This is a genomic window from Methylophilus sp. OH31 (assembly GCF_000576615.1).
GTDB lineage: Bacteria > Pseudomonadota > Gammaproteobacteria > Burkholderiales > Methylophilaceae > Methylophilus.
This window is the reverse complement of sequence record NZ_BAUS01000011.1, coordinates 1-115,154: the sequence shown is the minus strand read 5'-3', so window position 1 is coordinate 115,154 and position 115,154 is coordinate 1. Positions and strand designations below refer to the sequence as shown.

Here is a 115,154-nt window from a genome sequence, read left to right as displayed (position 1 = left end):
TGGCTGTGGTGTCTGCACCCAACTCGGCTTTGTTGATGTAGCCGTCGTTGTTACTATCGGTGTCGATCGTCACAATCGGCGCACCAGGCGCAACTGTATCGATAATTGCAGAATCAGAAGTCGATGGCGAAACTTGGCCAGATTGATTAGTAATGCTGGCTGTTACTGTTAACGTTGCCCCTTGTGCAGGAACAGGTACAGGCACAACGACAAATCCTTGAGCAATATCAGCCCCCGACAACTCGACGCTAATCGTACCACCATTGTGTACAACATTTAATACATCACCTGGCTCCAGCCCAGTTGGCAGCGTTACCGTTGCCCTTGTTGTAGGGTTATTGTCCAACTCACCTGCATTTAAATAGCCATTATTATCAACATCATCTGACAATGTAATCACAGGCGCACCACTTGCAGGGCTCAGATAAACATAATTAGGGGCAATACCACCAGCTGTAGCCACACCACCTGCACCAGTACCGCCATCATAGTTGGCGCCACCGGCATTTTGTGTCTGGATTCTGTCCAGGTTCACAAAGCTGGCATTACCATCACTACCGGCCTCACCTGCAGCTGGGCTGTCTAATACTTCGGTGATATCACGGCCTTCATTTAACGCGGTCAACACCGCATCAAAAACCGTTTGATTCACAGCATTCTCAGAGACATCAGAAACATCAACCTGGGCTAAATTGTCTGTAATCTTAACTGTTTGTGCTTCAGCAAAATTCACGGTTTCACCATTAGCCAATTTCACGGCAACTGCCGCACCAGAGGCAGTGATGACTTTGTCACCGGCATGAAGCACTTCGCCGACTTTCAACATATGGCGATTGCCACTGGCATCAACTACGATAGCCATACCCTGAATATTTGTAACAGTTCCGATTACTGTAGCCATTTTGATCCTCACTTAAGATTGAGACAATTCTAATAGTGTCGTATTAGACGCCAATCCAAAACAGAAATCTATTGTACTAAAGTACAATGCCTGGACCAGCCTTAGAGGCCATTATGCTTGCCAACCAACGCTAGCAGATATAAAAAAAGCGGTGCCTATTTGGCACCGCTTTTTTACACTCCCGACACGCAGGAGCTAAGCTCAATATTACTGAGCGACAGACTGGAATCGAATGACCTCAACGCGACGGTTGGCATCATTACCACTCACAGGGTCATTTTCAGCGATCGGTTGCGAGAAACCGTAGCCTTTGACTGCAATGCGCTGCGCATCCAGGCCTTTTTTCACTAAGTAATCAGCAACCGCCTTAGCACGCTTCTCTGACAACAGCAGGTTGTACTTCTCTTTCGAAGTATTACGCTTGTCGGTATGACCTGCAATTTCGACCTTGTCATTACCCCACTCTTTAACCACGTCATACACGATATCCAGATCCGCATAAGACTCTGGCAAGATGATGGCGCTATTTGCCTGGAACAAGATGCGAGGCGTGAACTTCATGGTCGCTTTTTCTTGTGCTTTAGGCTTAAAGGCTTCACCTTCCCAAGGTTTGGCATTGGCTAACAATGCTGCCTTATCTGGTACAACCTGCGTAGGCGCAACAGCCTTACACACATTCTCGCGATCCATGTACTCTTCACGTGGATACTCACCCACGTCAGCACGCGTCACACCCAGCTTGCTCAACAACAAACCTTGACCAGCATAGGTTCTGGCGTAAGCAGTACTGAGGTCCATTTCCGCATTGGTAAAGTTACGGCGTGACTGGAAGTATTCATTCTCCGTATCCAACAAGTCAAGCAAGGTACGTTGACCGATATCATATTGCTTACGATAGGCCAGGCGTGCATTCTCGATGGAGTCCTGATGTTGCTTGCGATAAGCTACTTGCTCACTCAACTGCTTGATATTGTTGTAAGCGATAGCAACTAACTGACGTGTATCAATACACGCTTTATCGCGCAAATCATGTGAGCGATTTAAAGTTTGTACGGCAGAATCCAGATTAGATTTATCTGTGAATCCATTAAAAATATTCCAGCTGGCAGTGACTTCCAACGTATCTGCAGCTAAAGTACTGTTTCTACTTGCGTCATTCACATCCAAAACTTTGCGGCCCTGCAAGTCCAGACGCGGCATGAATGGTGCTTTTTTGCCTGAAACGGATTTTTCTACTGCAATGATATTCTCAATGGCTGCAAGGATATTTGGGTTTTGCTTGTAAGCTGCATCCAACACCTGATCTGCGCTACCAGCCAAGCCATCACCTGTCAGCATGACTTCGTTTACGGTCTCTGGCGGCAACTCACCCACCAGACGCTGGAAGCGGGCAGACACATCATATAGGTTTGTGGTTTCAGTCAGCAGGTTTGCTTCAGCCAAGGCCAAACGACCAGTCGCCTGCTCCAAATCCACCTTCTTACCTACACCGGCATCCACGCGTGATTTGATTTTGTCAAAAACCTGCTTATGCACCACAAAGTTATCTTGTGCATAAGACACCAGACGGCGATAGCGCAACAAATCAAAATAAGCAGTTGCCGTATCCAGCGCCACGCCTTGCATTTGACCCTGCAGCTCATAGAAGCGAGATTTGGCCACATGATCCAGGCGACCAACTTCAGACGGCGTTGCCAGACCATCAAAAATCATTTGACGCAAGGTCAAGGTGGATTGCTGGTTAGGCGTAAAAGTGTTATTAACGTTTGGCGTCAGGCGCTCTTGGTTTCTGAACGTTTGATCCACCGTCAAATTTGGCAGGTATCGACCTTTGGCGGCAGATTCATCGAACTCTGCTGCTTTGAATGCATGAAAGGTGGCTTGAACTTCCGGGTTCTCGGAGACAGCCTTTTCAATTATTTTCTCTAAAGTCTCTGGGCTAGCAGCTAATACCAAAGACGAGTAAGAAAATACCCCCATCAATAGTGCCGAGGCGATTTTTTTTAGTTTCATGTGCAGACTCTTAACAAGTTATAAAGATTCATCCAGAACCAGTATAACCACGGAATTGTGTCGGCACAAGGGCATATGGCCTATCCAAGTAGGCACTTAGATAGGCTTTTAGTGAAAAATGTCACATATTTCACAGGTGAGACAGCAAAAATTTTGAAAAAATCTGATTAAATTCATTAATTTACAAAAATAAACATAAATTAAAAATATTAATCAATCATGAGTTTAAATGTAATTTATTCAAAGAATCTTTTTGCACATTATCATCATGGGAGAAGTGTCCCTGCGCTGATTTACCTTGCAACACCAATGCCAAGTGCAAACGATCACGCACTTTTAAGGTGTCGAATACCGACGTCAGGTGTGCTTTGACTGTACGCTCGGAAATAGACAGCGTGCGTGCAATTTCTTTATTGCTATTACCTCTGGCCGCCTCAAGTGCAACTTCACGCTCGCGCTTGGTCAAGCCCTCTAAAATTTCTTCCGTGGCATCGGGCTGCGGATTACCCCGTGTCGTTAGCGTGATCAGATGCTTAAGTACATCCCTGCCTAACCAAACCCCGCCATGTGAAACAACACTATAAACTTCTTGCAGCACGTGCTGATGCGCATAAGCGTGCAAATAGCCTACAGCACCCAACTCAAGGGCCTGCATGGCTTCAGCCTGTTCCGGGTTATTTGATAACACGATCACTTTGGCCGAGGGCAAGAAGGTTAATATCTGCTGTACGTGCTTACGCCACTGCTGACCTTGTTCAATTTGCGCATGTACCCAGATGATAGAAGCCCCCGCAACATCAGCGGACACAACATCAGCAATGGTCGTTAACTGCGGGAAAGCCTTGAGCCAGGATTCTACAGATTGTTTTAATGTAGTGATAAATATATGCTTCATAGTAATTAGCGCTCGGTTAGTGCGTAAGATTTAGCTTTTAACACTGGTTTTAATAAATAGGACAGCACTGTTTTCTTCCCGGTTAAAATATCAACCTGTGCCACCATGCCCGGAATAATCGGCAAGTGGTCGCCCAGAGTATTCTGGTCTGTTCTTACCTTAACGACATAATATGCATTACCTTTATCGTCTATGGTGGAATCTGCTGCAATATCTTGCACCGAGCCATCCAAACTGCCATAAATGGTGTAATCATAGGCCGTCAGCTTGATCACCGCAGGCTGTTGCGGGCGAATAAACGCAATATCTTTGGTTTGTACTTTAGCCTCAATCACCAGCGCATCATCTGAAGGTACCACCTCCATGACTTCTTTTCCTGGCTGAATCACGCCACCGACGGTGTTGTAATAAAGCTTGCTGACTTTGCCGTTGACCGGTGAGGTCAATGTCGATTGTTTCACTTTATCGGAAAGCGCAAGGCTTGATTGCGTCAGGCTATTGATTTTTGCTGTGGTTTCGTTCAAGTCTGTACGCACCTTGCTCATGAAAGACTGCTGCGCTTCTGATACTTTACGACGCGCTTCTGAAATAGCCGCCGTCAAGCGCCCCATCTGCGCCGATGCCTGGTCGATATCGCCTTTGGCACGGTTAGCATCACGTTCCAGCCTTAATATCTCGATTTCTGAAACCGCACCACTATTTAATAATGGTCGATTGGCAGCCAGCTCTTTACTGGTCGAATCATAGGTCTTAATAGCAACCTCTTTTTTAAACTGCACTTCTGACAGTTCGCGTTCACGTTGCGACAACTGGTCCCTGGCGATATTAATCTGTGAGTTCAGTTCGTCTCTGCCTGCATTAAACAGTTGCAACTCTTGCAAGTAGGTATCAGGCGTTTTTTGCTGTACTTCGCTAGGCGGGTTAAAACTGCCACCATTCGCCAGTGCCTTCAGGCGCGCCTCTTTGGCCTTGAGTGACAAATACTGGCTTTCGTTCTCTTTTAACGATGAAATGGCCCGTGTTTCGTCAATTTTAATCAAGGGCTGACCACGCTTAACAGTATCGCCTAGCTGCACCATGATATCGACCACAATACCGCCATCCAAAGACTGCACCACCTGAATCTGGCGGGAGGGAATCACACGACCTTCACCACGCGTCACCTCGTCGACCTTGGCCACACTGGCCCAGATAAGTAACACCAGCAGAATCGCTAAAATGCCGTACATAATTAATTTGGCATGCAACATGGTGTCTTCTATCATCACATCATGTGCTTGCTCGGACCATGTGCGTGCTTCAGCCGTCTCGGTTTTAATGACCTTGTCTACCAGCGCATGCACAGGCTTGCCGAGGCGCACCCATATACTGTCCGGCTTGGTGACTTCACCTAGTTGATCGAATATTTTTTTTGCCATATTGTTATCTCGCCTTACCTACTTTGCCGGCGCGCAGCGCAGCAGTGACGTCCTCTTTATTACCATCTGCGACCACTTGACCAGAATCAATCACAATCAAACGCTCTGCCAGCTCTAACATGGCGTTACGGTGACTGATCACAATCATGGTTTTATCCGCAGTGGCTTCGGCGATATTACGTTTTACAGTTTCCTCACCGGAGTGATCCATGGCACTGGTCGGCTCATCCAGCAATACAATTTGCGGCTGCGTCACAAACGCACGCGCAATGCCCACGCCCTGGCGTTGCCCCCCAGACAAGGTATCCCCGCGCTCGCCGACTTCCAGGTCAAAGCCCTTGGGATGCGCGTTCACAAACTCGGCAATACCGCCCACTTGTGCCGCCTGTAACACAGAGCGATCGTCAGCATGCGGATGGCGCAAAGTAATATTTTCACGTAACGAGCCATAAAACAAATGGTTATCTTGTTGCACGTAGCCAATGCTGCGGCGCAATTCCGCCGGGTCAATTTGACGTGCATCAATGCCATCAATCAAAATCGCACCTTCAGTCGGCTGATACAGCCCAAGAATCAGTTTGTTAATCGTCGTTTTGCCTGAACCCATGCGACCAATCAGGCCAACGTGCTCACCAGGACGAATCCTGAAAGAAACCCGGTTAAGAGCCAGTTCGTCAGAGCCAGGATATTTAAAGGAGACATTCTTAAACTCGATTTCGCCCTTGAATGCCGGGCGAGACAAGAAGTTAACCCCTTTATTACGCTCCACCGGTTTACCCATCACTTCATCCAGTGACTTCAGGGAGGTCGCCGCCGTGTGATACTGCGTAAACAGGCCAGCGATTTGCGAAATAGGTGCCAAGCCACGGCTGGTCAATTGCGAGCAGGCAATCAAGCCACCCATGGTTAAATCGCCATTCGAGATCAAATACACGCCTAAAATCACAATGGCAACGCTAATGATCTGTTGCAAGGCATAGGTGCCATTGGTAATAGAAGATGACAGCAGCTTGAGTTTGCTTCCCACCTCAGACAGGAACAGCGCGCTTTTCTCCCACTTGCCCTGCATCTGCCCTTCCACCCCCATAGACTTCACGGTTTCCAGCCCAACCAGGCTTTCAATCAAGGTCGCATTGCGCTGGGCGCTGGCACGGTACATGGTTTCTGAAAGGTCATGCATCTTGGTTTGCACGCTGAGCGAATAAATCAGCACCACCGCACCACCGATGAGCGCCGGCAACACCATATATGGACTAATCCATGCAATCACAATCAGGAAAATAATGCCAAATGGCAGGTCAATCAATGTCACTACCGTGGCCGAGGTAATAAAGTCACGCACACTTTCAAACGAGCGTAGATTAGAAGCAAATGAACCGACCGAGGTTGGCTTGGCTTCATAGCGTGTGCCCAATACCTTTTCCATAATCTGTGCACTGAGCTTGACGTCAATACGGGCGCTGGCCCAGTCCAGAAAATAGGCGCGCATGGAACGCAATAACAAATCGCCCAGGACAATCAACGCAACGCCGATACCCAAGACCCACAAGGTTTCTACCGCTTTGTTAGGCACTACCCTGTCATACACGTTCATGGTAAACAGCGGCATGGCCAGGGCAAAAATATTGATCAGCAATGCAGCGACCATTACATCGCGATAAATCCCTTTGTTTTCGGCCAATGTACCCCAGAACCAGTGGCGGACTTGCACCCGGCCCACTTCTGGCGTACGTGCATCAAACATAAAGGTTTGCTTGGTAATTAAAGCATAGCCAGTATATTCGGCAGCCAGATCAGCCAGACTCATGGTCACGGCATCGGGCGACAAGTCTGGAAACACTACTTGCGCGAAATGCTGGCTTTCATCGATTTTGATCAGTTGGCAAGCGCGGTGATTATTCAGCAGCAAGGTGACATCGGCCTGCGGTTGCAGCAGTGTCGCAATCGCTCCCTGCTTCACCACCACCTCCAGCCGCAAACGTTCAGCCGAGCGTTTGAACAACTCCGGATTAAGCTTGCCCCCTTCCAGCGGCAAACCGGAAGTTAAAGCATCACGCGTTGTGGCTAGTCGATTATGGCGACAAATATAAAGGAGACACTCCAGCAGAGCGTCTTTTGCGGTTTGATTAAAATATGGCGTCGTTTCCATGGCAGATGACTTATTATTATCCTTATCCGAGTTAAACCAGTGACTGATTTACCGACTGTTGATTGTATGGGGTGTTAAGCCATGTCAAAACGATGAGTATATGGCATAACACCCCGAAATTACAAAAATTGACACTTTCACAGCGCACCAAACTGTAAGTTTTCCTGTACGAAGGGGCCAGTCACCGCCTCAATACCAATGGAATTCAAACTATCCAGCTCTTCCTGGCCCTGCACACCCTCCGCAATTGGCACAATCCCCATCGTGCGCACCATCATGCATAAACCGCGCATGAGTGATTGCTGCTGTGGCCGCAAATGAATGTCGCGAATCAGTGACGCATCAAACTTGATGTAATCCAAGCCAAGTTCATGCAAATCACCCAATTGTGCCAGGCGGGTTGATACATGCTCCATGCCAACCATGCAACCCAGGGATTTCGCCAGGTGCACAAATTCCTTAAATTTCACAAAGTCGCTAAATGCAGCCTCCTCCGAAACCTCAAAGCTTAATCGTGCTGGCGTCGTGATGCTAAGCATCAGGGATTGCAATTTATCCTTATATTCGTCACTGCGCATGGCGGCCGCTGAGACATTCACACTGAGGCTGGCATTATTTTTCGTCAGCATATCGACGGCGTATTCCAGTGCCAACCCATCCAGTGTTTTAATCATATCAAGCTGGCTAGCCCAATCAATAAACGCGCCTGCGGCCAGCCATTGATCCCCTTCATCAATATGCAAACGCAGCGGGCACTCGTAGTGATACAGCTGCTGATCGCGCTGCATGACCGGGTAGCAGGCCAGTTTGATCTGTTTTTGCTCAATGGCTTGCAAGAATTGCTCTTTCCATTGATTGAGGTAATTTTTTCTCGAGGTGACAATACTGTTGGCATTCATCACCCGCATCGGCGTGGATGCCTGATCTTCAGCCAAGTCTAGAATAAACTGCATCACCCGATAAATATCGACAAAGTCATCGCCTTTTTTAGTTTTGGTATGCGTCACCACAAACTGGAACTGCAATAGCTGTTGTGCCGCATTCAGTTTTTCCAGCACCAGTTTCAGCTCAGTCGTGACGGCAAAATCATCCAGTGGCTGGCGACTGAAAATACCGAACACGCCACCTGCAAGGCGGCCACACACCACATCCTGGTAATGGTCCATCTGTTGCTGTATGGTATCCCCTACCTTTTTAATCAACTGGTTGGTCATGCTATAACCCAATTGCTTATCAATGTCAGGCAAGTTGCGTAGTTGTACCAAAATCAGCACGCCTTCGACAAACCCTTCGTGCTTGAGGGCTACCGAAGCCGTATTGGTAAAATGTGACTGATTCATCAAACCAGTCACTTCATCGTAGTTAATTTGCTGGTTAAAGGTATTCAGGCGCTCAGATTCTGCCGTGACCATGGATTTAACACGGTCAGACAGCGTATTCATGGTGCGTACCAGTTTCTGGAACTCTTCTGTCGCCGGCTCTTCGATGGTGATGTACTTGCGCTCGCCCAAGGCCTCGGCTTGTGCAATCACTTCGTCCAGCGGTCTCAGGATTTTCTTCAATGAGAAACCAGAAACCACATAACTCAGCAGCGCAACGATCAATGTCCACAACACAGCATGGCGTGAGGTTTCCCATAGTTGGTCATAGGCCAGTGACGGTTCGCTCTCCAGCTCCAGGGTGCCATATTGCTGCCAGCCGGACTGGATATTGGCCACGCCAGGCTGGATATTGACAGAAAACACCGACTGAAACCAGGCAGGTGCGATGGAGTGCGGATGGCGGTTCACCCGCTCGATCATCAGCTTGTTATCTGGCGAAATAATGGCAATGCGGCGATAGTGCCCCATATCAAACTGGGCACTGATAATCAGCTCTACCGTGACATTGTCTTTCTGGATATTGGAAAGCGTAATTGCCAGCCCGTTGGCGTTATCGTTATTCTTCTTTTGCAGTTGCTCAGCCATGTAACGGTGATCGTCATAGACACCCAAAAACAGGCATCCTGCCGCCACCATTAAAATAATGACAGATATCGCAATGCGTATTTGTTTTACCAAAGACATTTGAAAGCCCTCTTACTTTCCTGGGGGAGACCAGATAATGGCCCGCCGCTAATGCAGGCTTTGACCACTAGCCTAGCATTAAGCCCCCATAATAACCACACCCCTAACAGGTTTTTAATCATTCCAACCCATCCTGTCGCATACGCGTCAATACATCGCGCCATTTGGAGATATTGGAAGGCGAACCTGCCCGCATATTCGGGTTATTTGCTACGAATAACCCTTTATCATTAAAGCTGAATACTGGAGACAAATCACCGCGCCTGGAGGCGGGCAATAATTCAAAATTGAGGTTATCGAGTACCAATGGATCGCTATTCGGCGTCGCATAATAGGTCAATACCATATGCGGGCGAATGGAGCCGCTAGGCATGCGCGCCCGCACATAAGTCAGCCGCAACTTGTCTTGCGACACGCCCAGCTTTTTCAACAAGGTATATTTGGCAATACTGAAATCTTCACAGTCACCGGCGCCTTTGCCAAAGGTTTCCAGCGGACTGGCCCAGTAATCTTCCACGCCCCACAAGGTAATATCATCCACAAACAACACATGCTGATTGGTAAAATCATTCACCATATGTACCTTGGTCATCTCGCTGGCACCGGCCACCTGGGCGAACATCTCATTCATGCGCATGACATTCTGGTAAGCCTCTTCGCCATAGCGCTGCCGAATTTTTTCCAGCATGGCCAGCACATAGTCATCCGCCTGTATCTGCGACCATAGCAGGCACAGCCCCAGGCACAAGCCTGTCAGCAAGCGGACAAAAGATGAGTTTACGTGGCGTCTCATGTGAAATTCATTCCCAGTGAGCGATTATGTCACGGCTAAATCAAGCACAATTTACCAAACAAAGCGGTTTTAATCGACAATTTCAGTACGCCGCACCTACCGGCTCATTACAAGCAAACCACATTCAACCAAAGACAAGTGTGGCTGGATTGGGTAAAATATCGGCTTTTGAATCGATAAGTTTTTTACTCATGACGTCTCTCACCACGCTCAATGCACTGTCACCACTGGATGGTCGCTATCAATCCAAACTCGATCCTTTACGTCCTTTTTTCAGTGAATATGCGCTGATTAAATACAGGGCGCTGGTTGAAGTGGCGTGGTTGAAAGCACTCAGCGCAGCGCCTGAACTGGCAGAAATCGCACCGTTCAGCCCTGAAACCATCACCGAGCTGGATGCTGCCATTACCGCCTTCAGCGAAGCGGATGCGACGCAAGTCAAGGCGATTGAAGCACGCACCAATCATGATGTAAAAGCACTCGAATACTGGCTGAAAGAAAAGTTTGACGGTAACCCGGAGATCAAAAAGGCCAGCGAATTCATTCACTTTGCCTGTACCTCGGAAGACATTAATAACCTGTCGCATGCCCTGATGCTGAAATCTGCGCGCGATGCCGTCATGCAACCTAACCTGCAAACGGTGATTGCACGCCTGACAGAACTCGCGCATGCATTGGCTGATCAGCCAATGCTGTCTCGTACACACGGCCAAACTGCCAGCCCTTCCACCATGGGTAAAGAACTGGCCAACGTGGTCTACCGCCTGCAACGCCAATTCAAGCAACTGCAAGCCAATGAAGTGCTAGGCAAAATCAACGGTGCCGTGGGTAACTTTAACGCACACCTGTCTGCCTACCCCGAGTTTGACTGGGAAGGCTTTGCCAAACGCTTTGTTGAGTCACTGGGTTTGACCTACAACCCGATGACCATCCAGATTGAGCCACACGACTATATGGCTGAAATGTATGACACCCTGTCACGCATCAATACTATTCTGATCGACCTTAACCGCGATATCTGGGGCTATATTTCTGTTGGCTATTTCAAGCAGAAAGTCAAAGCTGGTGAAATCGGCTCTTCTACCATGCCGCATAAGGTCAACCCGATTGACTTCGAAAACTCTGAAGGCAATCTTGGGCTGGCGAATGCTGTGTTGCGCCACCTGGCGGAGAAACTGCCTATCTCTCGCTGGCAGCGTGACCTGACCGACTCTACTGTATTGCGCAATATGGGGGTGGCATTTGGCTACACTTTGCTGGGCTATGACTCTTGCCTGCGCGGTTTAAACAAGCTGGAAGTGAATCCGCAACGTCTGGCAGAAGACCTGGACAATAGCTGGGAAGTGCTGGCTGAGCCGATCCAGACCGTGATGCGTCGTTATGGCATTGAAAATCCATACGAGCAATTAAAAGAACTGACGCGCGGCAAAGGTGGCATCAACAAACAATCATTGCATGCGTTTATTGAAACCCTGCAAATTCCAGCTGAAGCCAAACAGGCATTACTGACCCTCACCCCTGCAACTTATACCGGCAAGGCCAGTCAACTAGTGAAGCATATTTAAACCATAGTCTTTACCAAGTCGATTTGATCCGGGATTTTCTTGCTCATCATGTAAAACATCCCGCTTATGAACAGGCAGCACACATGTTGTACCGCTGCCTGCTCTGGGCAAACGTCACGTGCAAGCAGTTAATGCACTTGGCGCTGACTTTGACAGCACTAGCCTTGACAGCACTAACCCTGATGGTGCTGACTACCACCTGTCAGGCTCAAGATAGCCCTTGGTTTGACGTCAAACCAGGCAACAGCTACCAGACACGCTTCTCACTTGCTAACGATGCAAGCGCCGAAGACACTTCGGCCTTGCGCGAGCTGCTGCAAAAACACCTGACCATACACGAAGCCATGCAAAACCCGCGCATGAACGACAGTGAATGGCGCCGATTAGTACAAAAAACCCCACAGGAAATCGCTGATCTGCTGGCAACCGAAGGCTATTTCAAAACAAAAACCATCAGTGTGCAACCAACCGCCAATCTGGCTGAGTTCCATATCAAGCTGCCACCACAAGCCAAAGTGAGTCAGGTCAACGTAGCCATCACTGGCGAAATCCAGCAAGCCAGCCATCAATCAACATTGGAAGCCGCCCAGAAAAGCTGGCCACTGCCCGTCAACAGCCCCTTTACCCAGCAAGCCTGGAGTACGGCCAAACGCGAATTACTGGCGACATTGCTGCGCGCAGAATTCCCCAATGCCAGAATCACCACGTCACAAGCCATGGTCAATCCGCAAACACAAGCGGTGTTAATTACGCTGGCAATGGACTCTGGTCCCGCAGTACGCATCGGTGAAGTCCGTATTCACGGATTGCAGCACTACCAAGAGTCACTGGTGCGCCCGCTTAATACGCTAAAAACCGGCGCGCCATATCGCCAGGCTGATTTACTCACGTTGCAAAACAGTTTTATGGCCACCGGCAAATTTCGCTCGGTGGATGTCGTTGCCAAAACCGAAGCACTCAATGCCGATCATAGTGCCGACATAGACGTGACCGTGCACGAAATGGAACAAAATACCTTCCGCATTGGTACAGGCGCCAGCACCAATACTGGCGCCCGTATTGTGTTTAACTACACTGACCGCAACCTGTTTGACCGTGGCCTATTGTGGGATAGCAGTTTGCGGCTGGAACAACGCCTGCAAGCTGTCACTTCCAATATCACCTTCCTCACTGATGATAAAGGCTACCGGGACAGCATCCAGAATAGCGTCACACGCACAGACCTCGAAGGCCAAATCACTACCGCCGTGCAAAACGGTGTACGTCGTTACTGGGGTCAACCTAGTATTTTTGAACAATATATAGGGGCCAATTTATTATATGAATTCTTGACCGTGGATGGGGAATCTTCGCAATTCAACAAAGCCGCGACGCTGGCCTATGGCCTGAATATGCGCAAGCTGGATCATCCGCTGGCCCCCACTAAAGGCTGGATTTTAAATACCCAGTTCCAACTGGCCCCGTTGGACAAGTTGTCAGATGGTCGGTTTCTGCAATCGCAAGCCCGGTTGCAAGCGTTTTATCCACTGACGCAATCCACGCAATGGCTGGGCCGTATCGAAGTGGGCTCGGTCACGGGTGCGCGCAGTGTGCCAGCCACTTACTTGTTCAGGGCGGGTGGTGACCAATCCGTGCGTGGCTACGCCTTCCAGTCACTGGGTGTCAAAGAAGCAGATGCCATTGTTGGTGGCCGTGTGCTACTCACCGGCAGCAGCGAAGTCGTGCAATGGCTGACCTCATCCTGGGGCGCTGCCGTATTTGTCGATTTTGGTCATGCCGCCAATAGCTGGAAAGACTATGACCCGGCCTTTGGTTATGGTCTGGGGATACGCTGGCGCAGCCCGATTGGCCCGGTAGGCGTGGACGTTGCCTATGGCGAAGAAACCAAAGAATACCGTTTGCACTTTAACCTGGGCGTGAATTTCTGATGTCACTCACTCACACTTTCAACCGACTGTTCAACATGCTGCTTATCAGCATGCTGTGCCTGTCACTGATCATCACACCGCAAATGGTGTGGGCGGCCAATGTACTGCTGATGACTAGCTTGAAGGAGTTTGAATCTGACCTGGGTAACGCCACCCTGAAGGTAGAAGGCATAGATTCCAATATGCGCCTGGGCGTCACGCCCAAAGGCGAACTGACTGTATCGCACTTCCGTGCCAGGCAGATCACCCTGCGCTTCAAATCGGCCACAGAAGTCACGCCAACGCCTAAAGCCGGGCAAGCACCGTTACCTGCACATATCCATATTCCACTGCCGTTTCACTTGCTGTCTGGCCAGATTGACCGGCTCACCATTATCCAGGGTGCAAGCACGTCGGATATCACTCAGATTCAATTCGACCTGGACGCCGACAACCAGGCCATGCAGTTCCGTATAGCCGAAGCGCACAGCCCCTGGGGCAAAGTCAGTACGCATTTTCAAATGCAAAATGCCGCACCATTTGCTTTAAATGGCTGGATGGACGTTCAGCAAGCACAAGGCGGCACTCCCTACCATCTGCGCACTGAGCTGCACGGCGACCTCACCCGGCTGGAGATTGCCGCCAATCATCATTACCAGCCACAAGCCAGGCCATTTGCCATCGTGCCTGCCGCCGAGACTACCAATGCTCAGGCCGAAGATATGCTGCAAATCAGCGCCTCGATTGGCCTTGATGAAACACGCCAGAGCCACCTGCTAGTGCATCTGCAGCAATTGCAAGCCAAGCATATCCATCCGCAATTGGCTGGCCATATGGACTTAAAAATCATCGCCGATGGCAGCCTGACCGAACAAGGCCAGATCCTGGCCACCATAGATGCTGGCGATAGTCGCTTGCAAGGCCAGCCATTGATCGTCCGTGGCACAGCCAGCCTGCAAGGATCACAACTGACAACAATGGATCTGCTCGCGCAACTGGATAAAAACACACTCACTGTGAAAGTAGACCCCGAACCTTCAGGTAACAATCGCAGTACATTGGTTTGGCAGGCAGACCTGGCCAATCTTGCACAATTGATGCCAGGCTTTGCAGGCCGGGTCAAAGGTGCAGGTAGGGTGCAACAATCACCAGACGGCTTTGCCACGACGTATCAACTCGCTGGCCAGCAACTGCAGTTACCACAAGGCCTATCACTGAGTACCTTTGAGGCGCAAGGCCAGGCGGCCAGCCAGTCACAGTCGTCACTGGAAAACCATATCAAACTGCGCGGGTTGTCACAACAGAATGCACGTGGCATAGACAGCCCGCCGATTGATGCTGAACTCGACCTGAGCGGATCGCTGGCAAAACATCACTTCGCGTTGAAAATCAATGATGCCGACCCGCTACTGCAACGCAACCTGCTGTTGGCGCTAGATGGTAGCTGGCAAGAAAATACCTGGCAGGCACAACTCACGCAGTTGCAAGACGCCAATGGCAAAGTATTTCAACTGGCGCATCCCGCCAGTCTGAAATGGCAAAACGAACAAGGCTTACAGCTGCAAAGCCTGGTTGTTAATGCCCTGGCAGGACAATTGCAACTGGACCAACTGCACTATCGCCCAGCCAGAGCAGCCAACCCTCTGACACAACAATTATCCGAAAAAGTGCAGTTCAGCAGCCAGGGCGCACTCAAGGCATTTCCATTGCAAGCTGTGATGGCATGGCTGGCGCCCGCGCAGCCTGAAGCCTTGCCTGCAGACCACTTGCGCGTTTCAGCACAATGGCAACTGGCGCTGGACGAACAGCTCAACGGAACATTACATCTTGAGCGCGCATCAGGTGACTGGCAAGTCTACGACAGCAGCCAGGCGCAGTGGCAAGCGCTGGGCATACAGTCATTATTGGCTGATATCCAGGCGCAGAACAATCGCGTCAGCGTGCAAAGCAGCATACGTGCAGACACCGCGATAGATCTGCAATTGACTGGCAACACCGTGGTGACACCAACACAAAGCGGAATAGTGATTCAACGCTCAGCGCCAATCTCGGCCCAACTCAAAGCCAATCTCTCAAAACTTGACTGGCTGGCCAAGCTCATGCCGGAGTTGCAGCCAGCAGGCCAATTGCTGATAGATGCCCAGGCCAGCGGTGTGATTGCCCAGCCACAACTGCAAGGCAGTATTCAAGGCCAGGCCCTTGCCATACAAATACCGTCACAAGGCTTGTGGCTGGAGCAAGGCAGCTTGAATGCTAAACTGGCAGGAGACCAGGTCAACATTGAACACATCCACTTTGCTGGCAAAAGTGGCGAACTCAATGGCAACGGCCTGTTGACCTTTAAAGAAGACCGCTGGCAACTGGATGCCGCGATGCAACTTAACAAATTACAGGCGCTGTCCAGGGTAGATCGCTGGGTGCAACTCAGCGGCAATACCAAGCTCAGCATGAACAGCGAGCAAACCACACTCAGCGGCAAGCTCAAGATACATAAAGGCCTGTTTGAGCTGCCTAAAGCCGACAAACCCAAGCTGGACGAAGATGTCGTCATTGAATCGCCGCAAGCCAGCCAGGCTGAGCCAACGTCAAAACTGGTCTTTAACGACTTTGCGCTCGATTTTGGCGACAAACCACTGGTATTACCTTTCAAGGAATCCGAGCAATTCATGTTGCGTGGCCAAGGGCTCAATGGCGCCCTCAGTGGCAATATGCAGCTTAACGGTATGCTGGACGAGCTCACTGCGGCCGGTACACTGGAAATCACCGGCACCTATATCGCTTACGGACAGTCATTGAATATCGAAACAGGCCGCCTGATATTTAGCGGCAAACTACCCAATATCGGCCTGGATGTGCTGGCAACACGACAAGTAGAAAGTACCAAAGTTGGTCTTCAAATCAATGGCAGCCTGCAAACCCCGCAACTAAAACTGGTCTCAACGCCTGATACCAGCAACGAAAATAAGATTTCACTATTGGTACTGGGCCAACCCATGTCGCAAGTCGGCAGCAGTGATATGGCCTTGTTATCTGTTGCAGCAGGCGCGCTGTTATCACAAGGCGACTCCGTCTCGCTGCAAACCAAGATTGCGCAAGCGGTTGGCCTGGATAGCATAGATGTACGTGGCACTGGCCCCACCAATTACGCTGTCAGCGTCGGCAAGCGGATCAATCGTAACCTGGTAGTTGGCTACGAAAAAAGCATTGTCGGCCTGTTAAATGTTGGTAAACTCACCTACCAACTGACCAAACGCATCTCCATCGAAACCAGAACCGGCTCTGATAATGCACTGGATATATTTTATGGTTTTAGCTTTGACTAAATATAGAGCATGATGACTCAGGACACTAAAAAACCAACGCTAGCCTTGCAGATGATGTAGGAATTACAATGAATATTAGTCACTCCATTAAAGCGTGCCTACAAATTTGCAGCATCCTGCCTCAAGACGATCTTGCGAGAAATAAACATGAAAACAAATATTGTTTTGATCGATTATGAAAACGTACAACCTAAAAATCTTTCATTATTAAATCAAGAGCACTTTTTCGTATTGGTTTTCTTGGGAGAGCATCAAACCAAAATCTCACTAGAGATTGCCAAGACGCTGCAACCTTTGGGAAACAAAGCAGATTACATCCGAATTGATGGAAATGGCGCCAATGCGCTGGACTTTCATATTGCATTCTATATAGGCAAACTCGCCAAAGACCTTCCCAACAGCTTCTTTCACATTATTTCCAAAGACAAGGGATTTGACCCGCTTATCCGTCATCTGAAATCTCAAAAAATATTGTGTGCCAGATCTACCAAGCTGGAGGATATGCCGCTATTCAGAATTTCTGAAGCGAATACAGCCGATGATAAAGTAGCAGCCATTATTGACAACCTGAAACAACGCGGTAGCTCAAAACCAAGAAAAGAGAAGACATTACTGACCACTATACAATCTCTTTTCAGACATAAAAACATAGATCAAGATGAAGTTAAAAAGCTGCTGGACACGCTGAAAGCCGGTAATCTGATTACAGTTGATGCAAATAGCAACGTCAGTTACAAATTGGACCCTAGCGTATGATTAGGCCCTTGAGCCGATTTATAATTATTTTAAGTTTCATATATACCTCTCTGGCATCCGCTGATGAGAAGCTTTCACCCAATCAAACGAAAGCCATCCACACATTGGTGCAAGCGATAGAGGCAACCCATCTCTATCAAAACCGTCACCGTATTGAATGTCTGTACTTTTTTCCTGAAACTGATGGCAAGAAATACATCATTATCGCTGTGCATGAAAAGCACTCAGAAACATGTGGCGGCGACAAAGAAACATGGCCCATCGTAGACCGTTTTAACATATCCAGCCCTTATTCGAATATGAAGAAAATTGAATGGCTGAATCCAGCGAGTGAAGAACGCTTACATTTCCAGAACTACGCTAAAAAGGAAAATAAAAAAAGTCATGCATCGCATTCAAATTAACAAGCTGCTTTGTAGATTGTGTTTTTGCTTATTTTTTTTACAAATAGATAGTGTTTTTGCATGTCCTATGGAGGGCAATTGGCATGGTAAATTAGGAAATAAATCTATCACCATGCAATTAGGTTTAACGACCTTCGAAAACCAAAGCCATGGAAGTTATTTTTACGATCAGTCAGGTGAAGAGCTTTTCTTAAACTATGATATTGAGAAAGATGCTTGGACAGAACAAACAATGTCTGGAATTGTGACCGGGCACATCACTGCAATCAGTTGTGATGAGGAAACACTCACAGCTATTTGGCACTCTACAAATAATCAAAGCTCATACGCTATAACGGCTGTTCGAACTGAAACGTATCACTCATCATGGCATATTCCGCTAGAGTTAGATAAAAAGACTTATCACTTCAGGCAACACGCCTATCGAATTCTAAAAGGCAAAGGGACTAACTCTTACACTATCCAAATCACTGATGCTGATGCGGGGAAAGAAAAGCTTAATGTTGAACTGACGAAACGTTTACAGGAAACGCTTGATGAGCATTTGTCTTGTTTTCATGAAGTTCGGAACATGCAATCCCAAGGTAACGGCTATGCAGAAAGTACCTACAAAATTATTGATTGGAATACAGCATACTTGGTTCTTTACAGTAGCTGGGAACAATACTGTGGGCAGGCACATCCTTTATACAGTGCCGGAGGAAACGTTTTCAGTCTTCAAACAGGTCATGAAGTAGATACAAGCAAGTGGTTAAAACAAAACACTTTACTTGACACAAAATTTAAACAAATAGACAAAAATAAACCTCTTGGTAAGTTACTGGAGAAGAGGTATCTTGCTTCACTAGAGAAGGAAATGGTTGAGTCATGTACAGCTAGTGTCGATTTTTATAATTTCCCATGGGTAACTCGAGCAGGGTTTTTCTTTCGTACATCATCATCTTACGCTGCGAATGCCTGCAATAGCGACGTTTTGATTCCATTTTCACTTATAAATCCTTACTTAACACAAACAGGTAAAAGGGCCATTAGGTCATTTCAGCAAAAAGATGATTGAAATTCTTGTACTTTATTATTCACAAGGCGGGGCCGTCAAAGAGATGGCACAATTGATTGCGCGTGGCGTGGAAAGTGTCACCGGGGTAACCGCGCGCGTACGCACGGTGCCTAAAGTCTCTGCCAACTGTGAGGCAATCGAAGCCGACATTCCTGCCTCCGGGGCGCCTTATGCTACGTTGCAGGATCTGGAAGACTGTGCCGGGCTGGCCTTGGGCAGCCCGACGCGTTTTGGTAATATGGCCGCACCCATGAAGTATTTTCTTGATGGCACCGCTGGGCTGTGGCTCAAGGGTGCTCTGATCGGCAAGCCAGCGGCAGTATTCACCTCCAGTGGCTCACTGCATGGCGGTAACGAAATGACACTGATGACCATGATGATTCCGCTGATGCACCACGGCATGCTGATGTTAGGACTGCCCTATTCCGAACCGCAATTGGGTACCACCAAAACAGGCGGCACGCCTTATGGCGCGAGTCACATCGGTGGTGCCATGGATGACCAGCCAATATCTGATGATGAGAAGAAGTTGTGCATGGCGCTGGGGAAACGCCTGGCCGAAACTGCACTCAAATTGCAATAACCGTTTTTCAGGAAAAGTACGCTATGTCTGCTGCCCTCGCCCATGAAGCCCGCCAGTTTCTGTTTTCAACCCGCCATGCCATTTTGTCGACACATTCGATGAAATATCCTGGCTTTCCATTTGGCTCGGTAGCGCCGTTTGTCTGCAACCAGCAGGCTGAGCCGATCATATTAATCAGCACGATTGCCGAGCACACTAAAAACATCCTCGAAAATCCGAAAGTCTCCTTGCTGGTATTTTCAGGCGCAGATGATTTGCAGGCCAATGCGCGGTTGACCCTGATGGGCGAAGCCGTTCATTGCGACAAACAGGACGAAGATTTGCGTGCACGTTATCTGCGCTACTTGCCACAGGCCGCCAGCTACTTTGATATGCATGATTTTCATTTTTACCGCATCCAGGTTGAACAGGTGCGCTATATCGCCGGTTTTGGGCGCATGGGCTGGTTTGAAGGCCATGCGCTGAATGATGGCCTGGCAGAGAGTATGTTATCAGCGCAAGAAGGCGGCATCGTTGCGCATATGAACGAAGACCACAAAGACAGCTTGCTGCAATATTGCCAGCATGTGCATGGGGTGGCAGCTGATCACGCAGAAATGGTTGGCCTGGATGCCGACGGCTTTGATGTGCAATATCATCAAGGCGAAGAAATACATGGCCAGTTACGTTTTCAATTTGAACAACCCGTATTAAACGCGATGGATGCACGCAAAGCACTGGTCGCCTTATCACAAGCCTGCCGATCATGATTCCACGTATTTTATCCATCAGCCGCATCGCGGCAAGTATCAGCCTGCTTGGCCTCATTGTGTTGTGCCTGGGTTGGGAAATTTTCTGGGCGCCACTGCGGGCCGGTGGCAGCCTGTTATTCCTCAAAACCTTGCCATTACTGCTACCGCTATTTGGCATTTTGCGCGGGAAACGCTATACCTACCAATGGTCTGGCATGCTGATCCTGTTCTACTTTACCGAAGGTGCGGTCAGAACCTGGTCAGAATCAGGTTTATCGCGCTGGCTGGCAGCCAGCGAAGTCATACTGAGCCTGATTTTCTTTGCCAGCGTCATTGCCTATGCAAAATATACAGGCCGCCGTTACCAGCTTGCCTGAGCTGGCTGTTGTAACGTTCATCAACGGTCTATTTTTGCAGTAAATTCTTTCATGCGCAGGCGCTGACAAGCCTGGTAAACCTTATATAATATCGGGCATGAGAATTCTGTTATCCAATGATGATGGCTACCTGGCACCCGGTCTAAACGCGCTAGCCACCCACTTAAGCAAAATTGCCGATATCACGGTGGTGGCGCCGGAACGTAATCGCAGCGGCGCCAGCAACTCCTTAACACTGGATCGCCCCTTAAGCGTCAAGCAAGCGGCCAATGGCTTTTATTACGTCAATGGCACACCCACCGATTGCGTCCATATTGCCCTCACTGGCCTCATGCAGGAAATGCCGGACATGGTCATCAGCGGTATTAATGATGGCGCCAACATGGGCGACGATACCATTTACTCAGGCACTGTCGCCGCTGCGACTGAGGGCTACCTGCTGGGCATTCCTTCATTTGCCGTCTCTATGGCGCAACACCAGCCCGCGCACTTTGAAACTGCCGCAAAAATTGTGGTTGAGCTGGTCAAACAATATAACCACAGTGAATTTACTGAGCCCACGCTACTGAATATCAACGTGCCGGATGTACCATTGCAAGATATCAAAGGGCGCCAAATTACCCGCCTGGGTAAACGCCACAAAGCCGAACCGGTGATTCAATTGCAAACCCCGCGTGGCGAAACGGTCTATTGGGTAGGCGCAGCCGGGCAACCGAACGACGGCGGCGAAGGTACAGACTTTCATGCGGTGGCACAAGGCTATGTTTCCATCTCCCCTATCCAGGTAGACCTGACCCGGCACTCCCAAATTGCAACCATGCAACAATGGCTGCAAGCCAAGAATTAAGTATTATGGCGATTCCTAGAACATCAAGTAAAACCGGCATAGGCATGACCTCGTCACGCACGCGTGAACGCATGCTGACCCGCCTGCGCGAGCAAGGCATTCAGGATGAAGTGGTGATTGCGGCTATGGCCGATATTCCGCGCCACATCTTTGTCGATGAAGCACTGTCTATCCGCGCCTATGAAGATGTTTCATTGCCGATTGGTTATGGCCAAACCATTTCACAACCCTATATTGTGGCAAAAATGACGCAAATTTTGCGTAATGGCAAACCGTTGAACAAGGTACTTGAAATCGGTACTGGCTGCGGCTATCAAACAGCCGTCTTATCACGTGTCAGTGCAGAGGTTTACTCATTAGAGCGCATTCGGCCACTGGTGATGAAGGCCAGAAACCATTTGCGTACCCTCAAATGCACCAACGTCAAACTCGACCACGCCGATGGCAGCCTGGGTTTGAAGAGTTATGGTCCGTTTGATGCCATTATGGTAACGGCCGCGGCCAGTCATGTGCCACAAGAACTGGTTGAACAACTGGCCGTTGGCGGCCGCATGGTGATCCCGGTCGGCACCAACGAGCAAGTATTACATCTGATCGAACGCACCGCACAAGGTGTACAACAAATCGCGCTGGAACCAGTGAAGTTTGTTCCATTGTTGGGAGGCACTGCTTTATCATGAATTTACGCACTTTGCTAACGGTATGGGGTGCAGCCTGCACACTGGCAGCTTGCGCGCTGAACTCACCCATGCCGCGTGCGCCAGTCAGCAGCAGCCCGGCCACAAGCGGCGAAAGTAAAGCAGCCACACCAACAGTGCCGACGATAGGTGCCAGCCAGTATCTGGTGCAAAAAGGCGATACGCTGTACAGCATAGGCCGTAAATTTGGTATTCCATTTATGAAGCTGGCCGACATTAACCAGTTGCAGGCGCCCTATGAGATCCATGTCGGCCAAGTGTTGAACCTCAATGCCAAGGCCTCCACGGTCAGCAACAAAGTCAATGAAGCAGCCAGTACCGCTGATGATGCAGAAGTTGTGACCTCCGCCATTAGCCGCCCGGATATGAACGCCGCAGGTGACACCGCAGCAACGTCAGCCGCAAACAATCCAGCGCCCGCTTCAGCAGATGCTGGCAAAAATGCCACAAGCAGCGATATAGAAGCGATTGCTGATGGTGATATTCAATGGCAATGGCCTTTGGCAGGCAAAGTCAGCACCAGCTTTGACGCACAAACCAACAAGGGCCTCAATATTACCGGTAACGCAGGCCAGGCAATTAATGCAGCCGGTGCAGGCAAAGTGATCTACAGTGGTATGGATGTGCGTGGGTATGGCAAGCTGATTATTATCAAACATAACAGCAACCTGCTATCCGTCTATGCACATCAAGGTAACTCTTTGGTCAAAGAAGGTGCTTTTGTGGCATCAGGTGAAAAACTTGCTAACTTACCAGCCGCAGCCAATAACAAGTCACCCATGCTACATTTTGAAATCAGGCAAAAAGGCAAACCAGTTGACCCTATCAGCTATTTGCCAGCGAATCCGGCTACAATAAGTAGCAATAGTTAAGCCCGCACTGCCTGACGGGCTCGCAAAACCAGCCTTGCGCCTCTGACCTCTTGCGCATGGTTGCTGTTTGAAAGGAGTGCCGTATGGATCCAAACCGTTACAGCAAAAACCGTACGATTCGCCCCGATAGTGCCTGGCAAGTTGTACAGGCACTCGTCACCCTGGGGCTGATGCTCTGCGGCTTTATCGGCATCGCCGTACACGTGTTTGGCAGTGACCAAGGCCCGGCAGACTGGTTACAATGGGTCACGGCGACACCCATCAACGGTGTGATCGCGTTTATCCTGCTGATAGTCGTCGTCGCTTTTCACCGTTACATCACCCATATTAGCAACCAGCAACGCCGCTCTGCCAGCGAGCTGCCTGTCTATGCCATGATGCTGATTGGCGTTTATTTCATTTATACACTGATCACCACAGGTCATTGGTAAGCACACCCCACCAACAGCGTTGATGGCAGGGCGTTACGCATCAATCAAGCGGTTTTAACCAGCGCTGCAGGTTGCACAGCACATCTGTTCATGCCGCTGAAGATTGCCTTGATCGAAGCCGTCACAATATTGGTATCCATGCCCACGCCATAGCAGACCTTGCCCTGGCAGACGACCTCGACAAATGCACAAGCCATCGCCTCCCCGGCTGAACTGCTTGCCCCCAGCGAGCGCTCTTCAAAACTGCGTACCTGCACCTGAATACCGATATTCTGCAGCGCATGAATCGCAGCATCGACCGGCCCATTACCATGCCCACTGGCAATGGTTGGCACACCATCTACAGCAATATGCATGCGGATCGCCTGTCCTTGTGCGTGTGTCTCCAGCTGGTAATCCTGAAAGTGCATCGGCACTACCGCAGCCACATAATGCGCATTAAACAGTTGCCACAGCTCGGCAGGCCCAACTTCGCTGCCATGCTGATCCGTATATTGCTGCACCACGCCAGAAAACTCCACCTGCATACGTCGAGGCATCACCACCCCATAGTGGCTTTCCATCAGGTAAGCCACCCCGCCCTTGCCTGACTGGCTGTTGACACGAATAATCGAATCATAATTACGGCCCAGGTCTTTGGGGTCTATCGGCAGGTAAGGCACATTCCAGCGTGCATCTGCTTGCTGACTGGCAAAGCCCTTTTTGATCGCATCCTGGTGTGAGCCCGAAAACGCCGTGAATACCAGATCACCCGCATAAGGATGGCGCGGATGAATCTCGATCTGCGTGCACTCTTCTACCGTACGCCCAATCGCATCAATATCAGAAAAATCCAGGCCCGGATGCACGCCTTGCGTATACATATTCAGTGCCACAGTTACCAGGTCAACATTACCCGTACGCTCACCATGCCCAAATAGGCAACCTTCGACACGATCAGCACCCGCCATGATGCCAAGCTCAGTCGCTGCCACGGCTGTGCCGCGGTCATTATGCGGATGCAGGCTCAGAATGATGCTATCGCGGCGCGCCAGATTACGATGCATCCACTCAATCTGGTCTGCATACACATTTGGGCTGGCAACCTCTACCGTTGCCGGGCAATTGATAATCACTTTGCGCGCTGGTGTTGCTTCCCAAGCCTCGGTGACCGCATCGCAGACCTCTTTGGAAAACGCAAGTTCAGTCGCAGTAAAGGTCTCTGGACTATATTGCATGATGATTTCCGTTTCCGGCATATCAGCTGCCAGCACCTTAACCAGTTTCACAGAATCCACCGCCATCGCCTTCACTTCCGCCTTGCTCATATTGAATACGACCTCCCTAAACGTAGGTGAAATCGCATTGTAAATATGCACAATCACACGACGCGCACCACGCACTGACTCCATGGTGCGACGTATCAGGTGCTCACGCGCCTGTGTCAATACTTCTATCGTAACATCGTCGGGAATGCGTTTTTCCTCAATCAGGCTGCGCACAAAATTAAAATCAGTTTGCGAAGCCGAAGGAAACGCCACTTCAATCTCTTTAAACCCCATTTGGCACAGCATATTAAACATGCGCAGTTTTTTATCTGCATCCATCGGCTCAAACAATGACTGATTGCCGTCACGCAGATCGGTGCTCATCCAGATCGGCGGCTGGGTAATCACGGCATTCGGCCATTGGCGGTCTTTGAGGCTCACGGGGGGGAAGGTCTGATATTTTTGTGCGGATTGTGTCTGCATGCTGTGCTCCATATGTTTTGTTTTTGACAGAAGACATGATAGAGCTTTGGCAAAAAATTAAATTGCTAATTTAGCCAAAATAAGACAATTTAAAAAATATTATTTCAATATTTTAATTATTTTGGTAATATTATTTCAATATTAAATTAAAGTTGAAATTTAAATGAAATTAGACCGATTCGACAAAGCCATTCTCAGCATCCTGCAAACGGACGGACATATCAGCAACCAGGAACTCGCTGACCGCATTGGCCTCTCTCCTGCGCCATGCCTGAGAAGAGTTAAAGCACTAGAACAAGCAGGCCTGATTCTAGGTTATCAGGCATTGGTCGATGCCAAAAAGCTTGGATTGAGCCTGATGGCACTCATCGGTATTTCGATGGATCAACATACCCCCGAACGTTTTGCCAACTTTGAAAGCAGCATCGTTAATATTCCTGAGGTGCTGGAATGCCTGTTGATTACCGGCCAGCAATCGGACTATTTGCTTAAGGTTGTTGTGAGGGACATGGATGATTACCAGCATCTGTTACTGCATAAAATTACCAAAATTGCAGGGGTTACCGGCGTACATACCAGTTTTGTATTGAGGAATGTGGTGGCACGGGCGAAAGTACCAGTGGATTAGGAGTGAACAAGAAACATGAATTTAGCCAATGTTTACATAGGAATGTAGCGTTTTCTTTCGCCTCTCGGCGAGTCACTTTCTGGTGCTTGTCCCCCAGAAAGTAACCAAAGAGGAGGACACCCAGCCATCACGGCCTACGGCGCCCTTGCGTTGCTCAACAAAATAAGCGGTCACGAAACTCGCCCTAGCAGCTTGCACACGACGCAAGCTGCCGCGGTGCTCAAACAGTCGCTCCCTCTACTCTTATTTTGTCTCCGCTACTCAGCGTGATGGGATGGGATTTATCTCGCCAAACTCACATTGAATAAATGCGGACGGTTCAAAAATCAGATTCTTTTGTTAAACCTGCTAAACGATGGCGCTCGCGGGTGGTCGGGGTCCCCATCTGCCGCGCCGAGCAACGCAGGGTTGGCGGGAGTTTTCGGCCATCGGCTGTCCGAGCTCCGCAACAAGCCACGTTCTGTGTGGCTTGTCAGGGCGAGTTTCGATGGGCGCCCGGCAAACCGAGTAGCGCAAGGAAAAAGCGGAAGCTGGGGTGTCTTGTTCTTTGCCTTCTTTCTTATGGACAAGCATAAGAAAGAAGGTCGCCTAGAGGCGAAATAGAATTACTCATGAAACAACCTTCGCTTTGTGCAAGCAAAGAAAAGTAACTCGCTGCAAAAGCGAAAAGCCATGCAATGCATGGCTTTTTAAATACAACAATCAGCAATTATTGCTTGGCATCTTCCGCCTTGTAATACTCCCGCACAGCTGTCATATCAAACTCACGTGCCCATTTGATAATCTCATCCAATGCCGGCGCACCAATCTCACCCACTTGCGCATGAATACCTGCGCGCTCGCGAATCACCAGCAATCCTGGAATTTGCTTCACTTCGAAATACTCAGAAATCTCCGGGTCAGTTTCAGTATTCACCATCCCAAACACGATGTCTGGATTTTTGGCCGCAGCCGCCTCAAACGTCGGCGTGAATGCCACGCAAGGATCACACCAAGGTGCCCAGAAATCGACAACCACGAACGCATTGCTTTCGATGGTTTCTTTAAAGTTATCTTTGGTCAGTGTTACAACCGCCATACTATCTCCAGTCCAAAAAATTGTTTTTTTATAGGTCTTATTTTAACAGACGAAACTGCTGCCAGAGAAATTTTCATTGGATGTTGATACACAAATGCCCACAAACAAAAAAAGCCGGCAATCGCCGACTTTTTTGTTTTACACGCTTGAATTAAGCGTTGTATTTTCTTCTACGTACCAACACAATGGCACCCAGACCTGCCATCAACAAGCCATAAGTTTCTGGCTCTGGTACAGCAGTAATTCTGAATGCATAGTTGAGACTGGTGACACTGTTGTCTCTAATAAAGGCAGAGGCTGCTGAATTAATGTTAGATGCCTCAAATGAATCTACCGGGCCATAGTACAAACCATTGTATTTGTTGCTGTAGTCTTGTGCGAACTGTGCGCCACCATAACCAATCACGTCATACCAACCCTGAAAGTTAATATTTAATGGATTGTTATCAATGGTGCTGATGACATAATCGGAAGCTGAGCCGCCGAATAACAGTGCAGCCGCTTCTTGTGCAGTGTAGGCTAATGGGCCATTAGTGGCATCATAAGCACTATCGCTCCACTCAGGTGCTGCATCGTTATAAACAGACCAGCTGCCAACGAAACTATAACTAGCTGCGTTTGCCAGTGACACGCCAGCGAACAAGGCGGCAGCTACCAGTGTTTTAAACAAACGTGATATCGACATCTTCTCTCTCCTCAAAGAATAGGCCTGTATTAGCAGGCATTTTTTTAATTAAACTTATAGTGATGAGCAATCCTAAATCATCAAATAAAATAACTCAACAACAATCTTATTGATTAGCGGCTTATCTACCCAAACGGGCCAATGCCGCATGGGCAGATGTGACGAATTACTGACCTTGCCGAATTACTGACCTTGCCATAGGCCATTAAAAAATAACTCATCTAGTGGTTTGCGGCTACGGGCAGCTACCTCACGGGCTTTATCCTCTTCCGATAATCCCTCTATGGCAGCCTGATAGCCAACCGTCACCATGGCTAAAATCTGGTAACGTTCAGGCACTTTAAAGGTGGTGCGTGCCTTGTCGGCATCAAAGCCCCCCATCTGGTGAGCCATCAAACCCAGAGCAGTGGCTTGCAAGCAGAGGTTCTCAGTAGCAGCACCGGTATCATATGCTGCCCATTTATTGGGTTTGTCATTATGGCCAAACAAGGTATCCGCACAAATCAACAACAGCACAGGCGCGTTGACGGCCCAGCCTTGATTGCCCGGAACCAGACAATCAAATGCCGCCTGCCAGGCTTGCATGTTATCTGCCTTGTTACAGAATACATAACGCCACGGTTGATCGCCAAAGCACGAAGGCGCCCAGCGGGCAGCTTCAAGCAGGCTGACCACTTGCTCCTGACTGACAGCTTTGCCCGCATCATAGGCGCGACCGCTCCAGCGGTTGGCAAGCAACTCATGGATGGCTTGTTGGGTAATAGCAGGTTTTTGCATGGTCAAATCCTCACAGTTGTTTTTTCAAAAGATACAGTAACTCTAACGCCTGCTTAGGGGTTAAGTCATCTGGCTGAATACGTTCCAATTCTGCAACCAGCGGGTGCAAAGGTGGCTCCTCTGGTATATGGCTTGCTGCAAACAGGTCATTTTGCGGCGTGGCGGCAATGGTCTGATTTTCGAGTTGCTGCAATTTGCGCTTGGCCAATTGCACGACGGACTTGGGGATTCCAGCCAGTTGCGCGACCTGGATACCATAGCTCATGGTGGCCGCGCCCTCTTCTACCTTGTGCAAAAAGACAATGCCTTGGCCATGCTCAACCGCATCCAGATGTACATTGGCGGCGTGTTTGGCCTCATCGACAATGCGTGTCAGCTCAAAGTAGTGCGTGGCAAACAAAGTCAGAGATTTGTTTTTTTCCAGTAACTGTTTAGCCACCGCCCATGCCAGGCTCAAACCATCAAAAGTGCTGGTGCCGCGGCCGATCTCATCGAGCAATACCAGGCTGTTCGCGCTGGCATTATTCAGGATATTGGCGGTTTCCGTCATCTCCACCATAAAGGTTGAGCGGCCACCTGCCAGGTCATCAGAAGCACCAATACGGGTGAAAATACGGTCAATATCCCCAATCACCGCAACTTGTGCTGGCACAAAACTGCCGCAATAGGCCAACAACACAATCAGCGCTGTCTGCCGCATAAATGTCGATTTACCACCCATGTTGGGGCCAGTGATCAATAGCAACTGGCGATACGGATTGAGCGCCACATCGTTGGCCACATAAGGCTGGGCGATACTTTCCACCACCGGATGGCGGCCATGCTGGATATCCAGGCCGATATCTGGCCGGAATTCCGGCTGTATATAATGAAGCGCACGGGCACGCTCGGCAAAACAGGCCAATACATCTAACGTCGCCACAGCCGTGGCAATCCGTTGCAAGTTTGCGATATGCGGCAACAACGCCTCCAGCACTTGCTCATATAGCATTTTTTCACGTGCCAGCGCCCGCTCGTTGGCACTCAACACTTTGTCTTCAAATGCTTTTAATTCAGGCGTAATAAAGCGTTCTACATTTTTCAAGGTCTGGCGACGACGATACTCGGGCGGTGCACTTTCAGCTTGCAAGCGGCTGATTTCGATATAAAAGCCATGTACGCTGTTGTATTCCACCTTGAGGTTAGCGATGCCGGTACGCGCCTTTTCAGCGGCTTCAAATTGCAGCAAAAAGTCACCATGATCAGTCTGAATCGCACGCAGTTCATCTAACTCAGCATCATAGCCAGTCGCAATCACCCCGCCTTCGCGCAGCACTGCCGAAGGCTCGGCCTGGATTGCCTGAACCAATACCTGCAACGCATCAGCAGGTACTTGCAACTCTGCCAGCAAGCCTTTTAACAAGCTGGATTCAGGTGGTGGCAACGTGGTGACAATCGTGGGTAGTTGTAACAAGCTATCGCGCAGGCCCGACAAATCGCGTGGCCTGGCAGATTTAAGTGCCACGCGCGCAGTCATGCGCTCAATATCACCAATCGGATGCAGCACCTGCTGCAACGTACTATCCAGGAATTGCTCCAGCAACTCAGCCACAGCCAAATGACGCTGCTGTATGGTGTGTTGATTGCGCAGAGGATGATGCAACCAATGGCGCAACAAACGTGCACCCATGGCTGTTTGGGTCGAATTGAGCAGCGAGTATAAGGTCGGCGTCGTTTCACCGCGTATCGTTGTATCTATTTCCAGATTGCGGCGGGTCGCAGCATCTAGTTGCAGATAATGATCGCCCTGTTCCACGCGCAAACCCACAATATGCGGCAACGCGGTGCGTTGGGTATGTTTGACATACTCAAGCAAAGCGCCCGCAGCAGTCACGGCCGCAGGCATTTCACCACAGCCAAAACCACCCAGATCATGGGTATTAAACTGCTGCGTCAGGCTGCGATTAGCAGTATCCAGATCAAACTGCCATGGTGCCAGGCGCTTTTTGGCACAGCGGCATTGCTGCAGCACGTCTGAACTATGGTCTTCCGCAATCACCAACTCCGCCGGATGAATACGCTCCAGCTCCTGCGACAAATGCCCGGGCGCAATTTCACTCAACACAAACTCACCCGAGGCCAGGTTAAGCCGTGCCAAGCCCAGCACACCCTCACCTTTAGCCACACACAGCAAAGTATTATCGCGTGTTTCGTCCAGCAGCGCGGCATCCGTCAAGGTACCAGGCGTGAGGATACGCGTCACCTCACGCGCCACCGGTCCTTTAGAGGTCGCCGGATCGCCCACCTGCTCGCAAATCGCCACCGCCTCACCCATCTTTGCCAGTTTGGCCAGATACCCCTCGGCCGCGTGATAAGGCAAGCCAGCCATTTTAATCGGCTCACCATTACTGGCACCACGACGGGTCAGCGTAATCCCAAGCAAACGCGACGCTTTTTCAGCATCCTCAAAAAACAGTTCGTAAAAATCGCCCATGCGGTAAAACAGCAGCATATCGGGATACTGTGCTTTCAACGTCAGGTATTGACGCATCATGGGGGTATGGTTTTCGAAGGACATGCAGAGATACTTTTGATTTAGAGATGTTGGAATAAATAGCCACTGCATCTTACAACAAAAGCATGTTTTTTGCTGAGCGTGCTTTTGGAAAGACAATGATGGAAGAAAGTTATTCTTAACATTTAGAGATGTGAGTTTTAAGCTGCACTCTCTTTCGCCTCTAGGCGAGTCACTTTCTGGTGCTTGTCCCCCAGAAAGTAACCAAAGAGGAAGACACCCAGCCATCACGGCCTTCGGCTCCCTTGCGTTGCTCAAATTAGGACTTTCGTCCGTTGCTTTGCCGGACTTAAGCATAAGCCGGTCACGAAACTCATCCTAGCGGGCTGCACACTACGCAGCCCACCGCGGGATTCGGACAGTCGCTCCCTCTACTCTTATTTTGTCTCCGCTACTCAGCGTGATGGAATGGGGATTTATCTCGCCAAACTCACATAGTAGAAGTTTGAACGGTTAAAAAACAGATTGGTTTGTTAAGAGCATTAATGGTGGCACTCACTAGGTGTTCGGGGTCCCCATCTGCCGCGCCGAGCAACGCAGGATTGGCGGGAGTAGTCGGCAAGCAACTGTTTGAGCTCCGCAGGAGCGAGTTTTTGATTGCCGCCCGGCAAACCGAGTAGCGCAGGAAACAAGCGGAAGCTAGGGTGCACTTTCTTTTGGTTACTTGTTCTTTGTGCAAGCAAAGAAAAGTAACTCGCCGAAAAGGCGAAAAACAACCTTACGGATAAGCATAGTAAAGAATGACCTTCCCAACCAATCAGCCACAAAAAATAAACCCGGACATCTCTATCCGGGTTCATCATTCAACATCAGAAAAAACTACATGCCCAATGTCGGCGTCTTGATACGCTCAGTCAGATGTGGCGCAATCACCTGTAGCATTTGTCCAAACACTTTCGGGTTGGCTGCCACAATATTACCCGTACGCAACCAGCTTTCATTGCCTTCAAAGTCACCGACAATCCCGCCAGCCTCCTGTACTAACAAGGCGCCCGCTGCAATATCCCACGGTGACAGGTTGATCTCGAAGAAACCGTCAGTGAACCCAGCGGCAACATAGGCCAGATCCAGCGCGGCAGAGCCAGGTCGGCGTAAACCGGCGGTTTTCTTGGCCATGTCGCGGAAAATGTTGATATAGGTATCCAGATAGCTGAAATCCTTGAATGGGAACCCAGTGGAAAGCAATGCTTCTTGCAATTTGGTACGCTGGGTGACGCGAATACGGCGGTTGTTCAAAAACGCACCGCTGCCTCTGGTGGCGGTAAACAGGTCATTGCGCACCGGGTCGTAAATCACGGCCTGGGTCAGCACGCCTTTTTCTTGCAGGGCAATTGAAATACAGTAAGCCGGGAAGTTATGCAAAAAGTTAGTGGTGCCATCTAGCGGGTCGATAATCCAGATATTGTCGGATTCGCTATTGGTTTTACCCGTTTCTTCGCCATAAAAACCGTGGTTTGGATAAGCTTCTTTTAAGATATTGATAATGGCTTGCTCGGCATTGCGGTCGATTTCGCTCACAAAATCGTTAGTGTCTTTTTGCTCGACTTTTAAGGCGCCGATGTCCATGGCGCCACGGTTGATGATTTTGCCTGCTTCACGCGCGGCGCGAATGGCGACATTCAGGATTGGATGCATGCTGTGGGATCTTGATTCACTGATAAAATGCTATTTTAGCTTTTTACACGCTTAGCCACAAACACAACGGCAAAATTTACCCATGTCACTCAATACTGAATCCGCCATTTTTTCAAATATCCGCGTCGTTTTATGCCAAACCAGCCATCCTGGCAACATTGGCTCCACGGCGCGCGCCATGAAAACCATGGGCTTAAGCCGTCTTTACCTGGTGCGCCCAAAACACTTTCCAGATAGCGAAGCCACCTCATTGGCAGTCAATGCCGCCGACCTGCTGGAAACAGCCGTCGTGACAGAAACCCTGGAGGAAGCGCTCGCCGACTGCCAGTTTGTGATTGGGGTCAGCGGCAAGGAACGCTCACTGTCACAACAGGTGATGACGGTGCGTGAGGCGGCGCAAGAGGTAAAGTCCGTTGCCAGCCATAGTCAGGTCGCACTGGTGTTTGGTACCGAGATGAGCGGTCTGAGTAATGCCGAGGCTGACCTTTGTCATGTGCTGGCAACAATTCCTGCCAATCCTGAGTACACCTCGCTCAACCTGGCGCAGGCGGTACAAATCATGAGCTACGAAACGCGCATGGCGATCACGACCGGCGAATTACATTACGCCGAGAAGCCGATCGAGCTCGCCACACAGGATGATCTGGAGCGTTTTTACGAGCATATGCGCGAGGTACTGGAACATATCGGCTATATCAATCCACGTGCGCCGAAAAAGCTGTTTGAACGCCTGCGCCGCCTCTATGGCCGTAGCCGATTGGAAAAAGAAGAGGTCAATTTGTTACGTGGCATTTTGACGCTGACCGTCAATCCGAAAAAACATGACAAATATTAAAATTGACCATAGGCGCGCATGCTGGCTTTAGACGTGCGCTTAACTTAATGGCATAATGCGCGCATGTTTAAGCACCTCAAAGAAGATATTTCGATTGTGTTTGACCGCGATCCGGCGGCTCGCACACATTTTGAAATTCTGACCACCTACCCTGGTGTGCATGCCTTGATTCTGCATCGTTTCAGCCATTGGTTGTGGAGTCACCGCCTGTATTGGCTAGGGCGCGCGCTCTCCCACTTCGGGCGCTGGATCACCGGCATCGAAATCCACCCTGGCGCCACCATTGGCCGCCGCGTGTTTATTGATCATGGCATGGGGGTCGTGGTGGGTGAAACTGCCATCATTGGCGATGATTGCACGCTCTATCATGGCGTCACCCTCGGCGGTACTAGCTGGAACAAAGGCAAACGCCACCCTACACTGGAATCTGGCGTGGTGATTGGCGCAGGTGCCAAGGTGCTAGGGCCAATTACGATTGGTAAAAACGCCAAAATTGGCTCTAACGCCGTGGTGGTCAAGGATGTGCCGGACGGCGCCACAGCAGTTGGCATTCCGGCCCGCATCCTCGAAGAAGAAAAAGCCAAACAGCGCCAGGATGCCGCGCAAAAAATGGGCTTCAGCGCCTACGCGGTTGGCAACGATGAAAATGACCCCATGATCAAAGCGATTAACAGCCTGCTGGATCATGCCCACAAGCAAGAGGCAGAAATCGCCGAGCTGAAAGTGCAATTAGCCAAACTCAATGATGTTGAAACAGACAGCAACGTCGGTGAAGCCTTTGCCAAAAAGCCAGAGTAACTGCCCGCAAAGGCAAGTAGCGCCTACCTCAAACCATCGCCCAGCATGACTTGAACTTTTCAAGCATAATAATTGACTAAAACAGTAGGTTATTATACAATTCAACTCTGTTTTAAAAGGTCATCTCAAGATGCGATTAACCACCAAAGGACGTTTTGCTGTTACCGCGATGCTGGACATCGCGCTCTACGAAGCGGACAAGCCAGTCACCTTGGCTGGCATCAGTGAGCGTCAAAGCATTTCACTATCTTATCTTGAACAATTATTTAGCCGCTTACGCAAGCAAGGTCTGGTTTCCAGCGTGCGCGGGCCAGGCGGTGGTTATCGTATTGCCAAATCGCACCACGAGATTTCAGTCTCTGACATTATCACAGCCGTGGACGAACAAATTGATGCGACGCAATGTGGCGGCAATGAAAACTGCCATGACGAAGGCCGCTGCATGACGCACGAGCTCTGGGCGTCATTAAATAGCAAGATTCTGGATTATTTGTCCGGCGTTAGCCTGGCAGATATGGTCGAGATGCAACGCAAAAAAGGCGCGGGCACAGTGGTCTTCGCACCGAGAAAATGTGGCTCTGAAGCAACCATTGCCGCCTAAGATTTGGCTATGACAACGAAAACCGTTTTCCTGGATCACAACAGCACCACGGCATTAAAACCGCAGGTACTGGAAGCGATGCTACCCTGGTTAACCCAGGCGACTGGCAATCCGACCAGCCGCCACGTCTATGGCCGCAATGCACGTGAGGCGATGGAGCTAGCCAGAAAGCAGATTGCCGAGTGCGTCGGTGTTCAGGCGTCACAAGTCGTGTTTACTTCCGGCGGCACTGAAGCGAATAATTTTGCGATTAAAGGTATTACGGCCAACCTGAACCCGTTACAGCTACTGATCAGTGCCATTGAGCATCCATGCGTGACCCGCCCGGCACAATCGCTGGCCTGGCATGACTGGAAAGTCACCCAGCTTGGCGTCAACAGTCAGGGCGTGATTGACCTCGCGCTAGCAGAGCAAACATTGAACACACGCACGGGTTTAGTTTCGGCCATGTTGGCAAACAATGAAACCGGCGCCATACAGCCGATAGCCGAGTTGGCGCAATTGGCAAAAGCACATGGTGCGTTATTGCATACCGATGCCGTACAGGCCTTCGGCAAAATCGCCGTCGACATGCATGCGCTTGGCGTACATGCAATGACGATATCAAGCCACAAGATTGGTGGCCCGATTGGTGTCGGCGCCTTGATTCTTGATAAACGCGTAGATATTGCACCCTTATTGCATGGCGGTGGCCAGGAACGTGGCCTGCGTAGCGGCACTGAAAATGTCGCAGGCATTGTCGGTTTTGCCCGGGCTTGCCAATTGGCGATGGAAACGCTGGACGCGCGCCACACCGTCGTACAAAAATTGCGTGACCAGTTGGAAACCGGCTTAAACAAGTTAGGCGCCACGATTTTTGCGTCACAAGCCGAGCGCCTGCCAAACACCAGTTTCTTTGCCATCACCAATATTGAAGGCGAAACCTTGGTGACGGCACTCGATAAAGCTGGTTTTGCGGTTGCCAGCGGCTCGGCCTGCTCCAGTGATAGTACAGAGCCCAGCCATGTCTTACTGGCAATGGACATCACGCCAGACCTGGCACGCGGTGCGGTGCGCGTCAGCCTGAGCGATAGCAATACCAGTGAAGAAATCACACAGTTTTTAGCAGCGTTGCAGCAACAAGTGCAGCGTCTGAAAGGATTAAATGCCGTTGCGGCATAGACTTTAATTGAAAGAGCATGAGACATGTCTGAAAGAAAGCCGATTTATCTGGATTACTCTGCAACCACACCGGTAGACCCACGTGTGGCGCAAAAAATGATTCCTTACCTGACCGAAGACTTTGGCAACCCGGCTTCGCGTAGCCACCCGTATGGCTGGACCGCAGAGCACGCCGTAGAAAATGCGCGTGAAGAAGTCGCCAAGCTGGTCAATGCCGACCCACGCGAAATCGTGTGGACCTCAGGCGCGACGGAGTCGAATAACCTGGCGATTAAAGGTGCCGCGCACTTTTATGCTGGTAGCAAAGGCAAGCACATTATCACCGCAGCCACTGAGCACAAAGCCGTACTGGATACCGTACGTGAATTGGAGCGTGAAGGCTACGAAGCGACTTACCTGCAACCAGAAGCCGATGGCCTGATTTCGCTTGAGAAATTCAAAGCCGCGATTCGTCCGGATACTGTGCTGGCATCTATTATGCTGGTCAATAACGAAATCGGCGTGATCCAGGACATCACCGCCCTGGGTAATGTCTGCCGTGCCAATAATGTGATTTTCCATGTCGATGCGGCGCAAGCCACCGGTAAAGTCGCGATTGACCTGGAAACGCTGCCCGTGGATTTGATGAGCTTTTCTGCGCACAAAACCTACGGCCCTAAAGGCATAGGCGCATTATATGTGCGCCGTAAACCGCGTATTCGTATTGAAGCGCAGATGCACGGCGGTGGTCATGAGCGCGGTATGCGTTCCGGCACACTGGCCACGCACCAGATTGCAGGGATGGGCGAGGCTTTCCGCATCGCACGCGAAGAAATGGCTAGCGAAAACGAGCGTATCCGCGCACTGCGTGACCGCTTGCTGAACGGCCTGCTGCAAATTGAAGAAACTTACGTCAACGGTGACCTCGATCATCGCGTGCCGCATAACCTCAACGTTAGCTTTAACTACGTTGAAGGCGAGTCACTGATCATGGCAATCAAGGATATTGCTGTTTCCTCTGGCTCCGCATGCACCTCTGCCAGCCTGGAGCCTAGCTATGTGTTACGTGCCTTGGGCCGCTCCGACGAACTGGCACACAGCTCTATCCGTTTCAGCATTGGCCGCTTTACTACTGAAGCCGATGTGGATTACACCATTGACCTGTTAAAGAGCAAAATTGGAAAATTGCGTGAACTGTCCCCATTATGGGAGATGTTCAAGGATGGAATTGATTTGTCCAAAGTAGAATGGGCGGAACATTAAAAATTGTTCTTTCATCGCCTGGCGGCGTTGTCGACATGCTTGTTTAGATACACTAAACGGCGCATGTCTCCGCCTTGCCAGACAATGAAATCTGCAATTTTTATTCACTAAAGAAATATTTTTTATAATTAAAACGCGAATACTCCTCCGAATATCGCGATTTAATTGATAGGAGCAACAACATGGCTTACTCAGATAAAGTATTGGACCACTACGAAAATCCACGTAACGTGGGTTCTCTGGACAAAAATGACCCGAATGTGGGCACCGGCATGGTCGGCGCGCCTGCGTGTGGTGACGTGATGAAATTGCAAATCAAGGTGAATGATGCAGGCGTGATTGAAGATGCCAAATTCAAGACCTATGGTTGCGGTTCTGCGATTGCTTCCAGCTCGCTGGTGACCGAATGGTTAAAAGGCAAAACGCTGGATCAGGCACAAGAAATCAAGAATTCTGCCATCGCGGAAGAGCTCGCTTTGCCACCAGTCAAAATCCACTGCTCAGTACTGGCAGAAGACGCAATCAAATCTGCGATTGCTGACTTAAAATCCAAGCAAGGCTAAGCGTATGGCAATTACCCTGACTGAAACAGCAGCTAACCGTGTCGAGAAGTTCCTGGCCAACCGTGGCAAGGGCCTTGGCTTACGCCTGGGCGTCAAAACCACCGGCTGTTCAGGCATGGCCTACACCCTGGAATTTGTGGACGAAATGCAAGCAGAAGATGTGTCATTTGAAAGCCACGGCGTCAAGGTGATTGTCGACCCGAAAAGCCTGGTCTATATCGATGGCACTGAGCTCGACTTTACCAAGGAAGGCTTGAACGAAGGCTTTAAGTTCAACAATCCAAACGTCAAAGACGAGTGCGGCTGCGGCGAGTCGTTTACTGTTTAATTGTTGCTGCAAATACACGCAGCGTCTGCCTGACGCTGCGGCCAATAGACTATGCAAAACTACTTCGCCCTCTTTCAGCTGCCGCAACAGTTTGAGCTGGACTTGACCGTACTGGATGGCCAGTACCGCAAGTTACAAGCGGAAGTACATCCGGATAAATTTGTGAATGCTTCGCCCGCCGACCGCATGCAATCCATGCAAATGGCCACACTGGTGAATGAAGCTTACCAGGCACTCAAACAGCCGACATCTCGCGCCCGCTACTTGCTGCAACTGCAGGGCATTGCCACCGATGAAGAAAATAACACCGCCATGCCTGGTGATTTTTTAATGGCGCAAATGGAATGGCGTGAAGCCATGGATGACGCCAGGCTTGGTAAAGATATTCCAGCACTGGATGCATTACTCAAAGAAATGCGAATACAGGCAAAAACCTTGCAGCAGCAAGTGGCCAACGAGATTGTGGCCGCCCCGACGCAAGCAGCACTGACCGTCCGCAAGCTGCGGTTTATTGATAAAGTGAGTGAAGATGTGAATCAGCTGATCGCTCAGTTGGAAGATTAGAGTTTCATGGCCTTATTACAGATTTCAGAACCTGGATTGTCCCCCGCCCCACATCAGCACAAATTGGCAGTGGGCATTGATCTGGGTACCACCAACTCACTCGTCGCCACTGTACGCAGCGGCATGAGCACTGTGTTGCATGACGAGCATGGGCACGCCTTGTTGCCTTCTGTGGTTCGCTATCTGCAGGATGCCACCATTGTCGGCCACGAAGCGCAGGCGGCACAAAGCCAGGATCCGATCAATACGATTGTCTCGGTCAAGCGCTTTATGGGCCGCGCCTTGCACGACATTACCGACAGAGCGCATATCCCCTATCATTTTGTTGAAAATGATAGCTCGCAAGGCATCCTCGAAATCAAAACACGTGCAGGTTTGAAAAGCCCGGTCGAGATTTCTGCCGATATATTAAAAACCCTGAAAGCACGTGCTGAAAAAGCATTGGGCGGCGAACTGACCGGCGCGGTGATTACCGTACCCGCCTATTTTGATGACGCGCAACGCCAGGCGACCAAAGACGCTGCACGCCTTGCCGGCTTGCATGTGTTACGCCTGCTCAATGAGCCCACGGCTGCTGCGGTCGCCTACGGTCTGGATAATGCAGCCGAAGGCGTCTATGTGATTTATGACCTCGGTGGCGGCACATTTGATATTTCAATTTTGCGCCTGAGTAAAGGTGTGTTTGAAGTATTGGCCACCAATGGTGACTCGGCATTAGGCGGTGACGACTTTGACCACCGCATTTTTTGCTGGGTGCTGGATCAGGTGCGCAGTAAAACCGCAGACTTTAAACCACTCAACGAAGAAGATACCCGCCTGCTGCTCACCAAATCGCGCCAGGCCAAAGAATGGCTGACCGATAATCATGAAGCTAACATCGTCTGTAAATTAAGCAACGGCGCCCTGGTCGATGAAACCTTGTCGGTGGCCCAATTTGTGGCGCTCACTGAACATCTGGTGATTAAAACCTTAAGCCCTACGCGCAAAGCCATGCGCGATGCCGGATTAAGCATAGACGAGATCAAAGGCGTGGTACTGGTCGGCGGTGCAACACGCATGCCACATATCCGCCATGCCGTGCAGGCATTCTTCGAGCAGGAACCGTTGACCAACCTCGACCCGGACAAAGTCGTCGCGCTTGGTGCGGCCATACAAGCCAATGTCCTGGCCGGCAACCGCAGTGGCGATGAATTACTGTTACTGGACATCACGCCACTGTCACTCGGCCTGGAAACCATGGGTGGATTGGTAGAAAAAGTGATTCCTCGCAATTCAACGTTGCCGATTGCACGTGCACAGGACTTTACCACCTATAAAGACGGCCAAACCGCCATGGCGATTCATGTCGTGCAAGGTGAGCGTGAACTGGTCAGTGACTGTCGTTCATTGGCACGATTTGAACTGCGTGGCATTCCGCCGATGGCCGCTGGGGCCGCCCGCATTCGCGTCACCTTTCAAGTCGATGCAGATGGCCTGTTATCCGTCAGTGCGCGCGAACAGACCAATGGCGTGGAAGCCAACATCACGGTAAAGCCCTCTTATGGCCTCAACGAAGACCAGATCACCAACATGCTCAAAAACTCATTTGGCGCGGCCGAAAGCGACAAAGCTGCCCGCATGTTGCGTGAAGCCGTGGTCGACGCACAACGCCTGATAGAGGCGATTCAAGCCGCACTGCTTGAAGATGGTGACACACTGCTGAGTGCAGATGAGCGTCAACAGATACAAACGCACATAGATGCCCTGCTGGCCTTATGCCAGGGCACGGATAGCCATGCGGTTAAACAGGCGAGCGATGCACTCAACCATGCCACAGAAGACTTTGCCGCCAAGCGCATGGACGCCTCGGTACAAAAAGCCCTTGCCGGCAAAAACCTGGATTCACTGGAACTCTAAAATATGCCAAAAATTAATGTATTACCGCATCCTGAAATCTGCCCGCAAGGCGCCGTGATCGAAGCCGAAAAAGGCACTTCAATCTGCGATGCACTGTTAAAGCACGATATTGATATTGATAATGCCTGTGGCGGCGTCTGTGCCTGTACCACCTGCCATGTGGTGGTACGTGAGGGCTTTAACAGCCTGAATGAGATTGAAGAAGATGAAGACGATATGCTGGATCGCGCCTGGGGCCTGACGCCGCAGTCCCGTTTGTCCTGCCAGGCCATTTTGCAGGAAACCGATGTCACGGTAGAGATTCCCAAATACAGCATTAACCTGGCCAAAGAAGGCCATCATTAATCACCTTCAAGCCAAATAAAAAGCCGATGCATGCATCGGCTTTTTAGTTTCACCTAATCAGCGCTTAGCCAATAAAAGTATCTTCCAGGAAATCCACTTTACCGGTAGAGATATCATAGACTGCACCGACAATGCCGATCTGCTTGCTTTGCAACATATCATCAATAATGTCACTGCAACGAATGATGGTATCGATCTGATATTTCACATTCAAGGCGCAAATTTTCTCCACAAAATCACTGTTTTTTGAATTGCGCTGGGCCGGATCAGTAATGGTCTTTTCGTGACGGATAGACGGTTTAATCAGGTTGATAATCTCGCCAATATGCCCATCTTTAAAATCATCGCAAGCCGCTTTCACCGCGCCGCAAGAGGAATGGCCCATCACTACAATCAGTTTGCTGCCCAGGTATTTGCTGCCAAACTCCAGGCTGCCGATGGCTTTATCTGAAGCAATATTACCTGCCAGGCGCACGCTGAACACATCGCCCAATGCCTGGTCAAATAACAACTCCACTGGTGCACGTGAGTCACTGCAGCTCAAAAAGGACGAAAACGGATGTTGTTTATCCTTGGTGATTTGGATCAGGCTTTTGAAATCTTTGTCCTGTTCGCGGTCGGTAATAAAACGGTGATTACCTTCAACCAAGATATCCAGTGCTTCACGCGCGGTCATTTTGTCGCGGTCCAGTAATGGGTGCTTGTACATAGTGTCTATCCTCTACTAATTAATTGTTTTGCATGGCTTATACGCCATGCTTTTTGGTTAATGCCCCAGCATATGCTTGGGTGGTTTGAAATCAATGGTTTCTACATCAATATTTTTCAATTTGGCATGCTGCTGATAGCCATAGATGAATTCCACGACATCATAGGCGATCGATTTACTATTGGTACAATCGATCACGACTTTGCTATTCGGTGGAATGGCTTCCAACACTTCCAGGATACTTGCCTTGTTAAAGAACGAGACTTCTTCCGCCAGCACGAGCTCATACACTTCCTTACCCTCTTTGGTAGAGCGTGTTTGTTTGATGTAGTGCGAATTGCGGTAGCTGTGATGCAAGGTGAAGAACACGGCGACTACCAAGCCTAAGCCAATCCCCGTCAGCAAATCGGTAAATACGATCGCGACAATGGTCACAATAAACGGAATAAACTGCTCCCAGCCTAGCTGGTACATTTGCTTGAACAGTTTGGGTTTTGCCAGTTTGTAACCCACCATAATCAGGATGGTGGCCAGGCTGGCCAAAGGAATCAGGTTGAGGAAGCTGGCAATGGTGATGGCGCTAAGCAACAACCAGAAGCCATGCAAGATCGCAGATAACTTGGTTTGCGCACCAAAGGTTACGTTGGCACTGCTACGCACAATCACTTGCGTAATGGGCAAGCCACCAATCAGGCCTGAGACAATATTGCCTAAACCCTGTGCCTTGAGTTCTTTGTTGGTTGGCGTCACGCGTTTATGCACATCCAGTTTGTCCGTCGCTTCGACACAAAGCAGGGTTTCCAAGCTGGCGACAATAGCCATCACCAAGGCGGTTTTAATCACCAGCGGCTGCGTCACCTGGCTAAAATCAGGATGCGTAAAGAAGCTGGCAAACTCACCCAAGCTACTCGCCACTGGCAAACGTACGATCTGGTCGTCACTTAATGTGAAATTCAACCAGCCGCGCATAAATGCCACATTGAGCAGGATACCAACCAGCACCACCACAATCGGCCCTTGCAGCAATTGGAAAATCCGGTGTTTCTTGGTCAGCACCGTATCCCACAGGATCAGAATCGCAAAAGACACAGCAGCAATCAATACCGCGCCTGGCGTTAACAGGTCCCATGCCTGCAAAATATCGCTGAACGTATCATGGCCGGCAAACGCGTCAAAAGACTCATCACCCTCATAGTCCGCATCGTAACCAAATGCATGGGGAATCTGCTTCAGGATAATCAACAATCCTATGCCTGTGAGCATGCCGGTAATCACTGAAGAAGGCACAAAATAAGCAATAAAGCCCGCTTTAAACTGCCCGAGCAAAAACTGGAACACGCCAGCGAGAACCACCGCGGCCAGAAAAACCTCATAAGAGCCCAAGTTGCCAATCGCTGCCATCACAATCACGGCCAAGCCAGCGGCGGGGCCACTCACACCGAGCTGCGAGCCGCTGGCCAGGCCAACGACGATGCCGCCGATAATCCCGGCAATCACGCCCGAAAATAGTGGCGCACCAGATGCCAGGGCGATACCCAAACAAAGTGGCAATGCCACAAAAAACACGACAATGGAGGCCGGCAAGTCTCGATTGATGTGCTTGAACAAGTCTAGCGGACTAGACCCCTGCACAGAGGTTGACATGGTGTATATCCTTCACAAACAAAATTATTGTTATATTGTTAATTTTTATAATTGACGTTATGACACACAAAACCCCGCAATCATGCGGGGTTATTGTTCAGAGCAGTGGTCAGCTTATGCTTAATCAGCTGAAGTGTCTGCATTAAAAGGGCGTCTACCGATAAAGTTTAAACGCATTTGCTGGTGCTTATCGAAGCCTTTTTCAGGCTTGTCGGTGACGATGCCAGCACCTACCCATTTTTCATCCGGATTTTGCTTGGCAACCGGGGTTTTGGCATAAGGGCGCTTACCTAAAAAATTGTGCTGATGCATCTGGTTAACCGTGGCGTCCTGATCAATCGACTCTTCCGCCAATGCATTAGCCATTAAACCAAATGTCACCAAGAGTGCCAATAATAATTTACTCATTTTTCGCTCCTACATAATTTGTTTGTGTATACACCTGTGGCAGGTGTAAGGCCATTATGTTCCAACAACCTTACGCAACACTGACTAGTAAGCGCGCTTGCCCAGGGAGTGCATTTTCAAGACTTGCTGCTGGTTTGTCTGGTCCACTCTCAGTGTGGCACCTACCCAGGCTTGATCAGCCTCTGCTTTGGCTACCACTGGTTGCTGGTATGCACGTTTTCCCAAAAACTGTACATGATGTGTATTGTGAACAGTTTCACCGGCATTGGTTTCAACTGCTTGTGCTGGCAAAGCCAGACTTAAACCCAGAATCATTGCTGCTACGGTTGTGAATGTACGCATGGTGTATCTCCTTTAAATTGTCATTCAGACAAGTTGTTCTGTTGGTGTGAATCTTGATGCATTCACGATGGATTGCATTTTGCCCGTCTATTGTCATCAAAAAATCTACCGATATAGGTAGTTCGGTATATACTAAACGGCATATGCCGAATGACAGCCCCCCACCGACAGAAAGTGCATTTGCCTTACGCAACTCGCTGAAACAAACACAAGTGCAAATGGCACATGACCGACTGTTTGAGCGACTTGGTCAGAAACTGTTCAACAGTGGCTGGTCAGAAGAACTGATGCAATGGTTGCTGGATGAAGTCTGCATGCAGTTTGGCGCACCACATGGCCTGATCAGCCAGCAACATGCCGGCGCATTAAAGATATTGGCACAGCGCGGCAAAACCTTCCCTATCGGTGCGCGCGTGCCCATGCTGGGCGCACTGGGGCAATGGCTCAAAGAGCCGCTACACTTTGAAGTGCATAGCCAGTTTGTACCCAGCTTGTGGACGCTGCAAACCAATAATGAGCCGACGCCATTACATTGTTATCACTTGCCGATCGCCTGCCAGCAACGCGCCGTTGGTTTACTCGGCCTTATCACCGGCAACCCCTTAAGTCCGGCCAGCTTGCAAGTGTTGCATAGCGTATGCGGCTTGCTGGGGTTTGCCCTGCAAGGACAGGCGCAAGCCAATAGCACCATTGATGACAGTTATCTGCAAAAACTTACGCCGCGTGAACGTGAGGTATTCGCCCTGTTACCTTCCGGCCCCAGCAACGCCGCGCTGGCACAAAAACTGGGGATTTCCCCGGGCACGGTTAAAATCCATATTGAACGGATTTTAAGCAAGCTGGACCTGAATGACCGCACGCAAGCTGCAGTCAAAGCGGTTGAAGCCGGGTTTAAGAGTGACGGTTTATGATGCAGCCACTATTCAACACCATGACCCAGCTCACCAGCCGCCTGAATCACTTATGGCAGGATTTATCGCTGACTACCAAAGGCATCGTCCTCAATGCTTTGCCGCTCACGGTGTTACTCGGCTCACTGGCCTTGATTTTTGAAAGTGAACAGCAGGCTGCCCTGCTGGAAAGACGCGTGCAAAACGCCCTGCAAATCCAGCAGGACATTCAAACCCTGCAAACCCTGTTACTCGAAGCCTCAACCGGTGTGCGCGATTTCCTGCTCACAGGTAACCGCCAGTTTCTGGGTGGTTATGAAAGTGCCAGGCAAAGTATGCCGCACCTGCTGAGCTCGCTGGAGCACAACCTGGATGACCGCTCGCAACAACACTTATTACAGGTGATTCACCCACTGGTGGCAAAAAACCTGGACGACCTGGCGATTCTCGCCAGCCATAGCGAAGACGAAGCCGATGAAGCCCTGATTGGTAAATTCAGCTCACAGGGCAATGCCTTGAATCAATTGCGTGCCCACCTTGACCGCATGAGCCTGCGCGAATCCACCATCGTCAACCAGGATAAAAAAGAAGTCATTTATGAACGCAAACGCAATTTACGCATCACGCTGATGGCCGTAATTGCAGGCGTGGTTGGCTCGCTGATTGGCGTCTGGCTGTTTACCCAAACCATTGTTGCCCGCGTCAAAACCATACGCGACAGCGCCATCCACCTGGTCAAGGGCGAGCCGCTGGCCCTGCCCAGCATTAGCCGTGATGAATTAGGTGAGCTCACCAGTGAGTTGGAACACGCCTCACAATTGCTGACCCAAAGCGCCCAGGAAGCGCACCTGGCGCGCGTAGAAGCGGAAGAAGCCAGTGCCGCCAAGAGTAACTTTTTATCACGTACCAGCCATGAGCTGCGCACGCCATTAAACGCGATTTTGGGCTTTGCGCAGATCCTCGAAAACGACTTGCCGGAAGGTCGGCAAAAAGACAGCGCCACGCTGATTCATAATGCCGGCCAACACTTACTGAAGCTGATTAACGAAGTACTGGATATTTCGCGCATTGAAAGTGGCGATATCAGCATGTCTATGGAAGTCATCGCCCTGAATTTACTGCTAGAAGAAGCTTATCACTACCTCAAACCGCTGGAAAAAGTACGCGATATCACCATAGAAACGCATTTCGAGCCTGATTTGAAAGTGTGCGCCGACCGTCAGCGCTTGCTGCAGGTGATTTTAAACCTGCTGGCCAATGCCTTGAAATACGGTCCGGAAAATACCAGTGTCAGCTTCAGCGCTTATCGGCAGCAAGGCCAAATCCGGGTGGATGTGCAGGATCAGGGCCAGGGGATTCCCGCCGCCCTGCGCTCGCGGCTATTCACACCGTTTGACCGGTTGGGCGCAGAACGCACAGTGACGGAAGGGACTGGTTTGGGACTGGTACTCAGCAAACAGCTGATGGATGCCATGGGCGGCCAGATTGGTGTGGCCGAAGCGCAAAGCCTGTTCTGGATCAGCCTGCCGGAAACCGGGCAGGCAATTCATAATTCCCTGCCGCAAGCCGAAGCAAGCACAGCACTGAACGCGCGCCCTGCTGCTGCCACCAGCCAGGCCAAGCGCCATATCCTGTATGTGGAAGATAACCATAGCAATCAGGCCTTGATAGAAGCCATTATGAGCAAGCATCGCCACCTTAAGCTGCACCTGGCGGCCAGCTTGCAGGAAAGCATGGTCTGGCTACGCGATATGCAGCCAGACTTACTATTGCTGGACCTGAACCTGCCTGATGGCTCGGGGGAGTCGCTTATTCAGCATATCCAGGCCAGCCGTCAGGACTTGCAAGCCACTCCCATCGTCGTGTTAAGTGCAGACGCCCTGCCGGACACCATACAGCGGCTTAACGCGCTGGGCATCACACATTACTTTACCAAGCCGTTGAATGTCGCGGCCTTTAACCAGTTACTGCTAAAACTCCTGCCCGAGACCCCATGAATATTGAACAATTACGTGCCTCTAAAATCCTGATTATTGACGATGCTGAAGCCAACTTACGTCTGCTTGAAGAGCTGCTGACCAAAGAAGGCTTTGAGCAGGTGATCAGCACCACGGATTCCACCAAAACCATGGACCTGGTGAATGCTTTCCAGCCCGACCTGATTTTGCTGGATTTAATGATGCCAGTGCTGGATGGTTTTGCCGTGCTCGACCAGCTCTCTCACCATGTCGGACCACATGATTTCTTGCCGGTGCTGGTACTGACCGCGGATGCGACCATTGCCACGCGGCGCAAAGCGCTGGCATTGGGTGCCAAAGACTTTTTAACCAAGCCGTTTGATCATATGGAAGCCATGCTCAGGGTATGGAACCTGCTGGAAACGCGCTGGTTATTTAATCAACTCAAAACGCACCAACCCAACTTACACTTGCCCAGCATGCACGAGAGTTAAGCCATGCATGAAAATTAAGCATGGATTAATCCGCGCCATGTATCGTGAATACTCAACACACAAGGAGAACACGATGCGTAAAGCCTCAAACAAATCCCTTAGCCTGCTCATGATTGCCCTGTTTTTAAGCGCGATGACCTGTCAGCCTGTACTGGCAGACGATGACGATGATGACGTACAAAAGATGTCTGAAAAAGCCAAAGCGTTTGGCCTGATTTCACATGAAGAAGCGCAAAGCAAAGCGCTGGCAGCCAAACCCGGCGTGGTGAAAGAAGTAGAGCTGGAACGCAGGAAATTTCGCGCTGGCTGGGACTACGAAGTTGAAATCGTCGATAGCAATGGTGCCGAATGGGAAGTCACTATTGATGCCAAAACCGGCAAGGTCAACAGTATCAACCGCGACTGGTTTTAAACCTTAAACGCTGGAGCCTGCCAAGGTAGGTGCCAGCGTCATCTTGATGCGCAAACCACCCAGTCGCTCAGAATGCGTGAGCGAAATCTGGCCGTGGTAATGGTGCACGATATCCTGCACGATCGCCAGCCCCAAGCCACTGCCTGGCTTGGATTCATCCATACGCATGCCACGCTGTAACAAAGTGTCCAAGGTCGGCGCACTGCTGCCGGGACCGTCATCTTCAACCACAATCTCAATAGTATCTTGTATGCTGTTTTGTACAGAAATATGCAGTTGTACCTGGCCGTGACACCATTTAAAAGCGTTATCAAGCACATTACCCAATAATTCCAGCATATCTTCACGGTCAACCATTAAACGTGCCTGACCATCATGTTGCCAGGCGAATGCCACGGTTTTATCACTGTAAATCTTCTGCAAAGTCGTCACCAGTTTGGGTAACTCCAGTTCCAGATCAGTCTGCTGGCTGGTGTAGGCATCGCCCATCAGCCGCGCGCGTTTTAACTCACGCTCCACATCGTGGTGTATGTCCTCGCTACAGTGCTGTATCATCTGCCGCAACTGCGTATCCCCTGCCTCTGATCCATTACCTGCCAGCAATTGCAGCTGCGCCAGGCGGGTTTTGAGTCCATGTGCCAGGTTACCTATCGCCAGGCGCGAGCGCCGGGTTTTCTGGCTGGTTGTTTTCAGGATACGGTTAAACTCGTTGACCAGCGGCATCACCTCAGCCGGGCCATTGGCACTGATCTGTTGCAACTCGCCACTGGCAACTTTTGCCAGGCTCTCCTTAATCTGTTGCAAAGGCTGCAGCGTATTGACGACAATCCAGCGCTGTAACGCCAGCAATGCCAGCAACCCCAGCAGGGAAAACACCCCATACAGCCAATGAAACAGGCGCAGGCTTTGCTGTAACTCAACCAGACTCTCTGCAATATAAATAGTGATGGTGTGTTGCTGTTTGCGGTAAGCATGCCCTAATAGCAGCAAGGGTTGCGACTCCGGGCCAGTGACATGGGTGACGCGTTCATCACCGACCTTGAGCGCGCTCACCGGCATATCGACATCCCACCAGGAGCGAGACTGTATCTTGTGGATGGCCTCCTTGCGCTCATTATCTAGCAGCACAATAAAATAGCGGCCTGAAAACGGTCGCTGGTAACTGCTTGTGATGAGTCGTGGCTCCAGCGCCAATTCGCCGCGCGCATTCACTGACACGCCTGCCAGCAGGCCCTCGGCTTCCTGTTGCATACGTGCCGTCATTTGCGACTGAACTAAATGGTCTATGGTAAAGGTGACCACCGCCCATTGCAGTGTCAGCAGGCCAACCAGGCTCAGCGTCAAGCCCAGCGACAACTGTCTGCGCAGCGACTTCATGCGTCCACACCTGGCATCAGACCGGTAAACGCATAGCCCTGGCCGCGCTTGGTCTGGATACGGTCGGCGCCGACTTTCTGCCGCAGGCGGTTGATATAGACCTCAATCACATTGCTGTCTTTGTCTGCATCATAGGCATAAACATGCTCGGTCAACTCGGTTTTAGAAAAAATCCGACCGGGATGTAACATCAGGTAGCGCAGTAACCTGAACTCGGTACCCGTCAATGCATGTGCGGTTTCGCCCTGCCAGACCGTCTGTGTCTGCTCGTCCAGGCTTAAATCTGCCACCACCAGTGCGCTATTCACCACGCCCACGCTGCGCTTATGCACCGCACCGATACGCGCCAGCAACTCCTCCATATGAAAAGGTTTGGTCACATAATCATCGGCTCCGAGGTTAAATGCCTCGACTTTCTCTTGCCAGCTGCTGCGCGCGGTTAATACAATCACCGGCATACTGTCTGCTTGTGCACGCCAAATGGCCAGCACGTCCAGGCCAGGCTTGCCAGGCAAGCCTAAATCCAGGATCGCCAGGTCATATGGCTCAAGCACGCCTTGTATACTGGCTTCGCCGCCTTCTTGCAGCCAGTCACAGGCATAACCCGCAGCCTTGAGTGCTTGCTGCGTCTGTGCGCCAAGCACAGCATCGTCTTCTACCAGCAGCAACCGCATATTAGTCGTCTTGCTCCATTTTCAGTAACTGTCCACTCTTGGCATCCAGTTTCAATTCCCACACCTGGCTCGCAGCATCCAGTATCTCAACCTCATAAATATAACGCCCGTGCTTTTTCTCCAGTTCGACCTCGAGAATCTCGCCGGGTTTATAGCTTTTGGCTTTTTGGGAGATTTTTTCCAGGCTCAAAATGTCGCCTTTCGCCGATAAGCGCCCGGCGTTGGCGGGGCTTTCACCCGAATCTGCGCGCGGCAGGTAAACCAGCGCAAGCAATACAAGCACTAGCGCGAAAAGCGCCATCCATATACGGCGTTGCATCCAAAACATAGGCTCAACACTCCTGAAAACCACCGAAATCGACCAAAGTTTAACAGTATTCATCTTAAACCAAGCTGAATTCCGTCCATCTGGCGGCCAGGCAAATGCATGACCGCATGTAAAGTACAGATTAATTGATGAGAGACACTTTAAAAAACGCACAACCGCTACAATATGAGATTGAGCCTTTAACACCGAATACGCACGCCCATGCTTTTTTTATCCCATACTTCCAGCGCCAGATTACCTACCCAGTTTGGTGCGTTTGATATCCATGTATTTACGGATAACCGCAATGGCGTGGAACATATTGCCTTGGCCTGCGGTGAACTGCAGCGTGCCAGCGAGCCACTGGTAAGAGTGCATTCTGAGTGTTTGACCGGTGATGTGTTTGGCTCCACACGTTGCGACTGCGGTGAACAACTGCATCACGCACAACGCCTGATCCAGGAAACTGGCCAGGGCTTGATTCTGTATTTAAAAAACCATGAAGGGCGCGGCATCGGCCTGACCAACAAAATGCGTGCCTATGCCTTGCAAGACCAGGGCATGGATACAGTAGAAGCCAATGTGGCACTAGGTTTACCGATTGACGCACGTACCTATGAGGCCGCTGCTGACATGCTGGGCTACTTTGAAATCAATCGCATCCGTTTGCTTTCTAATAACCAGGAAAAGCGATCCGCCTTGCAATCGTTAGGGATCAGTATTCATCAGCAAGTGCCGCTGCTGACCACACCGACCGCAGAAAATCTCAAGTACCTGCAAACCAAGTCCAGCAAACTGGGCCATATGATCCCAGACCTGGGATAACCAGCTGCCAGCCTCATAAATACTGGTTATAAGCCGCAAAGCAAATGTTATAAACCAGCCCTCATGGCGGGGCTATACTCCTTGTTCGTCACAATAAAACCTCAAGGAGAGACAGGCGATGCAGCAAGAGACGATATCCATCCATGGCGGCTATAGCCCCGACCCGACCACCAAGGCGGTGGCGGTGCCCGTGTATCAAACGACCTCTTACGCCTTTGACAACACCCAGCATGGCGCAGACCTGTTTGACCTCAAGGTACAGGGCAATATTTACACGCGCATCATGAACCCGACCACCGCCGTATTGGAGGAGCGCCTGGCGCAACTCGAAGGTGGCATAGGCGCATTGGCACTGGCCTCAGGCATGGCTGCAATCACTTATGCCATTCAAACCATTGCCGAGGCTGGCGACAATATTGTCTCAGTCTCTACGCTCTATGGCGGCACTTATAATTTATTTGCCCATACTCTGCCCAAGCAAGGCATAGAAGTCAGGTTTTTTGATTATCGCGACCCGGCCTCGCTGGAAAAGCTCATAGACAGCCGCACCAAACTGGTATTCGCCGAAACCATAGGTAACCCCTTGGGCAATGTGGTAGACCTCGCTGCCATTAGCGCCGCTGCGCATAAACATGGCGTGCCGGTGATTGTGGACAATACCGTTGCTACGCCTATCCTGGCAAAACCATTCGCGCATGGTGTCGATATTGTCGTACATTCGCTCACCAAATACATCGGTGGGCATGGCAACTCGATAGGCGGCATCATCGTCGATAGCGGCAAATTTCCGTGGGGTGAACATGCGGACAGATTTCCTAGCCTCAATACACCGGACCCAAGTTACCACGGCGTTAACTATGTAGAAGCACTCGGCCCTGCTGCCTACATCGCCCGTGCGCGCGTAGTGCCACTGCGTAACACAGGGGCCGCCATCAGTCCGTTTAACAGCTTTCTGATCCTGCAAGGGCTGGAAACACTGGCGCTGCGTATTGAGCGGCATAGTAGCAATGCCTTGGCGGTAGCCAATTACTTGCAGCAACACCCCAAGGTCAAATGGGTTAAATATGCCGGGCTGACAGACCATCCTGACCATGCCTTGGTGCAAAAATACCTGAAGGGGCAAGCTTCGGGGATATTGTCTTTTGGCGTGCAAGATGGGCTACAAGGCGGCACGCGTTTTATTGATGCACTGCAACTATTCACCCGCCTGGTGAATATCGGCGATGCCAAAAGCCTGGCCTGCCACCCGGCAACCACCACCCACCGTCAACTGAATGCTGAAGAACTCGCCCGCGCGGGAGTGAGTGAAGACATGGTAAGGCTGTCGGTAGGCATTGAGCATATTGACGACCTGATTGCTGACCTGGAGCAGGCGCTGGCCCAGGTCTAAATCATCCAGCATCACCTTGATGATTGCAGACGGCTTGTGTCAGTCTGCAATCATCGCTAAAGTGCTACGCCATGCAGCATACTTTCGTCGCAGATATTCTCACCAATCCCAATAACGCCAAAATACTGGCACGCTGGCATCACTTATCCCTGCCGGATAGCTGGCTGGTGGCAGGATGCCTGTTCCAAACGGTCTGGAACCGTTTGTCTGCCAAATCGCCGGAAGCTGACATCAAGGATTACGATATCTTCTACTTTGACGCCACGGATGTCTCTGCAGAAGCTGAACAGGCACGCCAGGAAGAAGCCAAGGCCCTCTTTCATGACCTCAATATCACGGTCGAGGTGTGCAACCAGGCCAGGGTACACTTGTGGTATGAAAGCCACTTTGGCTATCCCTACACCCAGTTACACAACAGCCAGCAAGGCATAGACCGCTTCCTGATTCCATCGACTTGTGTTGGCATCAATCCGGATGCGGTATATGCACCGCATGGCTTTGAGCCGCTCTATCAAGGCATTCTGTCCATCAATCCGCTGACGCCACATCGTGACCTTTACGAAAGCAAGGCCAACTCTTACCAGCAAAGATGGCCCTGGTTACGCCGTCTTGAATCATGATTTTAAACGCCCTATTTACTGCCCCTTCAGGAAATCACCTATGAAATCGCTGCCATTACTGATCACCACGATACTGCTCTCAAGCTTGGTCACCACAGCACATGCTGCCGATGCCTACCTCGGCCAGTTTCTTTACCAATATGACGGCGGCAGTATTTACCGGGTCACGGTCAAGGAAGCCAAATCCATGTCGTGGCTATGCATTAAGGGAGATGAAAAAGGCGCGCACGGTGTAGAAACACCTGAACGTTTTACCGTGGCCGACAAGGTTTACTTTGCAACCTGGGTAGAAAAAACAGGCATCAATGTCACCCAGGTCATCAACCTGAACACCATGAAGGTATATTCAACCATTATTGACGGCAAACAACGCTATGTAATTTCAGGCAACATCGTGCGTGAAAAATAATCACGCACTCATCATCACCCGGTTGCGGCCTGCATGCTTGGCCTGGTACAGCGCTTTATCTGCCTCGGCGATCACAGACTCATAGTCAATTTTGCCCTTGGCCAACGCGCCGCCGATACTGACGGTCAGCGCAATACTGTCGCCGCCCGGCGCCTGGATACGTGTTTGTGCGACCTTGCTGCGGATATTCTCTGCAACATGCATGGCCGTGGTCGCATCAGCCTCGACCAGAATCAATAGCATTTCTTCACCGCCATACCGGAATACAAAGTCTGATGGCCGCACAGACTCGGTCATTAAGGTCGCCACCTTTTGCAAAGCTATGTCCCCGGCAGCATGGCCATAGCTATCATTCACGGTTTTGAAGTGATCGAGGTCGAGAATCAGGATGGCAAAACCGATGGCGCCTGCACGTTTTTGCAAGGCAATTTCGCGCGATAACACGGTATGGATAAACCGTCGGTTCAACAACCGGGTCAGGCTGTCACGCGCGTTATCCAGCTCAATATGCGAATCAAAAATCTCATTAATGACAAATTTGATTTTGACCAGGTCCTGCTGAATCAACTGGAATTGGCTGCCAATCGCCGCGCGGTCATCATACTGCGTGGTTTCAAGGTTTGGCAAAATCTGCTGATCAATTTTAGCGATACATTCGGCAATATTTTGTAACTTGGGGGTGCGTTCAAACATCAGGCTGGCTTTATGCAAAAACCACATGCCAAATTCAGACTTGGCCAGTCGTGGCAAACCGATATCGGAGGGGCTATAAAACCAGGCCAGGATATTGCGCTCCCATTCGGTGAGAAATGCGCGTTGACGCTCTCTTTCCATGGCGATATTGCTGCCTATCACCGCCAGCCGATAGGACTCATCAAGCCGTGTTTGATCAGAAATCGACTGCATATAGCCATGGTTGCGAATCTCGTACGACAGGCCGATCAGATGATTCACATACATCACCGACTGCATTTTTTCCTGGTCTGTCCACGCTTGCATGAGGATATGCCGCAAAATACAGGCATTGATCATGCGCAGGCTTTTCGACACCGAATGCGCCGGGTAGCCAACGCGCGACAATTTCATGCCTAGCGCATGCTGCTCCTGCACGAAGTGGTTTACATCTGAAAACTGCATGCTAAACAGCTGATACACCCACTCTTCAAACACGGCCGTCCATTTGGCGCGCATCTCATCCGTATTAAGCACCTTGCTCAATATCGGGTCGGTGCTCAGATAATGCCGGTAACCGGTGAGTAACTCCTGCATATTGTCGCTGATCAAGTCATAGACTTGCTTAATCACCGCAGGCGGAGTGCCCGTGATAATAGCCTGCCATTCTTCAGTGACCAGCATTTGAGCATATTCTGGAAGATTACCAGTATCAGGGGTGTGTTCGTCGTACGTCATCGCTTTACCATTGATTTCTCATATGCACCACCATGGCTAACATAATGTTAGCAAGTATCATGGAGTGACAAGACATGATAACGTTATTCTATTTATGTCATTAAACATTGATTTAATTTAATATTTAATAACAAAAAGTCAATCATTATCATTTAAATCTGAATAAGAATAGACTAGAGTAGATAAAAAAACAGGCGAGCACGTTGCTCGCCTGCATCATTTATTTAGCAATGAATCACTATTTAAAACACACGCAGTTGTGTCGGCTTCAGATACACCGTTTCACCTTGCTGGAAATTCAACTGGTTAAACTGTTCACGTCCAAGCTCAACATCCACATATTGCTCATTGTCTGTACGCTTGATTTCGAGGCGCACCAGAGAGCCGACAGAATGCACATAGGTTAAGGCACCAGGGATGCTGTTGGCTTCTGCCACGCGGCTCACGGCAATTTCATACGGGCGCACAAAGCCTTTGCCTTGCGGCGTTTCGAACGCATTCACATTGCCCAAAAACTCATACACAAAAGGCGTGGCTGGCTGGTCGTAAACACCTTGCGGTGAACCTACCTGCTCTACCTGGCCGTGATTCATGACCACGATGGTATCCGCTACCTCCAGCGCTTCTTCCTGATCGTGCGTCACAAACACACTGGTGACATGCAACTCATCGTGCAGGCGACGCAACCAGCGGCGCAGGTCTTTACGCACTTTGGCATCCAGCGCGCCAAACGGCTCGTCCAGCAACAAGACTTTCGGCTCGACTGCCAGGGCGCGCGCCAGGGCGATACGCTGACGCTGGCCACCGGATAATTGCGGTGGATAGCGATCTGCCAGCCAGTCGAGTTGTACTAACTTGAGTAAATCATGCACGCGTTTCTTGATTTCAGCATCTGACGGGCGGGTCTCTTTTGGACGCACGCGCAGGCCAAAAGCCACGTTCTCGAACACTGTCATATGGCGGAACAGTGCATAGTGCTGGAATACAAACCCTACCTGGCGCTCACGCACATCACGATGCGTGGTATCCACGCCATCAAACAGCACTTGGCCGCTATCAGGGGATTCCAGGCCAGCAATAATGCGCAACAAGGTGGTTTTACCGCAACCGGAAGGGCCCAGCAGTGCGACCAGCTCGCCAGACGGCACTTGCAGGTTGATGTCACGCAGCGCGCTAAACTGGCCAAAGCCTTTGTTAATGTGTTGAATGGTAATGCTCATCTTAAGCCGTCACTTCCTTTTCAATATTGGCGGCATCACGCGAAGCCTGCCATTCGACATAGGTTTTTAAAACCAGGGTCACCAGCGCCAGCAACGTCAGCAATGAAGCAACAGCAAACGCAGCGGCATAGTTATATTCGTTGTACAAAATCTCGACATGCAGCGGCATGGTGTTGGTCAGGCCACGGATATGCCCAGACACTACAGACACGGCACCAAACTCACCCATCGCCCGCGCATTGGTCAGAATCACACCGTAAATCAACCCCCACTTCACATTAGGCAAGGTCACGTGCCACAGCATTTTCCAGCCGGAGGCGCCTAATACTAAGGCCGCCTCCTCCTCTTCTTTGCCTTGCGCCTGCATCAGCGGAATCAACTCACGTGCCACAAACGGGAAAGTCACAAAAATGGTCGCCAGTACAATGCCAGGCACCGCAAAGACCACTTTCAGGTCATGATCAATTAACCACTCGCCAAACCAGCCTTGCAGGCCAAAAATCAGCACAAAGATCAAACCGGCAATCACCGGCGATACGGCAAATGGCAAATCAATCAAGGTAATCAGAAAGCTCTTGCCTCTAAAGTCGAATTTGGTAATTGCCCAGGCCGCGGCAACACCAAATACCAAATTAAGTGGCACCGATATCAGGGAAGCAATCAGGGTTAGCTTCATGGCTGACAAGGCATCTGCCTCGGTAATCGCCGCCAGATAGACGCCCCAACCTTTACGCAAGGCCTCAGAAAACACGGCGGCCAGCGGAATCAGCAAAAACAGCCCCAAAAAAGCAAGGGCCAGCCCGATCAGGCCCCAGCGTACCCAGGCAGGCTCAGAGGTTGCTCGTTTAAAAGCCACTTTGCCCTGATATTGTTGAAATTGTGTGTTATGCATAAACTTTCTATTCAATTAAATATTGAGCCAGCGCAGTCATTTACCGGCACAGCCAATTATTTATTGCCATGGCGATGATTGCTCCACCACTGCAATAGATTGATCAGCAGCAGCAAAACGAAAGAAATCACCAGCATCACTACTGCAATCGCGGTCGCTCCAGCGTAATCGTATTGCTCCAGCTTGGTAATAATCATCAGTGGCGTAATCTCAGAGATCATCGGCATATTGCCTGCAATAAAGATCACCGAACCGTACTCACCCACGGCGCGGGCGAATGCCAGCGAAAAACCGGTGAGCAATGCAGGCCAGATAGCTGGCAGGATAATTTTGTAAAAGGTTTGCCAACGGTTGGCACCCAGGCTGGCAGCGGCTTCTTCAGCCTCTGCACTGAAATCCTCCAGCACAGGCTGCACCGTACGCACGACAAATGGCAGACCGATGAAGGTGAGTGCCACCACGACGCCCAGCGGCGTAAAGGCCACTTTAATACCATGTGGTTCCAGCCACTGGCCTAACCAGCCATTCGGCGCATAAATCGCGGTCAATGCGATACCGGCAACGGCAGTGGGCAAGGCAAAGGGCAAGTCAACCAGGGCATCGAGCACTTTTTTGCCAAAGAACTGGTAACGCACCAGCACCCAGGCGGTCAGTAAGCCGAACACCAGGTTAATCACGGCAGCCAGCAATGAGGCACCAAAAGTCAGTTTATAGGTAGCGACTACCCGTGGCGTGGTCACTACAGCCCAAAATTCATGCCAGCTCAGCTCAGTGGTGCGTAGAAAAACAGCGGCTAGCGGGATCAATACAATCAGGCTTAAATAAACCAGCGTGACCCCCAATGACAGCCCGAAGCCGGGAAGTAGATGTTTCTTTTTTTGTGATGCCATGTTGTGTAGTGACAAGGTTGTGTGGTGACAAGTGTAAACAGGCGCTAATGTAGCTGGATTCTTTTAAATCTCAAAAGAATAGATAATCATTAATTTATAAGCGCCTGTTATATTGAAGAAGGGATGATTACGCTACTTTAGGTGAACGGTGCTGGTATTGGTCATTAATGACCTTGGCCACTACCGGCGCCGCCAATAAATTACCTTGCAGCACGGTCGCGCCAGAAGCAATTGCAATATCCAGTTGCTGCTGTGTTTCTATACCAAGAATCACCGGGATGCTGCCCAAATCCTGCACGGTCGCCACCAGGCCTTTGAGGGCTTTGGCTAACGCTGGTTGTTGTGCTGCCTGATGAATGACCGACACATCAAACTTGATGTAGTCATGATGGGCATTCCATAAACGGTACAACTTACTCTGATGGCCGCCCACATGGTCAAACGCAATCTGATAGCCCAGCGCACGGTAGTTCTCGATGGCAGAAATCAGGTGCTTGTCCTGCTCAATCAGGGACTCGTTAATCTCGAGCACGACACGATGCGTAGGCACTGAGTATTTATGCAGGATCTGCTCAAACACCTTGCCGTGTGCGCTGACTTCAAGCAGCAACTTGGGGTGCACGTTCAAAAACAGCAAACCATTTTCCTGATGAATCGCACGATAGTTCAACACGTGCTGCGAGCGGCAGACGCGGTCAAACTGTACCAGCTTGCCGGATTGCTCGGCATAGGTGAATGCAAACTCAGGCGTACTGCCCAGCGTGCCAAACAAAGATGGGCGGATCAAGGCTTCGTAGCCGTAGATATCGCCTTGTTTGGCATCATAAATAGGCTGAAAAGCCGTTTTGAGATGCACGCCGATAAAGGTACTCTCATACTCACCCGAACTGGCTTCTAACAGCCCCAACTCTTCCAGATCCAGCGACAGCGCCTGCTTTAACTCGGCGCGTAACTGTACGACATGTTCTGGTTCCTGATTTGATTGACGTTGCGTCATCGTGACTCCTTCCTGCGAGACTACTTTGTACTTCTGAAAAATCTGCTTACTTCTGGTAAATCTGGTCGAAAATACCGCCATCGCTAAAATGCGTGTTTTCAGCCTCGTTCCAACTACCAAATACCTGCTTGACCGTGAACGTATGTAACTTCTTGAATGCCGGTTGCGCCACTTCGCTCACTTGCGGACGCAAATAATGCTTGGCGGCCAGCGCTTGCCCTTGTGGTGAGAAATGGAACTCGAGATAAGCCTGCGCTACTTTGCGTGTGCCTTTTTTATCGACCACTTTATCCACCAATGACACCGGATTCTCGGCCAATACGGTCACAGACGGATACACCACTTCATATTTGTCCTCACCCAGTTCTTTTTGCAACAGGTAGACTTCATTTTCAAACGTCACCAGCACATCGCCGATTTCACGCTGGGCAAAAGTGGTGGTCGCACCACGGCCGCCGGTATCCAGTACGGGCACATGCTTGAACAACTCTGTCACAAACTGGCGCGCTTTCACTGCATCGCCGCCTTTTTGTGTGATATAGCCCCAGGCCGCCAGATAACTATATTTACCGTTACCGGACGTCTTAGGGTTAGGAATCACCGAAGTCACGCCTGGACGCACCAGGTCATCCCAGTCTTTGACTTGTTTAGGATTGCCTTTACGCACCAGAAATACCGTTGGTGAAGCACTGGGCACGCTATTATTGGGTAAACGTGTTTGCCAGTTGGCCGGGATCAGTTTGCCTTTTTGTGCCAGGATATCAATGTCGGCACTACGGTTCATGGTAATCACATCTGCCGGCAAGCCGTCGACCACGGAGCGCGCCTGTTTGGTTGAGCCGCCGTGTGACTGGTTGATGGTCACCGTTTCGCCAGTTTTCTCTTTCCAGTACTGCACAAACGCCGGATTGAAATCCTTATAAAATTCCCTGGTCACATCATAAGACGCATTCAACAACTCGGCGGCTTGCAGTGACACACTGCTCAACAACACGGCCAGTAAGGCACTGCGCAACACAAACGGCATACATAACTCCCTTATTATTTTGAAACTGGCCTGAACTATACCGACAATCCCATATTTTTAAAAAGAATAAAAAATAATATATTTATAATATAAAAATATATATAAAAAGGCAGATAAGTGGCCTCTACTGCATTGCAAATGCTGATGCAGTAGAGTAATTTTATAGGGGCAAAAGGGTTGCTTAAATCAATGTTGCAGCACCTTTTGCAAGCCCGCCCACTAAATAACCAAATGGAATAAGCAAATAATCAATAATTATTTGACTTCGACCCTGTTCAATTACAGCCGTTTATTTTATAGTGGGCGAATATTAAAGCTGACTAGACCACTAGAAGCCAGTTTGCACTATTCGTGCAGCTGGCTTTTTGCGTTTTTAGCAGCTAAAACGGATACTGACAGGACAAATTGACGATGCAAGAAATCGCGATTGAGCACATCGTGCAAGAACTGGCCAACATACGAGAAAGCGCGTTACAACAACGCCAGCGCTTATCACAACCACCGAAACTCCCTTCTCGCAAGGCCTTGGGTCAATGCGTAGAATGGCTGGCAGCAGCCCTATTCCCCAATCGGCTGGGCGATCCTGACATTCAGGCCAATGCCATTAATTTCTACGTCGGGACAACGCTGGATAAAGCACTGCGAGAGTTACAGCATCAGATTCGCCTGGAACTGGCCTTCAAGTCGCCCAGTGAACCGATCAACCAGTTTCGCACGCAAGCACATAATTTCACCGCCCAGTTTTCAGAGCAATTACCTCATATCCGTTTGCAACTGGATACAGATCTGGAGGCCGCCTACCAGGGCGACCCGGCAGCAGACAGTGTGGATGAAATCCTGGTCAGCTACCCCGGCATCCTGGCCTTGATTCATTACCGCATTGCTCATGTACTGCATGGCCTGGGGCTGACCATTATTGCGCGTTTAATGACCGAAATTGCCCATTCGCAAACGGGGATTGATATCCATCCTGGTGCGCAAATTGGGGATCACTTTTTTATCGACCATGGCACGGGCGTCGTGATTGGCGAAACCGCCATTATTGGCAGTCATGTCCGCCTGTATCAGGCCGTGACATTGGGTGCCAAAAACTTTCCCAAAGATGCCAATGGCCATCTGGTCAAAAAGTTTGAACGTCACCCGATTCTGGAGGACCACGTAGTGGTGTATGCCGGTGCCACGATTCTAGGCCGCATCACGATCGGCAAACATTCCATTATTGGCGGCAATGTCTGGGTCACCCGCAGCGTGCCCGCCAATAGTCATGTCACACAAGCACACTCGGATGCCAAACCGATTCCGGTGGCTGCTTGATTTTTAACCACTCAGTTTTTAGCCGCTAATTAATTAGTTTAATAAGGAGAATAATCGTATGTCTGAACAACCCACCCAAAGCGCCTTAGGCGATGTCGCCGCACGAACGCTTGCCAATGCCACCAAATCGGTGCCCATGCTCAGCACCATCAGCCCACGCTGGCTGGTGCATTTGCTCAATTGGGTACCGGTAGAAGCTGGTATTTACCGCGTCAACAAGGCCAAAGATCCTAACGCCATTACGGTCGATTGCTCTAACAAAGACGAAAAAGAATTGCCAGCGACTTTTGTCGACTACGAAGAATGGGGCCGTGAATATGTGTTGAATGCCGTCAACACCGTGGTAGACGTACATACCCGCGTGTCTGACCTTTACAGCAGCCCGCACAACCAGATTAAAGAGCAATTGCGCCTGACCATTGAAGTGGTGAAAGAGCGTCAGGAAAGCGAACTGATCAATAACAAGGAATACGGCCTGCTGAACAACGTGGCCAAGTCACAAACGGTAAAAACCCGTAACGGCTTCCCTACCCCGGACGACCTGGATGAATTGCTGACCAAAGTCTGGAAAGAGCCTGCGTTCTTCCTGGCGCACCCGAAAGCGATTGCTGCCTTTGGCCGTGAGTGCACCCGTCGCGGCGTGCCACCACCAACCGTGTCCCTGTTTGGCTCACAATTCCTGACCTGGCGCGGCGTACCGCTGATTCCTAGCGACAAACTGCCTATCGCCAATGGCAAATCCAAAATCCTGCTGTTGCGCGTAGGCGAAAGCAAACAAGGCGTGATTGGCTTGTATCAACCGAACCTGCCAGGTCAACAAACCATGGGCTTGTCTGTGCGCTTCATGGGTATCAACCATAAAGCGATTGCGTCCTACCTGGTCTCCCTGTATTGCTCACTGGCAGTGCTGACCGAAGATGCGATTGCCGTACTGGAAGATGTCGGAGTTGACCATTACTATGACTACAAGTAATTCTATCGATTTAGCGAGCTTTGAGCCGGAGGCGATATTAGCCTCACTGCCGGGTGAGCATCCGAAGATGACGGCTGCGCTGGGCGTGGGTCGCGAACTGGAAAACACAGGGGTGCTGGATACCGCCACCCTGACGCAACTGGTAAATGATCTTTACGCCGAGGGCTTTCCGGCCACCGCCCCGTTTGCCGCAGCAGACTTTGCGCAATCATTGGCCGCTGGACATACACCACAACCGTCTGTGCCAGCCACTGACTCATTGACCACGAAACTGGGCAATGCAGGGGGCAGCTCTTTGGGCGTATCGTCACCTAGCTACGTTCAGTCGCAAGTGCAACCCGTTACGCTGGAAACACAGGCGCAGCAACTCACTTACGCGCCTGGCGTGGAAACATTGGCCAGTGATCCGCTGCATAACCATCCGGCACACCTGAATGTGTTGCAGCCTGACGCCGCTTACCTGGCACCGGCCGCATTTGCCGGGCTGGGCATTGAGATTCCCTATCAGCAGGAGCTTGATCGCTGGTTGGGCACAGGTACGGGCCAGTCTCCGTCATCAGCAGCATCCACGCAACCGGCCAACAAACCATCTGCGGGCAGCGCGCAATCATTCTATTTTTTGCAAACTGAGCCAGCCGTCATCGGTAGCCTGCCCGCCTCTGCGCATCCAGCCTTTGATGTGCATGCCGTGCGCCGCGATTTCCCGATTCTGAACGAGCGCGTCAACGGTCGTCAGTTAGTCTGGTTTGATAACGCCGCAACCACGCATAAACCCCAGGTAGTCATAGACCGTATCAGCTATTTCTATCAACACGAAAACTCCAATATTCACCGTGCTGCGCATGAACTGGCGGCGCGTGCGACGGATGCTTATGAAGATGCGCGTGAAACCGTGCGCCGCTTTATCAATGCACCGTCGGTGAATAACGTGATTTTTGTACGTGGTACCACCGAGGCCATTAACCTGGTGGCCAAAACCTGGGGCAAGAAACATCTGGGCGCTGGTGACGAGATTGTGGTCTCCAACCTTGAGCATCACGCCAATATCGTGCCCTGGCAGCAGCTATGCCAGGAAACAGGCGCGGTGATCAAGGTGATTCCGGTCGATGATAGTGGGCAGATCTTGCTGGAGGAATACCAGAAATTGCTGACGGCAAAAACCAAGCTGGTGTCTTTCACGCAAGTGTCGAATGCTTTGGGCACCGTCACGCCGGCGCAGGAAATGATTGCCATGGCACACCGGGTTGGCGCCAAGGTATTACTGGACGGCGCACAATCCGTCTCGCATCTGCGTACGGACGTGCAAACGCTGGATGCTGACTTTTTTGTGTTCTCCGGACACAAGATTTTCGGCCCAACCGGTATTGGTGCGCTGTATGGCAAAGCAGACGTGTTGCAAGACATGCCTGCCTGGCAAGGTGGCGGTAATATGATTCAAGATGTCACCTTTGAAAAAACGGTGTATCACCCAGCGCCAGCCAAGTTTGAAGCAGGCACCGGCAACATCGCGGATGCCGTGGGTTTAGGCGCAGCACTGAAATATGTGGAACGCCTGGGCATTGAGAACATCGCTGCCTACGAGCATGCTTTGCTTGAATACGCGACCGCAGCCATGAGCCAGATCCCCAACCTGCGTTTGATTGGTACCGCCAAACACAAAGCCAGCGTGCTGTCATTTGCACTCAAAGGCTACCAGAGTGAAGAAGTCGGTGCAGCGCTGAATGAAGAAGGCATTGCCGTGCGTTCTGGCCATCATTGCGCGCAACCCATCTTGCGCCGCTTTGGTGTCGAAACCACGGTGCGTCCTTCATTGGCGTTTTACAACACCTATGAAGAAATTGACCGCATGATTGCGGTGTTGCAGCGTTTGGCGTCTTATCACGCTTAAGCGCACGTAATCTCGGCCGCAACGGGCGTACAGTGGCACATCACTGTACGCCCTTTTTGTTTGCTCACACGCTTCTGTTGTGACATTCTGTGCAAGCCTCTGTAAAATCACTCACACCAGCCCACAGGGTTGAGGCTCCCTACAATCAGGTATCAATAAAAGCTGACCGATGAAATTTGATCCGCGCAATAACAAATTCACTGCAATTTTTACCAGAGAAATGCTGGAGGCCACACTGCCTTCAGTTCTGCTGATCTGCCTGGCCCTGTTTTTTGCCTACAAATTCATAGACCCGGCGCCACCACGTAAGATTGTGATCGCTACCGGTGAAGCCGATTTAAACTACAACGCCTATGCCGCTATCTACGGCGTCTACTTGCAAAAGGAAGGCATCACGCTGGAGTTGCGCAAAACGTCAGGCGACACGGAAAACCTGCGTTTGCTCAAAGATCCGGAGTCCGACGTCGATATTGCCTTTATCCAGGATGGCATGGCCCATAGCGAAGGTGCGGGCTCATTGCTATCGCTAGGCAGCTTGTATTATCAGCCGGTATGGATTTTTTGCCGCTGCAAAGCCACTACCACGCATTTATCAGCGCTCAAAGGCAAACGTATTGCTATCGGCTATGCTGGTAATGGCACCCATACCCTGGTAAGCACACTACTCACAGAAAGTGGCATTAACAATAGCAATACCAAGCTCGTGTCTATTGGCGGCGAAGAAGCCGCGACTGCGCTAAGACAGGGCAAACTGGATGCCGCACTGTTTGTGGATGTCGCCAATTCTGGCATGATTCACGAAATGGTGACTGACAAACGCCTGCGCTTGCTGAGCATGGATACCGCAGAAGCTTTTTCACGAAAATTCGCCTTTATGCACCATCTGGTGCTGCCTGAAGGCGCCATGGACCTGGCGCGCAACATTCCGGGGCATGATGTGCACTTAGTAGCGCCTACAGCCACGCTGGTAGTGAAAGAAAGCATGCACCCTGCCCTGGCCTATCTGATGATGAAAGTGATTGCCGAGGTACATGGCGGCCCTAGCCTGTTTAATACCAAAGGCGAGTTTCCTTCAGCCAAAGATACCGACTTCCCGCTGAGTACGCAGGCGCTTAACTTTTACAAATCCGGCTTACCGATTATTGATAAATACCTGCCGTTCTGGGCCGCGACATTTGTGAACCGTACTTTGATTGTGATCTTGCCATTACTGGCTTTATTGATCCCGCTGACCAAGATTATCCCGATGGTGTATGTGTGGCTGGTCAAACGCAAACTCTTCCGTTATTACGGCGAGTTGCGCTTTCTTGATACCCAATTACAAGAGATCAAGAGTGCTGCAGATGTAGAGGAATGCCTGGAAAAACTCAATGAAATTGAAGCGAAAGTGGTCAATGTGAAATTACCAGTGCCATTCTCACAATATGCTTATGAGTTACGTGCGCATATTGAACTGGTCAGGTCAAAGCTCAATCATCACAAGTTTCAACCAGCATCCGTTTAAATGCCAGGCGACACACTTATGTGCGCCTGGCGCTGACCCATTGCTGCAATGCCTGCGCTTCCATCGGCTTGGCGTATAAATACCCTTGTACCAGATCACAGCCCAGGCTTTTCAGGTATTCAGCTTGAGCTTCCGTCTCCACGCCTTCTGCCACGATCTGGTAATGCAAGTTTTTGCCGAGCACGACAATCGCACTGGTGACCGCTTCTGAACGCTCTTTGCCAGGCACGTCATTGACAAAAGAACGATCCACTTTTAAATAATCGCCGGGGATATCACGCAAGTAAGCCAGGCATGAATAGCCAGTGCCAAAATCATCAATCGCCAGTTTGACCCCAAGCTGTTTTAGCGCCTGCAAACTATCGGTGCCCTTGCAATCAGAATGAATCAGCGCACTCTCGGTCAGCTCAATCACCAGGCGTTCTGCGGACAGGCCGGTTTCGCGCAAAACTTGCAACACATAATCGGTAAATCCCGGCGAGCGCAGTTGCATGGGAGAAACATTGACTGACACTTTGACCTTGCTCAACGCCCCCTCTTGCCAGGCGGCCACCTGCTGGCAGGCCGCTTTAAGCACCCAGGCACCCATAGGCACAATCAGGCCGGTTAGCTCTGCTACACCAATAAATTTGGCGGGCGGTACCACGCCTTGTTGCGGATGTTGCCAGCGAATCAAGGCTTCTACACCGACCAGTTCGCCGGTCATAAAATTCAGCTGCGGCTGGTAAACCAGGTAAAACTCCTGATGTGCAATCGCCGCCTCCAGCTCGCTGGCAAATGCCAGGTCTTCAGGTGGCAAGACTTGCTCATGCATCACGCCTTTGCGGTAATAAGTAAAAGTCATGATACAGACGACGGAAATCAATGCCAGCGTGATGATCAACGGTGTCAAACGGTAATCATGCTTAAAATAAACACCAACACCACCGAGGACGATCGCGCATAAAAACAGCAAACTGACGATCCAGCGCAGATGCTTACCGGTGTCGTCCATCAATAACAGATAGCTCATTGAGGTTTGCGACACCTGCTTGGCAAGCAAGGCAGAGGCACAAAGCAAGCCGCCCAAACAAGACAGCAGAGACAGCTGGCCATAAGCATCCGGGATACCATATGCTCGCGCCAGTAAACCAGTCACCGGCATCAGCAACGCGACACTGAGTACCGCCTGGCTTGCGCGGTTACATTGAAAGTGGCATAACAAAAAGCCTGCGATCACCAGCAACGACATGCCGAAATCGGTCGCAATCTGGCCATGGCTGACCACTTGTGAAAAACTGTTGATGGAAGCAATATGACTAAAAGAGGCGTGGCTGTTTAATAGCCAATAAGTTTGCAGCATATAGCCGAGTAACACGCTGCCAATCAGCCAGCCGATCAGAGGATGCTCACGCCTGGTGTCGTAAATGACGCGCAAACTCACCGCGACAAAAATGAGGTAGCTCACACTCTGCAACACACTTAATTCAAAGGTGTGGTGCAACTCACTCAATGGGAAACCTAGCAGCACGCTCACAATGCTGGCAAGCGCCAGCCAAGGAGAGTACTTCTGTACTGTTCTAAGAAATCGATGCCGCATGTACTGGCGTTGCGTTGTACATTCCTGAACAGTTACAGCTGACCAGTCAATGCTGGATACTGACATGTTGCCCCCTGTCGCTATCTATTATTATTGCCTGCGCTGGCAGGCAGTTTTGTTTTACTATAGGCGCAAGTACATTGAAATCAACATAAAAGAAAACAGGGTTTTATCATCCTTTAAATCAAATTAAATTGATACTCATGGATGATTCGCTATGGAACAGCGTGTTTTTATAAATAGGGCCACCTCAACAACAGGCATGGCCATCGCCACTGATTAAGTGCTTGCTGATGCAGTCTCTACGGGCAGATTGTTCGCCACCCATTGTTGTAAAGCCTGGGCTTCCAGCGGCCGGGCAAACAGAAAACCTTGTGCGATATCGCAGCCTATGCCTTTGAGAAAACCGGCCTGGGCTTCAGTTTCGATGCCTTCGGCAATAATACGGTAATCCAGGCTCTTGCCTAAGCTGACGATGGCCTGAATCACCGCCTCGGCCTTGTTATGGCCAGGCAATTCCATCACAAATGAACGGTCCACTTTTAAATAGTCGCCAGGAATATCGCGCAGGTAAGACAAGCACGAATATCCGGTGCCAAAATCGTCAATCGCCAGCTTGATACCCGCTTGTTTCAGGCGATGCATGATGCGGGCATTTTCACCATCATCCTGCACGAAAGAGCTTTCGGTGAGTTCCACCACCAGCCGCTGTGGTGGGAAGCCAGTTTCAGCCAGGATTTGTAAAATATCCTCTACCAGTGTGCCTGATTTGAGTTGCAGGGCGGAGACATTCACCGCCACTTCGATTTTGCCTAACACAGGGTCATGGTGCCATTGCGCAGCCTGTGTGCAAGCCGTGCGCATGACCCATTTGCCTAAAGGTACAATCAGGCCGGTCAATTCGGCCACCCGGATAAACTTTTCTGGAGAAATAATGCCTTTTTCCGGATGTCGCCAGCGTACCAGGGCCTCGACGCCTTTTAACTTGCCGGTATTGAAATCGACTTGTGGTTGATACACCATAAAGAACTGGTGACTATCCAACGCAGCTTCCAGTTGGCTGGCAAAGTCCATATCGGTCGCTGGCAACACTTGTTCATTGCTTTGCCCTTTGCGGTAATAGGTGACAGTCATCGTATAGACAATCGCTAAAATCGCTACTACAACCAAAGCAGGCAATGCGCGCATATTGTCTTCAAACTCAACACCGGCTCTGGCCAGCATAATGGCGAAAAAGCTTAAGAAAACGATACTGAAGCGTATCTGCTTGCCATTATCGTCCATCAGCAACAAGTAACTCATGGGCGGATGCGACGCGTGCCTGGCCAATAAACCAAAAGCGCACAACAAGCCGCTTAGGGTTGCCAGCGGCGGCATCAGGCCGTAAGGACGTGCAATGCCGCACAAAAACCCCAGTAGCGGAATCAATGGAATCATGACGGCGACGCACAAAATAGCCTGGCTGGTGGCTAGCCAGCCAGAACGCTGGAAGAGATAGGAAATGGCAATCAGACACGCCAGCAAAGCGCCTGAGGCATATTCCACCAGCCTCGAGTCTTGTTGCACCTGTATGTCATTCGCGATGCGCAGCAACTGCGCAGTATCGTTAAAGTCGGCGGCGTAAGGAGAAAGTTGCACCATGAACAAACTGATGGTGACCAGTGACATGGTGAGCATGGCCAGATTGGTGCGACCGTTTTCCAGCAGCAAATTGTAGCTGACCAGAATAAAGGTGAGATAAGTCAGTAATTGTGCCAGCCAGACATTGTTATCAACGTCTAACAGGTAATGCGGAAATCCCAGCAAGCCACAGACCATGCTGGCCATGGCCAAAAAATGGGTATTGTCCTGCACTTTACGCACAAGACGATGACGCATAAACTGCCGCTGCGTTATATTTTCGTTGAGTGGCGCTGCCAGTTCGCCAATCCCGGTTTGACTCATTATTTACCCTTTAACCGCTATCACTGCATCATTCTCTGCCACAAGCAAAAAAGATTCTTGAGTCAGGTCATTAAACCTTAAATCTCAATAGTGTTATCGGTTAAACAAACGGATAAATTTAGACCTAATTTAAAAAAAATTAATAATTATGGCCGGGGCATGGTAAAGCGCACGATCAGGCCGCCTCGAGCACGCGCTGCATGCCATCCGCGCTATTGCGTGTATATACGACCTTGAGGCCACGCTTGTGTGCCACATGCTTGATGCGGTACATCATGGAATGATTGAGCCAGCCGGTGACCAACACAATCACATTGACGTTTGCCGGTAGCTCGCGCTTGACGTCGCCAGGCTTCCTGCCGGTCCAGTGATCAATTTTATCGATCCCTTGTGCCTGCAATACCTGTTTGATGCCTTCAATACGGTCACCACCAATCACTAATGCTTTTGACATGAAACACTCTCCTTGTTGTAGAGAAAGAAAAAGGCATTGGGTAAATGCCTTTTTCTGTTGATCAAATCTTATTTCTGGTAAATCTCGTCAAACACGCCGCCATCGGCAAAATGTGTTTTCTGAGCCTTTTGCCAGCCGCCAAACACATCGTCAATCTTGATCAAATTGACCTTTGGAAACTGTTTTTCGTATTTCTTGGCGACAGACTCCAGGGTTGGGCGGTAGTAATTCTTCGCCGCAATTTCCTGGCCTTCTTCACTATACAAATACTGCAAATATGCTTCTGCCACGGCTTGCGTATTGTGGCGCTTGACGTTTTTGTCGACCACCGTCACAGGCGGCTCAGCCAAAATCGACAAGGATGGCACCACGATATCGAACTTGTCCGGGCCCAACTCTTTCTGCGCCAGGAAAGCCTCGTTCTCCCATGCCAGCAACACATCACCAATGCCGCGTTCGACAAATGTGGTGGTTGAGCCACGGGCACCGCTATCCAGCACCGGCACGTTTTTAAACAGCTTTTTCAGGAAGTCTTTGGCCTTGGCATCGTCGTTATTGTTCTGCTTGAGTGCATAAGCATAAGCAGCTAGGTAGTTCCAGCGTGCACCACCCGAGGTTTTCGGGTTAGGTGTAATCACCGAAGTCCCTGGTTTCACCAGATCATTCCAGTCCTTGATATTTTTCGGGTTGCCTTTACGCACCAGAAACACAATGGTGGAGGTATAAGGTGAGCTGTTATGCGGCAGACGTTTTTGCCAGTCTGGCCCAAACAAACGGCCTTTGCTGCCCACTTCGTCAATGTCGTAAGACAATGCCAGTGTCACCACATCCGCCTGCAAACCATCGATTACTGAACGCGCCTGCTTGCCGGAGCCACCGTGTGATTGCTTGATAATCACATTGTCGCCTGTTTTGGCTTTCCAGTACTTGGCAAATGCATCGTTGTAGTCTTGGTACAACTCACGGGTCGGGTCGTATGACACATTGAGCAGGTTCACATCGGCAGCCCCAGACAATAATGGGAATGTCAGGGTGAGCGCCAGTAAAGCATGTTTTAAACTATGATTGAATCTCATCATATTCCCTTGTTATTAGAAGCCGTATAAAGTCAGCTCGGTATAGAAGAAGTTGGACGTATCGGAACGATTGGCTTGCCCCGCAACCAGGCGTGACGTTGTCTTCACAAAATCGCCAGCCCAGAAGTGCGCATAACCCAGATTCAAAGCAGCATACTGACTCAATGGGAAACGAACTCTTAAATCGAACTCTTTACCTAAGTCCCTGCCAGCATTACCCGTGACATCCTGCAAATTGTTACCTGCTGCCCAACGGTCTGTTGCGCTATCCAGGCGATACCAGCTAAAGCCTGTATCTACTTTCACATTATCCAAAAATGGCACTTTAGGATCGAACTCTGCACGTATTTTGGCTGCGCGAATATTATTCATTTGAATATAGTCATTATTAGACCAAGGACGTGCAAACCCGAACAAACGGTCAAAACCCTGATTGTCGGAAGTATCCGTCGCAGTCGTACCAGAGACTTTATCGCCGCTCGCTACGCCATAAGAACCGCTGAAACGTGGTTTCCATGAATGCTTGTTAAAGGTATAGCCAACTTCTGCGGTATAGGCATAAGCATCGTGATCAACATTGATATAGCGGCCTGTTGCCAAACTGCCAGTATAGCGTTGCACTTCACCCCATTGTTTGCTGTAGCTCGCGTCATAGTCCCATTGTGTTCCTGGAACCACACCATACACGCGCACACCACCGGTGTTAATCTCACGATCAATACTAGCTCTTGTCTGTTGTATCGCTGTGTAAACACTGCGGTCACTATATGCGGTACCGTTACCGTCATACTCAACCCTGTTACCATTCTGCTTCAGGTAAAAGTAATAAGGCTGAATCGTCACATAGTCAGACCAGCCGCGCCAGTCACCCACCAGGCCGTAAAATTTCTGGGCATGATCAACTTGGTCCAATTGGTTGGCAAAGCGCTGTACCGGTTGTACGGCAAAAGCTTCCAACTGCCAGTCATTTTTCTTTTCGCCGATATTGGCACGGATACCCTGGAAAGTATTGGTCGTGTTGCGCCACTCGTTACGTGCGATCAAACGACGATCCAGATCTTCCCAAGCCAGACGACCACCACGTACCCAGAATGGACGATTGTTACCCAGGTCATCTTTGCCAAAAATACTTTCTTTGAAATACAGTTCCAGATAGGCCTGTAAAAAGTCAGCATGGTCAATATCTTTTGGGTCGTTGGATAAACGACGATCAGTACTATCATTGTAATCACTGTGATTACGACGGGAATCCTGCACTTCAACCGCGAAACGGAACGGGTCTAAAATGTTTTTCAGGCCCAAATAAGCGCGTGAACGCAACAGGAGTGGATCATCAATATTTTCTTGCGCACGGCGAAAATCGTTTTGACGGCTTTCGTAACGGGCGCGATATTCAAAGCCAATGTCCAGCCAGTCAACATCAGCAAAACTGTCGTAATCTTTCAACCATGTTTTGTTTAATTGTTTTACGTATCTTGGTGGCTCGGTTTCTTTTTGTGTGCCATAACTACGGCGCTCAACATAATAGCCACTTGCTGCTTTGGCAGCCGCTTTTTCTTCAGCCTTGATTTCTTCCAGGCGTGCTTTTACTTTCTTTTGTTGCTCAGCATCCTCTACTTGTGTCTCGGCCAGCTGTACCTCTTCTGCCGCCGCGGCCACGCCATTACCCAGCCACCACACACCTGCGGTTGCCAGTGCAAGGCTTAATTTCTTTAACTGCATGTATTATCTCCCGTTAATTAATGACTTCCAGCAGCCTGGTCAGTGCTCAGTAAAATCTTATCAACTACTTCTTGGGTTTTATCTGGTGATCAAAGCGCACTTTCTCACGCCGTTCAATTTGCGTCACCCGCCCATCATGTACTGTAATTTCAATAGAACCATAACCGGTATCCTTCTGCACAGCCGCAATGGCCGCCGCAACAATCGCCAACAAGGCTTCGTCAGCTTGTGTTTCCGGTTTGTTTAATACTGTAGACATGATGCCCCTCACTGCATTGAATGAAGGGCATTATTTCAGACTATTTATATTTTAAAAAATAATTATTCGTTATTTTTATATTACTTTTAACTATATATGAAATAAAAAAAATCCCGCAAGGCTGCGGGATTTCAATTTAAGTTTTGATACGGTTGTTATTAGAAGTTGTATTGCAGTTGTACGCGCAACGCTTCTGCTTTGAAGTTATCGTAATCTTCCCTGGCTGGCAGATTATTTGCAGCACTCGCGGTTGCACGGTTACCTGTCACGAGGTTAGTACGATTCATTCGGTGGTAGACAGCTGTCAACTCAACCTCTGGTGCCAGTTGCCACTCCAAACCGAACTCCCAGTCATTGACATGGTTTTCAGGTGAGTTAGTTTCCGCTTTGTTATAGCCATCAAAGTACTGCCATTTGATAAACGGAATCAATGTGCCATTGGTACTCAAGAACTGGAAGTTATCGATTTTATACATGGCTTGTACATAACCACCGTTCAGGCTTTTCTTTTCAATCACGTTTTTCGTAATGTCCAGACCCGGTGTGTTACCCCAGTTCCACTCGGCCTGAATACCAAAAGGCTGTGGGTACATGATAAAGCTGATACCTACGCGCTCGTCTTCAATACCGTTTCGGCCTGAAAGAGGCGTGCCAGTGCCCAAGGTAGGCGCTGGAGAAGATGCCAATACGCCAGTCACAGGGTTGCGGCGGCTGTAATTGCCAGTGGTTGAAATGTAGTCGCCTTTATAAGCTTGAATGCCTGCTTCGTAGATCTGGCCACTTTGTGTTTTCCATGGGTAAGTCAGACGTGAAACCACATGGTAGTTGTCGTTCTGGTCACGGGCGTTAGCGCCTTGGCCGTTATACAAGCCCAACGCAAACATACCGTAGTTGCCGGAGTGTTTGAGGCCACTCTTGTTGATTTCTTCAAACAAAGCCTGGATATTGGTTGGTGTGTAGTAGTAGAACGCACCCAGGTCACGCTCATCGCGCACCGCACTGTTCAAGGCATCGTTACGGTCTAATGCCAGGCGGTTTGAACTTGACTGCAGGTTTTCAAAACCATATGGCACTTTGGATTGACCTACGCGTACACGGTGTACACGCTCTTTATCAATATAAACATCGCCATAGGCATCACGCAGCTGGGCAAAGTTACCGGCACCACTCGCATTAGAGTTGGATGTACCGCCCACAGAGCTAGCGAAATCTGGCTGGATGTAGTAGCTCAGGTGATCACCATAATCACCAAAAATGATGATACGCGCACGGCGGATCAAGAAGTTCTTATCTGCATCACCCAATGAGTGGTCATCACCTACGGAGCGGTCTGACCACAGGTTAACCCCTTCATCGCCACCCAGCATCTGGGTATTGCGAACCTGCACATAGCCACGCATATTGACACGGCTAGTCCAGCTCTTGCTTTCTTTCTTTTTCTGCACTTCAACTTCATTAGTACGGCCCTTCATCAACAAAGCGCCTTCTTCTTCAGTCAAAACACCTTTGCTAATCAGCGCCTGAACCAGATCAGTCGTTGAATCAGCATACGATACAGACGTCAAACCTGTTAACAGACCACCGGCCAAGGTTGCCATCAACAAACGACGAAACTTCAAATTCATTTTTATCCCCTGTTATAAGATTACATGTGTGTATCCGGGACGTATTTTGAATTTTCAATATGACAGTTTGATGACAAACCTTACACATTTCTTACAAGCAGACTACTAGTAACAAAAAAGCCACCCTTACTGGGTGGCTCTATGTTACTTTGATGAGTTTAGCTCTCTGCACGCATGTGTGGGAACAGAATCACATCACGTATGCTCGGGCTATCGGTAATCAGCATCACCAGGCGGTCAATGCCAATGCCGCAACCACCGGTCGGCGGCATGCCATATTCCAAAGCACGGATAAAATCCGCATCGTAGTACATGGCTTCCTGGTCACCCGCCTCTTTGGCTTTCATTTGCGCATGGAAGCGCGCTGCCTGGTCTTCAGCATCGTTCAACTCGCTAAAGCCATTGGCCATTTCGCGGCCAGTGATAAACAGCTCAAACCGTTCGGTGATTTCAGGCTGCTTATCTGAAGCACGTGCCAGCGGTGAGACCTCCACCGGGTAATCGATAATATAAGTAGGCTGCCACAGTTGGCTTTCTGCTGTTTCTTCAAACAGGGATAACTGCAATGAGCCCAGGCCTGCGTGAGCAAATGGTTTCACGCCAAACTTCAATAACTCTTGACGGATAAAGTCAGCGTCATTGAGTTGCGCCAGCGTATATTGCGGCGCATATTTCTGGATCGCGCCCACAATGGTCAAACGCTCAAACGGCTTGCTTAAATCCACTTCTTTGCCAGCGTAGCTCAACACCGCAGTGCCGTTCGCGGCAATCGCTGCGGCACGGATACATTGCTCGGTAAAGTCCATCAGCCATTGATAGTCTGTGTAGGCCGCGTAGAACTCCATCATGGTGAACTCAGGATTATGGCGAACGCTGAGGCCTTCATTACGGAAGTTACGGTTGATTTCAAATACACGCTCAAAGCCGCCGACAATCAGCCGCTTCAAATAAAGCTCTGGCGCAATGCGCATAAACATCTGCATATCTAATGCATTGTGATGCGTGACAAACGGTTTGGCTGACGCACCACCAGGAATCGGGTGCAGCATAGGTGTTTCAACCTCGAGAAACTCGTTGTCATTCATAAACTGACGAATCGCCGCCACCACTTTTGAGCGTGCCTTAAACGTGGCGCGGGTTTCTTCAGACGTGATCAAATCGACATAACGCTGACGATATTTGATTTCCTGATCTTGCAAACCATGAAATTTTTCCGGCAATGGGCGCAGTGACTTGGTGAGTAAACGCAACTCAGTGACATGTACAGAAAGCTCGCCAGTGCGGGTTTTAAACAAACGTCCGCGCGCACCCAGAATGTCGCCCATGTCCCAGTGCTTAAAGCTCTCGTAGAGCGCTTCACCGATTTCATCACGTGCGACATACAATTGAATACGTGCGGTGCTGTCCTGAATCGTTGCAAAACTGGCTTTGCCCATCACACGTTTCAGCATCATGCGACCAGCAACCACAACGACGATCTCTTGCGGATCCAGCGTTTCTTTCTCGCTGGCAGCATACGTCTCTTGCAAAACAGCCGCTTTATGCTCAGGCTTAAAGTCGTTAGGAAAAGTAGCCACTTGTGCTGATTGCGCTTGTTCGCGCAGCAAGCGCAACTTTTCGCGACGCTCTGCAATCACGTGGTTCTCATCAACGACTGACTCTGTCGCGCTGTCTGGGTTGGAGTGTTGTGCTGTCATAAAGTATCCGGCAATCTTCTGCGTTATTCGTAAACCCGCTATTTTAGCATTGTTACATCCAATTTTTGGACTCTTGATCGCTAGGTGCCTCATGCTTTTCAGGCAAATGGATACGTATCATAAAACCATGCGGATTAAGATTGGTTGCGTTGACAAAACCACCATGCGCCTCAACGATATGCTTGGTCATCGCCAGGCCAATGCCATGCCCATCCACTTGTGATGCGCGACGACCGCGTACAAATGGCCTGAAAATCTGCTCCAGCTCCTGCGGTTCCACGCCCTGGCCTTGATCCTGCACTTCCAGAATCACCTCTCCCGTGCGTGCGCTGTGTTGCAATTCAATCGCCACCACGCCATTCTCCGGACCATATTTCACGGCATTGCGGATCACATTATCGATCGCACGCTGCAGCAACTCCAGCTGGCCATCTACCACTACAGCATCTGCTGGCATCTCGAGATGCAGCTTGGCTTCATGCTTCTCAAAGAGCACATCGCCCACAATACCGGTCAATAGCCCTTTTAAATCCACCTCAGTTTTTTGCAGCTTTTGCATGCCTGATTCAAAACGAAAGATTTCCAGCAACTCGGAGATCATGCGCTCCATGCGCACAGCTTCCAGCTCCACACGCTGTAAAGAGCTTTGCATTTTTTTGGGATTCTGCATCACCAGGCCCACCGACATCTGTATCCTGGCCAGTGGCGAGCGTAGCTCATGGGAAACATGGTGCAGCATTTTGGACTGGCTTTTGATCATATTATTGAGGCGTAATGCCATCAAATCAAACGCTTCACCAAGCTCAGCAAACTCATCATGGCTGGCCTTGATTTTAGGGCTGACCCTGACTAGCAGATCGCCTTCTGCGGCACTCTTTAAATGCTCAAGCAACAACTTGATGGGATGCGAAATAGACCAGGCCAGGACGCCGGCAAAAATCGTGCTGGAGATAAGGCTGTATATCAAAACAGAGAAAGGCAAACTAAAAAGTTGCCTCTCAGTCCAGCGTTGGTCGGTCTTGGCGGAGAGTGGTTCAGCCTTTAACGCGTTTGGCGTTGTCTCACAGCTGCTTCCAGACGAACAAATCTGCGAGACTTCATGATGCTCAGGTGTTTGTTGATGGGCCTGCCACTCGATAATATTACCAACGATAAGATCGGTGGAGACGAGCGCCAGAAAAAATGCTAAAAATAACTTCCAGAACAGGCGCCCCATAACCCTCGCATTAAATCACTTACTCTCTAACAAGTTGATATCCGACGCGGTAAATGGTTTGTATCACATTCACACCGCCAGATACTTCTGATATTTTTTGACGGATACTGCTCAAATGCACGTCAATACTACGGTCATACTTCACTAGCGGACGTCCCAGTGCCTTAATGGACAAATCTTCTTTGCTGACGATAGTACCTGCATGTTTAGCCAGAATTTCAATCAGGCTAAATTCGGTGCTGGTAAACACAATCGGCTTATCCACCCAAAACACTTTTCTACGTTCACTGGAAACCACCAGTTGGCCAACCACGATATCGTTGCCTTTTGGCGTGTCACTGGTGTGACGACGCAAAATCGCACGAATTCTGGCAACCAACTCTCTTGGCAGACAAGGTTTCTGCACGTAGTCATCCGCGCCGCCTTCCAAACCTTCAATGCGGCCCTCGTTGTCGTCTTTAGCCGTGAGCATCAGCACAGGAATATCAGAATGTTGTCTGACATTCCGTAACGTCTGCAATCCGTCCTGACCTGGCATCATTACATCAAGAATCACCAAGTCGAATTTACCGGCAAGCACGTATTGCTCACCCGTCAATCCATCATGCGCAGTCGTCACCGCAAAGCCCTCTTGCGTCAGAAACTCCTTCAGCATATTGGCTAATTCAACATCATCGTCAATCAACAGCAGCTTGCTCATTTATGTCCTTTTTTAAAAGATAACACAAGGCTTATCCTAATATTTAGCCTCGGAATATTATGAACAATTAAATTGATTAACAAGCGTAAATGGCCTAACTTTACCCAAGTTTTCAAACTGTATCAAAAATGTTAAACAATTTTAAAGTATACATTAAAGTTTTATGATGCTAAATGGCTAATCAGCCGTAAATGCCTCACACAACTGACTCAGCAATTGCCCAAACAGTGGCAATACATCTTCCGCGCTATGCGGGCTGTCATCATCAGTGGTCGCAATCATATAACTAATGGTCACTTTATCCAGATTTTCCCGGTATTCCTGCCAATGCTCAGATTCTGCTTCGGCAATCAGTTTAAATTTATGAAAACCGGATTCGATAATCTCGGCCAGCATTTCTGGCGCAAGCCCGTCAAACAAGGTTTTACCGATTGTAATTTGTGCCCTATCGTAGTCGGGCTGCAGCCCTTCCTGCGTCAGCGGCATAAACAAGAAGGCGTAGACCATCAAGCCAAAGCATTGATACACGCCTAGCATGTCAAAATCATTTTGCAATTCTTCTGCCGGGTGACGATCCGCAGACTGAATCGCTTTAAAAGTTAAAAAACTCGCCAGATAATGCACCGAGTCTTCGACATCCCCATTAGCAAAAGCGGCCACGGCTTGCGCCTCTGACTGGCCCCCAGCATGCGTCTGCGCCTGACACAGCTGATGCATGAATCTCAAACGCTCTTCATAAGTCATTTCCATGATGATCCCTTTATTAATATCGTCGTGTTACTCAATCTCAGGCAGTGCTTCCAGTTTTTCCTGCACATCCAGCCACTGCTCCTCGATCGAATCGAGTTGTTTTTGATGCTCACCTTGCGCAATCAATAAGGCCTGCAATGTTTCACGTTGCCCGACATCGTAAATCGCACTATCAGCCAGGCGGTGTTCAACGTCCTGCTTTTCTTGCGTGAGCTTGGTCAATTGGGTTTCCAGTGCAGCCAGCGTTTTGAGCAAAGGCCTGCGCTCTACCAGGCGTGCCTGCCTGTCAGCTTTTTGCTGATGATAGCTATTCTGCTTGACTGCCGCAGGTCGACTCGCAGCGACTTCTGCTTGCGCTGTCTTCAGCAAAGATACTTTGTAATCTTCCAGGTCGCCATCAAACACACTGGCCTGGCCATCAGCCACCAACACAAATTTTTCGCAACAAGTGGCAAGCAGCGTGCGATCGTGCGACACCATCACCATGCCGCCCTCATATGCCTGCAAAGCCATGGACAAAGCGTGCCGCATTTCAATATCCAGATGGTTGGTCGGCTCATCCAGCAAAATCAGGTTAGGCCGCTGCCAGATCAGCATGGCCAATGCCAGGCGTGATTTTTCGCCACCAGAAAATGGTCCGCAAGCTGCTTTGGCCATTTCACCCCTGAAATCAAAACCGCCTAAAAAATCTAACAATTCCTGTTCTCTCGCAGTGGCATCCAGCCGCTGCAAATGTTGCAACGGTGAGTCACTGGCAACCAGTTGTTCAAGCTGGTGCTGAGCAAAATAGCCTATACGCAAATCCTTGCCTTCCACCCGTTCGCCCGACAACAGGGTTGCTGACTGTGCCAGCGCTTTAATCAAGGTGGATTTACCAGCACCATTTTTACCCAGCAAGCCAATACGTTCGCCAGGACGAATTGCCAGATGCTCAAGTTTCACCAGGGTTTGTCCCGCATAACCCAGTGCGACCCGATTCATCACCAATAAGGGATCCGGCGCTGAACCCAGGTCACGAAAACTGAAACTGAAGGGAGAGTCTACGTGCGCGGCACTGATGCGCTCCATGCGCTCAAGCGCCTTGATACGGCTTTGCGCCTGGCGTGCCTTGGTCGCCTGTGCGCGAAAACGATCAATGTATTTCTGCAAATGCGCCATTTGCTGCTGTTGCTTTTGGTAACTGGCTTGCTGCAATGTCAGTTTTTCAGCCCGCTGGCGCTCAAAATCGCTATAGCCGCCACGATATAAAGTGAGCTGCTGTTGTTCGATATGCAGGATATGATTGACGGTATTATCGAGGAATTCCCTATCATGCGAAATGAGCAGCAAGGTACCACGATAAGCGCTCAGCCAGCCCTCCAGCCAGATCACGGCTTCAATATCCAGGTGATTGGTCGGCTCATCCAGCAGTAACAAATCCGAACGGCACATTAACGCGCGCGCCAGGTTGAGGCGCATGCGCCAGCCACCTGAAAAATCGCTGACTGGGCGGCTCAACTGTGATTGAGAAAAGCCCAGACCGGCCAATAAGGCACTGGCCCTGGCTTCTGCGCTATAGCCGTCAATATCCGCCAATCGCTGATGCCACTCGGCGACATGTAACGGGTCATGGCTTTCGCCAGCGTCGGCTTGCGCAAGCTTTACTTGCAAAGTGCGCAGCTCTTCATCACCATCCAGGGTATATTCGAGTGCAGATTGCGTTAGCGCGGGCGTTTCCTGTGCCACATGCGCAATCACCCATTGCGGTGGCATCAGCAACTCACCCACATCTGCCGTGAGCTCACCACGCAGTAAAGCAAACAAGGTCGACTTACCAGCACCATTGGCGCCGGTAAGGCCGACGCGATGCCCCGGATGCAACTGAAAACTGGCCGCTTCGACCAGCGTTTTACCTGCCCTGGAAAAAGTCAGTTGTTTAAACTGAATCACTGACAATCACTTTCATTTAAAAACGAAATTGCAAAAGAGTGGCATTTTAAACGAATCATTCATGCTCATGCTGAATAATTCCGCAGTCAACAGGCAGTTCTGCTGCGGCTGCGCAACTGTTTTCGAGTAAAATGGTCAGTTATAGCTAAATCACCCTCAACCCTTGTTCAACGCCCTTATGCCTCTGCAAAAAATCAAACGCTGGCTGGTTTCACTCATGATTGTTATTTTTGTCATGCTGGCAGGCATTATTGGCGTCATTCAGTTCTATGTGTTTCCACATATTGATGACTACAGAGGCCGCATTGAGCAAGCGCTGAGCCAATCGCTCAAACAGCAAGTCACCATCGCCCACATTGGCATTCGCTGGCGCGGCCTAGCACCACAAGTGACACTGGGCAAGGTCACTGTGTTTGATACCGAGCACCGCCCTGCGCTTGAGTTATCGCAAGTGACTACCCGCTTGTCGTGGAGCAGCCTGGTGCTGCTTTCGCCTTCATTGGTCAGCCTCAGCATAGACGCGCCTAACTTAGTCATCAGGCGTACAGTCAATGGTGAGCTGTTTCTAGCGGGCATCTCCATGTCAGGGCAAGGCAACCCGGCCTTTGCCAACTGGCTGCTGGCGCAACGGCGCATCAAAATCTCTCACGCTACAATCACCTGGCTAGACGAACAACGCCAGGCGCCGCCCCTATTGCTGGAGGATTTGAATATTGAAATATTAACGCCAGTCTGGCAGCGCCTGCTGCACCGTCATAGCATCCATATCGACAGCCTGGTCTCAACCGGGACAAAGCAGCGCATCACCCTGGAATCAGTCGTGGTCGGTCATGATGTGGCTAAACCTGAAGCATGGCATGGCGAAATTTCGCTACGTTTGCCAGAAACCGATTTAGCCGCCTGGAGCCCCTGGTTAGACCTGCCACTCAAGGTGAATACGGGCAAAGGCAACCTGACCACCACGCTGGCATTCGACGCACTGCAATTGCAACGCCTGGCTGCGCAAGTGCAACTGAGCGATGTAGCAGTCAAACCCGCTAATGAGCCACAAACCTTTGTCGCCAAAACCGTGGCTGGCGAGTTGCGCTGGCAACGTGTTGAGCAACGCTTTATGGTCACGCTCAAGCACTTTTCTGCCAACGTCCAGCCTGGTTTGGTACTAGAGGATAGCAATGGTGAGCTGCAATGGGATGACAAAGGCCATGAAGGCACAATCACGGTTAAAAAATTCAGCCTGACCCAAGGCAATTTATTTGCGCAATGGTTACCGCCTGACTCAAAAATAGCAACATACCTGGAAAATATGGCGCCCGCAGGCAATGCCTCTCAAATCAAAGCGCGCTGGCTATATCAACAAGATCAGTGGCGTGATTATGCCGTCGAGGCCAAATTCAATGCGCTGCACACGCAAGCTTATGCCAGCATTCCTGGCCTGGATAACTGGTCTGGGCAATTATCACTACACCCCAATGCAGGCAGCGTGGAACTGGATACCAGCAAGGCGACTATTGAGCTGGCTGGCCTGCTACGCTGGCCATTACCCATAGACCGTTTGCAGGGTGAAGTGGAGTGGAGTCATAACGGCCAGAAAACCTTGATCAGCACCCGCAACTTGCAGTTTAGTAACCCTCACCTGGCCTTGCGCACCAATATGGAATACCAGTTAGGCGCAGCAGGCGGCGACACCATACAACTACAAAGCCAAATCGAGCGTGGCGATGCAAAGTTTGCGCCGTTTTACTACCCCTTGATTCTGGGTGAAACGACCTTGCACTGGCTGGATAGCTCGATTCTCGGTGGCCAAATCCGGCGTGGTGAAGTAATCGTCAAAGGCCGGGTCAGTGACTTCCCTTACGTCAATCAGGCCCAGCAATCTGATCCCTCCCTGGGCCTATTCCGTGTGACGGCTCAAGTAGACCGCGCCAGCCTGGAATATGGCACTGACTGGCCAGTGATCCAAAATATCGACGCCTTTCTCAAGTTTGAGGGCAAGCGCATGGATATCGCAGTTAAAAACGGCAGCACGGTCGGCCAGCACATTACGCAAGCACAGGTCGAGATTCCGCTACTGGATGCCGACTGGCCTATGCTTAACGTCAAAGCGGCAGCCACCGGTACCGTCGAGCAAGGTGTGAAGTTCGTCAACACCAGTCCGGTAAGACAAGTCACTATGGGCTTTACCGACTTTTTGAAAACCACAGGCAATGCAGAACTTAAACTGGCATTGCAAGTGCCCCTTAACGATGTCGACGCCAGCCAGTTTCAAGGCGATTACAACATCAAAAATGGGCATATTGCCGCCAACCCGCAAATTGCCATGCCGGAAATGAGCAATATCAATGGCCATTTAAAATTCAACGAAAAAGGCCTGCAAGCGCAAGGCATACAGTTATCGATGTTTGATAATCCTGCCAGCGTCAGCCTGAGTACCCGATCTGATAAATCTGTGATTATTCAGGGCAGTGGCCGCATCACCGATGCTGCGCTCAAAAAACTGGATAACAACCCGATTACCCGCGCTTTGCACGGTACGACGGACTGGAAAAGCAATCTGTTGATCCAGGCGCCGAATATCCGACTGGATATCCGCTCACAGTTGATCGGCATGGCGATTGACCTGCCAGAACCCGCAAAGAAAAGCGTAGAGACCCCCGCCAGCCTGACGATACGTTTTCGCCAGGAAAGCAACCAGCCAGACAAAATCGCTATTCATTACAACGACTGGATTCATGCCAACTTTTTGCGTAATGCGAATAGCCCAGCCGCTGTCAGTGCCGGTGAAATTGCGATCAACACGCCGCCTCGTTTACCCACGGCGGATGGCATTAATTTGCGCGCAGACTTTCAAAAACTGAACGTGGATGAGTGGTTAGCCTACCTCAACCAGGGTAGTGGCAACCAGGCTGCGGAGTCATCCTCACTGGCATTGAATCAAATAGAACTGACTGCGGGCACCCTGCATGTGTTTGACCGCAACTTGCATCAAATCAAGCTGAATATTGCGCCAGACAATGATCGACTCAAGCTGGCGATACAAAGCCAGGAACTGGCAGGCGATGCAGACTGGATTTCAGGTAAACCCAGCAAACTGGTGGCTAAACTGAACTACCTGCGTATTCCACGCAGCATGGACACCGATAACAACACCAATCCGACAGAAGTCCGTCGCCTGGACATGACTTACCCTGAACTGGACATCACCGCACAAGATTTTCAGTTTGGCGACAAACAATTGGGCAGCCTGGATTTAAAAGCCTATAACAGCGGTGAAAGCTGGGTCATACAGCGCATGAACATCAGCAACAGCGATAGCCAGCTCTCAGCCGACGGCACCTGGCGTAACTCGGTACGCAGCCCGCAAACCATGCTCAAATTCAACCTGACTTCAAGCAATCTGGGCAAAACCTTGCAACGTTTTCAACCAGGTGGCGAAATGGTGAAAGGCGGCACCGGTAATATGAATGGTCAGTTGGGCTGGCCAGGCAGTCCGCATGAGTTCGCCGTGGAAAGACTGGATGGTAACTTCACCATGCAACTGGAAAAAGGCCAGATTTTGAAAGTGCAGCCAGGCGTTGGACGCTTGCTGGGCTTATTGAGTTTGCAAAGCCTGCCACGTCGTTTAACACTAGACTTCCGCGACCTGTTTAGCGAAGGCTTCGCGTTTGACAAGATCAACTCTACCGCCAATATCAAGGACGGCATTTTGCGTAGTGATGACTTGTTTATGACCGGCCCGGCTGCTGAGGCCAGAATCAAAGGTGAAACCAATTTAAAAACGGAAACGCAACGCCTGCGGGTGAAAGTCGTGCCACATATTAGCGACTCGGTTTCCCTGGCGGCGCTGGCGGGTGGGCCGATTGTCGGCGTAGCTGCGTTTGTCGCACAAAAATTACTCAAGGACCCGCTTAACAAAATCAGTGCCAGTGAGTATATGATTACAGGCACCTGGGATAATCCGCAAGAGGCAGAGGTTGATAAAAAGGCCCCTGCACCTGCTCAACCCTTGAAAACGCTGCACTAATGACCACATTATTATTTCAACGGAAAACTTGCCATGGCAGAGAAAAAAACTAAAAAACTGAAATCAGCCGCCAATGATGACATTGTCAAAGTGGCCGCGGTTCAAATGGCGTCCAGCCCTAATGTGGCTGCCAATTTGGTAGAAGCCAAACGCCTGATTGAAATGGCCGCCAAAGCTGGTGCCAAACTGGTCGTGCTGCCAGAGTATTTTTGCATCATGGGCCTCAAGGATTTTGACAAAGTCACTATCCGCGAAAAACCGGATGATGGCCCGATTCAGCAGTTTTTGAGCAAAACAGCCAAGGCCTTTAAACTCTGGATTGTTGCAGGCAGTGTGCCACTCGAAAGCAATTATGCCAACAAAGTGCGTAACAGTTGCCTGGTCTACAACGACAAGGGCGAGCAAGTCGCGCGCTATGACAAAATCCACTTGTTCGGTTTGGACATGGGCACCGAACATTACCATGAAGAAAACACCATAGAGCCAGGCGATACCGTAGTAACGGTGGACACGCCGTTTGGCCGCATCGGCCTCTCTATTTGCTACGATTTGCGCTTCCCGGAGCTGTTCCGTGCCATGGGCGACGTTGACATGATCGTGGTGCCATCGGCCTTTACCGAAACCACAGGCAAAGCGCATTGGGAAACACTGGTACGTGCACGTGCAGTAGAAAACCTCAGTTATGTGATTGCTTCAGCCCAGGGCGGCTACCATTTGTCTGGCCGCGAAACACACGGCAACAGCATGATTGTAGATCCGTGGGGCGTGGTGCTGGACCGCCTGCCACGTGGCTCTGGCATTGTGGTGGCCAACGTCAACCGCAACTATATTAAAAACCTGCGCCAGAGCTTGCCTGCGCTCAAACACAAAACCATTAAGGCGATTTAATGAAAACACTGAGCGCCATGCTGGCACTCTTTGCTTCAGATTGACTCCAACACTCACGATTAAAACAAGTGACTTAACTATGCAAACGCTACTCACCACTGCCAACGACTTGCTACTCCGCCCGGCCGGATTGGACCACAGCGCTTTAACCAATGTATTGTCCGGCATGATGACGCACAACATCGACTACGCCGATTTGTATTTTCAATACAGCCGTAGCGAATCGTGGGGCCTGGAAGAAGGTCAGGTCAAATCCGGCAGCTTCAATATCGATCAGGGCGTGGGCGTACGCGCAGTCAGTGGTGAAAAAACCGCCTTTGCCTATTCTGACGACATCCACCTCGACGCCTTGCAACAGGCGGCACAGGCCACGCGCGCCATTGCCAACCTGGGCCAGGAAAAAACCGGTCACAGCATTATCACCCGCAGCCATACGCCGCTCTACTTACCGCAAGACCCGATTGCCAGCCTGAGCGCAGATGCCAAGGTCAAACTACTGGAGAAACTCGAGCGTTATGCCAAGGCGCAAGACCCACGTATCACGCAAGTAATGGCGTCCATTGCCGCAGAATATGAAGTCGTATTAGTCGCACGCAGTGATGGCGTGATGGCTGGCGATGTCAGGCCCTTAGTGCGTTTATCCTTGCAAGTGATTGCCGAGCACAACGGCCGCCGCGAGCAAGGTTCCAGCGGTGGTGGTGGTCGTTTCGATTACAGCTACTTCACCGATGAAGTATTACAAGACTACGCCCAAAAAGCTGCGCATCAGGCGCTGGTCAACCTGGAAGCACGCCCTGCCCCGGCTGGCAGTATGACAGTTGTACTCGGCAACGGCTGGCCAGGCATTTTGTTGCACGAAGCCATTGGCCACGGCCTGGAAGGTGACTTCAACCGCAAAGGCAGCAGCGCCTTCAGCAATATGATCGGCCAACAAGTCGCCGCCAAAGGCATCACCATCGTCGACGACGGCACGATACAGGATCGCCGTGGCTCGCTGACCATGGACGATGAAGGTAACGCGCCACAAAACACCGTGCTCATTGAAGACGGCATCCTGCGCGGCTACATACAAGACACGCTCAATGCCAGACTGATGGGCATGGGCCTCACCGGCAATGCGCGTCGCGAGAGCTATGCGCATATCCCTATGCCCCGCATGACTAATACCTATATGCTCAATGGCGACAAAGACCCGCAAGAGATCATCAAATCGGTGAAAAAAGGCCTCTACGCAGCTAACTTTGGTGGTGGCCAGGTCGATATCACCAGCGGCAAATTCGTGTTTAGTGCCGCCGAAGCCTATATGATCGAAGACGGCAAAATTACCTACCCAGTCAAAGGCGCCACCCTGATTGGTAATGGGCCAGATGTGCTGACCAAAGTCAGCATGATCGGTAATGACATGACACTGGATAGCGGCGTTGGCACCTGCGGTAAAGAAGGCCAGAGCGTGCCGGTAGGCGTTGGGCAACCAACATTGAAAATTGATGGATTGACGGTAGGCGGCACGTCAGCCTAATATCTATCAGAGAGTAAAAAAGCTGCCTAAAGGGCAGCTTTTTTATTTAGTCGTTAACGGGCTTTGAGATGATTCACTCCCAGCCACGCAATATAACCATAACACAATACCGGCAACACGAACGCATGATGCAAGCCTATGCGATCGGCCAACAACCCAGTCAACAACGGCACCACCGCGCCACCCAAAATGGCAGTGGCCAGCAGGCCTGAGCCCTTTTTCTCCTGACCGGGCTTGAGGCTTTTAATACCCAGTGTAAAAATGGTCGGAAACATAATGGAGTTGCACAAACCGACCAGCACCATGCTGACGACAGCCAGCATGCCGGCCGTGTTCATGGAGTAAATAATCAAAATAATCGCCAGTATTGCATGCACACTGAGCACTTTAGCCGGGGCAAATGCCTTGAGCGTAAAAATACCAATAAAACGCCCCAGCATGGCGCCGCCCCAGTACAGCGCAATCAATGATGCGGCTTCTGCCTCCGGCATCTGTGTCAGCTCTTTAATGTAGTTGACCAGAAAACTACCAATCGCGACCTCGGCACCGACATAGCAAAAAATACCCACCATGCCTAACATCAGTCCACGGTCAGCCAGCACCTCACGCCAGAGACTCTCATCCTTTTCTGCGCTGTCCATTCCGGCCAGATTCAGGCGCGACAACACAAGAGCAATCGCCACCAGCACGCCAGCAATGAACAAATAAGGATAAACCACGCCTTCTGCATGGCTGGAATGTGCCAGTGCAGAAAGGATGAAATAAGCACCAAAGAAAGGCGCAATAAAAGTACCTAACGAATTAAACGCTTGCGCCATGGTCAGGCGTGAAGAAGCTGTCTCTTTAGGACCGATCACTGACACGCATGGGTTAGCCGCCACTTGCAGCAATACAATACCAGAGGCCAGCACAAACAAAGCGCCGAGGAACAAGGGATAAGCATGCAATGCCACTGCCGGATAAAATAGCAGACAGCCTAATGCCGCCAGTGAGAATCCAATCACCATGCCGGTTTGGTAACCGACCTTTTCAATCAGATTGCTAAACGGGATTGACGTCAGGCCATAGGCCGCAAAAAAACAAAACTGCACCAGCGCAGCCTGGCTGTAACTCAAGTCGAAAACCGCTTTGAGATACGGCACCAGGATATCGTTTAGACAGGTAATAAAGCCCATCATAAAGAACAATATAATCAGTGAGGTGAGTGCTTTTTTATACATAGCGTCTTTCAAATTAAATCAGCGAGTAACTACAGCATAAATGCCGTGGCTTTGGAAGTTGCTTTTGGTGCAATGCCCTTTTTTAAGCTTGATGCGGCCAATAATTCAACCTCAAACACAAAAATGAACCGGTCGAATTTAATCCACATCAAATCGAATGCCGATTTAGGCTTGACGCTGGGCATAGCTCCCTCTTAATATAGCTTTACAGCGACCACAAGTCGACGCTATTTCATTTAACTCTAGACCACGGAGAATTATTGTATGGCAGCTACCAAAACCACGGCATCATCCGCTAAAAAAACCACCTCCGCAAAAAAAGCAGCACCCAAGCCAGCTTCAGACAAATCAGCAAAACCGGCAGTGACGCGCAAGAAAACCGTTAAACCTGCGATTATCACCAGTGAAGAACGTTACAAAATGATTGAGGTTGCGGCCTACTATATTGCCGAAAAAAAAGGCTTTGGCCATTCCCATATGGACTATTGGTTAGAGGCTGAGCAAGAGATTAATGCCAAATTGAATGCCTGATTGCCAGACTGGCTATTTATTGAGGCTGGCGCGTACGTGGCAGCAACGGTGCCGAAGTGAACTGGATATCGGCACCGCTATGCTGCGCATATTGTAAGAACCCCAGCACTTCGGGGTGGCTCAAGCGCAAACCATAAGCAATGTAAGGGTATTCGGAGAGTGGCACCTGCTTCTGGAAGAACGGCCAATGAGCACTCGGGTTGTAAAAACGCTCGACCAGGCTGGTAATCGCCAATAGTTCGTATTGGCCCAGGGCATTGAGCACCAGCCATGGCCCGCCTGAGTCACCGAGCGTAGGCATGGCAATCGTATGGTCATATTGGTCCATTTCATTCAGGCGATTCACGGCCAGCAAGGCCTTCTCGGCATGTACCAGTTCTTGTGTATACGCAAACTGGGTTTGCGCTTGCAGATGTAGCATCTCATCCATCTCGCGGTATGCTTTAGGTAATACCTGATAAAAGTCGGATAAATCACGCACAGGTTTACGTTCACCGCAACGCGGATGCCGCGTATCGGCTTCGCCATACCCTCGCCCATAACCGCAAATCATCAACAGGTCAGGCAAGGCATCGTCAAGCCGAATGCGTAAAGGCTGTATCAGGCTGGTCACTTTTGCCTCAAACACCAGCACGGCAACGTCTTGGGTTAAATCCTCTGCAACCACCTCAAACGGCCGGTAAAAGGCCTGTTTCAGGCTAATATCTTCTATGCCCAGCAGCTCAGGCTGCGCAATAGAAAGCATAGGCAAGCTCATGGCGCCGGTCAAACGCACCTCTTTCAGGCAATGCGCGGCCGTAATGAGTGTCAGTGGTTTGAGGCCCACAATCGCGGCACTACAAATCGAATCGTAATACTCCCACTTCTCTGCCGAGTGCAAAAAATGGGCATGCTGAACACTTAACTTGACGGTGGAAATAGCCATTCCCGGAAATGTCAGCCCATGAATAATGGCCTGACTGGAATGCCCGATTGTCAGCCCCATACAGACTACTAACACGGGCATCACTCGCCTGAGCAGCTTTATGCTCACCTGCCGCATTTGCCTGAGCCAATCCGCTTCAGCGCAGACTTCTACTCGCGTTATTTTTTAACTCAATGGGCCCAAAACAGCTTGCGAGCGAAGGGTCATCGTTATCACAGGAAATAAAACTGCTGCCATCTGGTTTAAATAACAAAAAACTGGTTTGCTCGCTATTCACTTCCGACGTTTGCCGGGTGCAATCCTGCGCTTTGTTACTGAGCGTTACCCGATGATTCAGCTTGAAAAACCCATGTTCATTCGGCTGTGGCGTCACCTCATAATGCGCTTCCAGTTGTTCATCGCCACTGGTAAACACGGCGCTGCCATCCTCTTTAAACCAATAGCTTTCCAAACAGCCAGTCTCAGGCAGTCGCGATTCCCAATAACCGATCACAGGGTGTTTGAGTGATCGTGGATCTGCTTCAGCGATCACTTGCATGCTGGCCAACAAGGCACAACAAGCAAACAATGATTTCAGAACAGTGTGTTTTTCATTGACTCGCTGATAACGCATTGCATCCCCCAAGGTTGAAATGATGTAAAGCTGTCAGCGATTGTCATTGAAAAAAATTAACGGCAAATAGTGAATGATTCCCTACGATAGCCACAATACTTCCCTGCCTCAAGCATCCGCCTTTACGCGCGTCATCGGCAGGCAATAAAAAACCCCGGAAAACCGGGGTTTTGGGCGCCGATTCAGGCTGAATTACTTCATGACACGGTTACGGTATTCACCAGTACGGGTATCGATCTCAATTCTGTCGCCCTGGCTCACAAACAGTGGCACCGGGATTTCAAAACCAGTCGCAATCTTGGCTGGTTTCATGACTTTACCTGACGTATCGCCTTTTACAGCTGGCTCGGTGTAAGTGATTTCACGCACAACGGTGGTTGGCAATTCGATAGAAATGGCTTTACCGTCATAGAAACGCACTTCACATGGCATACCATCTTCCAGGTATGGCAGCGCATCTTCCATAAACTCGGCATCCACGTCGTACTGGTTATACTCAGCGTCCATAAATACGTAGGTTGGATCCGCAAAGTAGGAGTAAGTCACTTCTTTCTTTTCCAGTACGATCACATCAAACTTGTCTTGTGCGCTATAAACGTTTTCGCTTGGCGCTTCAGTCAACAGGTTTTTCATTTTCATTTTCACCACAGCCGCATTACGGCCGGATTTGTTGTATTCGGTTTTTACAACTACCATCGGGTCGTTGCCAATCATCACTACGTTGCCAACGCGGAGGTCTTGAGCGATTTTCATAAATAAGCCTTAATTTGTATGCGGGATTTGAAAGCGCGGAATTATACCCGATGTGCACGACATTTCTCAATAAAAATCACCAAGTTAGTCGCCAGGTCAGCCTGCTTGGATTGGGTCACTTTAAAGGCATGGGCGTGCTGCGTAAACTGCGGCAGCACGGCTAGCAAAGACGGCCAATGGGCGGCTTGCCAATCCCCTTGGGCCCACGCCAGCATGGCATGATGGATGACGTCGCGGAGTGCCGCATCAGCCTGCGCCAGATAATGTGCCATAAACGCGTTGAGTTTTAACAGATGCGTGTCTTCGCTTTGCTGATAAGGCAGCCAGATCATCGGCTTGCCCGCCCATAAGGCACGAATCCAGCTATCTTCACCGCGCACGAAGTTAAAGTCGCACAAGCAAAGCAAACGGTCGTAATCAGTTTGCGACAAAAACGGAATCACCAAAAATTCGCATTGTTCGTGCTGGATGCGCTCACCTACCTGCACATTGTTTACGCCAAGCACAGCAGCCAACATGGGGGCTACTGTCTGTGGCACCAATACACGTACAGGTACAGTTGAAATCTGCAAGCTTTCCACCAGCGCAGCCAATGGCGCATGTGCATAACAAAATAACGATACAGTGAGCTGATCAGGGGCTGGCGCCAAGCCTAAATCATGCCACGCAGCGCTGGCTTGCAATCCAGGCAAACTAGCTTCACGGAGTAGCCCCCCTGTCGTCGGGGTAAAGCCAGGATAAAAGAAATGACGCACCAGGCCATTGGCTTGCGGCGAAGGTTGCGCGTGAAAACTGTCAACCCAGCTTTCTGCTGATAAATAATCAACGTTGACCCAAATCGAGCGCTGGCCGAGCATGTGTTGCTGGTAAGTCTCAGGTAAACCGCAGCCAAACGTTTCTATCACCACATCGGCCGCTTGTGAAAAGTCAGCACTTTCGGACCAATGCTGCAACTGGATACGCGCATGCCCTGCACCCGCAAACTGCTGCGCCAGCGCCAGATCATCTACCCACAAACGCATACTGATTTCGTATTCATCGGCCAGTTGGCGCGCCAGCCGCCAGCACACGCCTATATCGCCAAAGTTATCGACGACCTTGCAAAAAATATCCCACGTGAATGTTGTTTGTGCTGGACGAGTCATCTGGCAAAAGCATTGATACCGCTAAAAAGTCATTGATTGTATCTTAATTCATGTAACGGATAACCATATGGCGTCATGCTCGGTGCCAAAGTACAAGCCTTTATTTAAGCGACTGGCAGACCTATCCCCTGCTTAATTTCACTACACCTGTTGCAATTGATAATGATTATCATTACTATAAATAAGCGAGTAATCGCAATCCATGACGATATTAACCAGATCAAAAATAAGGCAGGAAATTGATATGAATATGTGGCAAGCACGTGCATTAACAGCAATTATCGGCAGTTTATTAAGCAGCGCAGTATGGGCGAATAGCTGTACTTACACCCCAGATGAAAAAAGCTTTAAATTCTCCTTCACCGCATTTGGTGCGCCAGACAAATCCTATGTCGTGACCAAGAATACCTTTAAAAAATATCAACTGGCCTCTGCCACCGGCAAGCTCGAAGGCGCGACCATTGAGATCGACAGCACCTCTCTGGATACCTCAAATGATTTAAATAATGGCAAGGGCGGCACCTGGGATCCAGCACTGGCAACCATCCGCAATATGAATGTCGTGACTGGCCTGTTCAAAAACTTTGCCAACCCGGGCAAGATTACCGCCAAAATTGAGAAAATCCAGGGTAATGACTTACAGTTGGCTGTCACCATGAATGACGTGACCAAAGTGGTGCCGATGAAGATTACTGAGAAAAATGGTCATTTACTCGCCAAAGGTACGCTGGATATTATCAAGGACTTCAATGGCGGCAGTGCTTTTGAAAAGTTCGGGCGCATTTGTACCCAGGCCTTCCATCAAGGCAAGACCTGGACCGATGTCGATATTGAGTTTGAAGTAGATGCAAAGAAAAGCTGCAAGTAAAAAAGCAGAAAGCAAGCACTAAAAGGCAAAGCCCCTATCGACGATGACCAGGGGCTTTGTTGACGCGATCATAAACACTATTCAGTCAGTACAGTCGCCATTTCAGCTGTTTTTAACCAGGTCAGTTGCAACACCTTGGCATCAGTAGAAGCTCTATGCTGCTGCAATGCGAAGGCGTCACGTATGGATTGCTTGGTCTCATGCCAGACGGCCTGTTGCTCAGGAGTCAAGGTGACACTTAAATCTTCCAGCTTAAAGCGCGGACTGAAGCCAGCGGCTTCATACAGGCTATGTAACCAGACAAAATCCTGGTACCAGCCATCGGTATACACGGTTTGACCAGCAAACACACGGTTCAGGTGCGTTGCAATTTCCTTTGCAGTTTGACCATTTGCCTCTAATGACTGCCGGGACTGTTGGTGCAGTTTTTCAGCCTCTTTATCCCAATGCAGCCAGTCAGCATGTGGTTGCACCTGTGCACTCCATACGTCGCCATTCGCATCGACGTAGCCAATCTCGACCGGGTAACTACCCACGCCGAAACCTGAAGCTTCAATATCTAATATGACTGGTGGAACCATCAATGCTGACCTGTGTGTATCTCTCTATCAATTAATCTGCGACTGCATGCAACTTAGGTTTATCTGGCTATTCAACGGCACAAAAACGCTTGGCTTTAATGAGCATTGAGATTATACGCAATTAGTCTAAACTGAGGACTGAACTTACTGTGACCTTACTGGACAAACTAAAGTCACAAATACTTGTTAGGGAGAAAAAAATGCATAAAATTATTACAGTCTCAGTGTTAACAGCGGCGATTGGCTTGTCTGGTTGCGCAAACATGAGCGAAACCCAAAAAGGCACCGCTAAAGGCGCAGGCATTGGCGCTGCTGCGGGCGGTGTCATTGGCGCAGTTGCCGGTGGTGGCAAAGGGGCAGTCATTGGTGCAGCCGTAGGCGCTGGTGCTGGCGCGATTGCTGGCAACATCTGGTCCAAAAAGATGGAGGCACAGAAACAGGAAATGGAACAGGCCACAGCCGGCACAGGGGTGGCCGTGACCAAAACGGAAAATAACCAGCTGAAACTGGAGATTCCGAGTGATATTTCATTTGATAAAGGCAAATCCAATATCAAACCGAATTTCCGCCCCATCCTGGATAAATTTGCAACCGGTTTACAAAATAACGCTGCCGCACGCGTCACCATCGTCGGTCATACTGACAGCAGTGGCTCAGATGCCATCAATGATCCATTATCGGTGAATCGTGCTGCCAGTGCCCGTAGTTACCTGGCTGAACGCGGTATTGCCTTTAACCGCATCACCATTGATGGCCGCGGCTCACATGAACCGTTAGCGGCAAACGACACCGAAGCGAACCGCGCGAAAAACCGTCGTGTAGAGATCTTCGTCGCTGAACCTGAACCTCAGACAGCGCCAAAATAAGCTTTAGATGACAAGAAAAAAGCCGACTATGCAGTCGGCTTTTTTCATGCGCAATGCGCATCTAACAGATAATTCAATCAATCAATAAAGGCGCAACAAATGCAAAAAAAGCACCAATCATAAAAATCACCACCGAAAACCCGTAAATCCACACACTCTGGCGTCGTGTTTGCGTACATAACGCTGCCAGTTGTGGATCAGTGGGGCACGGCAACAAACGCGCGCGCCATTGCATCCACCCAGCGATCAGCAGCATCGCACCAGCCAACCCAAAGACCAGTGGCTTATGCTCACTGGCCCAGATCAGTTGCGGAAAATAACTGATCAAGCTAGTGAGCGTTGCCACAGAGCCGATGGCCACCAGCGTCGCAGGTAATGCGCAGCAAATCAGTGTGGAGCCGCTGGTAAACAATGACAGCAGATTGAGCCGTTTGCTGGCTTGCAGAGGATTCATTTCTGTCGCCATCACTTGCCGCCCGCCTTCTCGGCCTGGGCCACTTCTGCCTGAATGGCGTCCACCGTCTGGTTGACGCGCTCCAGCTTACTCACTGAATATCCGGCATCCTGAATCACCTTGCTAAACGACTCATTGGAGACATCCTGGCCGTCTTTTAATTGCAAAGCAACCACACGGCTTTTCAGGTCAACAAACGCGGCTTGTTTTTGTGGCAGGGCATTGAGTTTTTTCTCAATGCCTTTGGCACAAAACGCGCACACCATGCCGTTGACTTCGGCCTTGATCGTCGTCACCGCAAACGCAGCTGGGGTTAAAGCAGATAACATCAAAGTCACTAATAGTTTTTTCATTTCAATATCCTTTAAAAATAGCATTGGTTAAAACACAAACATGGCATTCAGGCGCGGCGCAAAGCCCTCGCCCTGCCATGGATTGGTCACACCAAATTCAAGAAAATAATTTTTGTTGATCAATCGTAGCGCCGGGGTGATTTGCAAGCCAGGATCGTTGTTACGCATGGTTTTAGCCTCAATCACAAACCACGGCTGCGTTTCATTAAAACCCGCTTCATAGAACGAAAAACCGGCTTGCACGGCAGCAGTGTCATAGTTCATCCCAGGCGCGCGAACCATGCGTGCCTTGGCCAGAAAATACAGCCGGGTAGATTCGACATCAAATTGCAGGCTGGGCGTGTAGGCAAAGCCGTCATACTGGCCACGTGCCTCGCCAATGCTGCCGTTAAACCAGACGTTGGCTTGCGCCGCAGGCAGGTTCCAGCGTTTAATGAGGCCGGTGTAATTGATGCCGGAGATGGTGGTCGCCTGCTCACCTTTGCCCGACATGCGCATCTGCTCAACGCCGATGGCATGCCCGAGAGCAGGCGAATAGTTCAACATCCATTCCTGGTTATAGCGACCGATTTCGGTCATGAGCATGGCGCTGTCTTCAAAGCCCATCAGTGCCGCCGCGTGCAGTGGCAAAGCAATCTGGCTTAAAAGGATGGCGCCGAGTGCAACGTGATGTTGCTTAAGCATAAAGCCTCCCTATTCAATCAATCAAACAAAAGCTGGACGGACTTGTCCTGTGTGTTAGCTGAATATGGGTGGTTTGATGGCAGGGGGATAAGTTTGTGAATGCACGGGATCTGCCTCAAACAACGGGGCAGCAGCCGTCTGTGCAACGATGGCAACGCGCGGGAAAGTCTCAAAATGGGCAACGCCGGTGCCTACCATGCAAAACCCACACACTGTGCAATGATGCTTGGACGGCGCATGGTTGTCAGTCGCGTGTTGCATCTGTTGATGATCATCTGCCATGTGGTGGCAAGGCATCTTGGCCGACGGCGACTGGGCAACGACGCTGTTCAACGCCTGCTCCGCGAACGACATTTGCAAGGACATGACGTTAGCCGCCATGACAAAGCATGGCAACCAGCAAATCAGGAACAGGCAAAGACGTTTACGCATATAAGGCTAAGATAAAGCTAAAAATGAATTAGTTCAAGTCGCGGCGGATATTTTTTAAAAGTGCTTCATTGGTAACGAATATCGATAATTTCATATTCAGTGTCTGCGCCCGGCGTCACCACGCGTATGGTGTCACCCAGATTTTTGGCCAACAGCGCTTTTGCCATTGGTGACACCCATGAAATATAGCCCTGCGTCGGGTCCAGTTCATCCTGGCCAACGATACGAATCGTCATTTCGCTGTCATCGCCCAGGTTAAACAGCGTCACCCAGGCACCAAAATACACTTTCTCGGTATTGGTCTGCGTATTGCTGTAGACAATCTCTGCGGCATCCATGCGCTTGGTCAAAAAACGAATCCGCCCATCAATCTGGCGCAAGCGCTTTTTGCCATAAATATAATCACCGTTTTCGCTGCGGTCACCATTACCAGCGGCCCAGCTCACCACACGCACCACTTCCGGTCTATCCACCTTGATCAGGTATTGAAACTCTTTTTCCAGCGCGGCGTAGCCTTCCGGCGTAATGTAATTTTTTTGTTCAGCCATGTCATTCCAAGTCCATTGCGTACGTAGTTATCGCCACGTCCGATCTATTCGGCTCCTATCATACAACGTATTCCTGCGGCAGCCATCACTGCCTTTTGCTTGGCCAGCAACGTCGCTTTATGAATCTTTTGTGAAGCTTTCTTGAAAAGGCTTCATTTGCCAATTTATTTTACGTAAATGAGTTGTGCGTCACAAAGCGTGATGTGCATGGCAACGCAATGTTGCTGATTTATCCAAGAGTTATCGTAAGGAATTGCATGAAAAAATCTATCGCCCGTTTGAATGTAGGCACCCGGCTGTTTCTGGGTTACGCGCTGCTGATCCTGTTTACCACCTTTATTTTTGTCATCGCCTGGCGTGGCTTCAACCACATTCATCACACCTGGCAGCATTTTGAAAACATACAGCTGGTGAAAAGGACACAGATTGAAAACGCCAGCAAAGGCCTGGGCGATGCGGTGCATCATTTTAAAAACTATGTGCTACGTGGCGGACGTGAAGCCAGCAAATTTCAGCACAGTATGGATGATATTGATCAGGCCATGAAGGCTTATGCGGCGACAGGCGAACTCAATCAGCAAGAGAAAGAGATTCTAGGCAATATTACCCTGGCCATTACCACCTACCGCGACGCGATAGCACGCTGCGAAGCGTTGAAGAATGACGGCATGAGCGTGACTGACATTGACAGCACGGTGAAAGGTGCAGACAAGCCCTTGAGTCACTCGTTGCGCTTGCTGATGGATATGAATATTGCGGGCGTGACTGATGCTTCGAGCCAGTTTGCCTCCACCATTGCCAAAGCCAATAAACAAATTGAAATTGCCTTGTTGATTGCGGTGGTAATGGCGATGGCCATCGCCTGGAAAATGACACGCTCGATTACCACGCCGCTCAAGCAGGCATTGACCTTGTCACAGCATATCGCCAACGGTGAGTTCATTAGTCAAGACGCAGCGACGGGCAATGACGAAACCGGGAAATTGCTGCGTGAAATGCACCGTATGCAATCGACCATTCAAAGCATTGTGCAATCACTCAACGAGATGTCCAGCCAGCACCGCGCCGGCATGATTGATTACCGCATTGATAGCACATCATTTAACGGTGCATATCAGCAACTCACCACCGGCATTAACCAGATGGTAGAAGAACATATTCTGGCACAGACGAAATCCCTGCAAGTGGTGACGGCCTTTGGCCAGGGCGACTTCAACCAGCCACTGGAAACCTTCCCCGGCCAGCGCAGCTATATCAATCAAAGCATTGAGCAGGTGCGCCAAAACTTCAACCTGTTGATGAACGACGTGCATACCCTGTCGCAGGCCGCCGAGCAGGGGCAACTGAATATTCGCGTCGATGTGTCACGCCACCAGGGGGAGTTCCAACAGATTGTGGCAGGTTTTAACCAGACCCTGGACGCCGTCGTCGTGCCCCTGCAAACCACTGCCCGCTACCTGGACCAAATGGCCACAGGTCATATTCCAACACAGATTGAAGAGCACTTTGTGGGTGACTTTAACCTGATGCAAAGCAGCCTCAAGCATTGCACAGGCGCTATTCATCAACTGATTGCGGATGTACACCACCTGGCCTCTGCAGCACAACAAGGCCAATTAAATACCCGCGTCGACGTTGAAGCGCATGCGGGTGACTTCCGCAAAATTATCCAGGGCATTAACCAGACGCTGGATGCGGTAGTCTCACCGTTGCATGTGGCCGCAGATTGCGTCAAACGTATTGCCGCCGGTGATATTCCTGCACCTATCCACAATCAATACCACGGTGACTTCAAGGTGCTGATTAACAACCTGAACACCTGCATTTTGGCGGTGAATCGCCTGGTAGAAGATACACGCCAGATTGCAGGCGAAGCACAGCAAGGCCAGTTGTATAGTCTGGTGAATGTCTCTACTCACGCGGGTGACTTTAGGGAAGTGTTGCAAGGCTCACAAGACATTCTGCAACGTATGGTGGCGCCGATACAAACCGTCAAGCAAGCGGCTGAAACCATCCATGTCGCGGCTGCTGAAATTGAAAAAGGCAACAATGACCTGTCGCGCCGCACTGAAACGCAAGCCAATGCCTTGCAGGAAACCTCAGCTAACCTGGAAACCTTGACCTCTAACATCAGGCAAACCGCCGAGCATGCCCAACAAGCCAGCCTGCAAGCGAACCAGGCGAACCAGATGGCCTTGCAAGGGGGGGAAGCCTTCAATGCCTTGACCACCACCATGCAAGGGATTAATGAAACCTCGGCACAAATTGCGCAAATTACCAGCGTGATTGACAGCATCGCCTTCCAGACCAATATCCTGGCACTGAATGCTGCCGTAGAAGCCGCACGCGCTGGCGAAGAAGGCCGCGGCTTTGCGGTGGTTGCCGGCGAAGTACGTAACCTGGCCAAACGCTCGGCCGCCTCAGCCAAAGAGATCAAGGAGCTGATCGCCGCCTCCGTCTCGCAAACCAACGCCAGCGCCAAGCAAGTGGGCCAGGCAGGCCACACCATGCATGAAATTGTCAACGCCGTACAGCAAGTTTCCCACAGCATACAGGCGATTTCTGCCGCCTCCAGCCAGCAAAGCAGCGGCCTGGAACAAATCTATGAGTCTATGACATCCATCGATGAAACCACACAGCAGAATGCAGCGCTGGTAGAAGAAGCGGCCGCCGCCGCGGAAAGCATGCTGGAACAGGTACACACGCTGGTTGAATCCGTGAACCAATTCAAAATCAATGCCGACGAGGCGAGTGAATTCGACTCCTTACGCCTGATTGCTTAATTCTTCAGGCTAAACGACCATGCGCCTTCACTGGCGCATGGTCGTTTGACAGCTGACGTCACGCCATGTCTTACAAGCGTCTGGTTTCGATTAACTTGCCATCCAATGGATTAATCAACTGCAACTCTAATGCAGTATCCACCGCGCCTTGCTCCAGTGCGGTCCAATCCAGCGGGCTGAAGTTCAAGGCCACATCCGCCGGGAACTCCACGCGTTTACTCATGGCAGCAGCGGATTGATGATTGACAAACACTTTCAAGTCAAACGCCACTGGCTGGCCAGCACTTTGCAAACGTACACTGCGGCAGGCATTATCATGTTGCAATTGTATGGTTTGCTGTGCTTGTAGTTGCAGCCCACTGAGCTCATAGCGGCGCTGGTTATCGTAACTGGTGAGCGTGAGCGTCAGTTGCTTGTTGGCGGTTTGATCGCCTGCCTGAAACACAAATGATTGTTGCCGGCTACCAGCCAGAGACAAGGTGACCATATCACTGCTATTTTGTATTGAATTGGCCGTCAACATCAGCTTTGCTCCACCCGAGATAAACCCCAGTTGATAATCGCCCTGCGCTTGATTGCGTACCTTCAGTGTCAGTGCCCGTTTATTGCGCAATACCTCGCCCAACATCGCCGAACTCTGTACATGCTCGCTGACATCACGAGCGACTGTCTGTGTCGTATCGCTGGCAGCGGAGTGAGTGAGTGGCTGTGTATGAATGCCGGTTTTAAACTTGGTCGACAGTTTGCCTATACGCTGCGCAGTTGAGCTTTGTTCTGGCGCCTGCCGGGGAAATGTTCTCACCAAGTCGGGGTTCACATGCAAGACCACATCGGGATACATCTTGCCGCGCACTAAAGGTTGGTTCAGATAATAAAGATTAAACTGCTGACGTTTAAACAATTGACTCAGATTGCGACTGGTTTTGATTTTGCCTACTTGTCTGGCGACATCAGAAAATGTTCTCTGCGCGTGGTGCTCAACCGGGAACAAGTTTTTAATACGCGTCACCCGATCAGTATTCAAGCTGCCATCGGCATTGATCAAAGTCTCACCTTGCTCATTGCTGACCTGCTCCAGCTCACTCGAATCACTGGCAAAAATCAAATACATGCCGCCGGTAATAAAGGTCAAAAATGCTTCCCAAAACGGTGTTCTTGGCTGCGTCGATAACTCACTAAACGGCATGGCAAACATGCGCCCGCCATTAAACAAGCCCTGCCCGCCTTTCCACGTTTTCTCTTTGCCATGCTGATAGACAAAAGTATTAGTTTTGGGGTTGATGGTAATCACCTTATCCCCGCCTTCATTGCTGTTACTTTTGGGGAAAGGCGAATTGGGATTGGCGACATAAATACGCCACTCTTCATCACTGCGTTTTTCCCAGCGATATGGCAGCACCACATGGCCGCCCACCGGCGAGATATCTTCGGATAAACACAACAGACTATAGTTTTTCTGCTCAAACGCCGCTTGCGAAAACTCAAAGTTTTGTACCGGATCCCACATGCGGCCACTTTTGATCGCATCAATCATGTAGCCCACCTGGCTACCGCCCAGTTGATAACCGAACTTGATGGAAATATCCCTGGTACGCTGGGCATCAAAACCATATTGTGAAATAAATGGCCGTGAACTGGACACCCCTTTTAACGCATAAATAGCCTCCAGGCACATGCCAAAACAAGTACCGGTTTTGGCTGCGCCTTTGTACACCGTTTCATAAAATGCCTTGTTAAACGGATGGAACAACCAGGTATCATCGGCCTCAAGATCACTAAAGGTAGCAGCACAGGTGTCAAAACTTAGCTCGGCAATCTTAGGATTTTTAAAACTCCAGAACAGGTTTTCCCTGAAATGGCTGCTATCGGTCGGGTCTACCACACGCTGATCTGTAAACACGGTAAAACTGGCGCGAAACTTGCCATCCGGGCCACGCGCAAACGACCCGAGATCATTGCCTTGCAGGTCTGGCAAAGAGCTATCCCATAGGGTTTCAATGCCGAATGACTTACTGAATTGTGCAATCAGGTCATCGTTGAAGTTCAAGCCAGCGTCAACATCAAACGCCTGCATATTGACGGTTAAAATGGCATTGCCATCATTGATGGGACAATCACAAATAAACCCTTCATCAGGGTTGCTGAAGGTTTTGGTGCCTTGATTAGAATATTCGCCAAACTGCTTTTCAAAGCGTTTTTGCTGGCCTTGCACATGATCAATCAGCACTTGCGTACGTACCAGTAAGTCATCATCGTCTTCATCCGTTTCCAGCCGGGTGACCACCAATTTGAGCCGGTTAATCAAACTGACTTGTCGATTCGCCGCCTGCCACACCAAAATGCCGTGTTGAAAATTATTGAAACGGCATACATCGTTAGGCGAATTGGTTTCATCTGAGAGAGGGAAGCCCAGCTCGCCCGCCGGGCCATGATGGTGGGTTTGGTAAGCTGTCAGCAAATCCCCATGCACCTCATGCGCCCCGGTTGCAGCACTCCAGTAAATGGTGCCGGATTGAAAATGACTCACTGCACCAATTTGCTGGCTGCCATTGAATACCGGCTGCTCATCACTGATTGGGTAACCCAGAAATGCATTTTCTGTGCCCATACTGCGGTACTTCTGCAAAATGGCGCCGTGTACTTCAAACGCGCCTGTTGCTGGATGCCAGTAAATATCGGCCTGATCGCATTGCACGGCATAACCACCGCCAGCGGAAAGTCTCTGATCATTCAACGGCAAACCCAGCGCCCCCTGCAGGTCACCATGCGCACGATATGCCTGATAACACTCGCCATAGATGACCACACTGCTACCACTTGCCCTGACGACGATCATGCCGCGCTCAAAGTAGCAGGCCTCACCGCGCTCGCCCGTCGGCAGCGTATCTGAAATAGGAAACCCCATGTAATCACGGATTGCCTGCTGCGTCCCTGTCACCATATCATTGGCCAGCATGCTGGATTTCCACTTGTTTTCTACCGCCTCAGACAACACATGCGCGCCATAATCAGCATGATAGAAAATCATGCCATGTTCAAAATCCTGAAAAAAACCTAAGCCGTTAGGCGTGGCTTGCTCCTCGTTTACTGCACGGCCTAACGGCCCCTGCTCGCCTCCCAGCGCTTGGTACTTCTGTTGAATCTCAGTCATGGCACTCTCCCTTTATGGTATTTTTTTGGTATCTATATGGTTCCATAACGGATTTATAAATGCAATAAATATTTACAATATAAATAATTAAGTTAACAAGTTACCGTCGGAAATGCATGCGCATCCATTGATTTGTCGTTTTATAATGCAGAGATGATGCATGATTACGATGAATTGATTGCCAGGCTCAAGGTCAGTGAAAAGACCTCTGAACCTTACTATCAACAGCTCAAACGCAATATCCTGACGCTGATTGAAACCGGGGCCATTGAAAATGGCAGCGGCTTGCCTTCAGAGCGTATGCTGGCGGAAGCACTGAACCTCAGTAGAACAACGGTGCGCCGCTGCTATGAAGAGTTACGTGCCAGTGGACAAATTGATAGCGATGGCCGTGCAGGCACACTGGTCAAAGCAGCGCCAAAAATCTGTCCGTCCTTGGGTAAATTAAAAGGCTTTACCGAAGAAATGCGTGAAGTAGGCATTACCGCTTCGACACGCATTGTTTCGCATGAGGTAGTCACTGACCGTACCATCGCCTCTATTTTCCAGCGCCCCTCTACCTCGACATTCTTGCGCCTGATCAGAATCCGCTTGGGCAATGAAGTGCCGATGACGCGCGAAGTGGCCTGGTATGATTTAACACTGGCGCCTGGCATGGCAGACTGGGATACCTCGGGATCGGCATACAACCACCTCGAGCAGCAATGTGGCATTAAGCTGAGCTGGGCGGAGCAATCGATAGAAGCCGTGATGAGTAGCGATGAAGAGTCCAGGGTGTTTGATTTCAGGCAAAGCAGCCCGTGCTTGCTGCTCAAACGCAAGTCTTACTCGCAACAGCAGCAACTGGTGGAGTACGTGGAGGGCACCTTCCGTGGTGATGCCTATACTTACCGGATCAAACTGGAAGTGTAGCCTGGCGCTGATGCATGAATGTGCTGACCTGCGCGGCGTCTGGCAAGGCGCCCAGCACGCCCGGCTGTTGGGCAACGATAGCGCCGCAAGCGTTGGCAAACTGTAATGCTTGTGGCAACGCATCTCCACGCGCCAAGGCCACGCACAGCGCCGCAGCAAAAGCATCCCCGGCCCCCAGCGTGTCGACTGCCGCAACTGCAAACGCAGGGGAAATAACCCACTCCCCGGCCTGCGTCATGGCCACGCTACCCCATGCCCCCAGCGTCACCACCAGCAACTCGCCTGACCACGTTTGGTAAAACCGGCTGATCGCTTGTTGTAATGCATTGATTGTGATCTCAGGCGACTGCGCTACAAGCTCGGCAGGCCACGCCAGCAACTGTGCTGCCTCAGATTGATTTAATATAAGCATGCTGGTCTGCGCAAGTAGAGCAGGCGGAATTACCTGCCAGGGAGAAGGATTCAATACAGTCTGCCGCCCGGCTTGCCTGGCGAATGCAAAAGCGCTCTCAATCGCCGCCAATGAAGTCTCAAACTGTGCATAGACCAGTGTTGCCGCTTGTATAGAGGCCGCCGCATTGGCAACATGCGCTGCCGTTAACAATCGGTTAGGGCCAAGATAGACACTGACCATATTGGCGCCGTCGGCGCCGATCAAGCCTGCGCCATGGCCTGATTGTGGCGACAGCCGGTAAACGTAAATCGGCGCAATAGCGTGTTGTTGCAACACTTGCAAAGCAGCCTCTGCTGCGGCATCTTCACCGAGCGCGATAATGACCGATACTGGGGCTCCCAGTCGACGGGCGGCCACGGCCACATTGAAGCCTTTACCGCCAGTCTCGCTAGCCATAGCAGTCGCTGCCACTGACTCGCCTGCCCGTGGCAAACGCTCAACCGACCAGCAGCAGGCCTGAATAAAGCTGGCAACAACAAAAAGTGACACGCTACGCGTCAATCATCTTTAATGACATCCACATCATAAACATAATGACTGGTCTCGCCAAAGCAGCTTGAAGGCACGCCTTTATGCTCTTTGTACATCACGCGTACCCGCTCCCCGGCCAGTTGATTCACTTTGCTAATCACGGCAGGATCGCGCACAGTAAAGTAAAACTTCTCGGCCTGTGTGCCCGGCACAGTCACCAATACCAACTCGCCTTCCCAGGTTTTACACACCCAGCCTTTATGAGCCAGCTTTTGCACATAGCCGATGCGCTCACCATCAGAGTAGACCCAGCTCAGGCTGCCCCAGGTATAGAGGCCAAGCAGTACGACCGGCAACAGGAGAATCCAGAAAACCCATTTTAAAAATTTGGCAAAAGCCGACATGTCACTACTCCGCAAGTTTTTTATCGTTTGTTCATCGCATTATCTTATAAAATGTTGCGCTGAACATAATAATTCCTGCCGATATCTATTCATGACTCTTGCTGCCAATCCCGACACCGCACCTGTGATTCTCTGCGCCTCGGCACGTCTGGCACAAGGCATCCGGCAATGGTTACAACAAACCTATCAGCAACAAGGCCAGTCACAATGGCAAGCGCCACAGGTATTCCCGTTGCAAGACTGGCTCAACCAGCGCCTGGAGTACGCCATCTTGTGTGGGCAAATCGACATCGCACAAGCGCCGCTGGGCATGCTTTCCAGTACACAAGAAGCACTGCTTTGGGAACAGGCGATTCAGCACTGTTTACGCCAGCATGCGGCTATCGATTTATTTAATACCAATGGCCTGGCCAGCGCAGCCATGGAGGCCAACCGCTACCTGATTGAGTGGAATATCAGCCTGGACATGGCGACAATCAGCGAGGAAACACGGCAGTTTTTACACTGGCGCCAACAGTTCCAAACCTTGTGCAAGCAAAGTGGCACTCTGGAGAGTGTACGTTACCAGACCTGGCAGCTCGAACAACTCAGTCAGCATGCACTGCCCTTGCCTACCAGCATACAACTGGCTGGATTTGATCGTATCAACCCGCATGTGCAGACACTCATCACCATACTGCAATCCGCAGGCGTGCAGATAACAACGTTTGACAACAGTGTGCCTGCGCAACAGACACAACGCATGACATTTGCCGAGGCCATGGACGAAATGCGCGCGGCAGTGCATTGGGCGCAGCAACAATTGGCCGCCGATCCGCAAGCAAAACTGGCAATGGTCGTACCCGACCTGGATAGCCAACGCGAAACCCTGGCCAACCTGCTCGACGATACCTTCCACCCCGAAGCCCTGCATCCAGCGCAGGCAGAATCACCCCGCTGTTATGAGTTTTCACTCGGGCTGCCGTTGAGTCGCTGGCCGTTAGTGCATAGCGCACTTAATGTGCTGCGCCTGGCATTCCAGGCCACGCCATTGCCTCAATCCGAACTGTCTGCGTTACTGGCTGATATTTACTGGTCACAAGCACTCTATGAAGCCGACGCGCGCGCCGCACTGGATGCCGAAATGCGCCGCCAGTTGCCGCTGCAAGTCAACGCCTATACCTTTGCCCGCTTTGTGGCGCGCAAGCAGCAGGATGAATACCCGATTCTGTGTCCTGCGCTGCACGCAGACCTAGCCAGCTTGTTAACGCAGGCCAAACAAACGCCACGCAAGCAAGTCCCTTCTGCCTGGGTGGCAAGTTTTACTGAACTGCTGACAGCCACGCACTGGCCGGGCGAGCGCGGCTTATCCAGCCATGAACATCAATGCCAGACCAAATTTAAAGCGGTATTGACGCAACTATCGGCGCTCGATGGCTGGTTAGGGCCTATCGATGCCATGAGCGCCTTACACAGGCTGTCACAACTGTGCCAGGCACAAATTTTCCAGCCGCAAACCGTGCGATTACCGAATATCACCGTCATGGGCATGCTGGAAGCCAGTGCACAGCCGCTGGATGGCGTATGGGTGATGGGCATGAACGACCATGTATGGCCGCCATTGTCACGCACCAACGCGCTGATTCCAGCTGAATTACAACGGCAGGCAGGCACGCCCAATACCAGCAGCGAAGTGCAAATGGCGTTTGCCAGCCAGATTCACCAGCGACTGTTACGCTCGGCCAAACAAGTCATTTTTTCATCGGCCCGCCAGGATGGTGACCGTTTGCTGCGTATGAGCCCGCTTATCCAGGCCATCCCGGAAATAACTGCCACCGCAGGGGCCGCTACGCTGGCGGAAACGCTGGCAGGCAATAGCACCCAAGACTGGCAATGGCTGGATGACCATCAGGCCCCGCCCATCCTGGAAGGCGAACATATCAGCGGCGGCACAGGTTTGCTGCGCGCGCAGGCGCTCTGCCCGGCCTGGGCGTTTTATCAATACCGCCTCAAGGCACGCAAACTAGAAACGCCGCATAACGGGCTGGATGCCATGCAACGCGGCGACCTGATTCACCGCGTACTGGCCGCATTCTGGTCACAACAATCGACACTAGCCTGGCAGGCCGTCAATATAGAAGCTTTAAAAACCCAACTCGACCAGATTGCGGCTGAGGTCATCGCTGCGTTTAATACTGAGTTCGCGCAACCATTCTCTGTCGTGTTTTGCCAACTGGAAGCCGAGCGCCTGAGTAAGCTGGCGCTGACCTGGTTATGGGAGGTGGAACGCGAACGTCCGCAAGCATTTGCTGTGACCTCAGTCGAACAAGTCTACAAACCGCTGATTGAAGGCATACAGATCAAACTGGTGATTGACCGCGTCGATACGCTGGATGATGGCCGCCTGGTGGTGGTGGATTACAAAACCGGCAGTATGCCCGATTTTAAAAACTGGGCGTCGGACAAAATCAGCGAACCACAATTACCGATTTATGCCGCCTTTCTGCTACAAGATGCCGACATTGCCGCCGTCTGCTTTGGCAAGCTGCGACTGACCGATGGCGGCTTTGCCGGTGTTGCCGCCGAAGACGACATCGTGCCCGGCATCAAAGCCTTTAACCACGAGAAGAATAAATTGTTTGACCCTGCACAGTTCCCTGACTGGCCATCGGTGCTGGCGCATTGGCACACCCAGATTACGCGTACGGCGCAAGCACTCAAAGCCGGTGAAGCCGCCGTGGTATTTGAGTCGGAGCAAGATCTGGACTATTGCGATGTGTTGCCTTTGTTGCGTCTGCCAGAACGGCAATTGCAATTTGAGCACCTTCAGGCGGGAGGCGGCGCATGAAAATGACTGAGTCCGACTTCCAGCAAGCGCTGGCGCTGGATGCGGCCAACCGTGAGCGTGCGCTGGATATCGAATCCTTTATTGTCGAAGCCCCGGCCGGTGCCGGTAAAACCGAGCTACTGACGCAGCGCTTTCTCAAGCTGCTGCAAACGGTGCAGGCACCAGAAGAAATTATCGCCATTACTTTTACTAACAAGGCTGCGTCGGAAATGCGGGCGCGTATCCTGGATAGCCTGTTGCTGGCCGCGGCTGGCGTGCCGCCGGAAGCACCGCATAAACAAATCACTTATGCCCTGGGGCAACAAGCCTTGCAGCGTTCAGCTGAATTGCAATGGCATTTGCTGGAAAGCCCGGCGCGCCTGCGCATTTACACTATCGATTCGCTGTGCGCCAACCTGGCGCGCCAAATGCCCTTATTGAGCCGTTTTGGCACACAACCGGCCGTCACCGAAGATGCCTGGGCGTATTACCGTGAAGCAGCTGGCCTGGCGCTGCAAACCATGGATGAAGACGGCTTGGGCGAACCTGTGCGCCGCGTGCTGCGCTATATGGATAATGACCAGGCAAGGCTGGAAAGCCTGCTCATGTCCATGCTGGCCAAGCGTGAGCAATGGCTGCATTTAAGTCAGGCCAAAGACCATACGCAGGCACAAACGGCCTTGATTTATCTGATAGAAAGCGAATTGCAAGCAGCGCTGAGTGCCATCCCTGCCCGCCTGCAACAAGCGCTGATGCCGATTGCGCGTTACGCGGCCAGCCAATTACCGCCTGAGCATGCGTTATCGGCTTTACTGGACTGGCAAATACCATTGACTGCCAGCATCGAGGACCTGCCTGCCTGGCGCGCGCTGACAGAGTTGCTGCTCACCAGTAGTGGTGGCTTGCGCAAACGGCTGGATAAAAACATGGGCTTGCCAGCGACCGACGAGGCCAAGCCCTATAAAGAAGCCCTGACTGAACTGTTGGCAGGCCTTGCTCAGCACAGCGACAGTGAACGTTACCTGGCACGCATCCGCCTGTTACCGGATGCTGACGGTGCAGACGACGCCATGATTCAGGCGCTGAGCCAGTTATTGAATATTGCCGCCGCGCAATTGTGGCTGTGTTTTCAGGCGCAAAATGAAGTCGACTTTGTCGAAATCGCCCAACGCGCGTTTCAGGCACTGCAAGAAGGCGATGAAGCCACCGAGCTGGCCATGCGGCTGGATTACCGCATCCAGCATTTACTGGTCGATGAGTTTCAGGATACCAGCCCGATGCAGATCGACCTGCTCAAGGCGCTGACGCGCGGCTGGCAGCCGGGCGATGGCCGTACGCTGTTTGCTGTTGGCGACCCCATGCAATCGATTTACCGTTTCCGCAAAGCCAATGTCGGCCTGTTCCTCAATGCAGCGTTGCACGGCATCGCCGATATTGCGCTGACACCGCTCAAACTGTGGCGCAATAACCGATCCTGTCCGCCTGTAGTGGAATGGATCAACCAGACCTTTGCTGGCATGCTGCCAGCGCACGATGCGCCACAGCAAGGCGCCATTGCTTACCGGCCATTTGTTGCCACGCGCGCCGAGGCCACAGGTGCCGGTGTATTTGTGCACCCCTTGATCACACCAGTGAATAGCGAAGACGAAGAACCGGCCGATATCCGCCACCTGGAAGCCGAGCAAATTATCCGCATCATTCAGCAAACACGCGCCGACAAACCTGGCGCCAGCATTGCCGTGCTGGTGCGCGCGCGCAAACATTTACATGCACTGGTGACGGAAATGCGCAGGAACCACAGCGAGTTAAGCTTCCAGGCGGTAGAAATTGAAGAGCTGGCCAATCGCCAGATTGTGCAGGACCTGCTCACGCTGACGCATGCGCTGCATCAACGCGCCGACCGCGTGCACTGGCTGGCACTATTGCGCGCACCCTGGTGCGGGCTGACGCTGGCCGATATGCATGCGTTGATTGGACAGGATGGCCAACGCAGTGTGCTCAGCCTGCTGCAAAATGAACAAGTACTTGCGCGATTGAGTGAAGATGGTCAGGCACGCGCCCGCCATGTGCGCGACGTGATGCAAAGCGCACTACACTGGCGTGGCCGCACCTCGGTCAGCCGCTGGGTGCATAACACCTGGCTGCGGCTGGGCGGCGCGCATTGTCTGTGGAATGAAAGTGATGTGCAGGATGTGCAGGCCTTTTTTGCCCGTATCGCCGCGTTAGAACAACACGGCCAGTTTAATCCGCAAGCACTGGCTGAAGATGTGCAAAAACTCTACGCCGCCCCAGACGCCAAAGCCGATGCCAGTTTGCAGTTTATGACCATCCACAAATCCAAAGGGCTGGAGTTTGACACCGTGATCCTGCCCGGACTGGATGGCGGAAACCCACCCGATGACGCCAAGCTGGTGATCTGGGAAGAAGTCCCCATGGAGAATGGCCATACCGAACTGGTCGCCGCACCGTTTGTGCCCACAGTGCTCAAACGCCAGCAGGTTAGCATCACCACCTATGACTATTTAAACGACCTGGATAAAACCCGCGCCAGCTATGAAGATGCACGCGTGCTGTATGTGGCAGCGACCCGCGCCGAGCGGCAATTGCATTTACTGGGTGCCGCCAAGCCAGACAAAAGCGGCGAACCACAAGCACGCAAAAACAGTTTTCTGCACCTGCTCTGGCCTGCTATCCAAGCGTGGTTTACCAACGAACATGATATCGTCAGCCGCTATCCCAACGCGCAGCAAGAAGCCGATATTCGCCAATTTGTGCCCAAGCTGATCCGCTTACGCGAGGCCAGCACGCCTGCGATATTGCAGGCCAGCCAGCACGAAGCAATTACAGGCTACCAAGCGGAAGCCAGTGAAAGTAAGGCCAGCCGACTGGAGGCTGATATCGGCACTCTCGCCCACTTGTATTTGCAACTGGTGGCTGAACAAGGGTTAGCGGCCTGGCAAACGCATGAGAAAAATGCATTTCTGTCGCTGCATCCCCCTATGCAGCGTTGGTTTAAACAACAGGGTTATACGGACAGCGAAGCAAGCCAGGGTGCGAGCCAGGTGGCAACGCTGTTAACAACCACGTTGCAATCCACAGAGGGGCGCTGGGTATTACAGCCACATACACAAGCCGCCTCAGAATTGGCGATTGAACAACTCAGTGCAGGCAAAAAGATCATAGACCGGACGTTTGTCGCCGATGGCGTGCGCTGGATTGTCGACTATAAATCCATGCCAGTATCAGCCAAGGATGATCTCATCGTATTAGCCACGGCATTCAAATTGCAATTGGCTGACTATGCGCAGTTATTCCGAGCGGAGGGCCTGCCGGTTAAAACCGCAATTCTATTTTTAAGCACAGGCCAATTAGCGCCTGTTGAGATGCCCTGAGGAAACATGATGATAGAAAAACAAGCTATTTTGGACGCGTTTAACTTCCGCCATGCCTGTAAGGAGTTTGATGCCAGTAAACAGATTCCCGCCGAAGAATTTGAGCTCATTCTAGAAGCTGCCCGCCTCTCACCCAGCTCATTCGGTTTTGAACCCTGGCATTTTATCGTGGTGCAAGACAAGGCACTGCGCGAAAGCCTCAAACAACACGCTTGGGGCGCACCGCTCAAGCTGGATACAGCCAGCCATTTTGTGTTGTGCCTGGCGATGAAATCGCCGTTCCTGGATGCAGATAGCCCTTACCTGCCACAGTTTATGCGTGAAGTGCAGCACCACCCGGAAGACATCGCCAAGATGCGCCTGGGCTTTTACAAACAGTTCCAGCAATCGGACTTTGACCTTACGGATGAACGAAAACTGTTCGACTGGGCCAGCAAACAATGCTATTTGCCATTGGCAAATATGATGACGGTGGCTGCCATGCGCGGCATAGACTCATGCCCGATTGAAGGCTTTAAACAAAAAGAAACTGACGCCCTGCTGGCAGAGCAATTCGGCGTTAATTTGCAAGAGTATGGTTTGGCTTATATGGTCGCCTTTGGCTACCGTAAACACGAGCCGAAAGCGAAAACGCGTAGAGCCTTGTCGCAAGTGGTCACGTGGAAGTAAGTGCGCTCTGTGACCGTTCAAATACCGACCCACAGGACGCCGCTCACCTGGATACACCATTTAAATTGTTAAATCGTTGGCCTTAAAGAGCTATTTAAATCTCTTGCCTAGCTTTGATAGAGTCTTATTTCAATATCAATTCAGTGGGGTGATGGATGAAATCTGTATTATCAAAGGTATTCGCTTGCAGCGCACTCATGTTGGCAAGTGTGGCTGCCAACGCCACTGTAGACCCTTCGACCCCAATGTATGTGATTGTGCATGCAGACCTCAGCCTGTTAGCGCTTGTAGCCGTTGCGGATGATGATCAGGCTGACAGCTCAGAGGCAGAAACCATGCTCGCCTAAAAGCTGCAAGTACTGGCATGGTGTTGCGCATTAGATGACGCAGACAATCATGTTGGTGCCCTGCTTAAATAAAAAGGCCGGTTGACGGCCTTTTTACTTTTTCACACGTAGTTACCTACAACACCAAGGTGTCCCGTTTTCATTCCCACAGAACTTTTGTGACTGTTTGAAACTGACTGATTACTCTGCCTCGTTTTTGAAATGCCGACGCACATACCAGGCCAAGAACACCACGCCCAAGGCAGCAATCACGTAATGTGACTCATGGAAATAGACTTTCAAGTCCTCCCAATGCTCGCCTGTTTTCATGCCAACATAACCAAGCACAAAACACCAGATCAATGACCCCACAAAGGTATAAAGCACAAAGCGCGTCATGTTCATACGTGCCACCCCGGCCGGGAAAGCGATAAATGTACGCACCGCAGGCAGTAACCGTGCAATGAAAATAATGATCTCACCATGACTCTCAAACCAGCGGTCCGCCATATCAAGGTCTTTTTTACTGATCAACACATACTTGCCATACTTTTCCGCTAATGGACGGCCACCATACAAGCCCACGTAATACGCCGGAATCGACCCGACCACACAGCCTATAGCACCCGCCAGAGCGATACCCCATAAGGTTAAATCTCCCTTGCTCACAAGAAAACCGGCAAATGGCATGATAATTTCTGAAGGTAATGGGATACAGGCAGACTCAATCGCCATCAACAATACGATGCCACCATAACCCATATTGGCAATGACAGCGATAATCCAGCTCGCCACGGCGGCTAATAACTTTTCTAGCATTTAAACTTACCTAATCAACTCTTTATGCGCAATATAACAGTTTAATAAAACAAGACAAACGGACTATTGTGATTAATTGTAAATCCCTGTATTGTCATGCAAAAAAACAAACAGGGAAAAACAATAATGCAGGTGCAATTTAACCAATGGCAGTCTATTAACTTACAAGACTTTTCTAATAGCTTTGGCGACATCACAGATTCAGTTAAAGACACGGATAACACACTGACAAGCTTAGCATCCCAGTCAATTTACTTTTATGATGGTAGTAATAGCACAGGCTACGGAAGTTGGGGCAGCTATGATATTTCTGTAAAAGGAAGTAACTTTTTAGGTAGTTCGCCTAGAGCTACTTACGTAAAACTCACGGACTCTGGTGAAAAATATGAGTTCAACGGAAGCATCAATATATCGAACACAGTCTGGGGTTACGTTATTAATGGCGGTACGTTTAGCTCGCTTACACATTCTGATGCTGCTGTAACTGACTATATTATCAAGGGCTCATTTACATACTCGCCCACATTTAATAACTCCATTAATGGCGGCACAATTACGTCCGCAACAGTTAATCCATCAAGTGGAAAGCTGACGCTAACTGGAACACTTAACATTGATTTCAACGAGGTAATTACCAGCGGAACAATTAGCTCAATCAGTTATACCTCTCCAGATGGCAAAAGCTTCAGTATCAGCAATGCACTGATTGATGCTGCAGACCTGCAATCAATACTGCAAGGTGCCGGTTCCAGTACAGACTTCTCAACATTAAGCAGCTTCTTATTGAGTAGCTCATACTTAACAGGTAATGACACGATTACAGGTGATAGCCAAAACAACACTCTTGACGGTGGCGCAGGCGTAGACAAACTCATCGGTGGCGCTGGCGATGATACATACATCGTCGACCTCGTTCGTACAGGCACTACCGCTGCTAACTTCAAGGTCGCTCTGCAAGATACCATCACTGAAGCCACCAATGCAGGCAGTGATACCGTGCAACTGCGCTTACTCAGTGGCACAGACTTCAGCACCATGGCCAATGCAACTACCCTCACCCTCGGTGCCAACCTCGAGAATCTGAATGCCTTAGACACAGGCTCTACCAAGCTCAACCTCACAGGTAATGCCCTCGCCAACACTCTCACTGGCAATGATGCTAACAATATCCTTGATGGCGGGGCTGGTGTAGATACTCTTATCGGTGGTCTCGGTGATGATACCTATATGCTTGACCTCAAGGTCTCTGCCGGCAACATCGTGTTTGATGACTCTATCACAGAACTCGACGGCAATAACGAAGGGATCGATACCATCAAACTACGTGGCACAGCTACGCTTGCCACAGCAGCAACTCTCACCCTGGATAATGACTGGGCCAACATCGAGATCCTTGATGCTTCTGCTACAGGCTCAACCAAGCTCAACCTCACAGGTAACAACCTGGGCAACACACTGATCGGCAATGCCGCCGCGAACATCCTGACCGGGGGTACTGGCGACGACACCCTTAACGGCGGCGCCGGAATCGATACCATGATCGGTGGGGCGGGCAATGATACATACATCGTCGATAACATCGCTGATATCGTGACCGAAGACTCTAATGAAGGCACTGACCTGGTCAAAGCCAGTGTCAGTTACACGCTGGGCGCAAACATTGAGAACCTGGAACTGACTGGCACTGCCGCCATCAATGGCACCGGTAATGGTTTAGATAACGTCATCAAAGGGAATGCTGGTAACAACGTTCTGGATGGCGGTGCAGGTGCTGACCGTATGGAGGGTGGCAAAGGCAACGATACCTATATCGTCGATGACGAAGATGATGAAGT

The 115,154-nt window shown here is 50.5% G+C and carries 102 protein-coding genes; 49 read left to right on the top strand and 53 right to left on the bottom strand.

Features of this window, described 5'->3' with window-relative positions; genetic code table 11:
* From OH31_RS12885 to OH31_RS12855, 7 genes are all read right to left on the bottom strand, one after another.
* Window positions 1-862, bottom strand: an 862-nt coding sequence (locus OH31_RS12885; RefSeq protein WP_024931046.1) for a retention module-containing protein, incomplete at its 3' end; no start/stop codon positions are given.
* Window positions 863-1,108: 246 nt separating this feature from the next.
* Window positions 1,109-2,914, bottom strand: coding sequence for a TolC family outer membrane protein (locus OH31_RS12880; RefSeq protein ID WP_024931045.1), 1,806 nt, complete (start codon window positions 2,912-2,914; stop codon window positions 1,109-1,111).
* A gap of 217 nt (window positions 2,915-3,131) precedes the next feature.
* Window positions 3,132-3,809 carry a response regulator transcription factor gene (locus OH31_RS12875; RefSeq protein WP_019882600.1) on the bottom strand — a complete coding sequence of 226 codons (678 nt, stop codon included), beginning with the start codon at window positions 3,807-3,809 and terminating at the stop codon, window positions 3,132-3,134.
* Between the two features lie 5 nt (window positions 3,810-3,814).
* On the bottom strand, window positions 3,815-5,227 hold the full coding sequence (locus OH31_RS12870) for an HlyD family type I secretion periplasmic adaptor subunit (protein ID WP_019882601.1): 1,413 nt from the start codon (window positions 5,225-5,227) through the stop codon (window positions 3,815-3,817).
* Window positions 5,228-5,231: 4 nt separating this feature from the next.
* Entirely contained in the window at window positions 5,232-7,376 is a 2,145-nt protein-coding gene (locus OH31_RS12865) for a type I secretion system permease/ATPase (protein WP_024931044.1), read from the bottom strand.
* A 137-nt stretch (window positions 7,377-7,513) separates the two neighbouring features.
* Window positions 7,514-9,442, bottom strand: coding sequence for an EAL domain-containing protein (locus OH31_RS12860; RefSeq protein WP_024931043.1), 1,929 nt, complete (start codon window positions 9,440-9,442; stop codon window positions 7,514-7,516).
* A gap of 118 nt (window positions 9,443-9,560) precedes the next feature.
* A complete protein-coding gene (locus tag OH31_RS12855) occupies window positions 9,561-10,235 on the bottom strand; it encodes a transglutaminase-like cysteine peptidase (RefSeq protein WP_024931042.1) in 675 nt (224 codons plus the stop codon).
* Between the two features lie 191 nt (window positions 10,236-10,426).
* Here OH31_RS12855 and purB point away from each other — a divergent pair, with 191 nt between their 5' ends.
* The 13 genes from purB to OH31_RS12790 all read left to right on the top strand — a co-directional run bounded on the left by purB (window position 10,427) and on the right by OH31_RS12790 (window position 23,786).
* Window positions 10,427-11,800: an adenylosuccinate lyase gene (gene purB / locus OH31_RS12850; RefSeq protein ID WP_024931041.1), complete on the top strand. Its 1,374-nt coding sequence runs from the start codon at window positions 10,427-10,429 to the stop codon at window positions 11,798-11,800.
* 164 nt (window positions 11,801-11,964) lie between these two features.
* Window positions 11,965-13,728 (top strand): autotransporter assembly complex family protein, encoded by a 1,764-nt coding sequence (locus OH31_RS12845; protein ID WP_242402290.1) that lies wholly within the window; start codon window positions 11,965-11,967, stop codon window positions 13,726-13,728.
* Entirely contained in the window at window positions 13,728-17,030 is a 3,303-nt protein-coding gene (locus tag OH31_RS12840; RefSeq protein WP_024931039.1) for a translocation/assembly module TamB domain-containing protein, read from the top strand. The genes OH31_RS12845 and OH31_RS12840 overlap by 1 nt, the downstream gene beginning before the upstream one ends.
* Window positions 17,031-17,177: 147 nt before the next feature.
* Window positions 17,178-17,786, top strand: a complete 609-nt coding sequence (locus OH31_RS12835) for a PIN domain-containing protein (protein WP_024931038.1) — start codon at window positions 17,178-17,180, stop codon at window positions 17,784-17,786.
* Complete coding sequence (locus OH31_RS12830; protein WP_024931037.1) at window positions 17,783-18,190, top strand: hypothetical protein; 408 nt, start codon at window positions 17,783-17,785, stop codon at window positions 18,188-18,190. Before OH31_RS12835 ends, OH31_RS12830 begins: the two co-directional genes overlap by 4 nt.
* Window positions 18,171-19,247, top strand: a complete 1,077-nt coding sequence (locus tag OH31_RS12825; RefSeq protein WP_148296217.1) for a hypothetical protein — start codon at window positions 18,171-18,173, stop codon at window positions 19,245-19,247. Before OH31_RS12830 ends, OH31_RS12825 begins: the two co-directional genes overlap by 20 nt.
* Window positions 19,240-19,830, top strand: coding sequence for an NAD(P)H:quinone oxidoreductase (gene wrbA, locus OH31_RS12820; RefSeq protein WP_024931035.1), 591 nt, complete (start codon window positions 19,240-19,242; stop codon window positions 19,828-19,830). The genes OH31_RS12825 and wrbA overlap by 8 nt, the downstream gene beginning before the upstream one ends.
* Window positions 19,831-19,853: 23 nt before the next feature.
* Entirely contained in the window at window positions 19,854-20,579 is a 726-nt protein-coding gene (locus OH31_RS12815; protein ID WP_024931034.1) for a HugZ family protein, read from the top strand.
* A complete protein-coding gene (locus OH31_RS12810) occupies window positions 20,576-20,938 on the top strand; it encodes a DUF2069 domain-containing protein (protein WP_024931033.1) in 363 nt (120 codons plus the stop codon). The genes OH31_RS12815 and OH31_RS12810 overlap by 4 nt, the downstream gene beginning before the upstream one ends.
* 97 nt (window positions 20,939-21,035) lie before the next feature.
* The gene (gene surE, locus OH31_RS12805; RefSeq protein ID WP_019882613.1) at window positions 21,036-21,785 is read left to right on the top strand and encodes a 5'/3'-nucleotidase SurE; all 750 of its coding nucleotides are present in this window, start codon (window positions 21,036-21,038) and stop codon (window positions 21,783-21,785) included.
* Window positions 21,786-21,790: 5 nt separating this feature from the next.
* Entirely contained in the window at window positions 21,791-22,465 is a 675-nt protein-coding gene (locus OH31_RS12800) for a protein-L-isoaspartate(D-aspartate) O-methyltransferase (RefSeq protein WP_198289790.1), read from the top strand.
* Complete coding sequence (locus OH31_RS12795; protein ID WP_024931032.1) at window positions 22,462-23,355, top strand: peptidoglycan DD-metalloendopeptidase family protein; 894 nt, start codon at window positions 22,462-22,464, stop codon at window positions 23,353-23,355. The genes OH31_RS12800 and OH31_RS12795 overlap by 4 nt, the downstream gene beginning before the upstream one ends.
* A gap of 83 nt (window positions 23,356-23,438) precedes the next feature.
* Window positions 23,439-23,786: a hypothetical protein gene (locus OH31_RS12790; protein WP_024931031.1), complete on the top strand. Its 348-nt coding sequence runs from the start codon at window positions 23,439-23,441 to the stop codon at window positions 23,784-23,786.
* A 44-nt stretch (window positions 23,787-23,830) separates the two neighbouring features.
* Here OH31_RS12790 and leuA read toward each other — a convergent pair whose 3' ends face one another.
* Window positions 23,831-25,516 carry a 2-isopropylmalate synthase gene (gene leuA, locus OH31_RS12785; RefSeq protein WP_024931030.1) on the bottom strand — a complete coding sequence of 562 codons (1,686 nt, stop codon included), beginning with the start codon at window positions 25,514-25,516 and terminating at the stop codon, window positions 23,831-23,833.
* Window positions 25,517-25,679: 163 nt separating this feature from the next.
* On the opposite strand from leuA, the gene OH31_RS12780 reads away from it, so the two are divergent.
* A complete protein-coding gene (locus OH31_RS12780) occupies window positions 25,680-26,144 on the top strand; it encodes an Lrp/AsnC family transcriptional regulator (RefSeq protein ID WP_024931029.1) in 465 nt (154 codons plus the stop codon).
* A gap of 709 nt (window positions 26,145-26,853) precedes the next feature.
* Here the strand turns inward: OH31_RS12780 and OH31_RS12770 are convergent.
* From OH31_RS12770 to OH31_RS12750, 5 genes are all read right to left on the bottom strand, one after another.
* Window positions 26,854-27,222, bottom strand: coding sequence for a co-chaperone YbbN (locus tag OH31_RS12770; RefSeq protein ID WP_019882621.1), 369 nt, complete (start codon window positions 27,220-27,222; stop codon window positions 26,854-26,856).
* A 151-nt stretch (window positions 27,223-27,373) separates the two neighbouring features.
* Window positions 27,374-27,907: a PEP-CTERM sorting domain-containing protein gene (locus tag OH31_RS12765; protein WP_024931027.1), complete on the bottom strand. Its 534-nt coding sequence runs from the start codon at window positions 27,905-27,907 to the stop codon at window positions 27,374-27,376.
* Window positions 27,908-28,090: 183 nt separating this feature from the next.
* Window positions 28,091-28,684: a nitroreductase family protein gene (locus OH31_RS12760; RefSeq protein ID WP_024931026.1), complete on the bottom strand. Its 594-nt coding sequence runs from the start codon at window positions 28,682-28,684 to the stop codon at window positions 28,091-28,093.
* Window positions 28,685-28,694: 10 nt separating this feature from the next.
* Window positions 28,695-31,241 (bottom strand): DNA mismatch repair protein MutS, encoded by a 2,547-nt coding sequence (gene mutS, locus OH31_RS12755; protein ID WP_036299308.1) that lies wholly within the window; start codon window positions 31,239-31,241, stop codon window positions 28,695-28,697.
* 816 nt (window positions 31,242-32,057) lie between these two features.
* A complete protein-coding gene (locus OH31_RS12750) occupies window positions 32,058-32,873 on the bottom strand; it encodes an inositol monophosphatase family protein (RefSeq protein ID WP_019882627.1) in 816 nt (271 codons plus the stop codon).
* Window positions 32,874-32,955: 82 nt separating this feature from the next.
* Here OH31_RS12750 and OH31_RS12745 point away from each other — a divergent pair, with 82 nt between their 5' ends.
* The 10 genes from OH31_RS12745 (at window position 32,956) to fdx (ending at window position 41,206) form a co-directional block, all read left to right on the top strand.
* Window positions 32,956-33,708 (top strand): RNA methyltransferase, encoded by a 753-nt coding sequence (locus OH31_RS12745; RefSeq protein WP_019882628.1) that lies wholly within the window; start codon window positions 32,956-32,958, stop codon window positions 33,706-33,708.
* Between the two features lie 63 nt (window positions 33,709-33,771).
* Window positions 33,772-34,506, top strand: coding sequence for a serine O-acetyltransferase (cysE, locus tag OH31_RS12740; protein ID WP_019882631.1), 735 nt, complete (start codon window positions 33,772-33,774; stop codon window positions 34,504-34,506).
* Window positions 34,507-34,636: 130 nt separating this feature from the next.
* A complete protein-coding gene (gene iscR / locus OH31_RS12735; protein ID WP_024931024.1) occupies window positions 34,637-35,107 on the top strand; it encodes a Fe-S cluster assembly transcriptional regulator IscR in 471 nt (156 codons plus the stop codon).
* Window positions 35,108-35,116: 9 nt separating this feature from the next.
* Window positions 35,117-36,268, top strand: coding sequence for a cysteine desulfurase family protein (locus OH31_RS12730; RefSeq protein ID WP_024931023.1), 1,152 nt, complete (start codon window positions 35,117-35,119; stop codon window positions 36,266-36,268).
* Between the two features lie 24 nt (window positions 36,269-36,292).
* Complete coding sequence (locus OH31_RS12725; RefSeq protein ID WP_019882634.1) at window positions 36,293-37,510, top strand: IscS subfamily cysteine desulfurase; 1,218 nt, start codon at window positions 36,293-36,295, stop codon at window positions 37,508-37,510.
* A gap of 182 nt (window positions 37,511-37,692) precedes the next feature.
* Complete coding sequence (gene iscU, locus OH31_RS12720; RefSeq protein ID WP_019882635.1) at window positions 37,693-38,073, top strand: Fe-S cluster assembly scaffold IscU; 381 nt, start codon at window positions 37,693-37,695, stop codon at window positions 38,071-38,073.
* Window positions 38,074-38,077: 4 nt separating this feature from the next.
* Window positions 38,078-38,401 (top strand): iron-sulfur cluster assembly protein IscA, encoded by a 324-nt coding sequence (gene iscA, locus OH31_RS12715; protein ID WP_019882636.1) that lies wholly within the window; start codon window positions 38,078-38,080, stop codon window positions 38,399-38,401.
* 51 nt (window positions 38,402-38,452) lie between these two features.
* A complete protein-coding gene (hscB, locus tag OH31_RS12710) occupies window positions 38,453-38,965 on the top strand; it encodes a Fe-S protein assembly co-chaperone HscB (RefSeq protein WP_024931022.1) in 513 nt (170 codons plus the stop codon).
* Between the two features lie 6 nt (window positions 38,966-38,971).
* Complete coding sequence (hscA, locus tag OH31_RS12705; RefSeq protein WP_024931021.1) at window positions 38,972-40,861, top strand: Fe-S protein assembly chaperone HscA; 1,890 nt, start codon at window positions 38,972-38,974, stop codon at window positions 40,859-40,861.
* A 3-nt stretch (window positions 40,862-40,864) separates the two neighbouring features.
* Window positions 40,865-41,206: an ISC system 2Fe-2S type ferredoxin gene (gene fdx, locus OH31_RS12700; protein ID WP_019882639.1), complete on the top strand. Its 342-nt coding sequence runs from the start codon at window positions 40,865-40,867 to the stop codon at window positions 41,204-41,206.
* A 64-nt stretch (window positions 41,207-41,270) separates the two neighbouring features.
* Here the strand turns inward: fdx and OH31_RS12695 are convergent, their stop codons facing one another.
* The 4 genes from OH31_RS12695 to OH31_RS12680 all read right to left on the bottom strand — a co-directional run bounded on the left by OH31_RS12695 (window position 41,271) and on the right by OH31_RS12680 (window position 44,309).
* Window positions 41,271-41,915, bottom strand: a complete 645-nt coding sequence (locus OH31_RS12695; protein WP_019882641.1) for a carbonic anhydrase — start codon at window positions 41,913-41,915, stop codon at window positions 41,271-41,273.
* A gap of 57 nt (window positions 41,916-41,972) precedes the next feature.
* Window positions 41,973-43,559 carry a SulP family inorganic anion transporter gene (locus OH31_RS12690; RefSeq protein WP_019882642.1) on the bottom strand — a complete coding sequence of 529 codons (1,587 nt, stop codon included), beginning with the start codon at window positions 43,557-43,559 and terminating at the stop codon, window positions 41,973-41,975.
* A 120-nt stretch (window positions 43,560-43,679) separates the two neighbouring features.
* Window positions 43,680-43,967, bottom strand: coding sequence for a hypothetical protein (locus tag OH31_RS12685; protein ID WP_019882643.1), 288 nt, complete (start codon window positions 43,965-43,967; stop codon window positions 43,680-43,682).
* An 84-nt stretch (window positions 43,968-44,051) separates the two neighbouring features.
* Window positions 44,052-44,309, bottom strand: a complete 258-nt coding sequence (locus tag OH31_RS12680) for a hypothetical protein (RefSeq protein WP_024931020.1) — start codon at window positions 44,307-44,309, stop codon at window positions 44,052-44,054.
* Window positions 44,310-44,365: 56 nt separating this feature from the next.
* On the opposite strand from OH31_RS12680, the gene OH31_RS12675 reads away from it, so the two are divergent.
* From OH31_RS12675 to OH31_RS12660, 4 genes are all read left to right on the top strand, one after another.
* Window positions 44,366-45,220: a LuxR C-terminal-related transcriptional regulator gene (locus OH31_RS12675; RefSeq protein ID WP_242402289.1), complete on the top strand. Its 855-nt coding sequence runs from the start codon at window positions 44,366-44,368 to the stop codon at window positions 45,218-45,220.
* Complete coding sequence (locus OH31_RS12670) at window positions 45,217-47,196, top strand: ATP-binding protein (protein WP_024931018.1); 1,980 nt, start codon at window positions 45,217-45,219, stop codon at window positions 47,194-47,196. Before OH31_RS12675 ends, OH31_RS12670 begins: the two co-directional genes overlap by 4 nt.
* Complete coding sequence (locus tag OH31_RS12665) at window positions 47,193-47,651, top strand: response regulator (protein WP_024931017.1); 459 nt, start codon at window positions 47,193-47,195, stop codon at window positions 47,649-47,651. Before OH31_RS12670 ends, OH31_RS12665 begins: the two co-directional genes overlap by 4 nt.
* Before the next feature lie 73 nt (window positions 47,652-47,724).
* On the top strand, window positions 47,725-48,063 hold the full coding sequence (locus tag OH31_RS12660; RefSeq protein WP_024931016.1) for a PepSY domain-containing protein: 339 nt from the start codon (window positions 47,725-47,727) through the stop codon (window positions 48,061-48,063).
* Between the two features lie 3 nt (window positions 48,064-48,066).
* Here OH31_RS12660 and OH31_RS12655 read toward each other — a convergent pair whose 3' ends face one another.
* Genes OH31_RS12655 through OH31_RS12645 form a run of 3 tightly spaced genes read right to left on the bottom strand, consistent with a single transcriptional unit; the run spans window position 48,067 to window position 50,442 of the window.
* Window positions 48,067-49,440: an ATP-binding protein gene (locus tag OH31_RS12655; protein ID WP_024931015.1), complete on the bottom strand. Its 1,374-nt coding sequence runs from the start codon at window positions 49,438-49,440 to the stop codon at window positions 48,067-48,069.
* Entirely contained in the window at window positions 49,437-50,114 is a 678-nt protein-coding gene (locus OH31_RS12650; protein WP_024931014.1) for a response regulator transcription factor, read from the bottom strand. The genes OH31_RS12655 and OH31_RS12650 overlap by 4 nt, the downstream gene beginning before the upstream one ends.
* Before the next feature lies 1 nt (window position 50,115).
* The gene (locus OH31_RS12645) at window positions 50,116-50,442 is read right to left on the bottom strand and encodes a PepSY domain-containing protein (RefSeq protein WP_024931013.1); all 327 of its coding nucleotides are present in this window, start codon (window positions 50,440-50,442) and stop codon (window positions 50,116-50,118) included.
* A gap of 201 nt (window positions 50,443-50,643) precedes the next feature.
* Between OH31_RS12645 and ribA the strand changes: the two genes are divergently transcribed.
* The 4 genes from ribA (at window position 50,644) to OH31_RS12625 (ending at window position 53,665) form a co-directional block, all read left to right on the top strand.
* Window positions 50,644-51,246 (top strand): GTP cyclohydrolase II, encoded by a 603-nt coding sequence (gene ribA / locus OH31_RS12640; RefSeq protein WP_024931012.1) that lies wholly within the window; start codon window positions 50,644-50,646, stop codon window positions 51,244-51,246.
* Window positions 51,247-51,364: 118 nt separating this feature from the next.
* The gene (locus OH31_RS12635; RefSeq protein ID WP_024931011.1) at window positions 51,365-52,636 is read left to right on the top strand and encodes an O-acetylhomoserine aminocarboxypropyltransferase/cysteine synthase family protein; all 1,272 of its coding nucleotides are present in this window, start codon (window positions 51,365-51,367) and stop codon (window positions 52,634-52,636) included.
* Between the two features lie 71 nt (window positions 52,637-52,707).
* Window positions 52,708-53,256 carry a nucleotidyltransferase family protein gene (locus OH31_RS12630; protein WP_024931010.1) on the top strand — a complete coding sequence of 183 codons (549 nt, stop codon included), beginning with the start codon at window positions 52,708-52,710 and terminating at the stop codon, window positions 53,254-53,256.
* A 40-nt stretch (window positions 53,257-53,296) separates the two neighbouring features.
* Window positions 53,297-53,665: a MoaF C-terminal domain-containing protein gene (locus tag OH31_RS12625; protein ID WP_024931009.1), complete on the top strand. Its 369-nt coding sequence runs from the start codon at window positions 53,297-53,299 to the stop codon at window positions 53,663-53,665.
* Here OH31_RS12625 and OH31_RS12620 read toward each other — a convergent pair whose 3' ends face one another.
* The 6 genes from OH31_RS12620 to OH31_RS12595 all read right to left on the bottom strand — a co-directional run bounded on the left by OH31_RS12620 (window position 53,666) and on the right by OH31_RS12595 (window position 60,101).
* Window positions 53,666-55,075 carry a GGDEF domain-containing protein gene (locus OH31_RS12620; protein WP_242402288.1) on the bottom strand — a complete coding sequence of 470 codons (1,410 nt, stop codon included), beginning with the start codon at window positions 55,073-55,075 and terminating at the stop codon, window positions 53,666-53,668.
* Between the two features lie 242 nt (window positions 55,076-55,317).
* Window positions 55,318-56,295 (bottom strand): sulfate/molybdate ABC transporter ATP-binding protein, encoded by a 978-nt coding sequence (locus tag OH31_RS12615; RefSeq protein WP_019882661.1) that lies wholly within the window; start codon window positions 56,293-56,295, stop codon window positions 55,318-55,320.
* Between the two features lies 1 nt (window position 56,296).
* Entirely contained in the window at window positions 56,297-57,187 is an 891-nt protein-coding gene (cysW, locus tag OH31_RS12610) for a sulfate ABC transporter permease subunit CysW (protein ID WP_024931007.1), read from the bottom strand.
* 56 nt (window positions 57,188-57,243) lie between these two features.
* Window positions 57,244-58,077, bottom strand: coding sequence for a sulfate ABC transporter permease subunit CysT (cysT, locus tag OH31_RS12605; protein ID WP_024931006.1), 834 nt, complete (start codon window positions 58,075-58,077; stop codon window positions 57,244-57,246).
* Window positions 58,078-58,204: 127 nt separating this feature from the next.
* On the bottom strand, window positions 58,205-59,074 hold the full coding sequence (locus OH31_RS12600; protein WP_019882664.1) for an EAL domain-containing protein: 870 nt from the start codon (window positions 59,072-59,074) through the stop codon (window positions 58,205-58,207).
* A 46-nt stretch (window positions 59,075-59,120) separates the two neighbouring features.
* The gene (locus OH31_RS12595; RefSeq protein WP_024931005.1) at window positions 59,121-60,101 is read right to left on the bottom strand and encodes a sulfate ABC transporter substrate-binding protein; all 981 of its coding nucleotides are present in this window, start codon (window positions 60,099-60,101) and stop codon (window positions 59,121-59,123) included.
* 411 nt (window positions 60,102-60,512) lie between these two features.
* On the opposite strand from OH31_RS12595, the gene epsC reads away from it, so the two are divergent.
* The 4 genes from epsC to OH31_RS12575 all read left to right on the top strand — a co-directional run bounded on the left by epsC (window position 60,513) and on the right by OH31_RS12575 (window position 65,780).
* Window positions 60,513-61,415 (top strand): serine O-acetyltransferase EpsC, encoded by a 903-nt coding sequence (gene epsC / locus OH31_RS12590; RefSeq protein WP_019882667.1) that lies wholly within the window; start codon window positions 60,513-60,515, stop codon window positions 61,413-61,415.
* Window positions 61,416-61,473: 58 nt separating this feature from the next.
* Window positions 61,474-62,388 (top strand): family 2A encapsulin nanocompartment shell protein, encoded by a 915-nt coding sequence (locus tag OH31_RS12585; RefSeq protein WP_024931004.1) that lies wholly within the window; start codon window positions 61,474-61,476, stop codon window positions 62,386-62,388.
* On the top strand, window positions 62,375-64,276 hold the full coding sequence (locus OH31_RS12580) for a family 2A encapsulin nanocompartment cargo protein cysteine desulfurase (RefSeq protein ID WP_024931003.1): 1,902 nt from the start codon (window positions 62,375-62,377) through the stop codon (window positions 64,274-64,276). Before OH31_RS12585 ends, OH31_RS12580 begins: the two co-directional genes overlap by 14 nt.
* Window positions 64,277-64,445: 169 nt before the next feature.
* Window positions 64,446-65,780 carry a TAXI family TRAP transporter solute-binding subunit gene (locus OH31_RS12575; RefSeq protein ID WP_024931002.1) on the top strand — a complete coding sequence of 445 codons (1,335 nt, stop codon included), beginning with the start codon at window positions 64,446-64,448 and terminating at the stop codon, window positions 65,778-65,780.
* Window positions 65,781-65,796: 16 nt separating this feature from the next.
* Here the strand turns inward: OH31_RS12575 and OH31_RS12570 are convergent, their stop codons facing one another.
* From OH31_RS12570 to OH31_RS12515, 12 genes are all read right to left on the bottom strand, one after another.
* Window positions 65,797-67,425, bottom strand: coding sequence for a bifunctional diguanylate cyclase/phosphodiesterase (locus OH31_RS12570; RefSeq protein WP_242402287.1), 1,629 nt, complete (start codon window positions 67,423-67,425; stop codon window positions 65,797-65,799).
* Between the two features lie 213 nt (window positions 67,426-67,638).
* A complete protein-coding gene (locus tag OH31_RS12565; RefSeq protein ID WP_024931000.1) occupies window positions 67,639-69,303 on the bottom strand; it encodes an EAL domain-containing protein in 1,665 nt (554 codons plus the stop codon).
* A gap of 175 nt (window positions 69,304-69,478) precedes the next feature.
* On the bottom strand, window positions 69,479-69,757 hold the full coding sequence (locus tag OH31_RS12560; RefSeq protein WP_019882674.1) for a DUF2325 domain-containing protein: 279 nt from the start codon (window positions 69,755-69,757) through the stop codon (window positions 69,479-69,481).
* 68 nt (window positions 69,758-69,825) lie between these two features.
* A complete protein-coding gene (locus OH31_RS12555) occupies window positions 69,826-70,833 on the bottom strand; it encodes a sulfate ABC transporter substrate-binding protein (protein WP_024930999.1) in 1,008 nt (335 codons plus the stop codon).
* A 15-nt stretch (window positions 70,834-70,848) separates the two neighbouring features.
* Window positions 70,849-72,555 (bottom strand): alginate export family protein, encoded by a 1,707-nt coding sequence (locus tag OH31_RS12550; RefSeq protein WP_024930998.1) that lies wholly within the window; start codon window positions 72,553-72,555, stop codon window positions 70,849-70,851.
* A 64-nt stretch (window positions 72,556-72,619) separates the two neighbouring features.
* Window positions 72,620-72,814: a YezD family protein gene (locus OH31_RS12545; RefSeq protein WP_019882677.1), complete on the bottom strand. Its 195-nt coding sequence runs from the start codon at window positions 72,812-72,814 to the stop codon at window positions 72,620-72,622.
* Between the two features lie 158 nt (window positions 72,815-72,972).
* Window positions 72,973-74,439 (bottom strand): porin, encoded by a 1,467-nt coding sequence (locus OH31_RS12540; RefSeq protein WP_024930997.1) that lies wholly within the window; start codon window positions 74,437-74,439, stop codon window positions 72,973-72,975.
* Window positions 74,440-74,597: 158 nt separating this feature from the next.
* Complete coding sequence (gene lysS, locus OH31_RS12535; protein ID WP_024930996.1) at window positions 74,598-76,136, bottom strand: lysine--tRNA ligase; 1,539 nt, start codon at window positions 76,134-76,136, stop codon at window positions 74,598-74,600.
* Window positions 76,137-76,188: 52 nt separating this feature from the next.
* Window positions 76,189-77,118, bottom strand: coding sequence for a sensor histidine kinase KdpD (locus OH31_RS12530; protein ID WP_242402286.1), 930 nt, complete (start codon window positions 77,116-77,118; stop codon window positions 76,189-76,191).
* A gap of 253 nt (window positions 77,119-77,371) precedes the next feature.
* Window positions 77,372-78,052 (bottom strand): response regulator transcription factor, encoded by a 681-nt coding sequence (locus OH31_RS12525; RefSeq protein ID WP_019882683.1) that lies wholly within the window; start codon window positions 78,050-78,052, stop codon window positions 77,372-77,374.
* Window positions 78,053-78,229: 177 nt separating this feature from the next.
* A complete protein-coding gene (locus OH31_RS12520) occupies window positions 78,230-78,802 on the bottom strand; it encodes a hypothetical protein (RefSeq protein ID WP_019882684.1) in 573 nt (190 codons plus the stop codon).
* 27 nt (window positions 78,803-78,829) lie between these two features.
* On the bottom strand, window positions 78,830-80,731 hold the full coding sequence (locus tag OH31_RS12515; RefSeq protein ID WP_024930994.1) for an ATP-binding cassette domain-containing protein: 1,902 nt from the start codon (window positions 80,729-80,731) through the stop codon (window positions 78,830-78,832).
* 178 nt (window positions 80,732-80,909) lie between these two features.
* Between OH31_RS12515 and OH31_RS12510 the strand changes: the two genes are divergently transcribed.
* The 3 genes from OH31_RS12510 to tldD all read left to right on the top strand — a co-directional run bounded on the left by OH31_RS12510 (window position 80,910) and on the right by tldD (window position 87,159).
* Complete coding sequence (locus tag OH31_RS12510) at window positions 80,910-84,752, top strand: YhdP family protein (RefSeq protein ID WP_024930993.1); 3,843 nt, start codon at window positions 80,910-80,912, stop codon at window positions 84,750-84,752.
* A gap of 33 nt (window positions 84,753-84,785) precedes the next feature.
* The gene (locus OH31_RS12505; RefSeq protein WP_019882687.1) at window positions 84,786-85,640 is read left to right on the top strand and encodes a carbon-nitrogen hydrolase family protein; all 855 of its coding nucleotides are present in this window, start codon (window positions 84,786-84,788) and stop codon (window positions 85,638-85,640) included.
* A 79-nt stretch (window positions 85,641-85,719) separates the two neighbouring features.
* On the top strand, window positions 85,720-87,159 hold the full coding sequence (gene tldD / locus OH31_RS12500) for a metalloprotease TldD (RefSeq protein WP_024930992.1): 1,440 nt from the start codon (window positions 85,720-85,722) through the stop codon (window positions 87,157-87,159).
* A 53-nt stretch (window positions 87,160-87,212) separates the two neighbouring features.
* Here tldD and OH31_RS12495 read toward each other — a convergent pair whose 3' ends face one another.
* The gene (locus OH31_RS12495; protein ID WP_024930991.1) at window positions 87,213-88,379 is read right to left on the bottom strand and encodes a sugar MFS transporter; all 1,167 of its coding nucleotides are present in this window, start codon (window positions 88,377-88,379) and stop codon (window positions 87,213-87,215) included.
* A gap of 264 nt (window positions 88,380-88,643) precedes the next feature.
* On the opposite strand from OH31_RS12495, the gene OH31_RS12485 reads away from it, so the two are divergent.
* Entirely contained in the window at window positions 88,644-88,910 is a 267-nt protein-coding gene (locus OH31_RS12485; protein WP_019882691.1) for a DUF2934 domain-containing protein, read from the top strand.
* 16 nt (window positions 88,911-88,926) lie between these two features.
* On the opposite strand, the gene OH31_RS12480 is transcribed toward OH31_RS12485, so the two are convergent.
* From OH31_RS12480 to earP, 4 genes are all read right to left on the bottom strand, one after another.
* Window positions 88,927-89,916 (bottom strand): hypothetical protein, encoded by a 990-nt coding sequence (locus OH31_RS12480; RefSeq protein ID WP_242402284.1) that lies wholly within the window; start codon window positions 89,914-89,916, stop codon window positions 88,927-88,929.
* A gap of 55 nt (window positions 89,917-89,971) precedes the next feature.
* The gene (locus OH31_RS12475) at window positions 89,972-90,448 is read right to left on the bottom strand and encodes a hypothetical protein (RefSeq protein ID WP_019882695.1); all 477 of its coding nucleotides are present in this window, start codon (window positions 90,446-90,448) and stop codon (window positions 89,972-89,974) included.
* A 192-nt stretch (window positions 90,449-90,640) separates the two neighbouring features.
* Window positions 90,641-91,201: an elongation factor P gene (gene efp / locus OH31_RS12470; RefSeq protein WP_019882696.1), complete on the bottom strand. Its 561-nt coding sequence runs from the start codon at window positions 91,199-91,201 to the stop codon at window positions 90,641-90,643.
* A gap of 41 nt (window positions 91,202-91,242) precedes the next feature.
* Window positions 91,243-92,346, bottom strand: coding sequence for an elongation factor P maturation arginine rhamnosyltransferase EarP (gene earP, locus OH31_RS12465; protein ID WP_024930989.1), 1,104 nt, complete (start codon window positions 92,344-92,346; stop codon window positions 91,243-91,245).
* 244 nt (window positions 92,347-92,590) lie between these two features.
* Here earP and OH31_RS12460 point away from each other — a divergent pair, with 244 nt between their 5' ends.
* Complete coding sequence (locus OH31_RS12460; RefSeq protein WP_024930988.1) at window positions 92,591-93,214, top strand: YceI family protein; 624 nt, start codon at window positions 92,591-92,593, stop codon at window positions 93,212-93,214.
* A 77-nt stretch (window positions 93,215-93,291) separates the two neighbouring features.
* On the opposite strand, the gene OH31_RS12455 is transcribed toward OH31_RS12460, so the two are convergent.
* The gene (locus OH31_RS12455; protein WP_024930987.1) at window positions 93,292-93,795 is read right to left on the bottom strand and encodes a hypothetical protein; all 504 of its coding nucleotides are present in this window, start codon (window positions 93,793-93,795) and stop codon (window positions 93,292-93,294) included.
* Between the two features lie 200 nt (window positions 93,796-93,995).
* Here OH31_RS12455 and OH31_RS12450 point away from each other — a divergent pair, with 200 nt between their 5' ends.
* The gene (locus tag OH31_RS12450) at window positions 93,996-94,661 is read left to right on the top strand and encodes an OmpA family protein (RefSeq protein ID WP_024930986.1); all 666 of its coding nucleotides are present in this window, start codon (window positions 93,996-93,998) and stop codon (window positions 94,659-94,661) included.
* A gap of 73 nt (window positions 94,662-94,734) precedes the next feature.
* Here the strand turns inward: OH31_RS12450 and OH31_RS12445 are convergent, their stop codons facing one another.
* From OH31_RS12445 to greB, 5 genes are all read right to left on the bottom strand, one after another.
* Entirely contained in the window at window positions 94,735-95,127 is a 393-nt protein-coding gene (locus OH31_RS12445) for a hypothetical protein (protein WP_024930985.1), read from the bottom strand.
* A complete protein-coding gene (locus OH31_RS12440; RefSeq protein ID WP_024930984.1) occupies window positions 95,127-95,468 on the bottom strand; it encodes a heavy-metal-associated domain-containing protein in 342 nt (113 codons plus the stop codon). Before OH31_RS12440 ends, OH31_RS12445 begins: the two co-directional genes overlap by 1 nt.
* A gap of 27 nt (window positions 95,469-95,495) precedes the next feature.
* Window positions 95,496-96,152 (bottom strand): hypothetical protein, encoded by a 657-nt coding sequence (locus tag OH31_RS12435; protein ID WP_024930983.1) that lies wholly within the window; start codon window positions 96,150-96,152, stop codon window positions 95,496-95,498.
* Between the two features lie 54 nt (window positions 96,153-96,206).
* On the bottom strand, window positions 96,207-96,584 hold the full coding sequence (locus OH31_RS15195; RefSeq protein ID WP_024930982.1) for a DUF2946 family protein: 378 nt from the start codon (window positions 96,582-96,584) through the stop codon (window positions 96,207-96,209).
* 65 nt (window positions 96,585-96,649) lie between these two features.
* Window positions 96,650-97,132: a transcription elongation factor GreB gene (gene greB, locus OH31_RS12425; protein WP_024930981.1), complete on the bottom strand. Its 483-nt coding sequence runs from the start codon at window positions 97,130-97,132 to the stop codon at window positions 96,650-96,652.
* Between the two features lie 257 nt (window positions 97,133-97,389).
* On the opposite strand from greB, the gene OH31_RS12420 reads away from it, so the two are divergent.
* Window positions 97,390-99,915 carry a methyl-accepting chemotaxis protein gene (locus OH31_RS12420; protein ID WP_024930980.1) on the top strand — a complete coding sequence of 842 codons (2,526 nt, stop codon included), beginning with the start codon at window positions 97,390-97,392 and terminating at the stop codon, window positions 99,913-99,915.
* Window positions 99,916-99,985: 70 nt separating this feature from the next.
* On the opposite strand, the gene OH31_RS12415 is transcribed toward OH31_RS12420, so the two are convergent.
* On the bottom strand, window positions 99,986-103,066 hold the full coding sequence (locus OH31_RS12415; RefSeq protein ID WP_024930979.1) for an LGFP repeat-containing protein: 3,081 nt from the start codon (window positions 103,064-103,066) through the stop codon (window positions 99,986-99,988).
* Between the two features lie 153 nt (window positions 103,067-103,219).
* Here OH31_RS12415 and OH31_RS12410 point away from each other — a divergent pair, with 153 nt between their 5' ends.
* Window positions 103,220-103,978 (top strand): GntR family transcriptional regulator, encoded by a 759-nt coding sequence (locus OH31_RS12410; protein ID WP_235273160.1) that lies wholly within the window; start codon window positions 103,220-103,222, stop codon window positions 103,976-103,978.
* Here the strand turns inward: OH31_RS12410 and OH31_RS12405 are convergent.
* Both OH31_RS12405 and OH31_RS12400 read right to left on the bottom strand, forming a co-directional pair.
* Window positions 103,962-104,921, bottom strand: coding sequence for a PfkB family carbohydrate kinase (locus OH31_RS12405; RefSeq protein ID WP_242402283.1), 960 nt, complete (start codon window positions 104,919-104,921; stop codon window positions 103,962-103,964). The two genes, OH31_RS12410 and OH31_RS12405, sit on opposite strands and share 17 nt — an antisense overlap.
* An 8-nt stretch (window positions 104,922-104,929) precedes the next feature.
* Window positions 104,930-105,307 (bottom strand): hypothetical protein, encoded by a 378-nt coding sequence (locus OH31_RS12400; RefSeq protein ID WP_024930976.1) that lies wholly within the window; start codon window positions 105,305-105,307, stop codon window positions 104,930-104,932.
* Window positions 105,308-105,398: 91 nt separating this feature from the next.
* Between OH31_RS12400 and OH31_RS12395 the strand changes: the two genes are divergently transcribed.
* The 4 genes from OH31_RS12395 (at window position 105,399) to OH31_RS15045 (ending at window position 112,521) form a co-directional block, all read left to right on the top strand.
* Window positions 105,399-108,134 (top strand): PD-(D/E)XK nuclease family protein, encoded by a 2,736-nt coding sequence (locus OH31_RS12395; protein WP_024930975.1) that lies wholly within the window; start codon window positions 105,399-105,401, stop codon window positions 108,132-108,134.
* Window positions 108,131-111,505 carry an exodeoxyribonuclease V subunit beta gene (locus tag OH31_RS12390; RefSeq protein ID WP_024930974.1) on the top strand — a complete coding sequence of 1,125 codons (3,375 nt, stop codon included), beginning with the start codon at window positions 108,131-108,133 and terminating at the stop codon, window positions 111,503-111,505. Before OH31_RS12395 ends, OH31_RS12390 begins: the two co-directional genes overlap by 4 nt.
* 6 nt (window positions 111,506-111,511) lie before the next feature.
* The gene (locus OH31_RS12385) at window positions 111,512-112,174 is read left to right on the top strand and encodes an NAD(P)H-dependent oxidoreductase (RefSeq protein WP_242402282.1); all 663 of its coding nucleotides are present in this window, start codon (window positions 111,512-111,514) and stop codon (window positions 112,172-112,174) included.
* A 155-nt stretch (window positions 112,175-112,329) separates the two neighbouring features.
* Window positions 112,330-112,521: a hypothetical protein gene (locus OH31_RS15045; protein WP_148296216.1), complete on the top strand. Its 192-nt coding sequence runs from the start codon at window positions 112,330-112,332 to the stop codon at window positions 112,519-112,521.
* Window positions 112,522-112,701: 180 nt separating this feature from the next.
* Here OH31_RS15045 and OH31_RS12375 read toward each other — a convergent pair whose 3' ends face one another.
* Window positions 112,702-113,319: a DedA family protein gene (locus OH31_RS12375; RefSeq protein ID WP_024930972.1), complete on the bottom strand. Its 618-nt coding sequence runs from the start codon at window positions 113,317-113,319 to the stop codon at window positions 112,702-112,704.
* A gap of 783 nt (window positions 113,320-114,102) precedes the next feature.
* Here OH31_RS12375 and OH31_RS15145 point away from each other — a divergent pair.
* Window positions 114,103-115,154: calcium-binding protein (locus OH31_RS15145; protein WP_162148557.1), on the top strand; the 1,052-nt coding region annotated here is incomplete at its 3' end.

What these genes read in the sequence shown, in the direction of transcription:
- OH31_RS12800 (WP_198289790.1), top strand. Translation starts at nt 21,791, where the DNA reads ATGGCGATTCCTAGAACATCAAGTAAAACCGGCATAGGCATGACCTCG.
- OH31_RS12690 (WP_019882642.1), bottom strand. Translation starts at nt 43,559, where the DNA reads ATGTCAACCTCTGTGCAGGGGTCTAGTCCGCTAGACTTGTTCAAGCAC.
- purB (WP_024931041.1), top strand. Translation starts at nt 10,427, where the DNA reads ATGACGTCTCTCACCACGCTCAATGCACTGTCACCACTGGATGGTCGC.
- OH31_RS12460 (WP_024930988.1), top strand. Translation starts at nt 92,591, where the DNA reads ATGAATATGTGGCAAGCACGTGCATTAACAGCAATTATCGGCAGTTTA.
- OH31_RS12670 (WP_024931018.1), top strand. Translation starts at nt 45,217, where the DNA reads ATGATGCAGCCACTATTCAACACCATGACCCAGCTCACCAGCCGCCTG.
- OH31_RS12875 (WP_019882600.1), bottom strand. Translation starts at nt 3,809, where the DNA reads ATGAAGCATATATTTATCACTACATTAAAACAATCTGTAGAATCCTGG.
- OH31_RS12870 (WP_019882601.1), bottom strand. Translation starts at nt 5,227, where the DNA reads ATGGCAAAAAAAATATTCGATCAACTAGGTGAAGTCACCAAGCCGGAC.
- OH31_RS12825 (WP_148296217.1), top strand. Translation starts at nt 18,171, where the DNA reads ATGCATCGCATTCAAATTAACAAGCTGCTTTGTAGATTGTGTTTTTGC.
- wrbA (WP_024931035.1), top strand. Translation starts at nt 19,240, where the DNA reads ATGATTGAAATTCTTGTACTTTATTATTCACAAGGCGGGGCCGTCAAA.
- greB (WP_024930981.1), bottom strand. Translation starts at nt 97,132, where the DNA reads ATGGCTGAACAAAAAAATTACATTACGCCGGAAGGCTACGCCGCGCTG.
- OH31_RS12765 (WP_024931027.1), bottom strand. Translation starts at nt 27,907, where the DNA reads ATGTCGATATCACGTTTGTTTAAAACACTGGTAGCTGCCGCCTTGTTC.
- OH31_RS12395 (WP_024930975.1), top strand. Translation starts at nt 105,399, where the DNA reads ATGACTCTTGCTGCCAATCCCGACACCGCACCTGTGATTCTCTGCGCC.
- OH31_RS12410 (WP_235273160.1), top strand. Translation starts at nt 103,220, where the DNA reads ATGATGCATGATTACGATGAATTGATTGCCAGGCTCAAGGTCAGTGAA.
- OH31_RS12420 (WP_024930980.1), top strand. Translation starts at nt 97,390, where the DNA reads ATGAAAAAATCTATCGCCCGTTTGAATGTAGGCACCCGGCTGTTTCTG.
- OH31_RS12865 (WP_024931044.1), bottom strand. Translation starts at nt 7,376, where the DNA reads ATGGAAACGACGCCATATTTTAATCAAACCGCAAAAGACGCTCTGCTG.
- OH31_RS12625 (WP_024931009.1), top strand. Translation starts at nt 53,297, where the DNA reads ATGAAATCGCTGCCATTACTGATCACCACGATACTGCTCTCAAGCTTG.
- OH31_RS12510 (WP_024930993.1), top strand. Translation starts at nt 80,910, where the DNA reads ATGCCTCTGCAAAAAATCAAACGCTGGCTGGTTTCACTCATGATTGTT.
- OH31_RS12860 (WP_024931043.1), bottom strand. Translation starts at nt 9,442, where the DNA reads ATGTCTTTGGTAAAACAAATACGCATTGCGATATCTGTCATTATTTTA.
- cysE (WP_019882631.1), top strand. Translation starts at nt 33,772, where the DNA reads ATGTTTAAGCACCTCAAAGAAGATATTTCGATTGTGTTTGACCGCGAT.
- hscA (WP_024931021.1), top strand. Translation starts at nt 38,972, where the DNA reads ATGGCCTTATTACAGATTTCAGAACCTGGATTGTCCCCCGCCCCACAT.
- OH31_RS12560 (WP_019882674.1), bottom strand. Translation starts at nt 69,757, where the DNA reads ATGTCAAAAGCATTAGTGATTGGTGGTGACCGTATTGAAGGCATCAAA.
- OH31_RS12830 (WP_024931037.1), top strand. Translation starts at nt 17,783, where the DNA reads ATGATTAGGCCCTTGAGCCGATTTATAATTATTTTAAGTTTCATATAT.
- OH31_RS12400 (WP_024930976.1), bottom strand. Translation starts at nt 105,307, where the DNA reads ATGTCGGCTTTTGCCAAATTTTTAAAATGGGTTTTCTGGATTCTCCTG.
- OH31_RS15045 (WP_148296216.1), top strand. Translation starts at nt 112,330, where the DNA reads ATGAAATCTGTATTATCAAAGGTATTCGCTTGCAGCGCACTCATGTTG.
- OH31_RS12630 (WP_024931010.1), top strand. Translation starts at nt 52,708, where the DNA reads ATGCAGCATACTTTCGTCGCAGATATTCTCACCAATCCCAATAACGCC.
- epsC (WP_019882667.1), top strand. Translation starts at nt 60,513, where the DNA reads ATGCAAGAAATCGCGATTGAGCACATCGTGCAAGAACTGGCCAACATA.
- OH31_RS12655 (WP_024931015.1), bottom strand. Translation starts at nt 49,440, where the DNA reads ATGAAGTCGCTGCGCAGACAGTTGTCGCTGGGCTTGACGCTGAGCCTG.
- iscR (WP_024931024.1), top strand. Translation starts at nt 34,637, where the DNA reads ATGCGATTAACCACCAAAGGACGTTTTGCTGTTACCGCGATGCTGGAC.
- cysW (WP_024931007.1), bottom strand. Translation starts at nt 57,187, where the DNA reads ATGCATAACACACAATTTCAACAATATCAGGGCAAAGTGGCTTTTAAA.
- hscB (WP_024931022.1), top strand. Translation starts at nt 38,453, where the DNA reads ATGCAAAACTACTTCGCCCTCTTTCAGCTGCCGCAACAGTTTGAGCTG.
- OH31_RS12615 (WP_019882661.1), bottom strand. Translation starts at nt 56,295, where the DNA reads ATGAGCATTACCATTCAACACATTAACAAAGGCTTTGGCCAGTTTAGC.
- OH31_RS12600 (WP_019882664.1), bottom strand. Translation starts at nt 59,074, where the DNA reads ATGACGCAACGTCAATCAAATCAGGAACCAGAACATGTCGTACAGTTA.
- efp (WP_019882696.1), bottom strand. Translation starts at nt 91,201, where the DNA reads ATGAAAATCGCTCAAGACCTCCGCGTTGGCAACGTAGTGATGATTGGC.
- OH31_RS12815 (WP_024931034.1), top strand. Translation starts at nt 19,854, where the DNA reads ATGTCTGCTGCCCTCGCCCATGAAGCCCGCCAGTTTCTGTTTTCAACC.
- OH31_RS12650 (WP_024931014.1), bottom strand. Translation starts at nt 50,114, where the DNA reads ATGCGGTTGCTGCTGGTAGAAGACGATGCTGTGCTTGGCGCACAGACG.
- OH31_RS12505 (WP_019882687.1), top strand. Translation starts at nt 84,786, where the DNA reads ATGGCAGAGAAAAAAACTAAAAAACTGAAATCAGCCGCCAATGATGAC.
- OH31_RS15195 (WP_024930982.1), bottom strand. Translation starts at nt 96,584, where the DNA reads ATGCGTAAACGTCTTTGCCTGTTCCTGATTTGCTGGTTGCCATGCTTT.
- ribA (WP_024931012.1), top strand. Translation starts at nt 50,644, where the DNA reads ATGCTTTTTTTATCCCATACTTCCAGCGCCAGATTACCTACCCAGTTT.
- OH31_RS12810 (WP_024931033.1), top strand. Translation starts at nt 20,576, where the DNA reads ATGATTCCACGTATTTTATCCATCAGCCGCATCGCGGCAAGTATCAGC.
- OH31_RS12695 (WP_019882641.1), bottom strand. Translation starts at nt 41,915, where the DNA reads ATGTACAAGCACCCATTACTGGACCGCGACAAAATGACCGCGCGTGAA.
- OH31_RS12660 (WP_024931016.1), top strand. Translation starts at nt 47,725, where the DNA reads ATGCGTAAAGCCTCAAACAAATCCCTTAGCCTGCTCATGATTGCCCTG.
- OH31_RS12795 (WP_024931032.1), top strand. Translation starts at nt 22,462, where the DNA reads ATGAATTTACGCACTTTGCTAACGGTATGGGGTGCAGCCTGCACACTG.
- OH31_RS12435 (WP_024930983.1), bottom strand. Translation starts at nt 96,152, where the DNA reads ATGCTTAAGCAACATCACGTTGCACTCGGCGCCATCCTTTTAAGCCAG.
- OH31_RS12790 (WP_024931031.1), top strand. Translation starts at nt 23,439, where the DNA reads ATGGATCCAAACCGTTACAGCAAAAACCGTACGATTCGCCCCGATAGT.
- OH31_RS12525 (WP_019882683.1), bottom strand. Translation starts at nt 78,052, where the DNA reads ATGAGCAAGCTGCTGTTGATTGACGATGATGTTGAATTAGCCAATATG.
- OH31_RS12840 (WP_024931039.1), top strand. Translation starts at nt 13,728, where the DNA reads ATGTCACTCACTCACACTTTCAACCGACTGTTCAACATGCTGCTTATC.
- OH31_RS12455 (WP_024930987.1), bottom strand. Translation starts at nt 93,795, where the DNA reads ATGGTTCCACCAGTCATATTAGATATTGAAGCTTCAGGTTTCGGCGTG.
- OH31_RS12415 (WP_024930979.1), bottom strand. Translation starts at nt 103,066, where the DNA reads ATGACTGAGATTCAACAGAAGTACCAAGCGCTGGGAGGCGAGCAGGGG.
- OH31_RS12585 (WP_024931004.1), top strand. Translation starts at nt 61,474, where the DNA reads ATGTCTGAACAACCCACCCAAAGCGCCTTAGGCGATGTCGCCGCACGA.
- OH31_RS12575 (WP_024931002.1), top strand. Translation starts at nt 64,446, where the DNA reads ATGAAATTTGATCCGCGCAATAACAAATTCACTGCAATTTTTACCAGA.
- OH31_RS12450 (WP_024930986.1), top strand. Translation starts at nt 93,996, where the DNA reads ATGCATAAAATTATTACAGTCTCAGTGTTAACAGCGGCGATTGGCTTG.
- OH31_RS12440 (WP_024930984.1), bottom strand. Translation starts at nt 95,468, where the DNA reads ATGAAAAAACTATTAGTGACTTTGATGTTATCTGCTTTAACCCCAGCT.
- OH31_RS12835 (WP_024931038.1), top strand. Translation starts at nt 17,178, where the DNA reads ATGAAAACAAATATTGTTTTGATCGATTATGAAAACGTACAACCTAAA.
- OH31_RS12745 (WP_019882628.1), top strand. Translation starts at nt 32,956, where the DNA reads ATGTCACTCAATACTGAATCCGCCATTTTTTCAAATATCCGCGTCGTT.
- OH31_RS12635 (WP_024931011.1), top strand. Translation starts at nt 51,365, where the DNA reads ATGCAGCAAGAGACGATATCCATCCATGGCGGCTATAGCCCCGACCCG.
- surE (WP_019882613.1), top strand. Translation starts at nt 21,036, where the DNA reads ATGAGAATTCTGTTATCCAATGATGATGGCTACCTGGCACCCGGTCTA.
- lysS (WP_024930996.1), bottom strand. Translation starts at nt 76,136, where the DNA reads ATGACAGCACAACACTCCAACCCAGACAGCGCGACAGAGTCAGTCGTT.
- OH31_RS12685 (WP_019882643.1), bottom strand. Translation starts at nt 43,967, where the DNA reads ATGAGTAAATTATTATTGGCACTCTTGGTGACATTTGGTTTAATGGCT.
- OH31_RS12445 (WP_024930985.1), bottom strand. Translation starts at nt 95,127, where the DNA reads ATGGCGACAGAAATGAATCCTCTGCAAGCCAGCAAACGGCTCAATCTG.
- OH31_RS12780 (WP_024931029.1), top strand. Translation starts at nt 25,680, where the DNA reads ATGAAATTAGACCGATTCGACAAAGCCATTCTCAGCATCCTGCAAACG.
- OH31_RS12520 (WP_019882684.1), bottom strand. Translation starts at nt 78,802, where the DNA reads ATGGAAATGACTTATGAAGAGCGTTTGAGATTCATGCATCAGCTGTGT.
- iscA (WP_019882636.1), top strand. Translation starts at nt 38,078, where the DNA reads ATGGCAATTACCCTGACTGAAACAGCAGCTAACCGTGTCGAGAAGTTC.
- OH31_RS12480 (WP_242402284.1), bottom strand. Translation starts at nt 89,916, where the DNA reads ATGCCCGTGTTAGTAGTCTGTATGGGGCTGACAATCGGGCATTCCAGT.
- OH31_RS12665 (WP_024931017.1), top strand. Translation starts at nt 47,193, where the DNA reads ATGAATATTGAACAATTACGTGCCTCTAAAATCCTGATTATTGACGAT.
- OH31_RS12770 (WP_019882621.1), bottom strand. Translation starts at nt 27,222, where the DNA reads ATGGCGGTTGTAACACTGACCAAAGATAACTTTAAAGAAACCATCGAA.
- OH31_RS12680 (WP_024931020.1), bottom strand. Translation starts at nt 44,309, where the DNA reads ATGCGTACATTCACAACCGTAGCAGCAATGATTCTGGGTTTAAGTCTG.
- OH31_RS12750 (WP_019882627.1), bottom strand. Translation starts at nt 32,873, where the DNA reads ATGCATCCAATCCTGAATGTCGCCATTCGCGCCGCGCGTGAAGCAGGC.
- OH31_RS12555 (WP_024930999.1), bottom strand. Translation starts at nt 70,833, where the DNA reads ATGAGATTCAATCATAGTTTAAAACATGCTTTACTGGCGCTCACCCTG.
- cysT (WP_024931006.1), bottom strand. Translation starts at nt 58,077, where the DNA reads ATGGCATCACAAAAAAAGAAACATCTACTTCCCGGCTTCGGGCTGTCA.
- OH31_RS12550 (WP_024930998.1), bottom strand. Translation starts at nt 72,555, where the DNA reads ATGCAGTTAAAGAAATTAAGCCTTGCACTGGCAACCGCAGGTGTGTGG.
- OH31_RS12495 (WP_024930991.1), bottom strand. Translation starts at nt 88,379, where the DNA reads ATGTATAAAAAAGCACTCACCTCACTGATTATATTGTTCTTTATGATG.
- iscU (WP_019882635.1), top strand. Translation starts at nt 37,693, where the DNA reads ATGGCTTACTCAGATAAAGTATTGGACCACTACGAAAATCCACGTAAC.
- OH31_RS12730 (WP_024931023.1), top strand. Translation starts at nt 35,117, where the DNA reads ATGACAACGAAAACCGTTTTCCTGGATCACAACAGCACCACGGCATTA.
- OH31_RS12580 (WP_024931003.1), top strand. Translation starts at nt 62,375, where the DNA reads ATGACTACAAGTAATTCTATCGATTTAGCGAGCTTTGAGCCGGAGGCG.
- OH31_RS12545 (WP_019882677.1), bottom strand. Translation starts at nt 72,814, where the DNA reads ATGTCTACAGTATTAAACAAACCGGAAACACAAGCTGACGAAGCCTTG.
- earP (WP_024930989.1), bottom strand. Translation starts at nt 92,346, where the DNA reads ATGACTCGTCCAGCACAAACAACATTCACGTGGGATATTTTTTGCAAG.
- OH31_RS12385 (WP_242402282.1), top strand. Translation starts at nt 111,512, where the DNA reads ATGATGATAGAAAAACAAGCTATTTTGGACGCGTTTAACTTCCGCCAT.
- OH31_RS12485 (WP_019882691.1), top strand. Translation starts at nt 88,644, where the DNA reads ATGGCAGCTACCAAAACCACGGCATCATCCGCTAAAAAAACCACCTCC.
- OH31_RS12675 (WP_242402289.1), top strand. Translation starts at nt 44,366, where the DNA reads ATGCATTCACGATGGATTGCATTTTGCCCGTCTATTGTCATCAAAAAA.
- OH31_RS12565 (WP_024931000.1), bottom strand. Translation starts at nt 69,303, where the DNA reads ATGAGTCAAACCGGGATTGGCGAACTGGCAGCGCCACTCAACGAAAAT.
- leuA (WP_024931030.1), bottom strand. Translation starts at nt 25,516, where the DNA reads ATGCAGACACAATCCGCACAAAAATATCAGACCTTCCCCCCCGTGAGC.
- mutS (WP_036299308.1), bottom strand. Translation starts at nt 31,241, where the DNA reads ATGTCCTTCGAAAACCATACCCCCATGATGCGTCAATACCTGACGTTG.
- OH31_RS12375 (WP_024930972.1), bottom strand. Translation starts at nt 113,319, where the DNA reads ATGCTAGAAAAGTTATTAGCCGCCGTGGCGAGCTGGATTATCGCTGTC.
- OH31_RS12760 (WP_024931026.1), bottom strand. Translation starts at nt 28,684, where the DNA reads ATGCAAAAACCTGCTATTACCCAACAAGCCATCCATGAGTTGCTTGCC.
- OH31_RS12620 (WP_242402288.1), bottom strand. Translation starts at nt 55,075, where the DNA reads ATGACGTACGACGAACACACCCCTGATACTGGTAATCTTCCAGAATAT.
- OH31_RS12725 (WP_019882634.1), top strand. Translation starts at nt 36,293, where the DNA reads ATGTCTGAAAGAAAGCCGATTTATCTGGATTACTCTGCAACCACACCG.
- OH31_RS12475 (WP_019882695.1), bottom strand. Translation starts at nt 90,448, where the DNA reads ATGCGTTATCAGCGAGTCAATGAAAAACACACTGTTCTGAAATCATTG.
- OH31_RS12570 (WP_242402287.1), bottom strand. Translation starts at nt 67,425, where the DNA reads ATGTCAGTATCCAGCATTGACTGGTCAGCTGTAACTGTTCAGGAATGT.
- OH31_RS12390 (WP_024930974.1), top strand. Translation starts at nt 108,131, where the DNA reads ATGAAAATGACTGAGTCCGACTTCCAGCAAGCGCTGGCGCTGGATGCG.
- OH31_RS12595 (WP_024931005.1), bottom strand. Translation starts at nt 60,101, where the DNA reads ATGCCGTTTGTGTTGCGCAGTGCCTTACTGGCCGTGTTGTTGAGCAGT.
- OH31_RS12540 (WP_024930997.1), bottom strand. Translation starts at nt 74,439, where the DNA reads ATGAATTTGAAGTTTCGTCGTTTGTTGATGGCAACCTTGGCCGGTGGT.
- fdx (WP_019882639.1), top strand. Translation starts at nt 40,865, where the DNA reads ATGCCAAAAATTAATGTATTACCGCATCCTGAAATCTGCCCGCAAGGC.
- tldD (WP_024930992.1), top strand. Translation starts at nt 85,720, where the DNA reads ATGCAAACGCTACTCACCACTGCCAACGACTTGCTACTCCGCCCGGCC.
- OH31_RS12880 (WP_024931045.1), bottom strand. Translation starts at nt 2,914, where the DNA reads ATGAAACTAAAAAAAATCGCCTCGGCACTATTGATGGGGGTATTTTCT.
- OH31_RS12645 (WP_024931013.1), bottom strand. Translation starts at nt 50,442, where the DNA reads ATGTTTTGGATGCAACGCCGTATATGGATGGCGCTTTTCGCGCTAGTG.
- OH31_RS12855 (WP_024931042.1), bottom strand. Translation starts at nt 10,235, where the DNA reads ATGAGACGCCACGTAAACTCATCTTTTGTCCGCTTGCTGACAGGCTTG.